The 115,343-nt window shown below is 40.0% G+C and carries 103 protein-coding genes and 1 tRNA gene (2 of these 104 only partly in view); 58 read left to right on the top strand and 46 right to left on the bottom strand.

Going from position 1 to position 115,343, the window contains the following annotated elements; all coding sequences use genetic code 11:
- The 4 genes from ACYZ0U_RS03755 to ACYZ0U_RS03740 all read left to right on the top strand — a co-directional run.
- A protein-coding gene (locus ACYZ0U_RS03755; RefSeq protein WP_461449945.1) for a hypothetical protein crosses the window boundary here: on the top strand, positions 1-141 show its 3' portion. It extends 27 nt beyond the left edge of the window; the window shows 141 of its 168 coding nt (coding positions 28-168); the start codon falls outside the window, past its left edge; the stop codon is at positions 139-141.
- Positions 142-319: 178 nt separating this feature from the next.
- Positions 320-535 (top strand): FeoA family protein, encoded by a 216-nt coding sequence (locus tag ACYZ0U_RS03750; RefSeq protein WP_461449943.1) that lies wholly within the window; start codon positions 320-322, stop codon positions 533-535.
- Positions 536-546: 11 nt separating this feature from the next.
- Positions 547-2,670, top strand: a complete 2,124-nt coding sequence (gene feoB, locus ACYZ0U_RS03745; RefSeq protein ID WP_461449941.1) for a ferrous iron transport protein B — start codon at positions 547-549, stop codon at positions 2,668-2,670.
- A gap of 75 nt (positions 2,671-2,745) precedes the next feature.
- Complete coding sequence (locus tag ACYZ0U_RS03740) at positions 2,746-3,357, top strand: SprT-like domain-containing protein (protein WP_461449939.1); 612 nt, start codon at positions 2,746-2,748, stop codon at positions 3,355-3,357.
- A gap of 87 nt (positions 3,358-3,444) precedes the next feature.
- On the opposite strand, the gene crtD is transcribed toward ACYZ0U_RS03740, so the two are convergent.
- A complete protein-coding gene (crtD, locus tag ACYZ0U_RS03735) occupies positions 3,445-4,911 on the bottom strand; it encodes a 1-hydroxycarotenoid 3,4-desaturase CrtD (RefSeq protein ID WP_461449937.1) in 1,467 nt (488 codons plus the stop codon).
- A gap of 175 nt (positions 4,912-5,086) precedes the next feature.
- The gene (locus tag ACYZ0U_RS03730) at positions 5,087-5,635 is read right to left on the bottom strand and encodes a type 1 glutamine amidotransferase domain-containing protein (protein ID WP_461449935.1); all 549 of its coding nucleotides are present in this window, start codon (positions 5,633-5,635) and stop codon (positions 5,087-5,089) included.
- A 225-nt stretch (positions 5,636-5,860) separates the two neighbouring features.
- On the opposite strand from ACYZ0U_RS03730, the gene ACYZ0U_RS03725 reads away from it, so the two are divergent.
- The gene (locus tag ACYZ0U_RS03725; protein ID WP_461449933.1) at positions 5,861-6,049 is read left to right on the top strand and encodes a hypothetical protein; all 189 of its coding nucleotides are present in this window, start codon (positions 5,861-5,863) and stop codon (positions 6,047-6,049) included.
- On the opposite strand, the gene ACYZ0U_RS03720 is transcribed toward ACYZ0U_RS03725, so the two are convergent.
- On the bottom strand, positions 6,050-6,808 hold the full coding sequence (locus ACYZ0U_RS03720) for a hypothetical protein (protein WP_461449931.1): 759 nt from the start codon (positions 6,806-6,808) through the stop codon (positions 6,050-6,052).
- An 83-nt stretch (positions 6,809-6,891) separates the two neighbouring features.
- Complete coding sequence (locus tag ACYZ0U_RS03715; RefSeq protein ID WP_461449929.1) at positions 6,892-7,899, bottom strand: aspartate-semialdehyde dehydrogenase; 1,008 nt, start codon at positions 7,897-7,899, stop codon at positions 6,892-6,894.
- A gap of 274 nt (positions 7,900-8,173) precedes the next feature.
- On the opposite strand from ACYZ0U_RS03715, the gene ACYZ0U_RS03710 reads away from it, so the two are divergent.
- The 8 genes from ACYZ0U_RS03710 (at position 8,174) to ACYZ0U_RS03675 (ending at position 14,901) form a co-directional block, all read left to right on the top strand.
- Positions 8,174-9,124: an NAD-dependent epimerase/dehydratase family protein gene (locus tag ACYZ0U_RS03710; protein ID WP_461449927.1), complete on the top strand. Its 951-nt coding sequence runs from the start codon at positions 8,174-8,176 to the stop codon at positions 9,122-9,124.
- Between the two features lie 105 nt (positions 9,125-9,229).
- Positions 9,230-9,955: a YebC/PmpR family DNA-binding transcriptional regulator gene (locus tag ACYZ0U_RS03705; RefSeq protein ID WP_461449925.1), complete on the top strand. Its 726-nt coding sequence runs from the start codon at positions 9,230-9,232 to the stop codon at positions 9,953-9,955.
- Positions 9,956-10,065: 110 nt separating this feature from the next.
- Positions 10,066-10,284 (top strand): DUF2442 domain-containing protein, encoded by a 219-nt coding sequence (locus ACYZ0U_RS03700; RefSeq protein WP_461449923.1) that lies wholly within the window; start codon positions 10,066-10,068, stop codon positions 10,282-10,284.
- 4 nt (positions 10,285-10,288) lie between these two features.
- Positions 10,289-11,047 (top strand): hypothetical protein, encoded by a 759-nt coding sequence (locus tag ACYZ0U_RS03695; RefSeq protein ID WP_461449921.1) that lies wholly within the window; start codon positions 10,289-10,291, stop codon positions 11,045-11,047.
- Between the two features lie 179 nt (positions 11,048-11,226).
- Positions 11,227-11,997 (top strand): DUF1223 domain-containing protein, encoded by a 771-nt coding sequence (locus ACYZ0U_RS03690; protein WP_461449919.1) that lies wholly within the window; start codon positions 11,227-11,229, stop codon positions 11,995-11,997.
- Between the two features lie 48 nt (positions 11,998-12,045).
- The gene (locus tag ACYZ0U_RS03685) at positions 12,046-12,726 is read left to right on the top strand and encodes a cytochrome b/b6 domain-containing protein (protein ID WP_461449917.1); all 681 of its coding nucleotides are present in this window, start codon (positions 12,046-12,048) and stop codon (positions 12,724-12,726) included.
- A complete protein-coding gene (locus tag ACYZ0U_RS03680; protein WP_461449915.1) occupies positions 12,719-13,507 on the top strand; it encodes a molybdopterin-dependent oxidoreductase in 789 nt (262 codons plus the stop codon). Before ACYZ0U_RS03685 ends, ACYZ0U_RS03680 begins: the two co-directional genes overlap by 8 nt.
- A 47-nt stretch (positions 13,508-13,554) precedes the next feature.
- Entirely contained in the window at positions 13,555-14,901 is a 1,347-nt protein-coding gene (locus ACYZ0U_RS03675) for an MFS transporter (RefSeq protein WP_461449913.1), read from the top strand.
- Between the two features lie 61 nt (positions 14,902-14,962).
- On the opposite strand, the gene ACYZ0U_RS03670 is transcribed toward ACYZ0U_RS03675, so the two are convergent.
- The 5 genes from ACYZ0U_RS03670 to ACYZ0U_RS03650 all read right to left on the bottom strand — a co-directional run bounded on the left by ACYZ0U_RS03670 (position 14,963) and on the right by ACYZ0U_RS03650 (position 20,559).
- The gene (locus ACYZ0U_RS03670; protein ID WP_461449911.1) at positions 14,963-16,204 is read right to left on the bottom strand and encodes a class I SAM-dependent methyltransferase; all 1,242 of its coding nucleotides are present in this window, start codon (positions 16,202-16,204) and stop codon (positions 14,963-14,965) included.
- Between the two features lie 68 nt (positions 16,205-16,272).
- The gene (locus tag ACYZ0U_RS03665) at positions 16,273-17,097 is read right to left on the bottom strand and encodes a DUF1365 domain-containing protein (RefSeq protein WP_461449909.1); all 825 of its coding nucleotides are present in this window, start codon (positions 17,095-17,097) and stop codon (positions 16,273-16,275) included.
- Between the two features lie 15 nt (positions 17,098-17,112).
- Positions 17,113-18,405: an NAD(P)/FAD-dependent oxidoreductase gene (locus ACYZ0U_RS03660; RefSeq protein ID WP_461449907.1), complete on the bottom strand. Its 1,293-nt coding sequence runs from the start codon at positions 18,403-18,405 to the stop codon at positions 17,113-17,115.
- 1 nt (position 18,406) lies between these two features.
- A complete protein-coding gene (locus tag ACYZ0U_RS03655) occupies positions 18,407-19,528 on the bottom strand; it encodes an alpha/beta hydrolase fold domain-containing protein (protein WP_461449905.1) in 1,122 nt (373 codons plus the stop codon).
- A complete protein-coding gene (locus ACYZ0U_RS03650) occupies positions 19,525-20,559 on the bottom strand; it encodes an SAM-dependent methyltransferase (protein WP_461449903.1) in 1,035 nt (344 codons plus the stop codon). Before ACYZ0U_RS03650 ends, ACYZ0U_RS03655 begins: the two co-directional genes overlap by 4 nt.
- A 163-nt stretch (positions 20,560-20,722) precedes the next feature.
- On the opposite strand from ACYZ0U_RS03650, the gene ACYZ0U_RS03645 reads away from it, so the two are divergent.
- Positions 20,723-21,256 (top strand): hypothetical protein, encoded by a 534-nt coding sequence (locus ACYZ0U_RS03645; protein ID WP_461449901.1) that lies wholly within the window; start codon positions 20,723-20,725, stop codon positions 21,254-21,256.
- A gap of 11 nt (positions 21,257-21,267) precedes the next feature.
- Here ACYZ0U_RS03645 and ACYZ0U_RS03640 read toward each other — a convergent pair whose 3' ends face one another.
- The 7 genes from ACYZ0U_RS03640 to ACYZ0U_RS03610 form a co-directional block, all read right to left on the bottom strand.
- Positions 21,268-22,068, bottom strand: a complete 801-nt coding sequence (locus ACYZ0U_RS03640) for a DUF1295 domain-containing protein (RefSeq protein WP_461449900.1) — start codon at positions 22,066-22,068, stop codon at positions 21,268-21,270.
- Complete coding sequence (locus tag ACYZ0U_RS03635) at positions 22,061-22,396, bottom strand: DUF1475 family protein (protein WP_461449898.1); 336 nt, start codon at positions 22,394-22,396, stop codon at positions 22,061-22,063. The genes ACYZ0U_RS03640 and ACYZ0U_RS03635 overlap by 8 nt, the downstream gene beginning before the upstream one ends.
- 2 nt (positions 22,397-22,398) lie before the next feature.
- Positions 22,399-22,944, bottom strand: a complete 546-nt coding sequence (locus ACYZ0U_RS03630) for a peroxiredoxin (protein ID WP_461449896.1) — start codon at positions 22,942-22,944, stop codon at positions 22,399-22,401.
- 53 nt (positions 22,945-22,997) lie between these two features.
- Positions 22,998-23,789: an NIPSNAP family protein gene (locus ACYZ0U_RS03625; protein ID WP_461449894.1), complete on the bottom strand. Its 792-nt coding sequence runs from the start codon at positions 23,787-23,789 to the stop codon at positions 22,998-23,000.
- Between the two features lie 108 nt (positions 23,790-23,897).
- Positions 23,898-24,527, bottom strand: coding sequence for an NAD(P)H-dependent oxidoreductase (locus ACYZ0U_RS03620; RefSeq protein WP_461449892.1), 630 nt, complete (start codon positions 24,525-24,527; stop codon positions 23,898-23,900).
- Positions 24,528-24,601: 74 nt separating this feature from the next.
- Complete coding sequence (locus ACYZ0U_RS03615) at positions 24,602-25,864, bottom strand: DEAD/DEAH box helicase (protein ID WP_461449890.1); 1,263 nt, start codon at positions 25,862-25,864, stop codon at positions 24,602-24,604.
- A 330-nt stretch (positions 25,865-26,194) separates the two neighbouring features.
- Positions 26,195-26,623: a CBS domain-containing protein gene (locus tag ACYZ0U_RS03610; RefSeq protein ID WP_461449888.1), complete on the bottom strand. Its 429-nt coding sequence runs from the start codon at positions 26,621-26,623 to the stop codon at positions 26,195-26,197.
- A gap of 165 nt (positions 26,624-26,788) precedes the next feature.
- On the opposite strand from ACYZ0U_RS03610, the gene ACYZ0U_RS03605 reads away from it, so the two are divergent.
- The 5 genes from ACYZ0U_RS03605 to ACYZ0U_RS03585 all read left to right on the top strand — a co-directional run bounded on the left by ACYZ0U_RS03605 (position 26,789) and on the right by ACYZ0U_RS03585 (position 31,317).
- Positions 26,789-27,487 (top strand): 3-keto-disaccharide hydrolase, encoded by a 699-nt coding sequence (locus tag ACYZ0U_RS03605; protein WP_461449886.1) that lies wholly within the window; start codon positions 26,789-26,791, stop codon positions 27,485-27,487.
- Positions 27,488-27,544: 57 nt separating this feature from the next.
- Positions 27,545-29,281 carry a GMC oxidoreductase gene (locus tag ACYZ0U_RS03600; protein ID WP_461449884.1) on the top strand — a complete coding sequence of 579 codons (1,737 nt, stop codon included), beginning with the start codon at positions 27,545-27,547 and terminating at the stop codon, positions 29,279-29,281.
- Positions 29,282-29,300: 19 nt separating this feature from the next.
- Positions 29,301-29,939: a gluconate 2-dehydrogenase subunit 3 family protein gene (locus tag ACYZ0U_RS03595; RefSeq protein WP_461449882.1), complete on the top strand. Its 639-nt coding sequence runs from the start codon at positions 29,301-29,303 to the stop codon at positions 29,937-29,939.
- Positions 29,940-30,027: 88 nt separating this feature from the next.
- Positions 30,028-30,864, top strand: a complete 837-nt coding sequence (locus ACYZ0U_RS03590; RefSeq protein WP_461449880.1) for a trypsin-like peptidase domain-containing protein — start codon at positions 30,028-30,030, stop codon at positions 30,862-30,864.
- A 15-nt stretch (positions 30,865-30,879) separates the two neighbouring features.
- Positions 30,880-31,317, top strand: a complete 438-nt coding sequence (locus ACYZ0U_RS03585; RefSeq protein ID WP_461449878.1) for a hypothetical protein — start codon at positions 30,880-30,882, stop codon at positions 31,315-31,317.
- Between the two features lie 821 nt (positions 31,318-32,138).
- Here ACYZ0U_RS03585 and ACYZ0U_RS03580 read toward each other — a convergent pair.
- Complete coding sequence (locus ACYZ0U_RS03580) at positions 32,139-32,522, bottom strand: winged helix-turn-helix transcriptional regulator (RefSeq protein ID WP_461449876.1); 384 nt, start codon at positions 32,520-32,522, stop codon at positions 32,139-32,141.
- Between the two features lie 115 nt (positions 32,523-32,637).
- On the opposite strand from ACYZ0U_RS03580, the gene ACYZ0U_RS03575 reads away from it, so the two are divergent.
- From ACYZ0U_RS03575 to ACYZ0U_RS03565, 3 genes are all read left to right on the top strand, one after another.
- Positions 32,638-33,390 carry an SDR family NAD(P)-dependent oxidoreductase gene (locus ACYZ0U_RS03575; RefSeq protein WP_461449874.1) on the top strand — a complete coding sequence of 251 codons (753 nt, stop codon included), beginning with the start codon at positions 32,638-32,640 and terminating at the stop codon, positions 33,388-33,390.
- A 169-nt stretch (positions 33,391-33,559) separates the two neighbouring features.
- Positions 33,560-34,147, top strand: coding sequence for a Crp/Fnr family transcriptional regulator (locus ACYZ0U_RS03570; RefSeq protein WP_461449872.1), 588 nt, complete (start codon positions 33,560-33,562; stop codon positions 34,145-34,147).
- 306 nt (positions 34,148-34,453) lie between these two features.
- Positions 34,454-35,212, top strand: a complete 759-nt coding sequence (locus tag ACYZ0U_RS03565; RefSeq protein WP_461449870.1) for an SDR family NAD(P)-dependent oxidoreductase — start codon at positions 34,454-34,456, stop codon at positions 35,210-35,212.
- A gap of 312 nt (positions 35,213-35,524) precedes the next feature.
- Here the strand turns inward: ACYZ0U_RS03565 and ACYZ0U_RS03560 are convergent, their stop codons facing one another.
- Complete coding sequence (locus ACYZ0U_RS03560; RefSeq protein ID WP_461449868.1) at positions 35,525-35,896, bottom strand: winged helix-turn-helix transcriptional regulator; 372 nt, start codon at positions 35,894-35,896, stop codon at positions 35,525-35,527.
- 148 nt (positions 35,897-36,044) lie between these two features.
- Between ACYZ0U_RS03560 and ACYZ0U_RS03555 the strand changes: the two genes are divergently transcribed.
- The 6 genes from ACYZ0U_RS03555 to ACYZ0U_RS03530 all read left to right on the top strand — a co-directional run bounded on the left by ACYZ0U_RS03555 (position 36,045) and on the right by ACYZ0U_RS03530 (position 43,660).
- Complete coding sequence (locus tag ACYZ0U_RS03555) at positions 36,045-36,926, top strand: SDR family oxidoreductase (RefSeq protein ID WP_461449866.1); 882 nt, start codon at positions 36,045-36,047, stop codon at positions 36,924-36,926.
- Positions 36,927-37,099: 173 nt separating this feature from the next.
- Positions 37,100-37,792 carry a hypothetical protein gene (locus ACYZ0U_RS03550; RefSeq protein WP_461449864.1) on the top strand — a complete coding sequence of 231 codons (693 nt, stop codon included), beginning with the start codon at positions 37,100-37,102 and terminating at the stop codon, positions 37,790-37,792.
- 96 nt (positions 37,793-37,888) lie between these two features.
- The gene (locus ACYZ0U_RS03545) at positions 37,889-38,182 is read left to right on the top strand and encodes a putative quinol monooxygenase (protein ID WP_461449862.1); all 294 of its coding nucleotides are present in this window, start codon (positions 37,889-37,891) and stop codon (positions 38,180-38,182) included.
- Positions 38,183-38,308: 126 nt separating this feature from the next.
- On the top strand, positions 38,309-39,652 hold the full coding sequence (locus ACYZ0U_RS03540; RefSeq protein ID WP_461449860.1) for a sigma-54-dependent transcriptional regulator: 1,344 nt from the start codon (positions 38,309-38,311) through the stop codon (positions 39,650-39,652).
- A 277-nt stretch (positions 39,653-39,929) separates the two neighbouring features.
- The gene (locus tag ACYZ0U_RS03535; protein WP_461449858.1) at positions 39,930-41,645 is read left to right on the top strand and encodes a HAMP domain-containing sensor histidine kinase; all 1,716 of its coding nucleotides are present in this window, start codon (positions 39,930-39,932) and stop codon (positions 41,643-41,645) included.
- A 23-nt stretch (positions 41,646-41,668) separates the two neighbouring features.
- On the top strand, positions 41,669-43,660 hold the full coding sequence (locus ACYZ0U_RS03530) for a KUP/HAK/KT family potassium transporter (RefSeq protein ID WP_461449856.1): 1,992 nt from the start codon (positions 41,669-41,671) through the stop codon (positions 43,658-43,660).
- A gap of 76 nt (positions 43,661-43,736) precedes the next feature.
- Here ACYZ0U_RS03530 and ACYZ0U_RS03525 read toward each other — a convergent pair whose 3' ends face one another.
- The 3 genes from ACYZ0U_RS03525 to ACYZ0U_RS03515 form a co-directional block, all read right to left on the bottom strand.
- A complete protein-coding gene (locus ACYZ0U_RS03525) occupies positions 43,737-44,483 on the bottom strand; it encodes a YdcF family protein (protein WP_461449853.1) in 747 nt (248 codons plus the stop codon).
- Positions 44,484-44,488: 5 nt separating this feature from the next.
- The gene (locus ACYZ0U_RS03520) at positions 44,489-45,475 is read right to left on the bottom strand and encodes a glycoside hydrolase family 43 protein (protein ID WP_461449851.1); all 987 of its coding nucleotides are present in this window, start codon (positions 45,473-45,475) and stop codon (positions 44,489-44,491) included.
- An 89-nt stretch (positions 45,476-45,564) separates the two neighbouring features.
- Positions 45,565-46,374 (bottom strand): SDR family oxidoreductase, encoded by an 810-nt coding sequence (locus tag ACYZ0U_RS03515; protein WP_461449849.1) that lies wholly within the window; start codon positions 46,372-46,374, stop codon positions 45,565-45,567.
- A gap of 392 nt (positions 46,375-46,766) precedes the next feature.
- Here ACYZ0U_RS03515 and ACYZ0U_RS03510 point away from each other — a divergent pair, with 392 nt between their 5' ends.
- The 8 genes from ACYZ0U_RS03510 (at position 46,767) to ACYZ0U_RS03475 (ending at position 55,238) form a co-directional block, all read left to right on the top strand.
- On the top strand, positions 46,767-47,822 hold the full coding sequence (locus ACYZ0U_RS03510; protein WP_461449847.1) for an AAA family ATPase: 1,056 nt from the start codon (positions 46,767-46,769) through the stop codon (positions 47,820-47,822).
- A gap of 194 nt (positions 47,823-48,016) precedes the next feature.
- On the top strand, positions 48,017-48,898 hold the full coding sequence (locus ACYZ0U_RS03505) for a DUF58 domain-containing protein (RefSeq protein ID WP_461449845.1): 882 nt from the start codon (positions 48,017-48,019) through the stop codon (positions 48,896-48,898).
- A 1-nt stretch (position 48,899) separates the two neighbouring features.
- Complete coding sequence (locus tag ACYZ0U_RS03500; protein ID WP_461449843.1) at positions 48,900-49,862, top strand: hypothetical protein; 963 nt, start codon at positions 48,900-48,902, stop codon at positions 49,860-49,862.
- The gene (locus ACYZ0U_RS03495; protein ID WP_461449841.1) at positions 49,859-50,866 is read left to right on the top strand and encodes a vWA domain-containing protein; all 1,008 of its coding nucleotides are present in this window, start codon (positions 49,859-49,861) and stop codon (positions 50,864-50,866) included. The genes ACYZ0U_RS03500 and ACYZ0U_RS03495 overlap by 4 nt, the downstream gene beginning before the upstream one ends.
- Positions 50,866-51,906, top strand: a complete 1,041-nt coding sequence (locus ACYZ0U_RS03490; RefSeq protein WP_461449839.1) for a vWA domain-containing protein — start codon at positions 50,866-50,868, stop codon at positions 51,904-51,906. Before ACYZ0U_RS03495 ends, ACYZ0U_RS03490 begins: the two co-directional genes overlap by 1 nt.
- A complete protein-coding gene (locus ACYZ0U_RS03485; protein WP_461449837.1) occupies positions 51,903-52,658 on the top strand; it encodes a tetratricopeptide repeat protein in 756 nt (251 codons plus the stop codon). The genes ACYZ0U_RS03490 and ACYZ0U_RS03485 overlap by 4 nt, the downstream gene beginning before the upstream one ends.
- Before the next feature lie 23 nt (positions 52,659-52,681).
- Positions 52,682-54,475 (top strand): BatD family protein, encoded by a 1,794-nt coding sequence (locus tag ACYZ0U_RS03480; protein ID WP_461449835.1) that lies wholly within the window; start codon positions 52,682-52,684, stop codon positions 54,473-54,475.
- Complete coding sequence (locus ACYZ0U_RS03475) at positions 54,453-55,238, top strand: tetratricopeptide repeat protein (protein WP_461449833.1); 786 nt, start codon at positions 54,453-54,455, stop codon at positions 55,236-55,238. The genes ACYZ0U_RS03480 and ACYZ0U_RS03475 overlap by 23 nt, the downstream gene beginning before the upstream one ends.
- A 6-nt stretch (positions 55,239-55,244) precedes the next feature.
- Here ACYZ0U_RS03475 and ACYZ0U_RS03470 read toward each other — a convergent pair whose 3' ends face one another.
- The 8 genes from ACYZ0U_RS03470 to ACYZ0U_RS03435 all read right to left on the bottom strand — a co-directional run bounded on the left by ACYZ0U_RS03470 (position 55,245) and on the right by ACYZ0U_RS03435 (position 63,860).
- The gene (locus tag ACYZ0U_RS03470) at positions 55,245-55,637 is read right to left on the bottom strand and encodes a DUF1398 domain-containing protein (protein ID WP_461449831.1); all 393 of its coding nucleotides are present in this window, start codon (positions 55,635-55,637) and stop codon (positions 55,245-55,247) included.
- A 27-nt stretch (positions 55,638-55,664) separates the two neighbouring features.
- The gene (locus ACYZ0U_RS03465) at positions 55,665-56,603 is read right to left on the bottom strand and encodes a glutamate--tRNA ligase family protein (protein ID WP_461449829.1); all 939 of its coding nucleotides are present in this window, start codon (positions 56,601-56,603) and stop codon (positions 55,665-55,667) included.
- Positions 56,554-57,525: a 23S rRNA (adenine(1618)-N(6))-methyltransferase RlmF gene (gene rlmF, locus ACYZ0U_RS03460; RefSeq protein WP_461449828.1), complete on the bottom strand. Its 972-nt coding sequence runs from the start codon at positions 57,523-57,525 to the stop codon at positions 56,554-56,556. Before rlmF ends, ACYZ0U_RS03465 begins: the two co-directional genes overlap by 50 nt.
- A 236-nt stretch (positions 57,526-57,761) precedes the next feature.
- Positions 57,762-59,627 carry a M1 family metallopeptidase gene (locus ACYZ0U_RS03455; protein ID WP_461449826.1) on the bottom strand — a complete coding sequence of 622 codons (1,866 nt, stop codon included), beginning with the start codon at positions 59,625-59,627 and terminating at the stop codon, positions 57,762-57,764.
- 99 nt (positions 59,628-59,726) lie between these two features.
- Positions 59,727-60,830: a 3-oxoacyl-ACP synthase III family protein gene (locus ACYZ0U_RS03450; protein ID WP_461449824.1), complete on the bottom strand. Its 1,104-nt coding sequence runs from the start codon at positions 60,828-60,830 to the stop codon at positions 59,727-59,729.
- Positions 60,831-60,915: 85 nt separating this feature from the next.
- Complete coding sequence (locus ACYZ0U_RS03445) at positions 60,916-62,286, bottom strand: hypothetical protein (protein WP_461449822.1); 1,371 nt, start codon at positions 62,284-62,286, stop codon at positions 60,916-60,918.
- Positions 62,267-63,160, bottom strand: coding sequence for a hypothetical protein (locus tag ACYZ0U_RS03440; protein WP_461449820.1), 894 nt, complete (start codon positions 63,158-63,160; stop codon positions 62,267-62,269). The genes ACYZ0U_RS03445 and ACYZ0U_RS03440 overlap by 20 nt, the downstream gene beginning before the upstream one ends.
- Positions 63,126-63,860 carry an NAD(P)-binding protein gene (locus ACYZ0U_RS03435; protein ID WP_461449818.1) on the bottom strand — a complete coding sequence of 245 codons (735 nt, stop codon included), beginning with the start codon at positions 63,858-63,860 and terminating at the stop codon, positions 63,126-63,128. Before ACYZ0U_RS03435 ends, ACYZ0U_RS03440 begins: the two co-directional genes overlap by 35 nt.
- A gap of 348 nt (positions 63,861-64,208) precedes the next feature.
- On the opposite strand from ACYZ0U_RS03435, the gene ACYZ0U_RS03430 reads away from it, so the two are divergent.
- Positions 64,209-69,059: a LamG-like jellyroll fold domain-containing protein gene (locus tag ACYZ0U_RS03430; protein ID WP_461449816.1), complete on the top strand. Its 4,851-nt coding sequence runs from the start codon at positions 64,209-64,211 to the stop codon at positions 69,057-69,059.
- A 262-nt stretch (positions 69,060-69,321) separates the two neighbouring features.
- On the opposite strand, the gene ACYZ0U_RS03425 is transcribed toward ACYZ0U_RS03430, so the two are convergent.
- Entirely contained in the window at positions 69,322-70,329 is a 1,008-nt protein-coding gene (locus tag ACYZ0U_RS03425; protein WP_461449814.1) for a putative phage abortive infection protein, read from the bottom strand.
- Between the two features lie 199 nt (positions 70,330-70,528).
- Here ACYZ0U_RS03425 and ACYZ0U_RS03420 point away from each other — a divergent pair, with 199 nt between their 5' ends.
- From ACYZ0U_RS03420 to ACYZ0U_RS03405, 4 genes are read left to right on the top strand one after another with little or no spacing between them, the layout of a single operon-like run.
- Positions 70,529-72,859, top strand: a complete 2,331-nt coding sequence (locus tag ACYZ0U_RS03420; protein ID WP_461449812.1) for an ATP-binding protein — start codon at positions 70,529-70,531, stop codon at positions 72,857-72,859.
- Positions 72,849-73,901, top strand: a complete 1,053-nt coding sequence (locus tag ACYZ0U_RS03415) for a hypothetical protein (RefSeq protein WP_461449810.1) — start codon at positions 72,849-72,851, stop codon at positions 73,899-73,901. Before ACYZ0U_RS03420 ends, ACYZ0U_RS03415 begins: the two co-directional genes overlap by 11 nt.
- 2 nt (positions 73,902-73,903) lie before the next feature.
- A complete protein-coding gene (locus tag ACYZ0U_RS03410; RefSeq protein WP_461449808.1) occupies positions 73,904-74,620 on the top strand; it encodes a hypothetical protein in 717 nt (238 codons plus the stop codon).
- Positions 74,620-76,473 carry an HsdM family class I SAM-dependent methyltransferase gene (locus ACYZ0U_RS03405; RefSeq protein ID WP_461449806.1) on the top strand — a complete coding sequence of 618 codons (1,854 nt, stop codon included), beginning with the start codon at positions 74,620-74,622 and terminating at the stop codon, positions 76,471-76,473. The genes ACYZ0U_RS03410 and ACYZ0U_RS03405 overlap by 1 nt, the downstream gene beginning before the upstream one ends.
- A 608-nt stretch (positions 76,474-77,081) precedes the next feature.
- Here ACYZ0U_RS03405 and istB read toward each other — a convergent pair.
- Both istB and istA read right to left on the bottom strand, forming a co-directional pair.
- Complete coding sequence (gene istB / locus ACYZ0U_RS03400) at positions 77,082-77,834, bottom strand: IS21-like element helper ATPase IstB (RefSeq protein WP_354431475.1); 753 nt, start codon at positions 77,832-77,834, stop codon at positions 77,082-77,084.
- A gap of 20 nt (positions 77,835-77,854) precedes the next feature.
- The gene (gene istA / locus ACYZ0U_RS03395) at positions 77,855-79,384 is read right to left on the bottom strand and encodes an IS21 family transposase (protein ID WP_461449803.1); all 1,530 of its coding nucleotides are present in this window, start codon (positions 79,382-79,384) and stop codon (positions 77,855-77,857) included.
- A 237-nt stretch (positions 79,385-79,621) separates the two neighbouring features.
- On the opposite strand from istA, the gene ACYZ0U_RS03390 reads away from it, so the two are divergent.
- The 4 genes from ACYZ0U_RS03390 (at position 79,622) to ACYZ0U_RS03375 (ending at position 81,827) form a co-directional block, all read left to right on the top strand.
- A complete protein-coding gene (locus ACYZ0U_RS03390; RefSeq protein WP_461449801.1) occupies positions 79,622-79,825 on the top strand; it encodes a helix-turn-helix domain-containing protein in 204 nt (67 codons plus the stop codon).
- A 177-nt stretch (positions 79,826-80,002) separates the two neighbouring features.
- A complete protein-coding gene (locus tag ACYZ0U_RS03385) occupies positions 80,003-80,758 on the top strand; it encodes a hypothetical protein (RefSeq protein ID WP_461449799.1) in 756 nt (251 codons plus the stop codon).
- Positions 80,759-80,848: 90 nt separating this feature from the next.
- Positions 80,849-81,295 carry a hypothetical protein gene (locus tag ACYZ0U_RS03380; RefSeq protein ID WP_461449797.1) on the top strand — a complete coding sequence of 149 codons (447 nt, stop codon included), beginning with the start codon at positions 80,849-80,851 and terminating at the stop codon, positions 81,293-81,295.
- A 244-nt stretch (positions 81,296-81,539) separates the two neighbouring features.
- Positions 81,540-81,827, top strand: a complete 288-nt coding sequence (locus ACYZ0U_RS03375) for a hypothetical protein (protein ID WP_461449795.1) — start codon at positions 81,540-81,542, stop codon at positions 81,825-81,827.
- 170 nt (positions 81,828-81,997) lie between these two features.
- Here ACYZ0U_RS03375 and ACYZ0U_RS03370 read toward each other — a convergent pair whose 3' ends face one another.
- Entirely contained in the window at positions 81,998-82,222 is a 225-nt protein-coding gene (locus tag ACYZ0U_RS03370; RefSeq protein ID WP_461449793.1) for a helix-turn-helix domain-containing protein, read from the bottom strand.
- 80 nt (positions 82,223-82,302) lie between these two features.
- Between ACYZ0U_RS03370 and ACYZ0U_RS03365 the strand changes: the two genes are divergently transcribed.
- From ACYZ0U_RS03365 to ACYZ0U_RS03350, 4 genes are all read left to right on the top strand, one after another.
- Positions 82,303-83,004, top strand: coding sequence for an SH3 domain-containing protein (locus tag ACYZ0U_RS03365; protein ID WP_461449791.1), 702 nt, complete (start codon positions 82,303-82,305; stop codon positions 83,002-83,004).
- 20 nt (positions 83,005-83,024) lie between these two features.
- Positions 83,025-83,471: a hypothetical protein gene (locus ACYZ0U_RS03360; RefSeq protein ID WP_461449789.1), complete on the top strand. Its 447-nt coding sequence runs from the start codon at positions 83,025-83,027 to the stop codon at positions 83,469-83,471.
- A gap of 166 nt (positions 83,472-83,637) precedes the next feature.
- Positions 83,638-84,621: an agmatine deiminase family protein gene (locus ACYZ0U_RS03355; RefSeq protein WP_461449787.1), complete on the top strand. Its 984-nt coding sequence runs from the start codon at positions 83,638-83,640 to the stop codon at positions 84,619-84,621.
- Between the two features lie 227 nt (positions 84,622-84,848).
- Positions 84,849-86,081, top strand: coding sequence for a site-specific integrase (locus tag ACYZ0U_RS03350; protein ID WP_461449785.1), 1,233 nt, complete (start codon positions 84,849-84,851; stop codon positions 86,079-86,081).
- Here ACYZ0U_RS03350 and ACYZ0U_RS03345 read toward each other — a convergent pair.
- The 3 genes from ACYZ0U_RS03345 to metG form a co-directional block, all read right to left on the bottom strand.
- Positions 86,078-87,337 carry a hypothetical protein gene (locus ACYZ0U_RS03345; protein WP_461449783.1) on the bottom strand — a complete coding sequence of 420 codons (1,260 nt, stop codon included), beginning with the start codon at positions 87,335-87,337 and terminating at the stop codon, positions 86,078-86,080. The genes ACYZ0U_RS03350 and ACYZ0U_RS03345 overlap by 4 nt on opposite strands.
- Positions 87,338-87,475: 138 nt before the next feature.
- Positions 87,476-87,547, bottom strand: a tRNA-Arg gene (locus ACYZ0U_RS03340).
- 56 nt (positions 87,548-87,603) lie between these two features.
- On the bottom strand, positions 87,604-89,676 hold the full coding sequence (gene metG / locus ACYZ0U_RS03335; protein WP_461449781.1) for a methionine--tRNA ligase: 2,073 nt from the start codon (positions 89,674-89,676) through the stop codon (positions 87,604-87,606).
- A 99-nt stretch (positions 89,677-89,775) separates the two neighbouring features.
- On the opposite strand from metG, the gene ACYZ0U_RS03330 reads away from it, so the two are divergent.
- Entirely contained in the window at positions 89,776-90,705 is a 930-nt protein-coding gene (locus ACYZ0U_RS03330) for a S66 peptidase family protein (protein WP_461449779.1), read from the top strand.
- On the opposite strand, the gene ACYZ0U_RS03325 is transcribed toward ACYZ0U_RS03330, so the two are convergent.
- The 5 genes from ACYZ0U_RS03325 to ACYZ0U_RS03305 all read right to left on the bottom strand — a co-directional run bounded on the left by ACYZ0U_RS03325 (position 90,692) and on the right by ACYZ0U_RS03305 (position 98,754).
- Positions 90,692-91,645: a hypothetical protein gene (locus ACYZ0U_RS03325; RefSeq protein WP_461449777.1), complete on the bottom strand. Its 954-nt coding sequence runs from the start codon at positions 91,643-91,645 to the stop codon at positions 90,692-90,694. The genes ACYZ0U_RS03330 and ACYZ0U_RS03325 overlap by 14 nt on opposite strands.
- Before the next feature lie 69 nt (positions 91,646-91,714).
- Complete coding sequence (locus tag ACYZ0U_RS03320) at positions 91,715-92,851, bottom strand: TlpA family protein disulfide reductase (RefSeq protein WP_461449775.1); 1,137 nt, start codon at positions 92,849-92,851, stop codon at positions 91,715-91,717.
- 68 nt (positions 92,852-92,919) lie between these two features.
- Positions 92,920-93,879, bottom strand: coding sequence for a DUF1735 domain-containing protein (locus ACYZ0U_RS03315; protein ID WP_461449773.1), 960 nt, complete (start codon positions 93,877-93,879; stop codon positions 92,920-92,922).
- A gap of 20 nt (positions 93,880-93,899) precedes the next feature.
- Positions 93,900-95,513 (bottom strand): SusD/RagB family nutrient-binding outer membrane lipoprotein, encoded by a 1,614-nt coding sequence (locus ACYZ0U_RS03310; protein ID WP_461449771.1) that lies wholly within the window; start codon positions 95,511-95,513, stop codon positions 93,900-93,902.
- A gap of 10 nt (positions 95,514-95,523) precedes the next feature.
- Entirely contained in the window at positions 95,524-98,754 is a 3,231-nt protein-coding gene (locus ACYZ0U_RS03305; protein ID WP_461449769.1) for a SusC/RagA family TonB-linked outer membrane protein, read from the bottom strand.
- A 173-nt stretch (positions 98,755-98,927) separates the two neighbouring features.
- On the opposite strand from ACYZ0U_RS03305, the gene ACYZ0U_RS03300 reads away from it, so the two are divergent.
- From ACYZ0U_RS03300 to ACYZ0U_RS03280, 5 genes are all read left to right on the top strand, one after another.
- Complete coding sequence (locus tag ACYZ0U_RS03300) at positions 98,928-99,290, top strand: PadR family transcriptional regulator (RefSeq protein ID WP_461449767.1); 363 nt, start codon at positions 98,928-98,930, stop codon at positions 99,288-99,290.
- A 35-nt stretch (positions 99,291-99,325) separates the two neighbouring features.
- Positions 99,326-101,044: a PspC domain-containing protein gene (locus ACYZ0U_RS03295; RefSeq protein WP_461449765.1), complete on the top strand. Its 1,719-nt coding sequence runs from the start codon at positions 99,326-99,328 to the stop codon at positions 101,042-101,044.
- Positions 101,045-101,386: 342 nt separating this feature from the next.
- Complete coding sequence (locus ACYZ0U_RS03290) at positions 101,387-103,828, top strand: outer membrane beta-barrel protein (protein WP_461449763.1); 2,442 nt, start codon at positions 101,387-101,389, stop codon at positions 103,826-103,828.
- 112 nt (positions 103,829-103,940) lie between these two features.
- Entirely contained in the window at positions 103,941-106,094 is a 2,154-nt protein-coding gene (gene recQ / locus ACYZ0U_RS03285; RefSeq protein WP_461449761.1) for a DNA helicase RecQ, read from the top strand.
- A gap of 45 nt (positions 106,095-106,139) precedes the next feature.
- The gene (locus ACYZ0U_RS03280) at positions 106,140-107,462 is read left to right on the top strand and encodes a UDP-N-acetylmuramoyl-tripeptide--D-alanyl-D-alanine ligase (RefSeq protein WP_461449759.1); all 1,323 of its coding nucleotides are present in this window, start codon (positions 106,140-106,142) and stop codon (positions 107,460-107,462) included.
- Here the strand turns inward: ACYZ0U_RS03280 and ACYZ0U_RS03275 are convergent.
- Both ACYZ0U_RS03275 and dtd read right to left on the bottom strand, forming a co-directional pair.
- On the bottom strand, positions 107,454-107,780 hold the full coding sequence (locus ACYZ0U_RS03275) for a nucleotide pyrophosphohydrolase (RefSeq protein ID WP_461449757.1): 327 nt from the start codon (positions 107,778-107,780) through the stop codon (positions 107,454-107,456). The two genes, ACYZ0U_RS03280 and ACYZ0U_RS03275, sit on opposite strands and share 9 nt — an antisense overlap.
- Before the next feature lie 323 nt (positions 107,781-108,103).
- Entirely contained in the window at positions 108,104-108,556 is a 453-nt protein-coding gene (dtd, locus tag ACYZ0U_RS03270) for a D-aminoacyl-tRNA deacylase (protein ID WP_461449755.1), read from the bottom strand.
- A 112-nt stretch (positions 108,557-108,668) separates the two neighbouring features.
- Here dtd and ACYZ0U_RS03265 point away from each other — a divergent pair, with 112 nt between their 5' ends.
- Together ACYZ0U_RS03265 and ACYZ0U_RS03260 are read left to right on the top strand one after the other, a co-directional pair.
- Positions 108,669-109,904, top strand: coding sequence for a cystathionine gamma-synthase family protein (locus tag ACYZ0U_RS03265; RefSeq protein WP_461449753.1), 1,236 nt, complete (start codon positions 108,669-108,671; stop codon positions 109,902-109,904).
- Between the two features lie 5 nt (positions 109,905-109,909).
- Complete coding sequence (locus ACYZ0U_RS03260) at positions 109,910-110,446, top strand: hypothetical protein (RefSeq protein ID WP_461449751.1); 537 nt, start codon at positions 109,910-109,912, stop codon at positions 110,444-110,446.
- A 568-nt stretch (positions 110,447-111,014) separates the two neighbouring features.
- Here ACYZ0U_RS03260 and ACYZ0U_RS03255 read toward each other — a convergent pair.
- From ACYZ0U_RS03255 to ACYZ0U_RS03245, 3 genes are all read right to left on the bottom strand, one after another.
- Positions 111,015-111,533: an REP-associated tyrosine transposase gene (locus ACYZ0U_RS03255; protein WP_461449749.1), complete on the bottom strand. Its 519-nt coding sequence runs from the start codon at positions 111,531-111,533 to the stop codon at positions 111,015-111,017.
- A gap of 240 nt (positions 111,534-111,773) precedes the next feature.
- A complete protein-coding gene (rsgA, locus tag ACYZ0U_RS03250; protein WP_461449747.1) occupies positions 111,774-112,694 on the bottom strand; it encodes a ribosome small subunit-dependent GTPase A in 921 nt (306 codons plus the stop codon).
- A 36-nt stretch (positions 112,695-112,730) separates the two neighbouring features.
- A complete protein-coding gene (locus ACYZ0U_RS03245) occupies positions 112,731-113,288 on the bottom strand; it encodes a hypothetical protein (RefSeq protein WP_461449745.1) in 558 nt (185 codons plus the stop codon).
- Between the two features lie 277 nt (positions 113,289-113,565).
- Here ACYZ0U_RS03245 and thrA point away from each other — a divergent pair, with 277 nt between their 5' ends.
- A protein-coding gene (gene thrA / locus ACYZ0U_RS03240) for a bifunctional aspartate kinase/homoserine dehydrogenase I (RefSeq protein WP_461449743.1) crosses the window boundary here: on the top strand, positions 113,566-115,343 show its 5' portion. The gene runs 667 nt beyond the window's last position; only the first 1,778 of its 2,445 coding nucleotides appear in the window; the start codon lies at positions 113,566-113,568; the stop codon falls past the right edge of the window.

Genomic DNA, 115,343 nt, shown 5'->3' with positions numbered 1-115,343 from the left:
GCTGTGTTGGTGATAATAAGTTTTTCTTCCTGCGGGATATTTGGCAAAGGTTGCGGCTGCCCTGAGTTTGGCAAGATAAAGCAACATACTACTCCGGTTGTGATTGTGAGTAATAAAGGAGCCGCCATTAGATCGATATAATTCGCTTTTTTTATTGTATTTTTCTTCAACATTTTTTTGCGGAGTAAGAAGCTTTTGGCCTGTAATGGCAATTAAAATTACCTATTCAAAATCTTACAATCTACCCACAAATTGTTACTGTTCTTATTTGGATTTAATTTAAATAAGCGTACATTTGTTTAATCATAAGCATACAAACATGAGGCTCTCACAACTTGAAGTAGGCGAAACCGGCATAGTAAAGGAATTTACCGATTTAGAAATGTCGGTTAAATTAATGGAAATGGGTTGTTTACCGGGTGAGCAGATTAAGGTGGAACGCATTGCCCCCCTTGGCGACCCGATTGCCATTAATGTTGCCGGTTACCAGTTAAGTTTACGCAAGCGCGAAGCCTATACCATTGTGCTGCAATAGTTTTTAAGGCATTGAAAGCTGATATCAGAGTTGCACTTGTAGGGAACCCAAACACCGGAAAATCCACACTTTTTAATGTTTTAACGGGGCTTAACCAAAAAATAGGAAATTTTCCCGGCGTTACCGTTGATAAAAAAGTAGGTTACACCACTTTGCCCGATGGCCGTACAGCCGAGATCATCGATCTCCCCGGTACTTATAGCATATACCCAAAAAGCCAGGATGAATCTATCGTGTTTTCTGTTTTGGCAGATAGGCACAATGCGCACACACCTGATTTGGTTGTGGTTATTTTGGATGCATCAAACTTAAAAAGAAACTTACTGCTCTATTCGCAGGTTGCCGATCTGAAGATCCCTGTGATCGTGGCGCTCAATATGATGGATATGGCTAAAAAAGCCGATATCGATATTGATGTAAACCTCTTCGCTAAAAAATTAGGCGTACCTGTTGTGCCGATCTCCGCAAGGAAAAATGAAGGAACCGCCGAATTGAAGAAAGCAATCTCTTTCGCCAATAAATTCGCGTTCCAGGAAGACAGTATCGATGTAAATAGCATCGCCCCTGAATTGGTTGAAGCCATTCAAAAGGAGTTAAATATTGAGAATCCATACCTGGCTTTACAGCTTGCCCACCAACATGAAACCCTAAAGTTTTTAACGCCGGAGCAAAGCGACAGGATAGAGGAACTCGAAAAAGAACATTCTTTCCACTCCCAGAAAGCGCAGGGCCAGGAAACCATTGCCCGCTATGCGTTCATAAATGACCTGCTGTACGATACGGTTAAAAAACCGCTTACTGCGCAGGGCGAAACGCACAGCAATAAAATAGATAAAATACTAACGCATAAATTTTTTGGTTTCGTGATCTTCTTCGCGATACTGATGTTTATGTTCCAGGCCATCTTCTCGTGGTCGTCATACCCGATGGAACTTATCGGTGATGCCTTTGTTTGGGTTCAGGATAACCTGCACCACGTATTGCCTCCGGGCCCGCTAACCAGTTTGCTGGTTGATGGCGTTATTGCCGGTTTAAGTGGTGTAATGGTTTTCATCCCGCAGATTGCGATACTTTTTGCCTTTATTTCAATACTGGAAGATACCGGTTACATGTCGCGAGTTACATTTATGATGGATAAGCTGATGCGTAAGGTTGGCTTAAACGGTAAATCTGTTGTACCGCTGATCGGTGGTTTTGCCTGTGCCGTGCCATCCATTATGGGCACCCGTACCATTGAGAACTGGAAGGACCGGATGATCACCATTATGGTTACGCCATTGGTAACCTGCTCGGCACGTTTGCCTATTTATACTTTACTGATCGCTTTAGTTGTCCCAAACCGCAATATCTGGTGGGTGTTTAATATGCAGGGTTTGGCGCTTACAGGGATGTATGTTTTCAGCCTGATCTCGGCCGTTGTAGTTGCCTGGGTATTTAAGTTTATACTGAAGGGCAAGGAACGCGGCTACTTTATTATGGAACTACCGGTGTATCGCATGCCGAGATGGAATAACGTGATCTTCTCCATGTATGATCGTTCAAAGGCATTTGTTTTCCAGGCCGGCAAGGTGATTATCGCGGTATCCATCATCCTTTGGGTACTGGCATCTTATGGCCCGGGAGATCGTTTTGCTAAGATCGATGCCCAATATAGCAAGCCACAATACACGCAACATATGACACCGGACAGCCTAAGCCGCACGGTATCATCAGCCAAATTAGAAAATTCGTATGCCGGTGTTTTAGGTCACACGATTGAGCCTGTTATCCGTCCGCTTGGGTTCGACTGGAAGATCGGTATCGCCCTGATAACTTCATTTGCCGCGCGCGAAGTTTTCGTAGGTACCATGGCAACTATCTATAGCGTAAACGGCAGTGCCGAGAAAATGGAGTCCGTCTACCAAAAAATGAAGGAAGCCAAAAATCCCGATACCGGGCAGCCTGTGTTTACGCTCGCGGTGGCCTTTTCGCTCATGATGTTCTACGCCTTCGCCATGCAATGCGCCAGTACGGTAGCCATTGTATTCCGCGAAACAAAAAACTGGCGCTGGCCTGCAATACAGTTTGCTTACATGACAGTGCTGGCTTATGCCGCGAGTTTTATAGCGTATACATTGTTGAGGTACAAAGTTTAAGGTACAAAGTTTCTATACATCATTTTGAACTTTTAACTTTCAACTCGGAAACGCTATCTTTGTATCGAGGTAAAATTGGATAAAGTAAAAGTTTTAGAAAAGTATCTTCCACCTGAAGCGGCTCCGCTTATTGGCCGCTGGATCGACTACTTTAAGTGCGAGTTTAAGATCTCGCGCAACCGCAACACAAAATTCGGCGACTACCGTTCGCCGCATGCCGGGAAAGGGCACCGGATCTCGGTTAATTATGATCTGAATCCCTATGCGTTTTTGGTAACTACCGTGCACGAGTTTGCGCACCTGCATACCTGGAACGAGCATAAGCAAAAGGCTAAACCGCATGGCACGGAGTGGAAAAACAACTTCAAAAAAATGATGCAGCCCTTTTTTGAAAAGGATATTTTCCCCGCGGATATTAAGCATACCATCGTTAATTATTTGAATAACCCGGCAGCATCCAGTTGCTCCGACCTGAGCTTATACCGTGCCCTGCGTAGTTACGATACCCGGCAGGAATCGATCACCACGGTTGAAAAATTGCCGCTTAAAGCGATCTTCAAATTGAAGGACGGCAGGGTTTTCCGCAAGGATGAAAAACTGCGCAAACGCTTTAAATGCACCGAGATCAAAACCAAGCGGATCTATTTGTTTAGTCCGGTTGCTGAGGTGGAAGTTGTAGAGGATTGACTTTAACGAGAGTTGCAACCTGGTTCAGTTTATAGTTACCGGGTTCAGTTTATAACTGAAACTATCGATAAAGAAAGTTTGCAACCGTCACACCCATTCACTCACAATTTTCGCTGACAATAAACATAAGGGTATCCCGCCACCAGGATGCACACTCCCGCCGCAAAAGTATAACCCATCAATTTTAGACGATTTATTCGCATGCCTTAAAAACGCCGCGAACCGGCTGTTGGAGCTTGTTCCGTATATGGATCCCTGGTAGGATGATGTCCGGCTTTCGATACTTCGCGGGTCAAGGATGCTTTCGCTAATGATAAGCTGACTAATGTCCTCACCTAAACTTTTGTACAGTTTATTTAAAATGTTCCTTCTCGCTTCAGCTATCAGCTTATCCCAATCCTGCCCAACATTAGCCGGTACATTGATCATCACGAACCAGTTTTCGCAACCTGGAGGCGCATCATCGGATTTGTATTTGGAGCTGATGTTGAGGTAGACCGTCGGATCATCATAAATATCCTTTTGCTGCCAGATATGATCAAACTCCGCATTGTAATCGGCACTAAAAAAAATATTATGCAGATCAAGCTTCGGGAATTGCTTGCTGATCCCCCAATAGAAGATCAAAGCCGAACTGCTGCGTTCCTGTCTTAAAATCCTTTTAGGGAACAGTGCCGGTCGCGTTCTTAATAATTGATGATAAGTAAACCAAACGTCCATATTGGATACCACAATATCCGCTTCGATCAGGCTATCTTTTACCCACACACCTTTTACCTTTTGCCGCTCCAGCTTAATTTCATCCACCCGCGAATTATAGTTGAACTTCACACCTAATGATTCCGCAAGCTTAACCAGGCTTGTGGTAATACTATACATGCCATCCTTCGGAAAATAAGCGCCGAAATGCTGCTCAATATGGGGTATCACATTCAATGTTGCCGGTGCGCTGTACGGATTTGAGCCATTGTAAGTAGCGAAGCGATCATAAAACTGCACCATCCTTTCATCCTTAAAAAAAGCCTCATTGGCTTTATGCATGGTTCGCATGGCATCGATCTTTCCGATTCGGAAAATAGATTTTAAAGTCGACAAACTTAAAAATGTTTTGATCCGGTGCAGCGACTTTTCCAGAAAAACATGACTGGTGATATTGTAAATATTGCTACTGTTAGTTGCGTACTTTTCAATTGCAGCTTCCGGTTCGCCAATTGATTTCGATACCTCCGCAGCAAACAGACCGGCATTAGCATAAGCGGTTAGTTTAGTACCATCAGCATAAAAATATTTACAGAGCACATCCAGTTTTTGATATTCAAAATAATCAGATGGGGCTTTACCTGCCAGTCTAAACAACTCATCCACATATTGCGGCATGGTAAACAGGCTCGGCCCGGCATCAAACCTAAAACCATCCTTTTCAAATTCGGATAGCTTACCGCCGGGATAACTGTTGGCGTCGAAAACTTCAACCACATAGCCTTTAACAGCCAGGCGGATGGCTGTCGCGATACCGGCAATACCGGCGCCTATGATCAAAGCTTTTTTTGGCATGCGGTAAAGATAAAAGGTTTTCTTGTAGTACCTGTCATCCTATGTTTGCATAGGATGAAAACAAGAAACAACAAAAAAGCAGAACCGTTGCCGATCCTGCTTTTCATTCATCATTAAAAGTGACACTTAAAATGACAAGGCGGCTTAGGTTTAAGCCCCTTTAAAACTTTAATTGCTAGGCATGCACCCCTTCAGCAAATTCTTCAATTGCTTTTTTATTGAATGCGGGCAAATCAGCAGGGGTACGGCTGGTTACCAAGCCATTATCAACTACAACTTCTTCGTCAACCCACTCGGCGCCTGCATTTCTTAAATCTGTTTGCAGTGATGGGAACGAGGTTAATTTACGCCCTTTGAGTAAACCGGTTTCAATCAGCATTTGCGGACCGTGGCATATCGCGGCTACAGGCTTGCCTGATTTTAGAAAAGCGGTTACAAATGCTACCGCTTCTTTATTTTGCCTAAGCTTATCCGGGTTCAGCACACCACCCGGCAGTACCAAAGCATCATAATCATCCGGACTAACCTCATCCAGTTGCTTGTCTACATCCACTTCAATGCCCCAGTTGGTTTTATCCCAGGCTTTTATTTTTCCGCTTTTGGGCGATATTACGTGCACTATTGCGCCGGCATCTTTTAGTGCTGCTTTTGGGCTTGTTAGTTCTACCTGTTCAAATCCTTCTTCGGTGAGTATTGCTACTCTTCTGTTCTCTAAGGTTGCCATAATCTATATAATTTAATTGTTGGTTATTTTATTTAACTATATATTAGTACAGGTGGGATTGGGGATGGTTTTAGGAAAGTGAAAAAAGATGAGGTAATTTTCAGTGCTGCTATTATTGGGATGTGCTGCGCTTTCGACCCTCTCTCCGGCAAGACGGAAAGAGGATGAAAAAGGGAAGAGATTTCATCACGCCTTCAAATAAAATAAATAATTTACCTTTGCGCCATGGCACGCAAAGTTTTCATCATATACTTAGTTTACACGGTAGTTGTATTCCTGTTTTACAGTTATGTGATTAAAGCCGCTTATGCCGATGCCATATTAAAGGCTGTACTATCGGGCGTGGTGTTTACCGCCATCTATGTTATACTGGCATCCCGCGCAGCCAAAAGGGAAGACGAGAAAAAGAAGTAGCTATTTTACTTTCTCAAAGTATTGGCCGGTGAATTTGTAGGTGATTGAATTGTCTGTTATTTGTCCATTGCCGTTGATTATAGGAAATGTGATAGTTTTTAATTTAGGATCGTATTCCAATGTTATATCGCCCGGATTATTCGATTGCCCCAAATTGTAGTTATAATATAATTTATAAGTCAATCCTCGTTTTGTTTTAATTATTCGTGCTTTATCGATTAGTTTACCATTTTCAATAGCTACTATTCTTATACCTTCTCCCTCAGCATATAAATCAAAGACGCCATAGTATCTTATTAGATAATAACTTTCTCCTCCAATTTTTAAGGTATAAAGTCCGTCAAAAGCATATGAATATTCATTTTCGCTTTTTACAGTATCAATTGCATACTCTAATTTACCTCCAGATTTGTATTCTAAAATATTTTCAAAGTATTTTTCTGTGCCACCCATGCCAGTATCCCAAGAAAACGCAGTTAAAACGCCATCATCAGTGGTCGCACCAACCTGTTTAAGAAACAAATCTGCAGAGGCGGGATCGTTTTGTAAATAATACTTCAGCTTTGTTTCAAAAATTGACTGTCCTCTAAAACTTGAGTCCTCCTGCATTGTCGCAGTATCCGTATTGGACAGTTTATTCAAGGAATCTATATTATCTAAGGATTTATTCAAATCTGCTATGATAGCTTTTGAATTTTGTGAATAACTGTAATTAGTAAAACAAATAAATACAAATAACAATAATTTCAGCTTTTTCATTTTCTGATAAGGATTTCTACCAAATAAAAATAGGGATAATCTTTCGACCATCCCTATCCATCTTTATATAATTTAGGTTTGTATTATGCTTCTACAGCCTGGCCAATCAGGTTTTTTGATGCCAGGTATTCGGCAATTTGTACCGCGTTGGTGGCAGCGCCTTTACGCAGGTTGTCTGATACTATCCAGCAGTTCAATGTATTCGGCTGGCTCTCATCACGGCGGATGCGGCCCACAAATACTTCGTCCTTGTCATGCGCGTCAAGCGGCATTGGGTATTTCAGGTTAGCAATGTCGTCAGTTACTACAACGCCCGGTGCATTCTCTAATATCGAACGTACTTCAGCCAAATCAAAATCTTCAGCAAACTCAATGTTAACTGATTCCGAGTGGCCGCCCATTACCGGGATACGTACGGTGGTAGCAGTTACTTTGATGCTGTCGTCGCCCATTATTTTTTGGGTTTCCAGTATCATTTTCATCTCTTCCTTGGTATAACCATTCGCGGTGAACACGTCAATCTGCGGGATAACGTTAAGGTCGATCGTGTATGGATAAGCCATAACGCCTTCAATACCTTTACGCTCGTTAAATAACTGCTCAACAGCTTTAACACCGGTACCGGTTACGGATTGATAGGTAGATACCACAACGCGTTTAATTTTATACCTGTCGTGCAATGGTTTTAAGGCCACTACCATTTGTATGGTTGAGCAATTCGGGTTAGCGATGATCTTATCTTCGGCAGTTAAAACATCGGCGTTCACTTCGGGCACAACCAGTTTTTTGGTTGGGTCCATGCGCCATGCTGAGGAGTTATCGATAACGGTTGTGCCGGCAGCTGCAAAAAGCGGCGCCTGCTCTAATGAAGTGCTGCCCCCTGCCGAAAATATGGCAACATCGGGCTTAAGCTTAATCGCATCCTCTACAGAAACTATCTTGTACTGCTTACCCTTAAATGTGATCTCTTTACCAACACTCTTAGCTGAAGCTACCGGAATTAATTCTGTTACGGGGAAGTTGCGTTCGGTTAAAACCTGCAACATTTTAGTGCCTACCAAGCCGGTGGCACCTACTACTGCGACTTTCATCTTTACTTATAGGATTAAAATATTAAATTAAACTCCAAATATGGGATTTTTTTTACTTTTTTCGGCGAAAAACTGGTCGTTTTTGGTAAAAAATCATTCATTTTAAGGTAAAAAAGGGCTTTTTTGTAGCTGTTTCAGCCCTAAAAGTGCCGGAAAACGACTCGTTTTAAGCGGTTTTTTGCCCTTTTTTGGTTGATTTTACACCTTTGTTTGTTTAGTAAAACTTTAATGGATTTCGCCCAAATTTTTACCTTTGCACTTATAACTGACTTTCATGACCGAAAAGATTATAGTAATTGGTGCTAACGGCCAGATAGGTACCGAACTGGTAAATGCATTGCGAAAAATTCATGGTGCCGGGCAGGTTATCGCCTCGGATATTAACGAACCCGCCTATGCTATCCGTAACACCGGTCCGTTCGAGTTTGTAAACGTGCTGGATAAGGACAACCTGCACCACATCTTCCAAAAGCATCAGCCTACACAGGTTTATTTGCTGGCGGCCATATTATCTGCCGTAGGCGAACAAAAACCTAAAATGGCCTGGGACCTGAACATGACCGGACTAATCCACGTACTGGATTTCGCGGTGGAGTTTAAGGTTGCTAAAGTTTTCTGGCCAAGTTCCATAGCGGTATTCGGGCCACATTCGCCGCAGTTTGATACCCCGCAATATTGCGTGATGGATCCGAATACGGTATATGGCTTTAGTAAACTGGCAGGTGAGCGCTGGTGCGAGTATTACCACGCCAAGCATGGTTTGGATGTACGCAGCATCCGTTACCCGGGACTGATCGGCTGGCGGGCAAACCCCGGAGGCGGTACTACCGATTACGCGGTGCACATCTTCCACGAGGCATTGAAAAAAGGCAAGTATGAAAGCTTCCTATCCGCAGAAACTGCTTTGCCAATGATGTATATGGATGATGCCATTCGTGCTACATTGGATTTAATGGATGCGCCTGCCGGGCAGATCACCATCAGGTCATCATATAACCTGGCAGGTATCAGCTTTACACCAACGCAGTTGGTGGCGGAGATAAAAAAACTGATGCCGGAGTTTGAGATCAGCTATGCGGAAAGCGACCCGCGACAGGCAATTGCCGATAGCTGGCCAAAATCAATTGACGATAGCTATGCGGAGAAAGATTGGGGCTGGAAACTTAAATATGACCTGCCCGCGATAACCGCCGACATGCTTACAAACTTGAAAAAGATCATTTAAAAGAAAACAAATATTATATTTATCCGCTCTGCCGATTAGGCAGTGCCAATTAAATTGGTTTGAGGCCTTTATCCATAGGTCTTCAACCATGAACCAAAAGACAATATGGGAAGAGCATTTGAATTCCGTAAAGAGAGAAAATTTAAGCGTTGGGCCAAAATGGCCGTTCAGTTTACCCGTTTAGGTAAGGAAATTGTAATGGCTGTTAAGGCCGGTGGTGGCGATATTAACACTAACTCGCGCTTACGTACCGCGGTACAAAACTCCAAGGCTGTTAACATGCCGAAGGATCGTGTAGAAGCTGCTATTAAAAGGGCAACCAGTCGTGATGAGAAAGATTACGAAGAGTTGGTATACGAAGGTTACGCGCCTTATGGTGTAGCTATATTGGTGGAGACCGCGACTGATAACATTAACCGTACTGTTGCCAACGTACGCAGTTACTTTACCAAATATGGCGGCGCTTTAGGTAAAACAGGCTCTCTTGATTTTATTTTCACCCGTAAATCGGTATTTACTTTTATACCCGGCGAACGTGACCTGGAAGAACTTGAATTTGAATTGATTGACGCCGGTTTGGAAGATTTGTTTGTAGAGGCTGACGAAGAAGGAAACGATATTGGCGTGATCCATACCGCGTTTGAGGATTTTGGTAAGATGCAAAAAGCTTTGGAAGCAGCAGGCATCGAAGTACGGTCGGCTAAGCTGGAGCGTATCCCGCAGTCTTTCCATGAAGTTACCGAAGAGCAGGTTGTTGATATTATGAAATTGATTGATCGTTTAGAGGAAGATGATGACGTTCAGGCAGTTTATCATAATATGGCAGAATAATTTTGTATATTGTCGTTTTAAACGATGAGATACAAGTTAGTAGTAATGGTGAATAGTGGCGATAAGGCTCATCGTGCATTATCGTAAATTGACATAAATAACCAATTATTATGGCACAATTCACATCACGTAAACAAAGCAAGCAAGTTAAGGTAACGTTTGACAAGGGCCTGCTTTTTGTTGAACACGAGGACGGTAAGCAACAGGCTTTCCCGTTGGAGTGGTATCCATTGTTGCAAACTGCTACAGAAGAGCAACTTGCCGACTGGTCGCACACGCCACAGGGCATCCATTTTAACCAGCTTAATGTTGGGGTGGCTTTGATTTAGAGATATGGATTTTGAAGAGTTTTTCAGGAAGAAAAGGATTGATATGGCAGCATTGCGAACAGTGCAGCCGGCATTATTTTCCGAATTTAAAACCCATTTTATCCAAATGGGCGAAAAAAGCTTCGATCACACTAAAAAATACTGGTTCAACAAACTCAGGCATGATTTCCCGCTTGCCGTTGAGCCTAAAACCGAAAAGGTTAAAATTGATAATCCTTTAGCCGAGCAAACCATAACCGAAAGCCTGATAGAGCAATCGGCACCTGCTCCTAAGTTAGGCTTCACGCCGAAATTCAGGGCAGCGACGGTACCGCCAAAACCTGCGGAACAGGCTGAGGAAAACAAGCCTGCTGAACCTGCTGCTCCGGCACCTAAATTAGGTTTTACACCAAAATTTAAAGCGTCATCTGCACCAACAACCGCTACCGAAACATTGCCGGACGATAAACAGGCAGAAACACCGGCTCGAGCACCCAAATTAGGATTTACACCTAAGTTTAAAGCATCGTCACCGCCAAAAGTAGTTACGGAACCACCATCGGAAGATAAACCCCAGGAGCCAGCTGCACCCGCACCTAAATTAGGTTTTACCCCGAAATTTAAAGCGGCAAATATGCAGAAAGCAACTGCAACAGAAGTAGCACCGCCTGAATCCAAACCTGAAGATAATACTGCAACGCCGCCTGCCGAAGACTCAGCACTAAAGCCTGCTTACAAACCGCGGTTTAAGATGCAGAATATTCCTAAGAAAGAAGAAGAGTAATACCAGTTTATTATGCTGAGGCGCGAAGCATCGTACGCGCATAAACCAACTTACAGATTCTTCACTCCGTTCAGAATGTCAATTAATTATAATCAAACTCCCCACCCAAAATAATCTTAACTTTATTGTAAGGAATACATTTCACAGCCGACTAAACCATAATTCTAAATCAGATTAATATGAAGTCGTTCAAAATATTTTCATTCGCTGCAGCAATAGCTGTATCAGCACTGGCTTTAAGCGCATTTGCTTACAAGGGCCCTAAAATCATTAAAACTACAAGTAGCGATAAAGGCTTTGCCGTTATTGAATTATTTACTTCTGAAGGCTGCTCAAGCTGCCCGCCTGCTGACGCTGTAATAGCCAAAGTTGAAAAAGAGAGTACGGACAAACCTATTTACATCCTGGCTTTTCATGTGGATTACTGGAACCGTTTGGGCTGGAAAGATGTATTCAGCAGTTCGGCCTATTCACAAAGGCAAAATCAATACGCGCAATGGTTAAATTTATCTTCGGTTTATACGCCGCAGATTGTAGTAAATGGCCGTACCGAGTTTGTTGGATCAGAAGAAGGTACTTTGCGCAATGCCATTAAAACCAGTCTGCAAAAAGCCCCATCGGCCCAAATCAGTTTAAGCGACATTAAACTTAATTCAGACAAAGTGCAACTACAGTATCAAACACAAGGAAACATCGCGAACAATGTTTTACTTTTAGCTATTGTGCAAAAATCAGCACAAACCAAAGTGGAGCGTGGTGAAAATGCCGGTCATACTTTATCGCACGTGCAGATCGTTCGTGAGATCAAAAGTGTATCTTTAAGGGGTGAAAAAGGTTCAGCAAGTATTGAATTGCCAAAAGGCTTTGATGCACACGGCTCGGAGGTTATCGCCTTTTTACAAAACACAGCGAACGGCGAAATTACCGGCGCTACAAAATTATCGCTATAATTCATCTACCTTTAAGCAGATTACGTAAAAGATTTAAAACCGATCCGGATGAAAACCATCAAAGAAAAACACTCCCTGGTTATGCGGTGGACGCATTGGGTCAACTTCCCGATCCTCACTATTATGATATGGAGCGGCATGCTGATCTATTGGGCAAACGACGAATATAAGATCACCATATTTGGCCACACCTACGTGCGTTTTTTTCCGGATTGGTATTATAACCTGTTACATATTCCTGCCCGTTTGGCGGAAGGTATGGCATTCCACTTTTTATTCATGTGGTTTTTTACCCTGAACGGGATCTTCTATGTAGCCTATACGGTTATTTCAGGCGCATGGCGTGAGCTTGTCCCGCAAAAAAAATCATGGAAGGAAGCCTGGCTGGTATTATTGCATGACTTGCATATCCGCAAAATGGCGCCGCCTCAAAATAAATATAATGCTGCCCAGCGCATTGCTTATACTGCCATTATTGTAATGGGTTTCGGCTCGGTAATTACCGGTTTGGCGATTTATAAGCCTGTACAATTTTATTATTTAACCTGGATTTGCGGCGGTTACCACTTTGCCCGGATCATCCATTTTGCACTGACATTAGGCTATGTATTTTTCTTCGTGATACATATTGTGCAGGTTATTATTGCAGGGTGGAATAACTTCAGGTCGGTTATTTCAGGCTTTGAAGTTGTAAATGAAGAACCAAAAAAACTTGCGAAAAATGAATAAGCCCGATAAAAATATCAAGCCCAAAAAGGAGCTGACCATTGATCAAAAGATCAACAGGCGTAACTTTATTTCCTTTGGTACATTTGCGGTATTGGGTACTGCTGCCTATGGCGGCTGGCGCAAGCTTTACACATCACCCATTGAAAAATTAGGTATTACCGGCGAGGCGCACAAGCCATTGCGCCGTGCATTAAATAAGTCTGAATTATTTTTCAGGAATTTCTTTAGCAATAATCACCTGGTTAAAACCTACCCAAAATCAATGGCGGCAAAGGTGGTGCGCAAGAATACCAGCATTGGTGCCGATAGCCGCTTAGATGCTGCAAGCTGGCGTTTACAGGTAAAAAAAATAACCGGTGAGGTGTTGAATATCACAATAGATGAAATAAAAGCGCTGCCAAAAACCGACTTGGTTTTTGATTTTAAATGCGTTGAAGGCTGGGATCAGATACAGCACTGGGGCGGTGTAAAGTTTATTGATTTTGTTGAACACTTCGGACTGGAAAGCGAGATCAAGCTTGATTATGTTGGAATGGAAACACCCGATAAGGCCTATTACGTTGGACTTGATATGGATAGCGCCCTGCATCCGCAAACGATATTGGCTTACGAAATGAACGATGCGCCGATACCTGTACCACATGGAGCGCCTTTGCGTTTGATCATCCCGGTTAAATATGGCATCAAAAATTTAAAACGAATTGGGATGATCAGCTTCAGCAACCGCCGCCCGCATGATTACTGGGCTGAGCAGGGTTATGATTATTATTCGGGATTATAACGTTTCTATCATCCAAATTTCATCATAAAATTTGCATATTGCAGTTGATGCCTGCAGAGAAATTCCCCTTTAGAAAACAGATTGCTTATGCCTGCGGCATGGTTGGCTGGAGTGTAATGACGAATATCATTATCGTTATGCTCCCCTATTTTTACCTGCCGCCCAGCAATGCAGGTTTAACGCCGCTTATTCCGCAATTGATGGTGTTTGGCGTGTTAAATATCTTGTCGATAATTGCTGCTTCGGGAAGATTGATCGACGCGGTTTTTGACCCCTTTATTGCCTCATTAAGCGATAAAAGCAAAAACCCGAGGGGCCGCCGTATTCCGTTTATGAAATGGGCCATATTTCCTGCGGCTTTATTTTGTTTCCTTACTTTTTGCCCTGTTGATAAAGCTGAAACATCCCGGAACGCCATATGGCTCACCTGCACGCTCATCCTGTTTTTCATGAGCTTTACCACTTATATCATTCCGTATAACGCACTGTTGCCAGAGGTTACTGAAACGGCCTCCGAAAAGGTAAAACTATCCTCTTTCCAACAGGTAGGCTTTGTGATCGGGATGATCATATCCGGGTTTGTAAACAATTACGCCGACCTGGTACAAAAGTTTCTGCACGTAGTAAACCGCGATAGTGCTTTGCAATATACCATAGGTGGCTTATGCTTTATTGCCGCGATTTTTATGCTGATACCTGTATTGGCAATCGATGAAAAGAAGTATTCATCGAGCAAACCATCACATTTACCGTTATTGCCGGCAATCCGCAAAACATTCAGCAACCGTAATTTTAAGTATTACCTGATATCGGATTTTACTTATTACATGGCGCTCAGTATCATATCAAGCGGTTTATTGTATTTCGTTACGGTATTGCTTGGGCTATCGGAATCTGTTGGCGGGCCATTATTAGGTGTAATGGTTTTGGTATCACTGATGTTTTATCCGCTCATCAATTATCTGTCAAAAAAGATCGGCAAAAAGCCAATGGTTATTTTTTCATTTGGCTTATTGAGCATTGTTTTTGTAACTATCTATTTTCTCGGGAAGATCCCTATAAAACCTATCGCACAAATATATTTCATGTTGCTGCTGGCGAGTTTCCCATTGGCAGCATTAGGAATTTTACCCAATGCGATCCTTGCTGAAATAGCCCAGGATGATGCTATCAAAACAAAGGAAAACCGCGAAGGGATGTTTTACGCGGTAAAATACTTGTTTGTAAAATTAGGGCAAACACTGGGTATTGCATTATTTGCCTTTTTAACTGTTTATGGAAAAGACCCCGGCAACGATTACGGCCTGCGCCTGAACGGTATATGCGGGTTTGTGCTTTGCCTGCTGGCGATGATATTCTTTAGCAGGTTTAAGGAGAAAAAAGTGATTGGTTGATCGTGTTGGCAAAAAAACTTACATCTATGATGCACCGTGACAAAGCTTAAATGAGATAAAATTATCCCCTCGATGTATTATTCGGCCTTACATATACCAGCTGCATGGTGTTAATATTGCGCATGGCAAAGGCAGCTTCGCAGTAGCATAAATAGTAGTTCCATTTGCGGATGAAGCGGTCATTAAATCCTAACGATTTTACTTTTGGCAGGTTAGCATTAAAAGCATCAAACCAAAGTTTTAATGTAGTGGCGTAATCCATTCCAATATCTTTAAGATCGACCATTGTTAAGTCGCCGGTACGGTTAACCGCGCTGTTTATTGCGCCTACTGACGGCAATAATGAGCCGGGGAAAATATGTTTCTGGATCCAATCCACGCCGTTACGTAAGCTGTCATAACGCGAATCCGGCGAGGTGATCACCTGCAAGGCAAGGATGCCATTCTTTTTAAGCAGGTCGTTTACTTTTTTAAAGTATACTTCCATGTAATTGTGCCCCACGGCTTCCAGCATTTCAACAGATACGATCTTATCAAACTGGCCTTCCATCTGGCGGTAATCTTTTATCAGGATGCTTACACGGTCACTCAAGCCTTCAGCTTCTACACGTTCAACAGCCATTTTGTGCTGCTCTTCGCTAATAGTTAACGAGGTTACTTTGCAGCCATATGTTTTAGCCATATAGATGGCGTTCCCACCCCAGCCGCTGCCAATTTCTAATACGTGGTCAGTTGGTTTTAAATTCAACTGGCGGCATAAGCGTTCGTATTTAGCGATCTGTGCTTCCTGCAAGCTTAATCCATCCTTATAAAAGTAAGCGCTGGAGTAAGTCATGGTCGGATCAAGGAAACTGGCGAAGAAATCATTGTTCAGATCGTAATGTTCTGAAATGTTCTTGCGCGATCCCTCAACCGTATTTTTTCTTTTAAAATGATACAGCTTATTGAACCACTTCAGCAGGTTAAGTGCTAAAGTTTGCGTGTTACTGCCCGATACGCTTGGCGCATTCTCGATATTCAGCAACACCCATTTAATCACGTTGGTGATGTTATCGGTGTCCCATAAACCATCTACATAAGCCTCGCCAAAACCAATATCACCAAACAAGATAACGCGTTTGTAAAACTCGTCATCGTTAATAGTCATATTGGCTGATATTTTTCCCTCGCCTGTGCCCAAAACCAACTGTTCGCCATCCGATAAGGTGATATGCAGGTGGCCTTTGTCCATCTTGGCCATTAGCTTTAAAACGGTATCCTGGTAAAAGCTACTTTTTTTAACGAGGGTAAGCGTATTTGACATGGGTTTGTAAAAGTATTAATTGTGCGTTTGTAAACTATATACGGAGATTCAGCTCACAAAGGTTTTATCTAAGATATGGAATTTGACGAATAAGGCCGAAAAACATCTTTTTGAAGTTCTAAATTATCGCCTTTTTTATGAAAAGGAATCTTTTTTAACCAAAGCTTTAATGCCTGCCAGTGGATTGCGCTGATGATTTTTATGGTGATGAGCGGGAAACTTAAAAAGTAAAGTAACAAATTAGCATCAGTCAATGGTTTCCGAACGCCATTTAAGGTGCTGATAAAAAAGCGGTTGCCTTCCTTATCATAATCATCGATCTTCACCTGCAGCTTTTCGTTAGGAATATGCAGGTCGAAATCAAAATTGGTATCCATATCCGTAAACGGTGATACGTAAAAATATTTTTCGGTATTCAGCTTAAATTGATCGCCTGTACGGGTTTTCGCATCCAAAAAGTAAGGCTTCATCTCTAAAAAAGTATTGCAAACTTCTACTACGGAGCAAACGATCTGCGCCTGCTCGTCATAACAAAAATAAAACGACACCGGGTTAAACTGGTAGCCTGCCGTACACAAATTGGTGAGCACCATAATACGGCCATTGCCAATGTTTACACCATTGCTTGCTAAATAATTGGTGATGTGTTGGCGGGTATTTTTGGTTGTGTCCGGGTTTTCGCGCGGTAATTGTAGGTGATCCTTATCCCTAAAATTAAAGAGATTGAACTTATTGCGGCTCATAAATTTAAGCCGTTTAGTCAATCCGTCTATCTCATCCAGGTCTAAATAAAACATGAAAACATCATAATTGAACCTGTGCACTTTAGGCGACAGGCGGTGATGCATTACTTTGGCTTTATATAAACAGGAATTGATAGCGGCGTTTGCCATAGTTAAATATACGATTTAAACCGGCGGCTGGATCAAAACTTTCTCATCATAAACCGGCTTGCCCAGCAATTGCGAACACAAATTTACCGCGCTGGTAAAAGCATCCTCGTGGAAACCATAGTTAAAATAGCTTCCGCAAAAATATACGGGGCCGTTCGCGTTAATTTTGTGTAATTCCTTTTGGGCGTTTATGGCAGGCACATCAAACAGCGGGTGGTGGTAATCAATTTCTTTCAGGATCTTTTTTGGATCGATGTTATCATGCGGGTTAATCGATACAAAATAGTTTTTCTTATCCGATACCTGCTGCAACTCGTTCATCCAGTAAATGGTGGTTGGTACCAGTTTATCTCCCTGTTTTTCGATGCTGTAATTCCAGCTGCTCCAGGCCAGTTTGGTTTTGGGCATGATGCTTTCGTCGGTATGCAGCACCGCTTTGTTGTATTGGTATTTGAAGGTAGATAGTAACCTTTTTTCATCAGCAGTAGGTTGATCCAACAACCCTAAAGCCTCATCGCCATGAGCCGCGATGATAACCCGGTCAAACACTTCCTGCGAACCATCTGAAGCATGTACGGTTACTTCGCCATCGTCGTTGCGTACCACTTTAGTTGCTTTGCGGCTTAAATGAATCCTGTTCTTAAAAGGCGCTATCAGTTTTTCGCGGTAGGATTGACTCCCGTTATGCAAGGTGTACCATTGATGCTGGGTATCTAAACCCAAAAAACCATGATTCTGAAAGAATTTGATCAGCGTCACCATCGGGAAATCCAGCATCTGCTCCATTGGGGTCGACCATACAGCCGAGCTCATGGGCACCAGGTATTTCCAAAGCATATCCTCGCCAAAACCAAACTCCTTTACATACTGGCCGATAGAATAGTTGGCATATTTAGGATCATCAACAATCTTAACGCTCTCCTTGTTAAACCTTCCGATCTGCATCAGCATTTTAATAAATGATGGCTTAAATATATTTTTCCGCTGCGCGAACAGATGGTTAATGCTTGATCCGCTATACTCCAAGCCCGTTGGCAAATGCTGCACGCTGAATGACATCTGTGTTTTTTTAACAGGGGCTTTCAATTCATCAAACAAGCGGCATAAATTCGGATAAGTATGGTAGTTGAATACCATGAAACCGGTATCAATATAAACGGGCTTGCCATCCTCATCAACCGTTACTGTATTGGTGTGGCCGCCGGTATAATCGTTCTGCTCGTAAAAAGTAAGGTTGTCCTGCTTGTGCAAAAAATGCCCGCAGCCCATCCCGGCAATGCCTGTTCCTATTATTGCTGTTTTTAGCATGTTATCGGGTAATGGTATTTAAAAATTGTAAAGTTGTATAAGTTGATAGCTGCCCTCCCGGTCCGTTCAAATTATAATCGAACCCGTGGGTTGCCCAAGGCAATTGCAGCCAATAATGTTTAATGTGGTTATTCTGCAAAGCGCCATTCAACCGGTGACTATGCTCCGGCGATACCAGCACGTCATTAGTGCCATGAATGATCAGCGTCGGCACCGAATGCTCATTCACAAAATTAAGCGGGGAGCAATCATAATATTTCATCGGCACCTGTGAGAATGAGCCACCCACATACTGATCCATCACCTTGCGCGAATCCATGATCAGCGGGTTTGATGGGATAGAATAGCCCCAAACCATATCGGCAGGGCCATAAAAATCAACCACGCCTTTCAGATCTTTCTCGTGCATGGTGTAAGCAGCCAGCAAAGCGATCTGAGCACCCGCAGAGCGGCCTATCAACACAAATTTTGTGGTATCGATATTCAATTCATCGGCATGCCCGCGCATGTATTTTATAGTATTTACAATATCCTCAACAGGTGCAGGCGTTTGCCATTTAGGTGCCATGCGATAGTTGATAGACGCTACATTATAACCTTTAGTTGCCAGGTAGCTGTTCAGTTCCGGCAATTGCTGACTGTCGCCACCTGCCCATGATCCACCGTGTACCACAATAACACAAGGCTTTTTACCTGCTATTTGCGACGGGTAGAAATCAAGGCTCATGGCTGTGTCGGCATATTTTACATAAGTTATTTTTTTGTAAGGGATACTTACCGGCTTTTTAAACATCTTCAAAAAGCTATACGGTGCGCTCGTGCTATCGGTATTGGTAACGCCAAAAGCATCATCAAACTCAGCCCTTACGTCGGCTGCTACGATATAGGCCCTGAATATTGGGGATAAGAATAATAACAAAGCAACAATGCCGATGATGGTACCCGGCATGATATAACGGCCTCCGAAAAAACCTGCCAGCAAAACCAAAATGGTTATTGATGAGAATAACCACGGAAATTCCGTTACACCAATAGCCAACAGCCATAGGTGGTATTCAAAGGCTTTAAAAACTGCTAATAAGGAAATTAAGGCAAGGAGAATGGTAAATATCAGTCGGATCATGCGTTGGTTTTATGGAATAAATAATGACTTACAAACCACTCGTTGCCTTTTTTAAAGTTCCATAATTCGGCACAGGCTAAGTAAAATAAACGCCAGTATACCCACCATTTCACTGCCTGGTCCTTACCATACGTTTCTTCAAATAGCGGCATAATTTCTTTTTTATGCTTATCCATGTTTACTAACCAGGCTTCGGCGGTTTTGCCGTAATTAGTGCCATTGACATGCCAGTGGTTTTCCACGATCAGGTCATCATTAAAGTAGAACATCAGATCATCGCTCGGCATAATGCCGCCGGTGAAAAAGTATTTGCTCATCCAGTCGCTGGCATCTTTTACCTCGAATAGATAAGTATATTCTTTATGGGTAAAAATGTGGATGAACAATTTGCCGTCCGGCTTTAAAAATGAAGCCACTTTTTTCATCAGCAGCTCGTAATTGCGCATATGCTCAAACATCTCAACCGATACCACGCGATCAAATTTATCATCGATGGTAAAAGTGTTCATATCGGCAGTGATCACCGTCAGGTTTTTGATGTTGCGTTGTTTAGCCTGCTCATCGATATAGATCTTTTGGGTACGGGAATTGGAAACTACCGTAAATGTGCTTTTTGGATATTTAGCCGACATAAACAACGATAACGACCCCCATCCGCAACCCAGCTCCAATACGTTTTGACCGGATGTTAATCCTGCACGCTCACAGGTTATCTCCAGCATATCGCGCTCGGCAGTATCCAGATCGGTAACTCCCGGTTTGTAGTACGCGCTCGAATATTTTAAATTTTTACCCAGGCAGTACTGGTAAAATTGAGTTGGCACTTCATAATGCTGCTGGTTAGCATCAATAGTGTTAATAGCTATTGAGGTAGCTTTCAACTGCGCGATAAGTGTCATCAGGTGTGCCTGTTGTGCTTCCACCCCGCCTTTGTTCTCATCTTTCAGCCTCTGTTTTAACAAGCCGCGGATACCTTTTCGCAATAAAAAATCAGGGACTTTGTTTTTCTCAATTAATTTGTCGTACCACATGTATAGTCGGAGTTGTGTTTTTTAGAGGTATACGTTGTAGAAACAATTATAGATTTTTAATTGTTAAAAATACGTCGGGATAAATACTTTCCCTACATCTGCCCAAATAGTTTAAGCTTTTGCTATTGTTTTATATTTTGTTGATAATTAAATATTTACAATTATGTATACTTTAAAAATTAGCTTATGTGCATGCCTGCTGTTGCTTGCATTCAAAAACCAAGAAACTGAAAAAATTCCTGCGGGTTCCATTAAAGGAGATTTTAACGGCGATGGTATAAAAGAATACGCGTGGATAGTTAAACCTCAATTGAGCGCTGATGGTATGAGTTGTGTAGGGCCATGCGTTGCCCACATTGTATTTTCTGATAAAAAGATTAATCCAATTTTACTGAAAAACAGTATTGGCGGCACGCTTACAAATTTAGGCGATCTTAAAAATAATGGAAAGGATGACATTGGCTTATTACCCGATTGGTTCACCAGTTGCTGGCGAAGTTATTTTACCTACACACTAAATAACAACAACTGGCAATATGTAATACCGCCGTTCACTACACATTGTAACCAGTGGGAAGCTAATGTAAAACCTGTTGAAAAAATAGCAGGAAAGCCAAACTATCTAAAAGAAAACTATAGCGATTTTTTGAAAGACTCGATAGTTGTTAAATCAAAAATTGTAAAAATAATTGATTAGTGGTTTGCCGTTTATTCTTTTGGAGTTTTAAACCAAGGTACAAACACACTTGTGCTGGCCTGGTATTTTTTAAAAGCTTCGCCCTTAGTTTTTAATGACTGCTTTTCAGTTGTAGGTATGCCTGTAACTTTTAATAATAAATAGAGAATAATTGCCGGACTGATCACCGCGATATAGCCATAGGGCGAGCCCAGAGCGAAGACAAAATAGGATACCCACATCAGCCATTCAAAAAAATAATTAGGATGGCGGGAGTAATGCCACAAACCCGTATCACAAACCTTGCCTTTGTTGGCATCGCTCTTTTTAAAACTGGCCAATTGCTGGTCGGCAGTCGCTTCGCCGATAACGCTGATCACCCATAAAATTGCGCCACCTATTTCGGGTGGGGATAGATCAGGTTTGGGGTTCATCATACTGATAAAAAACGGGACAGCCAGCAACACGTTGGAGATAGCCTGCATCTGGAAAAAGCCTGCCATTTTTGCTTCGGCATTAGCGCCCCAATCCTTGCGGATGTGTGCATATCGTGGTTCTTCTTCATGCAGATGCTTTAAAACGCGTACGGCCAAATGCGTGCCTAAACGCAAGCCAGCGATAATCACCATGCCGGCTAATAGTATTTTCCGCGTTTCAAATCCGGGCGCAAAGATCAACAGGATAATAGCGATAACCGGAAAATTGTAAGACCAGAAAATATCAACCACACCCGCGTTCTTGATCTTGTAGGACCACAGCCATACCAAAAACATGATAACACAGCACGTTACCACGCTGTAAATTACCAAACTGAGTAAAGAGCTGCTATCCATTTTGCTTGCTGAAAAGTTCCTTTAATCCCTCGCCGGGTTTTAGTTTAAACAACTGGATGAGCACATATGCGCAACTTGCAATGCTGCCTAAGGTCACCAGTAATATTAACCAAATGATCTTGAGGTATAATTTGTTTTCCTTATAGCAAAGCCACACGAAAATTACGGTTACGTTGGTATAAAAATCCCACAGCGTGGCACGCATCCAGGGGATGCCACCCAGGAAATCCCAGTTGGTAAATAGGTTGCTGCTGATACTGGTGCTGATTACCACATAGCACATCCATACAAAAAGGATGCTGAATAATATTTTCAGGAAATTGATCATACTTATTTTTTAGCCGCCCTGATAAATGCCAAAGCATCATCCGCATGCTCTTTGCCTTGCAGCATGGCATCGTGCATATACACTACCTTGCCATGCAGATCTATAATATAAGTTACACGGCCCGGGATAAACATTTTGCTTTTGATGCCAAACAGGTTATAAACTTTATTATCCTGGTCGGCTAACAAAGTGAACGGCAATTTATAATGCTCCTGGAACTCTTTATGACTGGCAACAGTACCACCATTTATACCCACAACCATTGCTCCGGCCTTGGTAAAATCATCAAACTCATCACGAAATGCACAGGCTTCTTTGGTACAAACCATGCTTTCATCTTTCGGGTAAAAATAAAGCACCAATACTTTTTTACCGATATAATCGCGCAAATTGAACAGCTTGCCATCCTGATCCTGCAACGTAAAAGACGGAACCATTTCGCCAACCTGTAACTCGCTGCCGCGTTTTTGTGCATGAGTTGTTTTGCAAAAGCCTATTAGCATAAAAGCCAAAAGCAATGCTGTATTTTTAAGGGTGATATTTTTCATATAGGGATATACGTTGAGCATAGGGTACTTCGATTTATTTATGCAGCAAATAACTAAATTTGTGAATAAGCAGCCGGTGTTAACATGGTTGATGTGATTTTTGATACCAAAGCATCCGGATAGTCAGGCATGCTTTTTAGCTTGACCCATTCCGGGTCGCTGCCAAAAGCTTTCCATAAGCTATCATGTGCAGCCATGTTATCAAAGGTAACCATGTAGGTTAGGTTTGGGCGTTCGGCGCCTATCAAAGTTTCGCTGTAGAAAACAGGCTTAAATCCCAGGCGTTTAAATATGCCTATCTCACCGCCCTGGTTAAACATCTCTATTTTCTTTTTACCGGCACCTTCGGTTGGGCTTTGATATTGGCGCAACTCAAAAATCCGGGTGCTTGTTCCGGGCAATTCTATTTTAGGCATACCGGTAAAGGCCTGTAATAACGAACTTTCAATACGATCATAAACAGGCATTGCCAACGGGGCGTTTAAATAGGCAAAGGCTTGCTGCTGGTAAGTAGCATCTTTCGCCAGTTTGTTTTCCTGCGTTACAAAGCCATCCATGGATGAGTGCGGGATCAATACGAACAGCCTGGGTTGTTTTCCTTTTTCAAGCTCGGTAAATACACCAATGTTTTTATTGCCAATACGGTTTAAAGCAGGTATCAGCGCGTTTTTTAAATAATCTTCTACAATTGTTTGCTGTGTAGCGTTTGAGAAGGAATAAACCCGCAACTCGTAAAACTCGCGTAAAGGTCCTTTATTTTCAGATTCAGCCATCACCATTTTGGGCAATATAGTGGAGGCAGTACCTGTTAACAGGGATGCTTTTACAAATGAACGTCTTTTCATGAGCCGGATTTTGGTTGAGCTAATGTAATGATTATAATGGCTGAATATAAAACAAAAAGATCCCCTTAATTATTAAGGAGATCTTTTCAATAAAGTACTTTTTATTTATTAAATGTGGATGAACAGTTCGTCTATGGGCCTTCTCACTTTTTGCATTTTACTGTAAACATCTTCGTCTGACCGGTAACCTACAGGGGCGATAACTACTGCAGATAAGCCTTTTTCTTTCAAACCTAAGATCTCATCATATTTACCGGCATCAAAGCCTTCCATAGGGCAGGCATCAATATCCATTTCAGCAGCGGCAGTTAATAAAACACCTAAAGCAATATAAGCCTGTTTGGTGCTCCAGTTGATCTTTTGTTCTTCGGTTAAGCTGGAAATAGTGCCTTGTACCATTTGCTCAAAACCTGCTAAATGCTCGCGGCCAATGCCACGGGTTTTAGCAATAAGATCAAGATATTTATTTCCATAATCTTTATCCAGTTCTTTTTCAATAGCAAACACAAATACTTGTGAACTTTGCGTTAACTGGGCCTGGCCATGTGATGCTTCGCGCAGTTTTTCGCGGATCTCAGCATCTTCAACCACCAAAATGCGGTACGCCTGTAAGCCTAATGATGATGGCGCTAATTGCACTGCCGAGATCAGCTCATCCAATTGTGCTTTACTTAATTTTTTTGTCGCGTCGAAGTTTTTGATAGCGGCGCGCTTTTGTAATTTTTCTATTAATGACATGTTGTTTTCTTTTTAAATTATCCGAACAAAACTAAATGTTACAACACTTAAAATCGTCATAAGGAAGTCAACGCTTAATTTTTCTTCTCGCCGCCGCCCGGCTTTTTCTTATTCCTGTTATTGCGGTTATTATTATTGTTATTCCCGCCACGATTATTCCCGCCTCTGCCGCCATCGCGTTTCGCAGGCGCCATTTTAATGAGGGTTGGGTCGCCTAAAACTTCGGGTAACGGGATGCGCCTTACTTCGCGCTCCATCATTTCCTCAATATTTTTTAGCTTACGCTGATCGCGGTCATTAATAAAAGTGATCGCGGTTCCCTTGGTTTCGGCACGCGCCGTACGGCCAATACGGTGGATGTAATCTTCAGGATCGCCCGGCGCGTCGTAATTTACAACCAGGTCAATCCCCTCCACATCAATACCACGCGACAGCGCATCGGTACCAATGATGATCGGCACCTGCTTGTTTTTAAACTTTAGCAGGATATCCTCGCGCTCAGCCTGCTCCAGGTCGGAGTGGAAAGCGTTGATCTTTAAATGTGCTGCTTTTAATTCCTTATAAACCTCTTTTACCTTATCTTTTGTTGATGCGAAAATAATGATGCTTACAAAACCACCCTCTTTCAGGATCATTTGCAGCAATTTCGATTTTTGGTGATCATTCACCAAATACACCTGTTGATCTATTCCGACAGCAGGTTGTGATATGGCGATGTTGATCTGCTGCGGGTTATGCAACACGGTTTTGGCCATATTGCGGATCCTGCCCGGCATTGTGGCCGAAAAAAGCATGGTTTGCCTTTGCTTAGGCAAATAGCTGATAATACGCATAATATCATCCGAAAAACCCATATCCAGCATGCGGTCGGCCTCATCCAGAATCAAGTATTTGATGTGGTTCAGCTTTAAAACGCCTGATGTAAGGTGGGCTATCAGCCTGCCTGGGGTAGCGATGATAATGTTAACGTTATTCTGGATGCCACGGCGCTGCTGCTCATACACAATACCATCGCCCCCGCCAAAAACTGCAATGGAACTAATGCCGGTAAAATAGGCCAATCCCTCCACCTGCTGATCGATCTGTTGGGCGAGTTCGCGGGTTGGAGTTAGGATGAGTGTGCTTGTTTTTTCCTCGTGGTTTTGTGTGATCAGGTTTAAAACCGGCAGTAAAAATGCGCCTGTTTTACCTGTACCTGTTTGCGCGCAGGCTATAAGGTCGTCGCCCTTTAGGATAGCCGGGATGGCCATTTCCTGTATAGGAGTTGGGTTGGTATAACCCATGCTTAGTACGCCTTCTAATAAATGTTCGTTGAAATTAAAATCCTGGAAAGTCACTTGTCTCTTTAAAGTAAAGGGGCAAGGTAGCAAAAAATGTTGTTTAACAGCAATTTAGCTGTGAGGAGTTTTTTGTTAGAGGTTGATTTTGAGCAATTTTACTATGATAAGATATTCCCGGCACTCAATTGCCACGGTGGCTTTGTCACTTTTGGCTTGATCCAAAACTAACCAAAAGATCAAGACGAAAAAAAGCTTCAGCCCGCCCTGCCGGTTCTTAACGCTTTTTAGGTTACACCCCAAAAGCTAAACCGTCATTTCCGCCATACTCCCGGCCTGCTTTTTCGTCAGTCCATACGCGCTTTAGTCAGGTAGCGGTAAGCGATACCACTACGAATGTATATAACTCTTCAAATGCTCAATCGTTTCCAAATGCGAAAGGATGGTTTCAGTAACCAAATCATTAATAGAGACAATGCCCGATAGCTGGTCATCCACAAAAACCGGCAGGTAACGGATGTTGCTCTCGCTCATGATATGCATACAGGTTTCGATAGAACTTTCAGGCACTATACGTGGTAAACCCGTGCTCATGATCTCGCGCACGGGTGTTTCATGCGATGAACGGCCCTGCAATATCACCTTGCGGGCGTAGTCGCGTTCGGTCATCAGGCCCAGGTATTCGCCGTTTTCCGCTATTACAACCGAACCTATGTTTCTCTCGTCCATCAGCTTTAAAGCATCAAGCACTGTGGTACCCGCATCAATGGTGACAACGCTGCCGCCTTTACGCTTAAGTATATCTGAAACTTTTTTCATAATTATCAGGAAATCATTGGGTTTACACTCGGTTTTTTATAAATATACAAATCAATTTTTCAAAATAAAAAGCAATGAACGTATTAATTTTATTACCCCTGTACGTTAATATTAATAATACATTATATTAGCCACGTAAATCCTTTTAGTTATTATCAATACCAAATGAAAAAATTCCTTTTATGCGCCCTCGCTGTTGCCGGAATAAGCGCTTCGCTATCCGCACAAACCCTTAATAAGCTAACTCCGAAAGAAAAACAGGAAGGCTATAAACTGCTTTTCGACGGTAAAACTACCGATGGCTGGCATATATATTTAGGTCATGACGCAGGCGCATGGCATGCTAGTGATGGCGCTTTGGTTTTAGATACCGCGGGTAAGGAGCAAGGTGACCTGGTAACCGATAAGGAATACACCAATTTTGAATTAAAGATCGACTGGAAAATATCGCCGGGAGGAAACAGCGGTATCATCTTCAGTATACATGAGGATACCACCCTGCACTATACTTTTTTTACCGGCATGGAAATGCAGGTTTTGGATGATAAACTGGCTGAAGACAACAAACAACCCAATCACTTAGCCGGATCATTGTATGATATGATAGCGCCATCGCACCCGGCAAAACCGGCAGGCGAGTGGAATGCGGTGATCATCCGCAAGCTTAATGGCCACATTACTTTATGGATGAACAGACAGCAGGTAGTTGATGTGCAAATGGGCAGCCCTGAGTGGAACGCATATATCCAGAAAAGTAAATTCAGGAAATGGCCAAACTTTGCCAAATTTCAAACAGGACATATTTCCTTACAGGATCACGGCGCCGAGGTTGAATTTCGTAACATCCGCATAAAACAACTGTAATATTTATTATATTTAAACACCAATTTTTCAACGCCAAAATTATCCGATAGTTTATTTATGAGTGATCTGCAGATAAAAAAAACGTCAACCGTTTATGATGCGGTTATTGTGGGTTCGGGCGCGGGCGGCGGTATGGCTGCTTATGTGCTTGCACACGCCGGTTTAAAGGTTTTAATGCTCGAAGCCGGCCCGTATTTCGATCCGGCAAAAAACTCGTCGCAGCTTAAATGGCCCTGGGAATCACCACGCCGTGGTGCAAGTACCGATACCCGTAACTTCGGCGATTTTGATGCGGCCTTTGGCGGATGGCAACTGGATGGCGAACCTTACACTACCAAAAGTGGCACGGATTTCCAATGGTTCCGCTCGCGGATGCTGGGTGGGCGTACCAATCACTGGGGAAGGATTTCATTGCGTATGGGGCCGCATGATTTTCAACCTAAAGATGGCTTAACAAGCCCATGGCCGATCACTTATGATGATGTAAAACCATTTTACGATAAGGTTGACCGCATGATCGGTATATTCGGTACAGTTGAGGGATTGGAAAACGAGCCGGATGGCATCTACCTGCCCCCTCCTGCTCCGCGTTTGAATGAACTCTACATTAAAAAAGGCGCTAAAAAAGCCGGTGTAACAACTATAGCAAGTCGCGGTTCGATATTAACCGAGGCTTTACCAAATAATAAAGACCGCGGGGCCTGTTTTTTCTGCGGGCAATGCGGACGTAGCTGCAAGGTTTACGGCGATTTTTCATCTTCATCGTGTTTAGTTATACCGGCATTAAAAACCGGCAATTTAACGCTGATCTCCAATGCCATGGCGCGCGAGGTTTTAACAGACGACCAGGGTTTGGCTACCGGCGTATCCTACATCAGCAAGGATGACATGCAGGAATACCAGGTAAAAGGCAAAACCGTCATATTAGGTGCCAGCGCCTGCGAATCGGCGCGTTTGCTGCTTAACTCTAAATCATCGGCACATCCCGGCGGCCTGGCTAACAGCAGCGGCGTGGTTGGTAAGTATCTGCATGATTCTACCGGGTCAAGCGCGGGCGGTTGGTTGCCGCAATTGATAGACCGCAAGCGTTACAACGAGGATGGCGTTGGCGCTATCCATATTTACTCGCCATGGTGGCTGGATAATAAAAAACTGAATTTCCCGCGTGGTTACCACATTGAATACGGCGGCGGTTTACACATGCCGGGCTACGGATTTACCGATGGTATCCAGAATAAAAACGGCTTAGTACCGGATAGAAACGGCAAAATGAAAGATGCCGGTGGCTATGGCGCTGAGTTGAAGAATGATTACCGTCGTTTTTATGGCGCAAGCTTTGGCATGGCCGGCCGCGGTACTGCCATAGCGCGAGCCGATAATTATTGCGAGATAGACCCTGAAGTGGTTGATAAATACGGTATCCCTGTTTTGCGTTTCCACTATAAATGGGCCAATGAGGAGATCCAGCAGGCTAAGCACATGCAGGATACCTTCCAGGAAATTATGCACGAAATGGGCGCTATTGCCGGTCCGCCGCAAGGTGCTGATACCATGTACGGCCTTGCCGCGCCGGGTGTGATCATCCATGAAGTGGGTACCGTGCGTATGGGCGACGACCCGAAAACATCGGCCCTAAATAAATACAGCCAGGCGCATGATTGCGACAACTTGTTTGTGGTAGATGCCGCTCCGTTTGTACAGCAGGGTGATAAAAACGCTACCTGGACCATCCTGGCTTTATCCATGCGTACCGCAGAATATATTTTGGCACAACGTAAAAAACTGAACGTTTAACAGCTCATTTACCCGAACCATGAACAGACGTGAATCCCTAAAAACACTTGGTATAGGCGCAGTTGCAACCGGCCTGTTGCTTGATGCATCCTGCAAACCCGGCGTGCCAAAAACGGCAGACCAACCGGCTGCCAAAGAAGCCGCACCCGACCCGAGCCGCCTGCCTAACGAAATTGCCCGCGATAAAAAACTGAGCGGAGAAAAATTCTTTAATGAACATGAAATAGCAACCATTACGGTTTTGGCTGATATCATCATCCCGAAGGATGAAAAATCGGGCAGTGCATCGGATGCCAGGGTGCCGGAGTTTATTGAATTTATTGTGAATGATATGCCTGAGCACCAAACCCCGATGCGTGGCGGCCTGCGCTGGCTGGATTTGCAATGCTTAAACCGGTATAACACTACGTTCCGCGAGGCGACATCAGTACAGCAAATAGAAATGCTCAACCTGATCGCTTTCCCGCTAAAAGCCAAGCCCGAAATGGCCCAGGGCGTAGCCTTTTTTAACCGCATGCGCGATTTGACTGCAACCGGTTTCTTTACCTCCGAAATCGGCGTAAAGGATATCGGCTACATGGGTAACTCCCCAACCATTTGGAAAGGTGTACCTGCCGATGTGCTGAAAGCGCATGGGTTCGATACGATTTGGGGTTAGATGACAGTGTGTAGTGATTATATCGATCACATGAATATTTGATATTTGACAAATTAATTGTAGATTAGTTGACAGACCAATCACAGTTATGAAAAAAATAATTTTTATATTTTGCTGTACTATTTCCAATATAGCCTATTCGCAAAATGTAAAATCTAATATTGATCAACTTTCGCTTTCATCCTGTTACACAATTGCAACTAATGGAACAAAAGAACTTTGGAATGCAAGTGGCTTTTTCATAATTGTTAAAGACAAAGTCTATTTTATAACGAACAACCATGTCGTGGGCGACGATTTTGCGAAGACGGAATATATAAGAGACCATCATCATTCATTGCCAGTAGACTCCATTCCCGATAAATTAAAAATCAGGGTTTATTCTGGAAAAATCAATTCAACATTCAATGTTGAATTACCTTTAATAAATCGTAATAAAGTTTTATATATAAAGTTTTGGGAAGACAGCCCCAATAATCTAAAACCTATGGACGTCGTTGCTATACCGGTAGATGACGTAACCAAAATTCAGCTTAATAATACAATTGAATTTCAATCAAAAGATATAAATGAAGATTTGAAGTTAGCTCCATCTGGTGAATTATTTATCATAGGATTTCCATTTAATTATGGTCAATATAATGCCTATCCAATATTTAAAAGAGGAACTATAGCCACCGAACCAAATTTGGAAATTATTAATAACTATTCTTTTAATATTGATGCTACTACACGTAGTGGGATGTCAGGATCTCCCGTAGTCTTTGAAGGCAATTTATATAATACCAAAAGTGGCACAGCGTTATCTGCAGGTTCAGGAGCAATTTTTTTAGTTGGAATTTATAGTGCTCAAAATTATTATATGGAGATTGGTACGGTTTGGAAAATGGATATTATATTTAAAAAACTTGAGGAAATAAATTAGATTTAGTCCACTATTATGAAAAATCCTTTTTTAATTGATAGATCTTATTTAATTCGTCATAAAATTTTAGAGGTTCTTTATAATAATTGGGAAGCACATAATCATGAACAAGACAGGAGAGTTGGTTCGATTACTGTCGCAAACATTACAAAAATTTCAATATCAGATATTCATCAATACCAATATCTTTTAGTAGAAAAAGGCGAAATCATAATTGCTGATAATGACGGTCAATCTATGATGTCAATCCAGCAAGCAGGCATCAGCGCATATATTGATAATAGATATCTCAAGGAAGGTAGAAAAAGTCAATGGGATAATATTAATGATTGGGCTCGAATAATAATTCCTTTATTAGCTTTAATATTATCGCTTTTTAATTTATACACAAACACCAATTACAATTCCAGAATTAAAGATTTAGAAAAAAGAGTTCAACAATTTAAAAAATAGAAAAATGTATAAATTAGCTTATATTTCGGGTAACAGTTACGACTTAGCTGGTACTCTTAGAAATACGATCGAGGATATAAATCGCTCAGGCGGAAAAATTGAACAAATTGTTCAATCACAATCCACATCTACAAGTGGATTCACAATTGTAACGGTTACAATAATTTACACAACGTAATAAAATTTTTAGCCTGTGGTCGGTGTTTTCACCGCACCACTGCGTTTGCCAACGTTTACTAAATCACTATATTAGCTTAGCGCACCAGGGAATAAAATTTTTTACCGCAACCTGCCTTAACTGGCAACCGCTTTTACAGCCGGAAAAGCATAAGCAGATCATATTAGATAGCTTGAACTTCCTGGTTAATAACAAAAGGGTATGGCTTTACGGTTATTTCATAATGCCGAACCATATCCACATACTTTGGGCTAAGCAACCGGAGTGGCTTGATAAATGTACAGCAACATTTCAGCAAGTTTACAGCACAAAATTTAAAATGGAGTTTGCAAAATAACCCGGAGGACTTAGGAACTACAGGAGCACCCAAAGTGACCGGGAATACCAGTTTTGGGAACGACGGCCACATAAGGCAACCATGTATAACCGGACTGTATTGGAAGAGAAATTAGACTATATTCACAATAATCCTTTTAAAGCCGGGTTATGTGAATTACCCGAAGAGTATGCTTACATTATCTATTAAACAGCGAGGATGATTTGATTACGCATTATATGGGACACATGTAATCCGTTGGTGGTGCGGTGAAAACACCGACCACAGGCTGAAAATCGCCCAATCCGCAGCTTTTAGCAATGACCTTTATTTCCCCACAATTTTCTCCCGGTGAAAAATCCCCCAATCGGTCAGATTGCTGATGATGGTTTGCAGCGTATTGCCGTGTTCGGTCAGTTCATATTGAACGGTTATGGGCTGGGTATCTAAAACAGTTCGTTTTACCAACTGGTTTAGCTCTAATTCCTTTAATTCTTTGCTCAGCATCCGGTTAGAGATCCCTTCTATGTCATTCAGAATATCGGAAAACCGCCTTTTACCAAAACAGCAGATCGACGAAATAATGGAGATCTTCCATTTCCCGTTCAGCACATCCATTGAATCCTGAACGGCCCGCATCCTTTTCTTCTGTTCCTGCTGAAACTCTGTTATTACACACCTCTTTTGTTCCTGTTGAATCACTTCTTCCATTTTACACGCCTTTGTTACTTGGTTACACCGATGTTACTGTTATTTATCAGTACGAAGTTACTAATAATAACTTAGTTAATCTACCTTTGTCGCTCACATCTTAATTGAAAAAAAAATGAGCAGATTAGAAAATAAGGTAGCCGTAATTACGGGCGGCAATAGTGGTATAGGTTTTGGCATTGCCGAAGCATTTAAAAACGAAGGCGCTAAAGGCGCTATCGTAGGCAGAAACCAGCAGACTTTAGATAGCGCAGTGGCAAAGCTTGGCAATAATTTTATAGCCATAAATGCCGATGTAACTAACCTTGCCGATCTGGAGCGTGTGTTTAAACAAACAGCCGACAAATTTGGTAAAATAGATGTGGTGGTAGCCAATGCAGGTGCCGGAGCGGTAGGAACTGTAGCAACTTTTAGCGAAGCCGACTTTGACAAAGCGATTGATCTGAACCTGAAAAGTGTTTACTTCACTGTTCAAAAAGCATTGCCTTATATGAATGATGGCGGTTCTGTTATTTTGATCGGGTCGAATGCAGCGCATAGGGCCTATGCTAATTTCACGCTTTATGGCGCGGCAAAAGCGGCTGTAATTTATTTAGCCAAAGGATTTTCAAGCGACCTTTTAGATAGAAAGATCAGGGCAAATGTGATCACACCGGGCACAACAGATACACCTGCATTTGACAAATTCGTGCCTGCGGAACAAATGGAAGCGGTAAAAAAACACTTTGCAGACCAAATGCCGATAGGCAGGATCGGCCAACCAGCTGACATTGGTACAACGGCGGTATTCCTGGCTTCTGATGATTCTTCGTTTATGCTTGGTGCCGAATTGTTGGTTGATGGTGGTATGACTTATTTGTCTAAGTAAGGATTTGATCCGGTTCGAGTGATGATCGTAATCGCAAATTTCGATACGAAGTATCTTCAATCCCTGTTTCTTCAAGAGGCAGGGATTTTTTGTGATCAAATATGATGTTTGTTTTTTATTAGTTTATCGGGCAGCTTGAGTAAATTGCGGATGATTATATACGGTTGCAATGTCCAATTTTGAAGTATTTTTCGATTACATCCAGGAAATATCAGGCAAACTGCTTTCGGCTGATGATAAGCATTTGTTGATGGCGCACTTCAAGCCTAAAAAGCTTAGAAAACGGCAATATTTTTTGCAGGAAGGAGACGTATGCAAATATATTGGGTTTATAGTAAAAGGATCTGCCAGGACATTTACGGTTGACGAAAAAGGGCATGAAAACATCCTAAAATTAGCCTTGGAAAATTGGTGGTTGGCCGATTTTGAAAGCTTTTACTTGTTAACGCCAAGTCGTTTTAATATTGAAGCACTGGAAGACATGGAGGTGCTGCAATCAACCAATGCTCAAATTGAGGAGTTCCTTAAAAATATACCTGCTTTTGCCGCGATGTCAATCGTGATCAGCCAAAATTACACTATTGCAAACCAGAGAAGGATGCAGGCCGCCATAAGCTATACGGCTGAAGAACGTTACGAAAATTTGGTAAGCAATTATCCGCAATTTCTACAACGGTTCCCGCAAAACATGATCGCTTCTTACCTTGGTATATCACCTGAAACTTTGAGCAGGATAAGGAAAAACTCCTTTAAATAGATTTCTGATTGCCGTTTCGGCAAACCCTTCAATATAGCTTCCTGAATGTAAAAATTACTCAACAATGCAAAATATGCCTTTGTGATCTTTCAGCCTATGTGCTTCTTTTTTTTCAGCTATCTTAAGTTTATAATTTATAATAAGTTATCATACAGTCCCGATTTAAGTCACGATCATGAATTGACTTTTATCAAGCACACTTTATGATTTATGTCAATAATTAGTCCGTGCTGGGGCTGCATCTTTGGATATAATTCCGAACGGAAAACACATCCGCGGAATTTCAATAATTAATATAAAAAGATCATGAGTAAATTAACAAACAAGGTAGCGGTAGTTACCGGTGCTTCAAAAGGAATAGGTGCATCCATAGCAAAACACTTTGCAGCGGCAGGCGCTAAAGTAGTGGTGAATTATGCCTCGAGTAAAGAAGGTGCGGATAAAGTGGTAAAGGAGATAACCGATATGGGCGGCACAGCTATTGCAGTACAAGCCGATGTTTCCAATGCAGTTGATGTAGCCCGGTTGTTTGAAGAAACCAACAAGGCTTTCGGCGCACTGGATGTTTTGTTGAACAACGCGGTACACCAGGGATACTTACCTATTGAGCAGGTATCAGAGGAAGAATTTCATCAGCATTTCAACGTGAATGTTTTGGGCCCGGTGCTTACCATACAGGCAGCGTTGAAAGCTTTTGGCGACAAGGGCGGCAACATCATCAACATCAGTTCGGGGGCAAGCAAATACCCGCTTCCGGGGGCTTCGTTGTACTCTGCAACCAAAGCCGCATTAGACGCGCTGACGATTGCCTTATCGAAAGAGTTGGGTGCTAAAAACGTTCGGATCAATTCTATTTTACCGGGCGCTACGGACACCGAAGGCGCGGCAAGCGCGGGCGTAACTGCCGGCAGCGAATATGAGAAAATGTTTGTTGAGAAAACACCACTCGGCCGCAGGGGCCAACCTGCAGATATTGCAAAAGCTGCGGTTTTTCTTGCATCTGATGATGCAGCCTGGATAACGGGAGAGCAACTTTCCGTTTCAGGCGGTATGTATGGTTTTTAATTAAGCTATTTTTTACAGATCCCTGCTTCTAACCGGAAGCAGGGATTTTTTTGTGTCTTACCATACAATTTGGTGTTTCAACCAGTGAAACAACTATTTTATAAATAATTCAAAAACAATCATTTACAATAAAGGCATGTTTCAGCAGCGAAACAATTTCAAATTGATAACTTGTTGACAGGTAGTATTTTTTGTGTTCAGTCTTGTTTCGGCTAACAAGTTTTGTTCCGGTTATATCCGGTTGTATATCAGGCCGTTTCGGGATTATTCAGGCGCTGTTTCAATCCAAACATTATTGCATTGCCGATTAAACTACCGCTCCGCATACGCCTTCCTCGAGTCCAGTATCTCCGGCATGTTTTCAAAAGCCCAATTGGTTAGGTGCTCAAGAGCAGGCAATAAACTTTCGCCAAGCGGGGTAAGGGTATATTCCACACGAGGAGGTATCACCGGGTATATTTTTCGGGATAGCAGCCCATCGGCCTCTAAAGATTTTAAGGTTACCGTCAGCATTTTCTGTGATATGTTGCCGATCTTGTGGTTCAGTTCGTTAAAACGCAGTGTCCCGCAGTCGCCTAACAAGCCAATTACCAGGATGGACCACTTGTCGCCTATCCTATCCAGCACGTTTCTAACCGGGCAATCGCCTACCCCTGAATATTTTTTTAAATTTTCTTCTATCATAATTGCCTGTAAATCAATAATAGTCACTTTAAAGTAAGTGACTGATTTAAAAGTACCTTCTTGCAGAGCTCTTAGTAACTATTTACCTTTAGGTATCCAAAAGTAAGTAACTATTTTGGTTTTAAATTAAATAGTAGAAAAATAAATCATGAAAATTTTAGTAACAGGGTCCACAGGCCCATTAGGCGGTGCAGTAGTAAAAACATTATTAGCTAAAACCGAAGCGGCAAACATCAGTATATTGGCCCGCAGCGCAGAAAAAGCAGTAGACCTGAAAGCAAAAGGCGTTAAGGTAAACATCGGCGACTACAATAATTACGCATCATTAGTTGCGGCATTTACAGGTGTTGAAAAGATATATTTTGTATCCGGCAATGATATCCCTAACCGCATACCGCAACACGAAAATGTGATCAACGCGGCAAAAGAAGCCGGCGTAAAACACGTATTCTACACCAGCACACAACGCAAAAACGAAACCCCTTCATCACCAATATACCTGATCGAAGAAGCGCACCTGGATACTGAAAACAAACTTAAGGCATCCGGCTTAAAGTATACTTTTCTTCAACATACGCTTTATGCTGATATCATCCCGAATTTTGCAGGCGAGCATTTATTGGATATGGGTACGCTTGTTTTCCCTGCAGCAGATGGCAAAACCACATTCGCGCTGCGCGAAGATCTGGCTGAAGCAGGCGCCAATTTATTATTGGACGAAACCGGCAAATATGAAAACAAAGCTGTGGTACTAACCGGCGCAACCGGCGTAACCTGGGCTGAAGTAGCTGCCGCAATCAGCGAAATTATAGGCAAGCAGATAGGTTATGCATCGCCATCACAAGAGGAATATATTGCCGCATTGAACAAAGCCGGTGTACCCGAAATATTTGTGCATATGCTATCAGGCTTTGCAGAGGCTATTAAACAAGGCGAATTTGACCAGGTAGATAGCGAATTTGAGAATATCTTGGGTCGTAAACCTGCTCCGTTTACTGATTTGTTGAAGGTAGCATACGGTAAGAAATGATTATTCCCGAAGTGTTATTGATAGGAGAGAACCGGCGTGGTATCGCCAATCTGCAGAACCGATCTGTAGGTAGGGGATTGCCACGCTTCGCCAGCAATAACGTAATTATCTCAAAATAATTTAAAATCTTATCCTACCTCAATCGTCCAAACCTATAACAACCTTACGTTTTTATGAGTTTTAAACACAAAGCGATCCAGTTATTGGAAAAACAACTGACCAAACAAGCATTAATACTCGATATCCGCCCCTGGCATAACGATACTTTTTTTGAGGTAGACCTCCATGTGCCCGACGCTGATTTCAGCAAGACAAATACTGTGCAACACTTGAAATGCCGTGTAGCGCCATTAACATTTAATGATTATACCGTTTCGGGCTGGGATGTCGAAACCCGCACCTGTACGCTGATGATCCACGCCGCACACAATGGCGCGGGAGCCGAATGGGTAAAATCGCTCAGCAAATCCGATGAGATCAGTTACCTTAAAACAGAACAACACCGCTACCCGGCAATGGACCATGGTAAATGGCTTTTCCTGGGTGATCAGAGCGCGGTCGGCCATTTCCTGGCGTTGAAGCAACTGGCCAATCACAATCCCAACATTTCAGGCGCTATTATTATCCCTGATATTGAGCATTGCAAACAGCTCAGGTATTTTTATCCGGATTTCGGTTTAAAATCCATCCCGCTACATAACGGCTATACCGAAAGCATACTGGCTTTTTTGGACCAGCAACCGGTAATAATTTATGATGGGATCTGCATTGCAGGCAACACAACAATGGTTATTGAGGTACGCAATTATTTAAAACAGCGCGGCATCGCGTCAAACAAGATCAAGGCACAGGGATTCTGGGAGTAACGATTTATATTTTAAAATTTTAAAACTTATGTAAGGTTTGCTTGATTATAACTACTAATAATCAGATAAATGATTATTAGACTTTAAAAACCACAAATGGAAAAATTAGCATTACTGGCAAGGCTTGAAGCTAAACCGGGAAAAGAGCATGAAGTTGCAGAATTTTTAAAAAGTGCACTTCCGTTGGCAGAAAATGAAACCGGAACCATCAGGTGGTATGCTTTACAATTAAGCCCGTCAACTTTTGGAATTTTTGACACGTTTGAAGCTGAAGAAGGCCGCGATGCACATTTGACCGGCCCGATAGCCAAAGCCTTAATGGAAAATGCAGCTGAATTGTTAGCAACAGACCCCATTATTGAAAAGGTAGCTCTCTTAGCTGTTAAATAATCAATAAGCATTAGTGTGCTTGTGCAGGCATCTACATTAATGTTTATTATAACCTGGTTAATCGGACATCCAAAGTCTTATACTTGATACCAACTACTCAATACTAAAACTTATCTTTGCTTTAAGATGGCAAAAGGTAAATTACTGGTTATTGATGATGAGGAGCGCTTGCGCAAGCTGCTTGCCCGCATTTTACAGTTAGAGGGCTTCGAAGTAATTGAGGCTGCCACCGCCAAAGAGGGATTGCGCAAGCTGGAGCAGGAAGTTGTTGATGTGGTGATCAGCGATGTGAAGCTGCCCGACATCAATGGCATCGAATTAACCAAAACCATTAAATCCGCTTATCCTCCCATAGAAATTATTGTACTTACCGCCTACGGCACCATTAACGATGGCGTAACCGCCATTAAAAATGGCGCGTTCGACTACATCACCAAAGGCGATGATAATGAAAAGATAATCCCGTTGGTTAACAAGGCGATGGACAAAGCCATTTTGCAACGCCGTGTTGCCGACCTTGAAAATAAGTTAAGCTCGCGTTTTGGCTTTGACCGTATTGTAGGCACATCGCCTGCAATCACAACTGCTATTAATCTTGCCCGCCGAGTGGCTACTACTGACACGACTGTACTTATTTTAGGGGAAACAGGTACAGGCAAGGAAGTTTTCGCTGAGGCGATCCACCAGGCAAGTCCGCGGAATGCCAAGCCATTCGTAGCTATTAATTGCAGTGCTTTTAGTAAAGAATTACTGGAAAGCGAGTTATTCGGGCATAAGGCAGGCTCATTCACAGGGGCTGTTAAGGATAAAAAGGGATTATTTGAAGAAGCTAACGGCGGCACTATTTTTTTAGATGAAATAGGCGAGCTGGACCATGACCTGCAAGCCAAATTATTACGCGTGCTAGAATCGCAGCAATTCATCAAAATTGGCGATACCAAAACCACTAAAGTAAGCGTACGCATACTGGCTGCGACCAACCGCAACCTGCAGGAGGAAGTAAACAAGGACCAATTCCGTTCAGATCTTTTTTACAGGTTATCCGTATTCCAGATCACGCTGCCATCGTTGCGCGAACGAAGAAAAGATATCCCGATATTAGCCAAAATGTTCATTCAGCAATACGCATCCAAAGTAAACACACAAATAACCGGTGCCACACCCGGCTTTTATAGCAAACTGGAGGGCTACAACTGGCCCGGCAACGTGCGCGAGTTAAAAAACATCATTGAACGAGCCGTTATTATGTGCGATGGCACCGAACTTGATACCTCGGTATTACCTTACGAATTTGATGCCACACCCGCCGCGCCGGGTTCAGCTTCAACTTTTGAGCTTTCAGCTATCGAACAACAACATATTATGCGGGTACTTAAACATACCCAGGGCAACCGCGCTGAAACCGCACGTTTGCTGAATATCGGCATCGCTACACTTTACCGGAAGCTGAAGGAATACGGGTTGGAATAACGTTTTCGCTCTAAATCATTGCATTTTTCTCTACTGACAAAATACTGTCAGCACTAATCCAAATCACAATTTCGATATTTGTATGTGCCCGACATTACAATCACTCTAAAACCATCCCATTTTGATAATACCATATCAAAATGATATGGTTGCAGCTTAAGTGTAAGTTAAAAACTAAGTAAGCTTTATATTTAATTATCTGAATTTCAATAAAATAAAAATGATTGCCTTTAGTTGGCACTTTATTTATTGATGTAAGTATCAGGTTCGCAGTATCATGAACATAAAAAACAAACTTCGTGTAGGTATAGGCTTCATCTTTTTGATGGCGCTTATCTGTTCAGGCATGGCCGATTATTATTTGACCCGACTGTCAAATGACTCAAAAGCTATTTTAAAGGATAATTACCGCTCGTTGGTTTATGTTAAAAATATTGAGCAGGCGCTTGATTATCCTCCAACCGTAAGCATCTCTACCAAGCTGCAAACCATCGAGGCGAACATCAGCAAAGAAGAACAAAATATAACCGAACCCGGCGAAGAGCAATTAGCAGATTCTTTGCGCTCGAATTTTGAAATTTATAAACAAAACGTAAAGAACCCGGCTTTCATAACTCCGCTAAGCGCTAAAATTCGCGGCATATTGTACAATATTATGCAGCTTAATATGAATGGCATTGAGCATCGCAATACCAAAGCCACCAGTACTGCAGACGATGCAATTATTTTAGTATCACTTATAGGCTCCCTGTGTTTTTTAATCGCCTTTACCTTTGTAGTTAATTTCCCGAGCTACATTGCTAACCCGATAAGGGAACTGATCTCGGGTATTAAGGAGATCGCCAATAAAAATTACAGCAAACGCCTGGTATTCCCGGCTAAGGATGAATTCGGCGACCTGGCTATTGCCTTTAACCAGATGGCAGGCAAATTAAAAGATTACGAAAGCAGTAACCTGGCCAGCGTGATATTTGAGAAAAAAAGGATCGAAACCATCATCAACTCTATGAGTGATGCTATTGTGGGGTTAGATGATAAGCAATTCATTATCTTTGCCAATAAAGTGGCTTGCTCGCTTATTGGCATGTCGGATGATAAACTTACCGCGCAATATGCGCCTAATATCGCGCTTGAAAATGACCTATTGCGTAATATGCTTTACGTTAACCAACCTAAAATGAAGATTTCGGTTGATAACCGCGACAGTTATTTTATCCGCGATGTTTTGGATGTGATGAATGAGGACAAGATTATTGGCAAGGTGATCATCCTGAAAAACATTACCGACTATGAGCAATTGAACGATGCCAAAACAACTTTTATAGCAACGGTATCGCACGAGCTTAAAACTCCACTGGCATCCATCCGCATGAGTTTAAAATTACTGGAAGACAATCGTGTTGGGGAAGTGAACAACGAGCAAAAACAGCTCATCCAGAACATTGATGCCGATACCCACCGCCTTTTACAAATTACCGCTGAGCTATTAGATGTTGCACAAGCGGAAACAGGCAAGTTAAACCTGCATTTTGGCAATACCCATCCGAAAAATATAGTTGAGTACGCGGTTAAGGCAGTAAGCTCATTAGCCGATCAGAAACAAATAACCATTACTGTAAACTGCAGTGAAAAATTACCCGAGGTTATGGCCGACCTTGATAAAACTACCTGGGTATTGATCAACCTGCTGTCAAACGCCATTAAATACAGCCCGGAAAATGGAGTTATTATGCTGGATGTAAAGAAAAAACACAATCAAATAGAGTTTGCAGTAAAAGATGAAGGCCGCGGCATTGATGATAAATATCTTGCACGTATATTTGAGCGCTATTTCAGGATACCTGGGGCTGAGGCCGATAAAACAGGTACCGGCCTAGGTTTGGCCATAGCAAAGGACTTTATTGAAGCCCAGGGAGGCAGCATTGGTGTTGAAAGCGAAGTTGGCGAAGGCAGCCGTTTCCATTTCAACTTGAATATTAACAAAGCCCTATAATTAATCAACATACAAACAATCAAATGAACCCGCACTTAAAAAAACTCACCGCCGGTGGCATGCTTTTAACATTAGGCATCATCTTCGGTGATATTGGTACTTCACCGCTTTACGTTTTTCAAACCCTTTTAACGGAGGGTGGCAAAGCCAACGAAGAATTAGTATTAGGCTCTATTTCCTGCATATTCTGGACATTGACCCTCCAAACCACATTTAAATATATCCTGATCACCCTACAGGCTGATAATAAAGGTGAAGGCGGTATCTTCTCCTTATACGCGCTGGTTCGCCGCTACGGTAAATGGCTCGCAATACCCGCAATTATTGGTGCAGGAACTTTACTGGCTGATGGTATCATCACTCCGCCTATTTCTGTTACCTCTGCAATCGAGGGGTTAAGCAATGTTCCGTCATTGGCGGCATCATTTGTACCGGGAAGTAAATTAATTATTGGTATTGTTATCGGTATTATTTTATTGTTGTTCTTCTTCCAGCAATTTGGCACCAAGGTAGTAGGCTCGGCATTTGGGCCTGTTATGTTGATGTGGTTCTTAATGATCGGCGTATTAGGATCGCTTCAAATCATGCACTATCCCTCAATCTTTAAAGCTTTAAGTCCCTACTACGGTGCAAGATTATTATTTGCACATCCGGGTGGCTTGGCTTTATTGGGTGCTGTGTTTTTATGTACAACAGGTGCCGAAGCTTTATATTCAGATTTGGGCCATTGCGGCAAAAAGAACATTCAGTTTAGCTGGATCTTTGTTAAAACAACCCTGGTGTTAAGCTATTTGGGTCAGGGTGCATGGGTTTTAATGCAGCCTGCAAATACTAACTTCGCCAACCTTAACCCGTTTTACGCTATAGTGCCTAATCCTCATTTATTAATGATCCCCGCAGTAGCTTTGGCAACCCTTGCTACCATTATTGCCAGCCAAGCATTAATAAGCGGTTCATTTACGCTGATAAGCGAAGCCGTGAGTATGAACTTTTGGCCGCGCATCACCATTAAATATCCGTCAAACATCCGCGGACAAATCTATATCCCAAGTATCAACTGGTTATTATGTTTTGGTTGTGTTGCGGTAACTTTATATTTTCAAACATCAGAGCACATGACCGCGGCTTATGGTTTCTCTATCACTATAGCCATGTTAATGACCACCATTTTAATGTATTACTTTATGCGCTATGTTAAGCATTGGCCAATATGGGTGGTAACCATTATCCTTTGCGTTTTCCTATGCGTTGAGTCTGCTTTCTTTGTTGAGAACGCCGCAAAATTATTGAAGAGAATCTTCTTCCTGGTATTTGAGGTTGGATTGATCTTTACCATGTACATCTGGTTCAGGGCGCGTAAGATCAATAACCGTTTCCTTCACTTTATCGATCTGAAAGACCAGATTCCGATGCTGAACGCTTTAAGCGCGGATACAACTATTCCTAAATATTCAAGCCAGCTGATCTATCTTACCAAAGCTAACAACAGTAAGCAAATAGAGGAAAAAATCATCTACTCTATTATGAGCCGGAGCCCAAAGCGTGCTGACACCTATTGGTTCATCCATATTGATACCACAGATGAACCGTATACCATGGAATATAGTGTTGACCATGTAGAAGCCGGCAAGATAATCCGCGTTGATTTCCGTTTGGGTTTCCGTATCCAGCCACGTGTGAATGTGTTGTTTCGTAAAGTAGTTGAGGATATGGTTGCCCGCAAGGAACTGGATATTACCAGCACTTACGAATCGTTAAAGAAATTCAAGGTAGTATCTGATTTCCGCTTCGTGATATTAGAGAAATTCCTGTCGTACAACAACCTGTTCAGCATATCAGAATCATTTATCCTGAACAGTTACTTCAGTATTAAAAAACTGGCATTATCCGAAGCTAAAGCTTTCGGCTTGGATACCAGCGAAACTTATGTTGAGAAAATACCATTGGTTGTAAAACCGGTAAGCAACATTTTGCTTAAAAGAATCGACCCGGTAACCATGGAGCCCGTAGTTTAGTAATACCCCTGTTAAAAAAGCAGGCTTGCCTGTAAATATAATCCCACTCTTTTTTAGAGAGGGATTTTTTGTTTGCTCATTTCCACTTGTCAACTACATAGCCAACAATTTCCTTTAAATAAATATTCCAGTTGCCTAAAGCATCCCCGTCGGGCACCAGGTCGCTCCAGGTAAAATGGTTTTGACTTATTTTAAAATCGCAGGGATAAGGGATAACAGGTATACCCTTTTTTTCAAATATTATTTGTGCACGCCGCATATGAAAGTCAGAAGTAACCAATAAGTATGGCGGCTTTACGCCTGATTTTTGCAACAACAGCTTTGAAAAAACGGCATTTTCTATCGTGTTTCTTGATTGATTTTCGATCAGGATGCTAGTATCGGGTAATTTAAAAATCAACAACTGTGTTTTAACCCAGGTAGCTTCTTTAAAATATCCTTGTATTAAACTTCCATTTCCGCCGCTTACTAACACCTGTTTAACAATACCCGTATTATATAATTTAACCGCTTCAATAAACCTGTCTGATGCTTCGTTAAAAAAGCTATTTCCATATTTATCTACTGAAGAAAATCCACCTAAAATTATAGCGCAACTGTAAATTTGATTTTTATTAAGCACACAGGTTTTAACACTCCACGCATGGCCAAACAGGTTTAAAAACAATGGCACAGAAAACACGTATAATAAAACCGCGGCAACTATCAAAAGGCGTTGTTTACGTTTATTATTTTTAATTATCAGCGCAATAACTAACAGAACAAATACCCACAAAGCCGGGTATAGCAGGAACAATAATACTTTAGATAGTATAAAATACATAAAGTTTATTTTAAAGGTACCGCCGCTACGCCTTCGTTGGTAATAACAACCGGTTTAATAAAGCCATCCTTATCAAAATACATATGATCAATACAAGTAACGCGATGATTGCCGTCCGTTTCGGTTAACGGGCGGCGGTGATAAACAATATACCATTCATCCGTTCCCGGTATTTGTATTACTGAGTGATGCCCCGCTCCTGTAGCGATCTTAGGATCTTGCTGCAACACAACGCCAATCCGTTTAAACGGGCCTGTTGGCTTATCGCCAATAGCATATGCTACATGGTAATCAGGTCCGGTCCAACCACCTTCAGACCACATAAAATAATATTTCCCTTTCCGGGTAAACATTACTGATCCCTCAACATAACCCTCGGGCGTGATGGATTTAAAGATAGTGCCGTCAGCAAATGGGATAAAACCTGTGAAATCCTTATTCAGCTTAGCGATATTGCAATGCTGCCAGCCGCCGTAAATAATATAATAGGTTCCATCATGATCTTTAAAAATAAACTGGTCAATGGGTTGTGCGCCATTATGGATCTGACCGATAAGTGGCTTACCCAAATAATCCTTGAACGGGCCTCCCGGATTATCCGAAACACCAACACCTATCCCGCCGATCTCCTTTTTATCATCATGGATATCATTCGCCCCAAAAAAGAAATAGTACTTGCCGCCCATTTCGGTAACGGCAGGCGCCCACATGGCTTTTTTGGCCCACTTAACTGCGGCTGTATCGATTATATCGGGATGCTTTGTCCAGTGCACCAAATCTTTTGATGACCAGGCATCCATATGTACCTGCCGCTCGTAAGGCGCTGAATAAGTCGGGTATACCCAGTATTGCCCCTGGAAGATCTTAGCTTCAGGATCAGCATTCCATCCCGGGAAGATGGGGTTACCGGATAATTCTTTTTTTTGCTGCGCGATGGAAGTACTGTATAACCCAATAATTGCTATCGTAAATAATATTGCTTTAAATTTCATGGTAAAATGTAAATAACAAAGGGAATAGTAATCAAAAAAACTACTATCCCCTTCAAATATTCTTATTCCCCTCCGGGGGATTAGGGGGTTTACTTTATTCCGTAGTGGTCATTCATCAGTTTAACAAACATGCCCCCCGGCAATGTTGCTTTTAACGTTGGAACTATTGTTTGACCTAAAGCGCCAACCAAATAACTATGTTTAGGGCTTTTGGAATCCACAATGCTCACGATTTTTACTGCCAGTTTTGACGGATCAGCGCCAATACTTTCATCCTTTTCCATAGCGGCTACGGCTGCATCAAACTCCTTGCTTAATTGCTCGTTCTTTAATGGGAATGGAACCTTTTCGCGGCTTGCGGTAAAGTCAGTTTTAAAATCACCCGGATTGATAACAACAACTTTAACACCGGTGTTTTGCAACTCCATGCGCAAGCTTTCGGAGTAACCTTCGATAGCGAATTTTGATGCGCTATACAAGCCCTGGTAAGGCAAGCCAAATAACCCGGCAAGCGAACCTATATTAATGACTAAGCCTTGTTTTTTCTCGATCATTCCTGGCAGTATCGCACTACTCACGCGCACCACGCCAAAAAAATTAACCTCGAACTGTTTTTTAGCGATATCAACCGGCATGGCATAAAGCGGACCAGTAATACCGTTACCCGCGTTATTGATTAGTACATCAATTTTGCCTTCGGCTTTAATTATAGTATCAACAGCAGTGATAACCGATGCATCATCGGTAACATCCATCGATAGTGGCTTAAACGGAACATCTTTCATTTTTTTCGCATCGCGGGAAGTACCGTAAACCGTATGGCCTTCAGCCTGGAGGGCTTTTGCTGTAGCTAAACCCAAACCCGAAGAAGCTCCCGTAACAAGAATTACTTTTTTCATTTTTTATTAGTGCTTGATAATTTTTTTATAAACATACTAATTTAGCCGAAGAAGATAATTTTAAAGATGATTTTTTGTTGTGAGATGAGTATAGTGTTTAGCTCTTCACCTCTGCCATAATTTTCCCCCAATTTCCCAGTTTAGTGTAATACTTACACGTAATTGCGATTATAGCTGCATTATTACAATTAAAATTTGAAATTCAACTATAATAACGCCAACTTGCCAAAGCAACTGCTTACAGCTGTAATACCCCTAAAGTCTCCTGCCTTAAATAGGATCTATAGCGGTTATTTAACATTTTTTAACAAATTCTAACTACAATCTAATAGATAGCATTTGATTAAAAAAACAACTCTTTTTAACTTGCACGCCTCAAAATACGAACACAAATGGAAGAAATAAATAGTGGCATACCACCGGTTATAACAGATACCGCACCAAGCAATTCATCCTATGGGACTGATATCCGTGCCCTGAATGAGATGATCCAAAAGGAAAGCGCTTTTATCGATCTGTTAAAAATTGAGATGGATAAAGTGATCGTTGGTCAGCGTTATATGGTTGAGCGTTTACTGATCGGTTTATTAGCTGATGGGCACATTTTGTTAGAAGGTGTACCCGGATTGGCAAAAACATTAGCCATCAATTCGCTATCAAAAGCTGTTGAAGCTGATTTCAGCCGCATACAATTCACCCCCGATCTGTTACCTGCGGATTTGTTAGGCACAATGATCTACAACCAAAAAAAGGAAGAATTTATAGTGCGTAAAGGCCCGTTATTCTCCAACTTTATTTTGGCGGATGAGATCAACCGTGCACCTGCCAAAGTACAAAGCGCGCTTTTGGAGGCGATGCAGGAACGCCAGGTAACCATTGGTGACAATACCTACCCCTTGCCAAAACCTTTTTTAGTACTGGCAACCCAAAACCCGATTGAGCAGGAAGGTACCTATCCGTTGCCTGAGGCGCAGGTTGACCGTTTTATGCTGAAGGTAGTTATTGGCTATCCAACTAAAGAGGATGAAATGAAGATCGTTCGTGCGAATATTTCGGCACAGGGCTTTCCGAAGATCAATCCTATCGTAAAAACTGATGATATCATCAGCGCGCGCAAGGTAGTTCGGCAGGTTTACATGGATGAAAAGATAGAGCAATATATTATTGATATTGTTTTCGCAACCCGTTTCCCTGAGCAATATAAACTGGGTCAGTATAAAAACCTCATCAGTTTTGGCGCATCGCCAAGGGCAAGTATCAATTTAGCGCTGGCAGCAAAGGCTTATGCGTTTATCAAACGCCGTGGCTATGTGATCCCTGAGGATGTTCGCGCCATTGCGCATGATGTGTTAAGGCACCGTGTTGGTTTAACCTACGAGGCTGAAGCGGAGAACATCACTTCAGAACAGATCATTACCGGCATTTTAAACGCTATTGAAGTACCTTAATAGGTAGAAAGTTTAAAGTCTTTTTACCTTAAACTTCAATTTTCAAATAAAAAAAGCTTGTAAATTATAAATACAAGGTATAAGAGTTTAAGTTTTTACTTTAAACTTTTAACCTTAAACTCAATATATGAATAGAAGGCCTAAGAGTTAAAGCTTTTACTTTAAACTTTTAACCTTCAACTTTCAACTCAGCAATGGCAAGGGATACCAAAGAACTGCTAAAAAAGGTAAGGAAGATCGAAATTAAAACCCGCGGATTAAGCAACCACTTATTTTCGGGCGAATACCATTCGGCTTTCAAGGGGCGTGGTATGGCTTTTAACGAGGTTCGTGAGTACCAGCCGGGTGATGAGATCCGCACCATTGACTGGAATGTGACAGCCCGCTTTAACCATCCTTATGTTAAGGTTTTTGATGAAGAGCGCGAACTTACGGTAATGATGCTGATAGATGTGAGCGGCTCTGAAAACTTCGGTACCATTACCCAGCAAAAACAGGATATTGCTACCGAGCTTTGCGCGGTATTGGCATTTTCGGCCATTCAAAATAATGATAAGGTTGGTGTGATATTTTTCAGCGATAAGATCGAGAAATTTATCCCGCCAAAAAAAGGCCGCAGCCATATTTTGATGATCATCCGCGAGCTGATAGACTTTACGCCGGAAAGCAAGGGGACTAACGTTGCCGTTGCTTTACGCTACTTTACCGGGGCCATCAAAAAGCGCAGCACAGCGTTCCTGATATCTGATTTTATCAGCGGCCCGTTTGACGACCAGATTAAGATCGCCAATAAAAAGCATGATATTATTGCTTTGCGTTTATATGATAAGCATGAAGAAGAGTTCCCTAACCTGGGCCTTATTCCCGTGGTTGATGGTGAAACCGGCGACCTGCAATGGGTGAACACTAGCAGCAAGGAGGTTCGCGATACTTATAAAAAAGCTGCAGCCGAGCGCAATGCCCGTTTAAAGGAAACTTTCAGCAAATCCGGGGTTGATTATACCAGTATCGGCACCCATGAATCTTATGTTAAACCACTTATGACACTATTTAAAAAACGTGAGAGCAGGCGGTAACATGAAGCGACTTTTTAATTCTGCATTATTTTTTATATTACTGTTAAGCAGCATCGGCTTCAAAGCCAATGCCCAGTACATTAAAGTTGAATCCCAGGCTGACAGACTATCTATGCCTATCGGCGATCAAACTATTCTGCATGTATCGGCAAGTATTCCGCTTAAAACGGATATTACTTTCCCGGTTATAGCCGATAGTATTGGTAAGATAAAAATTGCCAAAGTATTAAATGCGGATACAGTTATCGATAAAAAGAATCCTAACCTGGAAACCATCAGTCATAACTATGCCGTAACCTCGTTTGATACCGGTGTTTATGTGCTGCCGCAGTTTACCTTTCATACCAAAACAGGCGATATTAAAACCGGCACCATAACGCTCCAAATAAAAGCAGTTCCTGTAGATACGACCAAGGCTTTTTATGATATTAAGCAGCCTTTCGCAGTATCATACAATCTTTGGGATTGGTTAATGGACCATTGGGTTTTGGTAGTGAGCATTTTGATTGCTGTTTTGCTGATCTTAGGTATCGTTTACTACATTAAGAACAAGCCAAAACCAATTAAACAGCTGGAAGCGGAACGTATTTACACGATAGATGAGATTGCTATCAACAGGCTGAATGAGCTTAAGAATAAAAACCTTTGGCAGCAAGGTGAAGTAAAACTATATTATATAGAGCTAACCGAAATTTTGCGTGATTATTTAGAACAGCGCTACCGAATACAAGCTCATGAGCAAACTACCGAGGAGATTTTACTCTCTTTAAAAAACATGGAGTTATCTAAGGAAAGCAACAGCATTTTATTACAAATACTAACGCTTGCCGACCTGGTGAAATTTGCCAAGCAGCAACCAACACCATATGAAAATGAGCAGAGTTTAGAGCATGCCATCATTTTCATCCAACAAACCAGGGTTGTGCCAAAACCCGTTGAGATTAAGGAGGAACCATCCAAATGAAGTGGTTAAGCGGAATAGAATTTGCCCAACCCGGATTTTTTTGGCTGCTGCTCATCATTCCTATAATGGTGGCCTATTACTGGTGGCGTAACCGTCAACTTCAAGGCACTTTAGGCATGTCAACTACCAAAAGTTTTGGCTCAAGGTCTAAAAGCAATATGCATATTTTCAGGCACTATAGTATTGTGCTCAGGTGCCTGGCTTTCATTGCAATAATTATCGCGCTGGCCAGGCCGCAGTCTGCAATGAGCTGGGAAAACGAAACAACCGAAGGTATAGATATCATGATCGCATCAGATATTTCGGGCAGTATGCTTTCTGAAGATTTTAAACCTAATCGTTTAGAGGCCGGTAAAAACATCGCTATCGATTTCATCAAGGCCCGTCCGGATGACCGTATCGGCCTGGTGATCTTCAGCGGCGAAAGCTTTACGCAATGCCCGCTAACCATTGACCATGATGTACTGATCAATCTATTCTCGGATATTCATAACGGAATGATTGATGACGGAACAGCGATCGGAATGGGTTTGGCAACGGCCGTAAACCGGTTAAAAGATAGCGAAGCAAAAAGTAAGGTTATTATTTTGCTTACCGATGGGGTGAATAACACCGGCTCCATACCTCCAATTACAGCTGCCGAGATCGCTAAGCAATTTAATATCCGTGTTTACACGGTTGGTATCGGTACAAATGGTTCAGCACCATACCCTATGAAAGATCAGTTTGGCAACGTGCATTACCAGATGATCCCGGTGGATGTAGACGAAAAAACGCTAACCCAAATTGCTGATATAACCGGCGGTAAATATTTCAGGGCAAGAAATAACAATGAGCTTACCCAGATTTACGCGCAGATAGATAAAATGGAGAAAGTTAAAATTGCAGTAACCCAATTCCACAAAAAAACCGAGCGCTATTTGCCTTATGCCATTATTGCACTGGTTTTGTTATCGCTGGAGTTTTTATTAAGTAACACCATTTTTAAAGGAGCTATAACCTGATGCTACGATTTGCAAATGCATATATTTTATGGGCCCTGGTGCTTGTGCCGCTGCTGATCATTGTATTTTTGATCGTGCGAAGCTGGAAAAAGCGGGCGCTTGCTTCTTTGGGCGACAAGACGGTGATCAGCAAGATTATGCCGCAGGTATCATTCTCAAGGCCTGTGCTGAAATTTATTTTCTTTATTGTTGCCTACACTGTTCTGATCATCGGCATTGCCGATCCGCAGGTTGGCGGCCACACTGATGAAGTAAAAAAGAAAGGCGCCGATATTATGATCCTGCTGGATGTTTCCAACAGTATGCTCGCACAGGATTTCGCGCCCAACCGTTTGGATAATGCTAAAAGAGCGCTTGCTCAATTGATTGACAACCTGCACGATGACCGCATTGGCATTATTGTTTTTGCGGGTGAAGCTTATGTGCAAATGCCGGTAACAACCGATTATTCTGCCGCTAAAATATTTTTGAACACGATTAATACAGGCATGGTTCCCGTACAGGGAACAGCCATTGGGGCCGCTATCGACCTGGGTGTAAAATCCTTTGACTTTAAGGATGGCACCAGCAAAGCTATGATACTGTTAACCGATGGCGAAAACCATGAGGATGATGCCGTTACCGCTGCGCAAAACGCGCATGAAAAGGGTGTTGCAATACATGTTATCGGCTTTGGCTCACCACAGGGGGCGCCGGTTCCAATTTATGAGAATGGAAAGCAAAACGGTTTCCATTTGGATAGTGCCGGGCATACAGTCATCAGTAAATTGAATGAGGATATGTGTAAGCAAATAGCATTATCCGGTAATGGCGTTTACATCCGCGCAACTGATGCTAACAGCGGTTTAGGTATAGTGATGGATCAGATCCACAAAATGAAACAATCAACATATGATAGTAAATCGTTTAAGGATTTTGAGGACCGTTTCCAGTTTTTTCTGGCAATAGCCTTACTGTTGTTTGTTGCTGAGTTTTTTATATCGAACAGGAAGAATTTAAGGTTAAGCAATTTAAAATTGTTTGAAGTGAAAAAGCCATGAAGCAATTTATAATAATTATACTCATGATCGTTTGCACATCAGCGCTTTTCGCGCAGGATGCGAAGACCGATATTTATAACGGGAACAAACTTTACGATCAAAAAAAGTTTAAAGAGGCTGCACTGGACTATCAAAAAGCAGCTCAGAAAAAAAAGATGCCCCTAGAAAGCAATTTTAACCTGGGTGATGCTATTTACAAACAAAAGCAGTTTGATAATGCCGCCAAAGATTTTACCAATATAGCATCTTCAACAAAGGACCCGCTGGTTAAAGCGAGCGCTTACCACAACCTGGGAAACTCAATGCTTGAAAGTAAAAAATATGATGAAAGTATCGATGCTTACAAAAAAGCTTTGCTGGATAACCCGAAGGATGATGCTACCCGATATAACCTGGCGTACGCGCAGGAAATGCTGAAAAAGCAAAAGCAGCAAAACAAGAATAATCAGAATAATCAAAACAATCAGAATAACCAAAACCAACAAAAAAACAAAAACGATAAAGGCAACCCTGACAAAAAGAACCAGGACCAGAATAAGCAAAACCAAGACCCGAACAAACAGGATCCGGGTAAGCAGGATCCAAACAAGCAAGGCCAGCAAAAACAACCGGAGCAGCCTAAGGACGGCATCTCTAAAGATGACGCCCAACGTATGTTAGATGCCCTCAATAACCAGGAGCAAGGAACACAGGATAAGCTGAAAAATAAAAAACTAAAAGGTACCGGTACACGTGTATTAAAAGATTGGTAATCTTGTTATTTTTACCCCTATAAATGAAAAAGAGAATTAGCCTTATAATAGCATTCCTGTTTTGCACAACCTTGCTTTTTGCACAGGCCAAATTTGTGGCTACTGCAAGCAAAACCAACGTTGGTGTAGGCGAACAATTTGAGGTTGACTTTACCATGAATGGCGGCGGAACGCACTTTAGTCAGCCTGACTTCCACGATTTCGATGTGATATCGGGGCCCAATCTCGAATCAAGCTTTACGTCTGTAAACGGGGTATCAACCATGAGTATTAGTTATGGCTTTATAATTACGGCTAAAAAAGAAGGAACATTTACTATTGATGCGGCCGCAGTAGTTATAAATGGCCATACGCTGACTACGGCTCCTTTAAAGATTAAAGTTAAAGGCCAAGCTCCGCCACAACAGGCACAAGCGCAAGCCGCCGCACCTGATAATGACCCGAAAGTTGATGTTAAGGATCTGTCAAAACAAATATTTGTACGTGCAGTAACCGATAAAACCAAAGCTTACGTAGGCGAACAAATCAAAGTGTATTATAAAATATATACACGTGTTGCCATTTTAGGCGGCCAACCCGATAAAGCACCCGATTTAAATGGTTTTTGGAATCAAGATGTGCCTAGTAAAGGTATTGCCTGGAAGAGTGAGGTGTACAAAGGTATACGCTACAACGTTGCTACTGTAAAACAATCCATGCTTTTTCCGCAGCATGCCGGCGACCTGACTATCGATCCGCTTGCTATATCTTTTATTGTGGAAATAAGATTGCCGTCTCGAAATGTTTTGGATGATATGTATGGCAACGTTAAACAGCTTAAATATTCATCCAAAAGCCAGCCCATAACAATACATGCAGTGGCCTTGCCGACAGCAGGCAAACCAGCCGACTTTACCGGCGCGGTGGGTAATTTCACTGTTTACAGCGATGTAGATAAGAAAGAACTAAAAGCAAACGAAACGCTAAATTACACCATTGATATTTCAGGTATGGGTAACCTTAACCTGATCAACTCGCCTAAGATTACTACCCCGGTTGACGTTGAAAAATACGACCCAAAAACTAATGATCATATTGTGGTTGATTCAAACGGTGTATCAGGCAGCAGACAATTTAGCTATTTGCTGATACCAAGGCACGAAGGTAATATCACCTTGCCACCTGTAGGCTTTACTTACTTTAATCCATCCAGCGGCAGGTATATAACCGTTCCAACTAAATCTTTTACAATTAAGGTTGATAAAGGTGACGCGCAAGCCAACGTACCGGCATTTAACTCCACAGAGCAGCAAGATATTAAGTTATTGGGAAATGATATCAGGTATATTAAAACCTCGTCAGCAGATGTATTTAAAGAAGGTGAAGGTTTCTTTGGATCCTTTACTTACTACCTTTTATTATTATTAGGGCCTGTATTATTTATTGGCGCACTGGCTTATCGTAATTGGTTGACAAAATATAACAGCGACCAGGTTAAGGTGCGTAGCCGCGAAGCCAGCAGGATGGCGGCAAAACACCTGGCATCTGCCCAAAAAGAACTAACCGCGGGCAACCGTGCTGCATTTTATGACGCAATAGCTAAAGGCCTTTATGGATACCTGAGTGATAAATTGAACATCCCGGTGTCAGACCTGAACAAGGAAAATATTATAGCACAATTACAAACCCGCAAACTGGACGAAATTACCACCAGGCAATTGGTTGACACAATGGACCTGTGCGAAATGGCTCGTTTTGCACCGGTAACCGGGATATCAGAACAACAGGTGTTTGACAAAGCAAAAAATACGATCAATGAAATTGAAGATAAAATATAACCGGCTAAACCGCGGGTTGTACCTGCTGTTATTGCTTGCCATGCCCCTGTTTTGTTTTGGTGATACCAAAATAGATGCACTTTTTACAAAAGGGAATCAGCTATACGCTAAAGGACAATATCCGCAGGCGGTGCAAGCATACCAGGAAATTTTAAATGCAGGCTATCAGTCGGCTGTTGTTTATTACAATACCGGCAATGCTTATTATAAGATGGACGATATGGCATCGGCAATTTTATATTATGAAAAGGCCCATAAGCTGGCGCCAAATGATGAAGCAACCAGCATCAACATTCAGTTAGCCAATTTAAAAATAGCAGACAAGATTGAAGCTCAGCCCGAGTTTTTCGTAAACAGGTGGTGGCATAACTTCATATTGGTATTACCAGCAAATAAACTGGCCGGGCTAAGCACCATATTTTTTATTGCAGGCTTTGGCTTATTGATATGGTATCTGTTTACCAGGTCATATCTGCTTAAAAAAGCCACATTCTTTACAGGAGTTGTAGTTATTTTAGCCGGGGTCATATTCAGCTTTATGGCTAACAGGCAGCTTAACTATTTTGACGGGCACCACCAGGCTATTGTTTTTAGCCCTTCGGTTATTGTAAAAGGTTCACCTGATCTGAATGGCAAACCACTTTTTGTGATACATGATGGCATCAAGGTTTCCATCACGCAAACCAATCAAAACTGGATAGAGATACAACTGCCTAATGGTAATTCTGGCTGGATCACCGTTGATAATGTAAAGGATATCTAATAAAGACTAAGCTTCCGGTATTTCTTCTGCAAGAACTTCGGCACCTGATTTGTCATAATAAATGCAGGTCATATCATCCAGGTCAACCATCCATTTTTCAATACCTGACCGAGCACAATCCTGGCAAAAACGGTAATAGCCTGTTTGCCCATCCTGGTGAATTGCAAGATCACTTTTGAACTCTTCGATATCAACTTTATCTTCAATTGGCAGAGGCTCATACATTGCCGGTGAAGACACGAAATCGCCATCAACTGAATTATATTCTGTATGATTATCGCTTACATAAGTTGTAAAGCTTTTCACCCCAAGGGCCTTAATATCCTGTATATATTTCTGAAAATCCTCCCCGGTTTTAACTTTTCCGTGAGCCGCTTTGATCTGGTCGATTGTAAACATATTTCCTATTAATGATGCCGTGTAAACCTAATGCTTATTTATGAAAGAATTTGCCAATTGCTCCCAATTCATTATGGGTTCTTTAATATCCAATAGCGCTGCAATTAATTGATAAACATCCTCTGCGCTTTTACCATTTTCCCGCAAATACTTAATTGATGTTGCACCCGCCGATTTTGAAAGCTTATTGCCTGATGAATCTGTAATTAAGGAATGATGATAAAAAGTGATCTTCCCAAATTTACTCTTTCCAAGTGCAGAAGCTAATTGATGCTGGGCAAGTGTTGACGCCCACAGGTCCTCTCCCCTGATGACAAGATCGACACCATAAAACAGGTCATCCACAACTGAAGTGAGCTGATAAGCCGGGAAACCATCCTTTTTCCGGACGATGAAATCCCACATTTCGCCCGGCAGGATAGCCGTTATTAATTTACCCTTATAGTCTTTCACCGTGACGTCTTTGTTAATGCCTGTTATCATACGCCAGCTTACATTTTCAGCATCTAAGTATAATTGCTTTTCAATGCAGCTGCATTCCCTTTCATTCAATTGCCTACGCGAACAGTCGCACGCATAAACCAAATTATTAGTTCGCAGTTGATCTAATGCTGAATTGTATTGGTCCAGCCGGTACATTTGTGAGTAGTTATCTTCAAAATCTTTTACATTACGCGGGCCTTCATCCCAGGGTAACTGCAGAAAATTCAGCGTATCAAAAACATCCTGCACAAATTGTGGATTAGCGCGTGACTGGTCAATATCATCAATTCTTAATAATATTTTTGCGCCGCTTTGCCTGGCTAAGGCGGCAGTAATGGCAAACGACAATATATTTCCTGTATGTAAAAAGCCGCTTGGTGTGGGTGCTATCCTTGTTTTATTATAGGCGATGCCAGCGTTAACCATTATACATTTATTGGTTATTCCAATGTCTGTTCTTCCATTCAGTGCGCTCTTTTTCATTTAGAAAGGTCCAGGCTACAATCCGGCTCACCTTTTGCCCTTGCGACATAATTATCGTTTTAACTTCGGTTGCCGATACTGTGCGCAAACCCTTATAAACGCCGGCCAATGTTTCTTTTTTTGATACGAGTGTACTAAACCACAAAACGTTATTTTTAAACAAAGCGCTTTGGTCGGTCATTCTCCTGATAAACGCAGCCTCGCCGCCTACGCACCATAACTCATTATTCTTCCCGCCGAAATTTAACACCGGCGCCTGCGATTTGGCATTATTTAAATTATCCCATTTACGGTTCGTACCGGCTTGTGCCTCCAGCCACGAAGAATGGAATGGCGGGTTGCAAATAGTTAAATCGAAAAGTTCATCCTTGCCAATAATCCTTTTAAAAATATCGGCCTTGTTAGTTTGCTGACGGCAAACTATATTGTCTTTTATTTTAGCGTTTAATGCAATATTATTATTTGCCGAGGCAATAGCTTCCGGGTCGATATCTGTCCCAACAAACTCCCAGTCATAAACCCTATTACCTATTATTGGGTAAACACAATTAGCTCCGGTTCCAATATCCAACACCCTAACCTGCTTACCTTTCGGGATGGCGCCATCATTGCCTTCAGCCAGCAGATCGGCCATATAGTGGATGTAATCTGCCCTGCCGGGTATTGGCGGACAAAGATATCCTTCCGGGATATCCCAATGTTTAATACCGTAAAATTGCTTCAGCAGAGCCCTGTTCAACGTTTTTACTGCTTCCGGATCACTAAAATTAATGGAAAGCGTTTCGTATTTATTAGGCTTTACATATTTGGCTAATTCAAGCGTTGTTTTTATCAGCTTCGGAAAATCATATCCTTGCCGATGCAGGTTTCGCGGGTGCAGGTTTTCTTTTTCGGATGTTGGTTGCGTTATTTCTGATGGCATGTACAAATGTACGTTGTTTTGAATACCTATTATATACTAAAGCCGAAGCAAACAACTTAGCTAATCGAAAAAACCATATTAATGCATTAACGCAAAATGTTATTAAATTTGATTAAGCACATCTTTGAGATTATATATAATTAAGCTATTTCATTTATAAAAACCCAACTTTTCTTATTGAAAAAGCCCCATAAGAAATAAAATCCTACGGGGCTTATATTTAGTGACCGGCTTTATTAATTAGCTGCCCAGGTATTATTTTTCATATCGGCGTCTACAAATATTCCGCCATCAATGGTTATAGATTTTACTTCTTTTGGTGTTTTAATTTTTACAACAATATCTTTTTGATTTTTTTCCCAAACTATCGGCGTTTGGTGGATAGTTTCTGTTGTACCATCAGCATAAATTAAAATAGCATCAAACGGAACAGCAAAACCACCAATATTTTTTATTGATAGGTCATAACCATTACTTGCCTTTTCAACTTTCTCCAAATCCAAATCAATGTAATAAGGAGTATAGAACCAGTTATAAAAGAACCAATCCAGTTTCTTTCCTGATCCTTCCTGCATCGAGTAAAAATAATCCCATGGAATAGGGTGTTTGCCGTTCCAGTTGTTCATGTAGTTATGAAGTGCTTTTTTGAACAACTCATCGCCCAGCATATCTTTCAAAGCAAGATAGCTTAATGAAGGCTTACCATAAAAGTTATCGCCTGCGTTAAAAGTAGTTTGTGGCGATGGCGTAATGATCGGCATTTCCTTGTCGTGCGGGCCATGGGTCCACCTGTTAACACGGAATTTTTTATAGAATTCATCAGCTGCCGCCTTGCCTCTTTCTGCAGTACCGATGAGTATTTCAAACGTCGTTGCCCAGCCTTCATCCATAAAGGCATAATAGCTCTCATTGGTACCCATGTAAAAAGGGAAATAAGTGTGTGCTATTTCATGGTCCTGAACTAATTGGGCAAACTTCAGATCGGTTTCGTGGCTGTCATTTACCATCATCGGATATTCCATGTCAGCAAATCCCTGTACTGAAGTTGTTTTAGGGAATGGATATGGCACACCGGGAAGGTTGTGAGAAAACCAGTCAAGCGAATTACGCGCGAACTGCACATAATGATGAAAATCATTCGACTTATCGTCAAAAGCGGCTTGTACACTTACCCTGCGGTGTGTTTGATCATCAACTACAACACTTGCAGCATCCCAGTCATAACGGTTACTTACTGCAAAGGCAACATCTGTAATATTAGTAGCGGTCCAAATCCAGGTATTGGTTTCATTTTGAGTGGTGATATCTTTAGCTGCAAGATCTTGTGGCGTAGCAATATGAATAGTAGAATCACTTGTCATTGACTCCTGTAATTTTTTTGCAAATACAGGTTGCAATACCTGGTTAGGGTTGCGTAAAATACCTGTAGACCAAACAATATAGTTTTTAGGTACGGTTACACTTAGTTTGTAATCGCTAAAGTCGTTATAAAACTCTAACCCGCCTGTGTGTGGCTGGGTGTCCCATCCTTTATAATCATCATAAACAGCTACACGGGGGTAAAAATAAGCCAGGTAAAAACTGGTTGAATCCAACACGCCTTCACGCCCTTCTCTAAGTGATAACTGGTAATGCCAGCTGATATGAAGTTTAACCGAATCGTGCGGCATTAAGGGTTTCGCCAGACCTACCATTTGATTAGTAGTAGTTGCCGTGCTATTGTCCCAGGCTACTTTGGCACCGTTTATTTGAATAACATCCACTTTTACACCTGCCGCAGTATCTGCAACTGCGCCTCTTCGCCCTGCTGCATTATGTACGTTTTCAATCAGCTTTATATTTAAGCTGTCTAACTTATCGGGGCTATTATTAAAGTATGTAATATCCTCTACACCGTTTATCATACGGTTTGGCGGGGCGATCGACATATTAATAGTATAGCGGGCGTGATTTTCCCAGTATTTTTTACCGGGTTTGCCGCTTAATGTACGGGTACCGTTAGAATAAGCTTGTGCTATTCCCTGCGGAATGGTTAATGTTTGAGCACTTGCATATGATAATACTATGCAGCCAAAAGCAGAAAGCAGGATTGATTTCAACATGTAAGGTAGTTTTAATGAAAAACCTAATTTATGAACTTATTTTGTTTTGTCTGAAAAAATTTAACTTAAACCTTAGCCAACAGGGAATAAACAGGCGTTTTAATTACTCATCTGTTCATTAAAAGGGATCCTGTATACTACCGAATTTAAATTTACACCTGCGCCAACAGAGGCAAAAACTATCATTTTACCCGGGGTAAAACTTTGGCCTTCAAATTTATTACGTTCAATAAGGTCATACAAAGTAGGCAGGGTTGCAACCGAGCTGTTACCTAACCAGGATATCGTCATGGGCATAATATCCACTGAGGTGGATTTTAGATCATATAGTTCATATAATTGTTTAAGTACGGCCTCATCCATTTTATTATTTGCTTGATGAATGAGCAACTTATCCATATCATCAATTGAAAGACCGGCTTTGGCAATACATTCTTTTATAATAGCCGGAACGAGTTTTAACACATGTTCATATAGCTTACGGCCCTGCATTTTTAAAAACAGCCTGTCTTCCATATACCCGGGTTGAGCGGATTTAGCCATTTTTAACACATAAGTTAATTCATTGGCATACGATTTTGATTTATGCGCTATTATCCCTACGGGTTCTTCACTTTCAATAGCGGCTAAAATTACAGCACCTGCACCATCGGCATAAATCATGCTATCGCGGTCGTGCGGATCACATATTCGTGATAGTGTTTCTGCACCGATAATTAACACCTTTTTTGCATCTCCGGAACGGATATAACCATCTGCCTGTATCAATCCTTGTAACCAACCCGCACAGCCGAAAGGCAAATCGTATACAACCGTATCCGGGTTAACAATTCCTAATTGGTTTTTTACTCTTGATGCCAGGGCAGGTACCATATCGCTGTGTGAGCTATTTGCTGTAACATCACCAAAATTGTGTGCAACTATAATATAATCCAGCGTTTCCCCGTCAATTTTTGCGGAACTAATTGCTTCAAGCGCCGCTAAAGCTGCAATATCCGAAGTAAGCAAATCATCTGTAACATAACGCCGTTCCCGGATACCCGTAATCTGCTCAAACTGATCAATGATTACCTGGTTGCTCTTAGTTAACTTCAGTCCGTCAGGACCATAAAATTCGTTATTTATAAAATCCTGGTTAGGAACTACGTGTTTTGGGATATAACTCCCGCTTCCAATAATAATAGAATAAGTTTGCTTGCTCAAAATATCTTGCTAATAAATGGTTCAATCCATCCGGATTGAGTGGGATAGTAGTATGAAAGTACAGATATAAAATGGAAATACTGTATTAGTATATATTATAATTATCCAATCTTTTTTTGTCGATTGAATAACTATACCTATCGATATAACAAAACAAAAGCAGAATAACCGAAGGTATGCACGGAACTATAAGTCGTTGATATTCGCCCTGGGCACCGATTATAGCCACAGCCAACTGTGCGAAGGAAATGATCCATAAAACAATCTTAAACCAAAGGATTCTTTTGTGTTTGATAAATTCTGTAATATTTACTATAAGGTCAACTAATAAAAATATATAGAACAGATTAAATGTAATGTAAAAAATAAATGATTCTAAGCCATCTATTATGGTCGCCAAAGAGTTGGTTTTACGTTCTGCATAATTTGTAAATATATTTTCGGTTTTTAAACTTGTTGTGGTATGATAAATACCTTTAATGTACGCGCCGGGCTGACTTTTTATACATTGGCTGATAAACTGGCTGATCCTGTGCGGAGGGTATTTAGCGTTAATTTCAGCGAGCAAATTCCAATGCCCGCCGAGGGTTTGCGGCTTGGTTAAACCAATTTTTATCGAGTTTGATAATTCAGGATCATTCCCGTTCATGTACATGTTATCATAGATGAGAATATCAAGCTGATTAATATTGGTAACAGAGGAAATTCCGTTAAAACCATTTTCCCTGTCATTTAACCGGGAATATCCGACAATTAAAAAAATCACAATAATACACGATCCTATCCCGTAAAAGCATGTTTTCATTTCCTGCTTTGATTTTAGAAACCTGATAACCCAAAACAATATTAAAAACGGGATCAGGAATATAAACGATGGGCGTAACATCAAAGCAAAAAAAGAATAGAACGATAAACCCATTGCCTTGTATGTTTTTGGCGCAGTAATGTAGCTAATAATTAAGTAAAGAAACAATACTACAACCGATATAGAGAGTGATTCGGTACGGATAATCTTATCAAAGTTTATTAAGGGGAACATTAAACCATAAACCAATGTAGCTATACCTGCTATTTGCTTGCTTTTTAAAATAATGCATGCAGAGCTGTAAAAAAGGGCAATAGTTAAAAAAGAAATTATTGACTGCCAGATGGTAACATTCTCAATTAAGTTCTGCTCGTTAAAAAAACCAATTAATTTAATAAAATAAGGATATACCGGGGTCCTGAAACCCCCGATTTCTCCTTTAAATAAATTATAGTTGTAATTAAGATAGGACGGAGAATCTACATCCTGCGTATTTAAGAGTGTTGAATAATATAGCACCCGTACAATTCCGCATGTCAGCATGATCCATGTTAGCGGCGATAACAGCAGTGAAGCAATAATTTTGTTTAATGCCCCTGTTTTTGAAAACAACTGAATTTTTGATTTAAGATTATTCACTTTTGTTTTCATGAAACTCTTCTTCAATATTTACAGCCCAAATATTTTCTTTTGATTTTTCGCCGGCGATTATATTGTTTACCGCCTCAATAGCAGTTAACATTGAATGATCCTGGTTATTGTATTTGTGCATGCCGTTTCTGCCTATTAAAAACAAGTTTTCCAGTTTATTGGTGAAGTTTTTAACCACGTCAAACTGTGTATATGTTCCAAAATAAGCCGGATATGTTTTTGGTATCCTGATTATAGTTTGGTCAACCACCTCATTTTTATCTATAATCCCAATTTCCTGCAGTTCATCAATTGCAAAAGAGATAAAGTCACTATCGGTCATTTCCCATAACTCGTCGCCTTCATTACAAAAGTATTCAAGCCCTAACCAAACTTTATTACTATCGGCAACCATATAAGGCGACCAATTGTTAAAGATCTGCAAACGCCCAAGTTTTACATTTTTTTCCTGAATATAGATCCAATTGTCGGGCACCAAATCATTGGCAGATAATATTTCTGTTTCATTTTTAATTTTCAATTTATTAAGCAGCAAGCCCACAGTTATAAAATCGCGGTATTGCAACCCGGTTGCTACTTGCCTTACTTCAGCAGGCACGTCATCGCCTATCGCTATTATCAGGTCTTTAACAGGCATGGTGGAAAAATAATAATCACCTGTTATTTCTGACTGTAAATGGGTATCATTATTAATATAACTTAACCCTGAGACTCCGTTCTGAATAATTGATAACTTTACAACATCACAGTTTTTTATTATAGTACCACCCATTTGTTCCACTTTTTGGGCTACAGTTTCCCACATCTGCCCGGGGCCCAATTTAGGGTACATAAATTGTTCAATCAGGCTGGTATCTGTTTTTTTTTTGCTCAATGCTGTCTTCCTTTTTAAAGATAGATTTTATAGCATGTGCAATCGTTCTGGATACAGACAGCTCCTTAATACGCTGGGCACCCCAATCGGCTTCTATTTCGTTACAAGGCACACCCCATACTTTTTGGGTATAATCTTTAAAAAACGTTTTGTAAAGTTCTGTACCAAACCTGCTAATGAAAAAATCCTCCAGCGATTCTATTTTTTTAACCTTGAATATTCGCACCCAAATATATGATACGCCGATCTTAATTATCCTGAAAAATCCAAGATTTATGATGGTTTCTTTACTTAAAGTGATTGGATAGTTGAAGAATTTTTTCAGAAAAAATATCCTCGATAATCGTTTCCGTATCAACATTACCTGGTCAACCTTTTCAGGATCCGGGCCATTTACTGAAAGCTTTACAGACGTTTTTTTATTTTGATATTGAATATTTTTTAAAATATCGTCTTTTGATTCGGCTCCCTGCAAAGGCAATATATTTTGCCACCACTGCATAACAACATCTGATTTTGAAAAAAACCGGTGCCCCCCAATATCAATTCTATTACCATTGTGAACAATAGTTTTAGATATTCCGCCAATATCATTTGATTTTTCTATAATTATTGGCTTAATATCGGTGCGGGTGAGCAGCTCGTAAGCCGCGGTTAACCCGGCGGGGCCGGCACCAATAATTATTGCAGTTTTACTCATAAATGTATATTATAACCATTCAGGATTTTGGCATTAATATAGAACTAAAAATTCCATTCTATCATTAAAATCAAAAAAACATAACCGAGCTTTTTGTTGGACACAAAAAAGGCTTTTATTTTGATTATATAATGAAAATTAGAGCCCTATCAGCTTGGTTACTCTTCAATAAAAATCATTTATCTAAAAACTATTATTACATGCTCATCGTATATTTGCTGCACAATTACAAATAACTTACACTAAAATTTAACCATTGATTACACAATTACATTATTTGATAAATTTCATGGGAAAAATTAAAAAATTCATAAATGTATTTACTATAAAGTGCATTTTTAATCATCCATGAAAAATTTATTTCGGCTATATTTTTTCTTCTCTTTATTATTTTTTGCTCGAATATTTAATTCTTTTGCACAAACACCCCCAACAGGCACAATAACTTTTCAATATGCTACAGGCGCCAATCAAATAGTTGGAAGTTCGGCCTATGCCTGTTTTGTACCAACTACGGCCAGCGGTTATACTAATGATACCGGTGTTGGTTACGAATTTGTAACGCAAGGCACGGGCGAAGCAGCAGGAGGCCCATATTTACAAGTTGGGTTCTATACCTACTCAGGTAGTGATGGCATGATATATTTTAATAGATCGGCATCGGGAGCCAATGTGTCTGCCGCTTATATAATGAGCGCTGCTACCGGGGCGGCTAACAGCCAAACAGCAACCACTTTGCCTGCAGCCGGCGGCGAATTTAAATTATCATCAATAGATTTAGAGGAGGTGTCTTCTCCCGGAACGGTAAGTATACAGGCTTATAAGGACGGCGTTGCCATTGGTTCGGCGGTTACTACGGCCACTTTAAGTACAACAACTAAAACTACGATCAACCTTGCATCAAATTCAAGTTTTTATGACATCGATGAGATCAAGATAACAGGCTTTAATATAGATGGTATCCGTGCAGATAATATTGTAACCGCTACAGCTATTATACCACCTGTTATTACAACACAACCTACCAGTGTAACGGTTTGTAGTTTATCTCCCGCCACATTTATGGTGGCAGCAACCGGTACAGGGCTAACCTATCAATGGTATGTAAACGGCGCTAATTTTCAACCGGATCATACCGATGGTAATGGCACTTACTCTGGCAGCCAAACAGCTACTTTAAATATAGCTCCTGGACCGGGAAATTATTTTAACGGCGCATCATTATATTGCGTGGTCACCAGCAGCAATGGCTCCTCCACTACATCAAATACAGTAACGCTTAATGTTAATGCTTTGCCTAACCCTATGTTTACGGCACCATCAGCAGTTTATGTAAATTCGGCATCAACATTTACATTAGCAGCAGCAGTAGATCCTACATCAACCTATAGTTATTCTTTGGCTGATGGATCAATTGTAGGCGGCTCGGGAACAACATTCCAGGTTCAGTTTCCTACAGTTGGCGATAAACTGATTTCTTTATCAATTAAAAACGCAAATGGCTGCGTAGCCACTTACTCATTAACTGTAACTGTAACCCTTAATGTAACAACAGCAGGCTATGCGTTTAGCCAGCCAATTACTATAAAATCATCTGCTATTAGTGTTGGTGGCAGCGGCATATCAACAACACTTAATAATTTTCCGGTATTGGTTTATATTAAGGAAGATGCATTATCAAATAAATACAACTCCAGTTGCTCCAACAATGTCCAATCGCCAACAAATGGAAATGCCACAGCAAATAATTATGATTTTGCTTTTACATTAGTAGGTGATCAAAAAGAACTATTTTACCAGGTGGAAAGCTTTGACGCCACTAATGGCATATTACTTGCCTGGGTGCAGGTACCGGCCTTAACATCAGCTGACCAGGCGCTTACATTTTATTTTGGAGCATCTACACCAGGGCATACCGCATTATTTTCACAGTCCACCTGGAATACCGATTACCAGGCTGTATATCATTTTAACGAAGGAACCGGAACAACCATACTTGATGCTACAACTAATGGATTAAATGGTGTTAGTAACAAATTAACCACTGCTACAGGGCAAATACAATTATCTGCAGGCCAAACTAATGGCGGGTATTTATTTAATGGCACAACCACATCTAACGCGTTAAGCTCAAGCATTATTCAAAATGCAGGCACAAATACAAATATAACAGGCACATTTACTTTGTCTGCCTGGGTAAATTCGGTTGCAAATCCTGCCAATTTGTACCAAAAAGTTGTAACGAATGAAAGCAACCTTGGTAATGGATATGCAATGAGCCTACATGGCACATCAACAACTACCTTAAAAGTAGAAACGGAAACCAGATCGCCGGCGGTAATAAATAATGCAGGTACGGTTAGCACAGTTGTATCTACGCTGTCTACCCCTGCATGGCATTATATTCAAAGTGTTTATGATGGCACAAATTTCCTGAATTATGTTGATGGCGTGTTAGCTGGTACCGCACCTGGCGCGGCACCAGATGCAAGTAATACACCACTTGTTATTGGCCAGGATTATATAGGCTCGAGTAGTGCGCCTCAGCATGACTTTTATGGAATGATGGATGAGGTGCGGGTATCAACCGCGGTAAAATCTGCCGATTGGATAAAAGCAGAATATTATAACCAAACTAATCCCACAACTTTTACCTACAGCAATACGGCAATTACTGCTTATACACCTAACAAATATGCAGCTTTAGGCGCAAGTATTACTTATGTGTGGACTGGTGCAACAAGCACAGACCCAGCTAACGCCAGCAATTGGACAAATACATCATCAGCTATGCCATCGGCTGCCAGCATTGCTCCGCCAAATAATAGTACCACTACATTATATATTCCCAATTTAGGCACATCTGCCAATTACCCGGTTTTAACCGGTAACCTAAGTGTGTTTGGATTGGTACTAGGCAGCGGCGCCAAAATTACTTTGGGCTCCTATACATTAAGCGTAGGCTGTAATATTTATAACTCCGCCAGTGGCGCAGCCCAGCTTATAGGCGCAAATGGCACTATATATAGTACAATAAACTGGAATGGTATAACTTCGTCTCCGCAATACCTTTATGGCTCATCAACCACAACAACAAACCTGGGTAATATGATTGTAAATAATACGCAGGCAAGTAATGTTATTATAAGTGGCGGCGCGGTTAATTTATATAATACACTAACCATGACTAATGGTAACCTGGTAATAGATAATGCAGGTAGTGGTTCATTAACACTGAAGTCTAATGCATCCGGTTCAGCTACTGTGGGCCAGGTAGCTACAAACTGTACGTCATGCGCAATAACCGGCAATGTTAATGTTGAACGTTATATTGACGGCGGCACAGGTTACCGCGGATACCGCTTTTTATCTTCCCCGGTAAATATAAGTGGTCTTGTAAATCAATCAGGCACACAAGCAAACATTGACCTGCACTATTTAACAGCCAATATGATAACAGGCGGCCCTACCGGAACTACAGGAGGCTTTACACAAACTACCACTAATCCGCTGATGTATTTATTTGACGAAACACGTCCTGTAAATCATATTCAATACACAGGTGGCGAAAATGTTGGCATAAATTCTATTTATGGCAATTCAACTACCTATGCTATAACCACATTACAAACAAATGTTGCACGCACCGTTAATCCCCAAATACTGGTTCCGGTTGGTAATGCTTACCTGGTTTATTATGTTGGTAATACTGCTTCGGGCGATGTGCTTACCACGGTTACGCCTCATGCCTCAACAGTAGTTGCAACCGGTACACTAAATCAGGGGACTATCCCGGTATACGTAACCAATGGTGTTAGCAGCAGTACAGCGATGACCTACACGCCTACAGCTATAACAGGCGCGGTTACACCCGGGCTTCATCAAATTGGAAACCCTTATGCAAGTACTATTGACCTGAAACAGCTTTATAACGATAACTCAGCCAATATTACTCCTGTTTTTGATGAATTGCAAGCACCTAATGGTGCATACCAAAGTTATAATGCTTCTTCGGGAGCAACATCAGCAAACTCTGCAGGGGAATATGTTGTAAGTGGACAGGGCTTTTTTGTACACAACATGGCTTCAGGCAATACCTTGACATTTAAAGAAGATGTGAAGGTAAATAAACAACTTCTTACATCAAATTCAACCAACCCATTAATCCTGAACCAAAAGGGCAATGCTGGAAATATCACCGCATCAGCTACATTACCAACCGGCCTTGCAGGATTGCACCTTCAGCTTAATCAGGATAGTTTGATCTATACCCAAACAGGTATTTATTTCAGCCCTTTATGGAGTGATAAATATGTGCCTAACGAAGATGCAATAGATCTTGACGGTACATCGGTGTACTTATCCAGCTATTCATCCGATAACCACCGATTAAGCATTAACCAGCTGGCTGATTACAGCAAAGGAAAAGTGGTGAAGCTGTATGTTTCAGCAGCCAGCTATGGTAATTATATGCTTCACCTTGCTGACATTGAAAATATTGACACTTTATATAATGTTTACCTTCGTGACCATTACCTAAAGGATTCGGTAAACTTATTGCAAACAAAGAGTTACCCGTTAAGCGTAACAACCGATACTGCATCTTATGGTGCTAACCGTTTTGATTTGGTAATAGAGTTAAAACAACTGCCACCTTACCAACTATTAACTTTTGCCGGCCAAAAGGTAACTAATGGTGTACAATTAAACTGGCTGGCTAACAATGCAGGAAACTATACCGGATTCTCATTGCAAAAGGAGACTACTAACAATACGTTTAATACAATTTACAATACGCAAAGCACAAACGCCAGTAATTATAGTTATATTGATACCAACCCTATTATCGGTAATAACATGTATCGGCTGGCTCAAACCGATGTGTTAGGAAATATTACTTATTCACAAACAGTGACAATTGGATATAGCGATGTTTCGTCTAACGGTTATTTTAGTGTTTATCCCAATCCCTCTAAAGACATAATCAACATATTAATTAACTCAACGCCGGCTACAGCAATAACAACCTACACTGCAGATATTTATAATACATCGGGCACTTTATTGGATCACCGGATATTGAATAGCAATACCTGGACAGAAGATATAAGCAGTTATAAAGAGGGTGTTTATCTTATTACATTGACAAATACCAGTGGCCATGTATTAGGAAAAACTAAGTTTATAAAAACAGAATAATCTAAGGTGAGTTATGGTGATGCAATAACCCACAATGAGTCATTCTTTAAGCAAAAAGCCTCTCATTAAAGTGAGAGGCTTTTCTGTGGTCCCGACGAATCTCTCGGGCGAGTAATCTGTTGAGCAAACTGATCAAAGATTGTTATATAACTCATTAAGTCCTTCTTCCAAATTATGCGGTCAATTATCTGATGTGAAAACAAGTTAAATCTGGTTAAAAAAGAATTTGTATGGAAAATTGTATGTAGAAATAAAACGCAAATTACGCTGGTAATTGCTCGTGGCACCGTTTGCCTTTTGGTGTTTCTTCAAACGCTATTCCATGATCTTCCTCATATTTAATTTTTTTGTAATAACATTTATGGTTGATATGTTCGAAAAAGTTACCCGGCAAATTTTTAATTAATTCATATGTGCTAATCAAATCAATAGGGGTCGATTCCGGAGTACTTTTATATTTTCGCCAATTTGCTCCGATAGATAAGCTATTTATAAAAAAAAGTGCTTGTTCATGATTTGAAAACTGTCCTCTAATCCTCTTTATATAAAACTCCTTTTCTGTTTGATCTATTTCCAAATCGTGGATATATGTGATTGTATGATAAAGATGCCTAAAGTAATGAGATAAATTGGATTGCATAGCTGTTTGATTAGACCAAAAGCCATAAATAAACCAACCAAAACCTCCATCGCCCTCTAAATCGGGTTTTAAAAAGCTATGATATGATTTAAAATTATGGTCTAACGTCTCAATGGGTATTTCTAATCCTATCCCGTAAAATAATATACGGTACGAGATATCAATAAAATCATTTTTGGATAACTTTCTTTTTAGATATCTGTGTATTTCATCATTCTGCTTTATGTATAATTCATTAAAAATATCGTTGAAACACTTGATCACCTCAACGAAAAAATCCTTTCCGATAACTTGCCCTTTGAAATTCATTGCTGCAACGTTATCTCTATGAATATTTAATGATAAAATAAAATGTTGATCGACTCTGTTTAAAAAATCACTTTTGCCACTCCTTATAAATTCCTTTTTTGCAATAGAAACTTGGGTTTCGGCCTCTTGTACCTGTCGTCTTTGCTGATTGAATGTTAAATAAATTAAAATTATGGCAACAATTGGGGCGATTGAATTTACTGCATTATAAATTGCTGATAAACTTGATTTGATCGGCCATAAAATTATAACGTGGATCAGTACAAGTCCGATTAAGAACCATAATACGAACCTTATATTTCTTAATAAAAAGTCATTCATAAGATATAGGATTTCATTTTAAAAGCTTTTCAAGGCAAAATGTAAAAGCTAATGAACTGTTGTGACTATCGACGATAATATTCAGCAAATAAATTTAAATTTAATACCTACGATCTTTCTTATATTTACTTATAAGTTTGTTTTAAGTCCCTAATATAAACTGAACATATAAAAATAATTCGATTTGATATAATTATTGATGCAAAAAGCTACACTTTCAGAACTAAAGAGACAGTTAACTGAAGAAATTCAAAAAGAAACTTCCGATAACAACATAATTTTGCAACTATCTAATCACATAGCTGATCTTGATAATTCGCAAGTTAGGTTTTCTATAGATGCTGGTTTAATTGACAGGTTAGGAAAGGAACTTGTTGCAAGGCAGGAAACTGCAGTTTCCGAGCTTGTAAAGAATGCTTACGATGCAGATTCCATTGAAGTTAAATTATCATTTATTGATTCTGACAATATTGGAGGCACCTTGACAATTCAAGATGATGGTGACGGAATGACCCGAGATGAATTGCTTAATGGATTTATGAGAATATCATCAACCGATAAAATTCATAATCCCTATTCAAAAAAATATAAAAGACGGAGAGCTGGTCAAAAAGGAATTGGGCGATTTGCTGTGCAAAGATTAGGAACCAAATTAATAATTGTAACCCAAACAGAAAATTCCTCAGAGGCTTTAATGCTCACTATTAATTGGGATGAATATAAAGGAGATATTAACCTGTCGTCGGTATCAAATAACCTAAAGGTTATCCCTAAAACACGAGAGAAAGGCACAACATTATTTATAAATAACCTCCGAGAAAAATGGACCGAGGCAGCAATTTCAAGAATTTACAATTATGTAGCTGATATAATTCAACCATTTCCCTTAACAACAAATAAAAAACAAGACGACAAAGAACGGATTGAAAAAACTCAAGATCCTGGGTTTAAATTTCAATTTGTTAAAGTTGTTGGCGAAAAGGTTAAAACGATTTCTAATGAGATTGTTACCTTTTACAACCATGCAGTCGCCACAATCGAAGGCTACATAGATGAAAACGGTTTAGGAATATATTCAATTGATAGCAAAAAATTAGATATAAATGAAATTGGCCAAATAGGTAATGATCCTGATAATAACGCTGCCCCTTTCGACAAATTAACTGGTTTAAAATTTAGAGCCTACTATTTTATTTATGACAATGATTTAATTCCGAGTATGCAGGCAACTAATATCAGGAGACTTGCACAAACTCAAGGGGGAATTAGATTATATAGAAATGGTTTCAGAGTTCTACCATATGGTGAACCCAGCGATGACTGGTTAAAATTGGATAAATCTTTACGAACAAGGACTCTTTTGCCTTCGCATGGAAATAATAATTTTTTTGGCTTTGTTGAATTAACAGATAAAGAAAATAATTTTTACGAGACTTCAAGCCGTGAAGGATTAACTGAAAATGAGGCCTTCATACAATTACAAAATTTTGTTTACAGAACAATGATTACAGGAGTTGTAAAAGTTGCTGAAGTAAGAAACATCAAAATTACTACATCGCAAACCAAAGATGAAGAAGGAAACTGGGAAAAGATAGAGTTTAGAATACAAAATATTGCTCATACTCTTGAGGAGTTGGATAAAGAAATAGAAAGCGAAACTGGAGGTTTTGAAGCTAAGAAGAAAAGAAAAAAAAGGATCAAACAAGTTCAAGAGGCTATAAAAGAAATAGAAGCTATTCAAAAGTCTGAGCAAGAAAAAACCATAAAAGAAAAGTCGATGCTTAGAGTACTAAGTAGCGTGGGCTTAACAATTGCACAATTTATCCATGAGATAAAATACTACATGGATAATATTCAAAGTGATATTAGGTTTTTAGTTTCTGAACTCCAAGAGGATAAAATAGCATTAGAAAGAATAACAATTTTGGATAATAACTTCTCGTCTTTTCACACATATACGTCATACTTTGACGATGTTGTTTCGCAAAATGTTATACGGGAATTGCGTCCCTTAGATTTAAGAAATGTCGTTAAGCCTTTTATATCATCAATTGGGGCTGATGCTATGAAAGCTGGAATTGAATTTATTGATCCAAAGTTTCATAAGTATCGGGCTTTTACTAAGCCGATGCACCCATCTGAATGGTCATCAATATTGTTTAACTTTTACACAAATTCAAAAAAAGCTATCAAAAGGGTTAATATTGCAGGTAAGATTCTTATGGAATGTGGAGAAGAAAATGACTTAATATATCTCGAATTCTCAGACAATGGGGATGGTATTTCAGAAGCCAATGAGCAAAAAATATTTGATGAATTTTTCACAACAACATCGCCAAATGACTTTCAAAGCTTAAATCAAAACTCCGAAATATTGGGTACGGGTTTGGGGCTCAAGATCGTAAGGGATATAGTAAAAAGTTACCGTGGCAATGTGTCTGTTGTATCACCAAAAGAAGATTATTCAACTACTATAAGAGTAGAAATACCCAAGTCAACCGATAAAGACCTCGAAAAATATGGCCTATAAAATTTTATATATTGAAGATTTAGACCCTGGTACAATTGTTCACGATCTTAGGTCAAAAGGTTTTTCAGCGGATCATTATAATCCCAATAGCTTAGAAGAATTAATAGGAAAAGTCAAAGAATACGATTTGTTGTTGCTTGATTTTAGGCTAACTGAAAACAATAAAATTATTTTCGATGCGCCGACAATAGCACAGACCATTAGAACTATTGGAGGTACTGCTCATTTAGACATACCAATTGTACTTATTTCGACAGAAGGGAAAATTACTGATTATTATAAGGATTACTCCAGTCAAGACTTGTTTGATTATTCAGTTTCTAAAGAAACATTTCTTAAAAATTTAGACAAGTTTTCTACTCGTTTTAATTGTGCCATTGAAGCTTACCAGACTGTATTAGGCACAAATAAAGACATAGTCACTTGTTTAGGGATTTCTAAAGAAAAATTAAACACGTTAGACTACAGGATAATTGAACAATTGACGGGCGAGATATTAAATAATGATGTATTTGCTTTCAATAATTATATATTAAATCAAGTCATACGCTCTATTGGGGTATTAATAGGCGAGGAAGTCCTATTAGCACGATTGGGATTATCGAAGAAATCACCAGATTGGGAAAAACTAAAAACTCAATTAGATCAATTTAAGTATAAGGGAATCTATTCTAACGCTTATATAAGATGGTGGAGTGATGAGATCGATATGTGGTGGAAAGAACAAACTAATGGAATAAGTCTCCGGCGCTTACCTGCCGAACAACGGGTAGAAAAACTAAAGGAGGTGACTAAACTACAATCTTTATCTGCGCAAACCAAAACTGAACATGCATCGAGTTCAAACTATTGGACAATATGTAAAGAGTTAAAAGTCGGTATAGATTCGATTGATGGTTTAGAGTTGCATCAAAGAAGTCTAAAACCGTGGCAAGAAAAAGAATACATATCTATTCAAGCCGGTTTAGAATCGTCTGAACTATTCAAATTTGTCAAACCTTTTGACAAGGAAAGATTAAAAGAAATTGCCAAAAATTTATAAAAATGAATATTTGGGACAAATCGTCTTTCGTTAAAGACTTATCAGATTTTCTTGCTCTCATCGCAGAAATAGATCCTCCTATTGATGTTAGCAAAATTTACAACTTCCAAGCAAAATTTGAATATTCTAAAGACTATTCTATAAATATTGAAGACATAGTTTTTAATGTTAACTCCAAGACTGGCGGTACAATTCCGAATGAAGTCGAAAATCTGTCTATTTATTGGGATCATATTTGTGAACTGGATCAAGATAAAAATTCAGAAAGTCATGACCTGATTAATAAAGGCTATTTATTTCGTCTAAAACTTGTTGGTCGTGATAAAAGTAAAAAAGAATATGTCAATTGGTGGAGATTAGATAAGGATGAAGAAGGAGCTAAAGAACATAAAACAACTCATCCTTATTATCATTTCCAATCTGGAGGTGATGAATTGATAGGAACAAACACAGGAGATAATTTATTTATGGGCGCACCAAGGTTAGCACACCCGCCAATGGATTTATTCCTTGGCTTTCACTTTATAATAAATAATTTTTACAACAAGAAGCAGTATCCGTTTGTCAAAACCATTTTAGATAACGAGGTTTACCAAGAGATAATTGACCGGGCTCAGAAAAGGTATTGGTTACCTTATTTCAACTCGTTTAATGGAACGTCTAAACATGCCAATTTCAATTTGGTTAAGGTCTTTCCTTTGTACATGGTAATTAATTAATGAAAAAAGAAATTTTTAATTTTCTTCGTCAGTACTCATCGTCAGAACCTAAATTTGTTGACAGTTTAATAGTTACCACATACTTGGAATACAATCGGCTGGTAGTAAAAACAAATCTGTTAATTTTAGACCATGTAATTAGTCCTGTAAAAAGTGAGGAATCCGCAATACAAAAAGATTTTATTGAACTAATATTATCTTCCTCCAACACATTTGATTTTGAAGATTTAATTGAATTATTTGAGTTTGTAATCTCTCCATCAGACAAAATAGTGAATGGAGCGGTCTACACGCCTAAACACATAAGATCTTACATTGTATCAGAAACTATTTCCCGTACACCAGCTGGTCCATTTCAATTAACAGCTTATGATCCTGCATGTGGATGTGGTGGATTTTTGCTTACTATCAGCTCCGAACTTAAAAGACTATCAAATAGAAGTTATAAAGAAATATACAAAGAGCAAATTTTCGGAATCGATATAACCGAATACAGCATAAATCGAGCAAAACTTTTACTTGCTTTACAAGCTATTGAGGTGGGCGAGGATACTGATTTTGATTTTAATTTTAAAGTAGAAAATAGTCTAACTTTTAAACCCAAAGAAGGATTTAAAAAAAAACAAATAGAAGATGGGTTTGATATAGTTATTGGGAATCCGCCTTACGTCGCTTCCAGGAATATGGATGAAGACACTCTGAAATTAGCATTGACGTGGGAGGTAAGTAGAAGTGGGCATCCTGATCTTTACATACCGTTTTTTCAGATCGGTGTAGAACAGTTGAATGAAACTGGCATATTGGGTTATATAACAGTTAATACCTTTATTAAAAGCATTAACGGACGAGCATTACGTCAATATTTTGCCAACGAGGGATTAAATCTACAAATCATTAATTTTGGCGGTGAACAGGTATTTAATGAAAGAAATACATATACATGCATCTGCTTCATTACTAAAAACATATCTCAAATTAAATATAAAAGGACCACTTCAAGCAAATTAAGTTCTCTTATTATTGATACATTCCACGAATATCAATATGCTGACTTAGATCACAACTCCGGTTGGAACTTAGTAAACACGATTGAACTCGATGACTTTATTACTAAAATTGAAAATACAGGGACTCCATTTGAAACCTTGTTCAAAACAAAAAATGGGATTGCGACTTTAAAAAATGACATCTATAAGTTCAAGCCAACCGCCACCGATAAAAATTTTTATTATCTAGAAAATGAATTTGGCAGATATCCAATCGAAATAAACATTTGTAGGAACGTTGTAAACGCAAATAAAATCAAGTCGGACGATGACTTGACTAAGATTAGAGAAAAAATCATCTTTCCGTATCAAATGGTAAATGGGAAATTAACAATCATATCTGAAAGAGATATGCAGCAATCGTACCCCTCTACCTATCGTTATCTGTTGAATCAGAAAGAAGCACTTTCAAAGCGTGATAAGGGTAACAAAAAATATGAAGTTTGGTATGCTTACGGTCGGCGCCAGTCAATGGACAATTATCGGTATAAATTATTCTTCCCACATATTTGTGAACGTCCAACATTTGTTTTGTGCGAAGAACAAGATCTACTGTTTTATAACGGTATTGCAGCAATATGCGACGAATTAGAACCCTTATTGGTATTAAAGAAAATTTTGGAATCAGATGTATTCTATCATTACATTAGGAATACAACTAAAGACTATGCTTCAGGATATATCTCAATGAGTCGAAATTATTTAAAGAAGTTTGGGATACCTAATCTGACGGAAACACAACGGCATGAGTTATTGGATAACCCATTGCCAAACGCTTTCCTAGAGGCAATTTACGACGTTTTTTAATGCTTCAGTTAAATCAACTTCTATAATTTATTTTATACGTTTCTAATTTTACGCCGAATATTTTATTCATCCCCTCCTGTTTTAACTAAAATGTTGATTATACTCAATTAATACGTTTTAGATATTTTCATTTTATTGGTTCTATAAAAAAATAATAGCAATTATAAATTTTATCATTTAGGTTATTTTAATATATAAATTATTAATAATCAATATGTTAAAAGTGATATATTGGCTTGTTTTCTCTTGCATAAATTACTGTAATACACTTTCTTTACAAAGTTAGTCAGCGCTGATTTTACATCAACTAACAGAAGGTTTAATTTTAAAAAAAAGAGAATGTCGTAGACAAATTTATGCAAAAAATGATTGAGGGCAAGGGTGTAGCGCCTCACTTCCAAATGGAATTTGGAAGCCTCGTCGAACAGCTTCTATTATGTATGACCCAAAACATTGGGGAATGTGTAAAGAATGTAGTTAAGGAAACAATTTTGATATTCCGGGGATGTTAACCACCTGATTCCGTGGCAAAGTGACCAGGCGATTAGCTGGCGAACGATAGCAGCGAGAGCTGTAAAAGCGTTTTCAAAGTTAGTTATTAAAAGTGGTTATTGATAACTGACCTCTTTATCATCAGTTCTTCGTTTCTTTCTCATTGATTCCCCCTTCAGTTCGATACGGTGTGCACTATGTACAATCCGGTCCAGTATAGCATCAGCAATTGTCTTTTCACCGATCACATCGTACCATTTACTTACAGGTAGCTGAGAGGTAATGATCAGCGAGGTCTTTCCATGCCGGTCTTCAATGATCTCCATTAGCGCAGCCCTGCTTTGCGCATCAAAAGGCTGTATACCGAAGTCATCCAATATCAGTAGTTCTTGCCGCTCGATCTTCGCAACCTCTTTGAGATACGAACCATCGGCCTTCGCCATTTTGAGTTTAGAGAACAGTTTGGGCGTACTGGCATAAAAGACCCTGTAGCCCAGTGTGCAGGCCTGGTACCCAATAGCAGAAGCGATATAGCTTTTACCGATACCTGTGCTGCCGGTGATCAGCAGATTCTCATTGCGCTCGATGAATGTACAGTCCGCCAGGCGCATGATCTGGTTACGGTCGATACTTCGGTCGGCATGATAGTGAACGTCCTCTACAGAGGCTTTGTAGCGGAACTTGGCATAATATATCTGCCGCTCGATACGCCTGTTATGGCGGTCATCCCATTCTGCATCTACCAGGTGCGCCAGTAGCTCATCTGCTGTGTAATCCTCTGTTTTACCTGTTTCCAGGGTGCTTTGAAAAGCATGGTACATGCCGAAGAACTTGAGCTTCCGCATTTTGTCTAACGTGTTTGTGTTCATTCCATTGGTTGTTTAAAAGGTTATTTGTAATAGTCTTCGCCTCTGATATTATCATGGCTGGGCATAGGAAGTTCATCTGCGAACAGGCTTTCTTCGTATTGATCCATCTTCTTTTCCAGGATCATATGAATGGTCTTATAGTTATAAACGCCATAGTGAAGACCTCTTCGGCAAGCCATGATCAGGCGTTCATTACCTACTTTGCGGGAGAAGCCAAGGATACCCAGGCAGGACTTATAAGCCTGTTCAGGATGTTGTTTACGGTCGAATATATTATGGATATAAAGCCTGACATCCTCGTGTATGGATGAGGCCCAGCCCAGGAACTTATCTTTTGACCAGTCGGCCACGAACTGATGAGTGGAAGCCAGATGGTCTTTCTCGGTTGTATAAAGATATAGTCCCCTTGTGCGTTTATGCATGGCAATACGCTCATAATGGTAAAAGGCTTCTACCGAAGAACTGGAATATAGCAGCTTGATCTTTCTGCCGATAAACCGATAAGGGACGCTGTAATAATGTTTATCCGGTCCAAGGCATACATAGCCGTTCTTCATCACGGTAGCATGGAACTGCTTTTTAAGCTCGTAACGCAGAACAGGTAAAGGGTTGAGCACTTCGCGCTCTATCTCATCGAACTGCTGCCTTCGGCTGTAGTTCCTCCCTTGCAGGAACCGGTTGTTGTGCTCTTCGAGCACCACTCTTATGGCTTCGTTCAGATCCTTTAACGAATGGTAAACTACTTTTCTTAAGGGGGCATAGATCCGGGTATACATGATCTTAACCGCACCTTCTACCAATGCTTTATCACGAGGGCGGAACGCCCGAGCTGGTAGTATGGTAGTACCGTAATGATCAGCAAAGTCAGCGAATGTTTCGTTTAACGTGGGCTCAAAACGGCTGCTTTTGGTCACGGCAGCTTTCAGGTTATCCGGTACAATGGCATCAGGAACGCCACCGATATAATGCAGCGTATTCTCACAGGCCGTAATAAAGTCCTCCTTTTGCTGACTACTCACAGCTTCTACATAAGTAAGCTGGCTGGCTCCGAGTATCGCTACAAATACCTCAACGGTAATGATCTCGCCGGTCTCCTTATCGGTAATGCTCAGCTTTTGCCCTGCAAAGTCCACATACAGCTTATCACCTGCTTTGTGATCCATATGCATGGTCGGGTTGACCCTCGCTTTCCACTGGGTATAATAGAAGCAGAACTGGCTGTACTGATAGCCTTCCGGGAACTCTTTATAATACTCTGCCCATAATATATGACGGTTAACGCCGGTGCGTTTAAGCTCCTTATCTACATGCGGAAAGCACCGCAGCATAGATTGCATACGGCCTGTAGGAGGCATCTCCCTGCTTTTTCCAAAGAAGTCCTCTAGTTCCTTATCGTTCAGCGCATCAACCTCCTCGAACGTAAAGCCACTATCCTTAAACGAGGCCAGGTACTTCTTAACGGTATTCCGGGACGTATCAGCCTGGGCAGCTATCGACATGATACTGCGCCCATTGGTGTACATCCTTATTATCTTTCTGATCTTACTCATGCTAATCGTAGTGTTGGCCATGCTTTTGGAGGTTATATTAAACCTCGTAAAGATGGGTGCTTCTACAGCATTAGCTGCTCGTTCGGGGTGGTCAATTTGGCCCGGAATGCCTGGTCAGTTTGCCCCGGAATGGGGTGGTCAATTTGACGCGGAATCACTGGTCACATTCCGCCGGAATTGGGTGGTCAATATCAGCGGTATATCCAAACAATTGACCAGTGCAATCAGCCCAAAACTATGTCAGAAGTAGAAATTATAGATGGATTTCTGACACGTGCAGAAACATTAAAGTTTCTAAAAATCTCCTCACCAACATTACAACGCTATCAGAAGTCCGGGCTTCTGCCGTATCACAAAGTAGGGAGAAAGGTTTACTTTAAAAAAACCGACTTGGTTGAAGCAACTAAAGTGAATTTGAAAAAGAAAGGAGCCGGGTCATGATTGACAACGCTGCCTTTTATATTGACAACTTTTCAAATCAGGAATTTGAGTTGCTAACTGACCGGTTAGATGTGAGTTGTTCTTATAATAGAAAACAAAATCGAAAGTGGTTTGACTTTGTGAATTTGAGGGTTAATTATTATCCCTAACAAGCAATTGTTAAGAATACAAAACTCCATGCATAAATATTATAATGCAGTGCTTGGAGACCTAAAACAACAGCTGAACCATAACGACTTCACGTTCTTTGATTTCCAGTTAGTATGCGAAGATTGGTCAAAAAATATTTTTGAGCGGCCTTTAGAAGATTTTAGGCTTTCCACAAATTTCGAAGTTGGTTTAAATATAGAATTGGCACAACATAAGCCGTTCGATGTATTAGCTCATTACATGAGCTATATAACAACATCCACAAACGAATTCTATACGTGCCCGCCGAAAAACCTAAAAGGGAAACCTATCCAGCGGATGTGTTATGTAAGTGACTATAAAATAAAAGGATACGATAAGTCTAAGCAGTCAGAGACTGTTATAAAAGCAGACATATTGCGATACGAAGTAATTTATACGGAACTAAGAAAAATACGTAGCAGTCTGGGCTTATCTAAAACCGCTGAAATTAGTTTGCAGACCCTAAACGATAAGCAAGCCTGGCATAAGCTCTTTACGGATATAATAAAGGTCTATGATGCGATTAAAAAAATCCCTCTAATTTCTGAGGGGTATCTTTTGGAAGACATTCCTAAAGTTCACGCCTATTGTAATAAAATTATGGCGGCGGATTTTAAGCGTAACATGAACATTAATACTTATAACAAGTTGAGGGCATCATATAAGAAAGTGTATAATCATTATGACCGACTGCCAACGAATTATCACATGGTTGTGCGGCGGAAGATGATTGACAAATACAATTCGCTAATCACTAATTAACAATTCAGGGCCCGGTCGGGTCCTGAATTCATTCTTACACCAGTTTCAGACCTTGTAATGAACCTTGAAACTTAATTACACTTTAAAATCATGGAAAATAATACAATAGAATACACCCAAGAAATGCTATTCAAAAACAAAATAGAAGTAGAAAAAATACTGAATGATCCGATGGAAATACCTATTGACATAAGAGAAAGAAATAAAAAGTTTGATTTAAATTTTAATGATATTAAGTATAATAAAAAAATAGCCGAGCTATATACCATGGTATCAGAATTCAAAAATAATTATATACAAAAATTGTTTGCGTTGGCAATGGGAGGACATGAGGAAGCTATGGGCTTGGCCGAAGATGACATAATGTTTGACTTTTTAAGCAATGAATTAGAAACAAATGAACTTTTAAATACATTACATAAGTTTTATTGTTCTTTGGTTGAAATATCAGACTTTATTGAAGGCTCCCTTTCTGAAAACAAACCTTACTTAGAAAAACAAGAAGTAGAAGTATTTATGAAAGATTGGTATAAATAAATAAATAAGAAAAAGAAGCCGGGTTTACCTATGTTTCTTTAATCCTCATTTAAATCGTTATACAGCAAATCATTTTCGACATAATCTTCGAAGACTAAAAGAAAATACCGTAGTCCTGCCATAACACTATCAAGCGATTGAATAAAACAACGTAGGCTGTGGATTTAAATCGAATATAATCAATAAAAACGCACACCAGTTTAGGTCTTGTAACACATTCCTAAACAAAAGGATATTAAGTAATATGAATCAAGCAAAAGAATACAATAATCAGAAAGCAGAAGCGGCTCTTGAATCGTTTATAAATTTGGTTAACCGCTATTGTGCCCATCCAAATCACAGTTTGTCAAGTTTAATCAAATCAACATATCAAGACTTTTTTTTTATAATTCCACCCTATTTCTATCTTCCTAAACATGAAAAAGAACAAGTTGATGTTATAAGATCAAAGTTGAATGGAGCATATGGCAAATATCTCGATAAAAGAGATGGTTATTTAAGTGGATATAGGAAGAAAAAATATAGTTATTAATTAAAAAAGAAAATAAATACTAAACCGGGTTTAAGCCCGGTTTTTTTATGCAGCCATAGATGCCCCATACGGCCTAGTAATTTTCGGCTGTAATCTTTATCGCGAATTATAAGGAAATTCCGTAGTACAGCCACATTGCAGCTATACGGCGACTAGATTTCACATAGCAACTACTGATTGAAAAAATCGGCGATTTTAATTTTTAGAGCGAGTGCCAGGGCATTGATAGTACTTAATGTTGGATTGGTTTCCCCTCTTTCAATTCTACCTACTTGCGATAATGGTATATCAGCTTGATTAGCCAATTGTTCTTGTGATAAACGTTTAGAGATTCTTAAATCTCTTAACCTCCTTCCGAAAGCCTTTATAACTTCGTCATTTTTGATGTTTATCACACATCGAAAATGAAGCATATATGTGTTTTTTATTGACGCATATATGCGTTATTTCTTATCTTTCCATCAAACTTTATCATATGTGCAATTTTCTTTTAAAATTATCTTTACTTATTACTTTAATAGTATCATCCTTAAGCAATTCCAATGGGCAAGAAAGATTCGAGGTAAATACCGATAGATTAAATTTAAGGTCTACAATTGGATCATCATCAAAACCATTGGGTTATGTCCGAAAAGGCGATACAGTTAATGTTATTGATAAATCAAATATAAATTGGTATAAAATAAGAATACAGGATAAGGAAGGATTTGTTCGTAGTAAATATTTAATAGCAATTAACGAAATATCCGATGCGGATCAGGGCAAATTACCTGCTCCAAAAATTATTCAATCCGCATTTTTTATTTTTTTTATAATATGCCTACTAATAGTAGTATTTCATAAAAAGAAGCCATATCAACCAGACTTAACAAAAAGTCCTAATATGGTAATAAAACACAAAAGTGTTGGTCTTGCTATTTTATTGACTTTCTTTTTCGGACCATTTGGAATGTTTTATTCTACATATAAGGGCGGTTTAGTAATGCTATTACTACCAATTTGTATATTTTTTGGATTGCTAACTTTTAATGATAGTGCATTTGATGCGTTATTAGTATTTGCTATTTTTTTAAGTTTCTTCTATTGGCTAATCTGTATTATTTGGGCAGCGATAGCAGCAAATAATACTAAAGAAATTATCATAAATCAATCACATAACATATCCAACCTCTCGTGAAAACTAAACTTATCTTATTAATGGCTTTAGCATTATTAACATCATGCCAATTAGTCGATAGCTATAAAGGCAATGAGGCGATTAAATTAGTTCAATCTAAAAAATTTGGTGCTATAAATGCTTATGCAGTGACCATGAAGTATTTTTTAAAATATCACGACATGGATAATTTTGAGCTTTCATGGAATACACCTAATCCGACTAACTTAGAGATGACCAATATTGTAGCAAATGAGTTTAAAAATGATCATTTCACATGGCAAGCGAAGCATATAAAAGATGATACATTTTTAGTTTCATTTTATAATGAAAATAAGGGTGATGGTTTTATTTGGGAAGCCGATGTAGAAAATAAGATTGTAAGATGTGTAACCTGTAGTACTGAATTATTACATAAATACAATCTAGCAACGGATACTGCCGCATCAATTATACCAAAAAGAAGATACTACAACAGATTACATTAATCCTTATATTTCATTACTATAATTACAAAACACAGTCCCTCCGTTAAAAGTATTCCAATATATAACATCTCAGTTGAAAATTATGAAAGGATTTAGAAAGGATTTTTCTCCTAAAATCTCCTAATTAACTTTACTCTGGCCCCTAAATAAAAAAGGAGCAATCATAATGACTGCAGATTTTAATAAATGTAAATACCTTTTTTTAGCCTATCCTAAAGGTTTTTTAAATGAGTATGAATCATTAGTGCCTTTTTATGATCAATTAATTGAATTGATACCAAAAGATATAAACCTGATTTTAATCACTAGTACTAAAAAAGTACAGCAGGCACTAACAACAAAGTTTAGGCATAAGTCTAATGTTGAGATCATAATTATCAATTACTTTGATGAAATATGGTTAAGAGATTGCATGGGGTTAACCGCTGGTGATAAAATTTTTAAGCCTAACTATTCTCCCAATTATTGTACGCTGAAAAAAGAAGCTAAGTATTATCAGTATATAAATATGCTGACTAAACGTATCCTGTCAGAAACATTCACATCACAAATAATTGAAGTACCATTAAATGTTGATGGAGGTAACTTTGTACACAATACTAAAAAAGTTTTCATGACAGAGAAAGTATATGAAGATAATCCTGGCAAAAACATTGAGAAGATTATTATGGATTATACCGGGTTGGAAGCTATAATAGTTAATAGAAGTTATTATGATGTAATAGGCCATACCGATGGCTATATGGCGTTCAAGGATGAAAATACTGTATTTATAAGCGAGTACCCAAATTTGCCTTATCTAAAAAAAGATATTGAGTATGTAAATATGCTTAAAACTATGGCTGTTAAAAATGGATTTGACGTATTGCCAATATATGACCATCCCATTGATGAACCTATTCAATGTGCCTGTAAGAGAGAGAAAACAAGAAGTTGCCTATTTTCAGCTACCGGTGTTTACGTTAATTATATTAGATTTAATAACTATATAATCATGCCGGAGTATTCTCTACCAGTAAATAGTGAGATTGAATATAATTGGATAAATAAAAAATGGCTAGAAAGCCAAGGCTTTGATGTCTTAACCATCAATTGTGATCAACTTGCAAAGTTCGGTGGCTCATTACATTGTATTAGTTTTCAATCTTAGTATTAAAAGCGGCCTTAACTAAGGCATTGAAGAAATTTTCAAATTTTCGGACTAATCGAATTTTACATCAATAAAACTTCAAGTTTCCACTATAATCGGCTTATTAAGCCAATTACACACATAAATATTGACCAATAATTGAAAAATCATATCTTTGTAACTAATTGATTATTAAATATTTATAATAACAAATTAATAATTTTAAATAAACAACAACAAAATTAAATATGGCAAATGCTACTCCAAAACTAGAAAAACGTAAGGATAGAAACGGCGAACTAATAATAAAAAAAGTTCCTATATTGATTGATTTCACATTTGATGGCAAGCGTATGTGGTTATCAACTGGCGAGCATATTGACTCTAATAAATGGGATGAAAAAAATAATAGAGTTAAGCCAAGTGTAACTGGAAGCATGGAGATGAATCTTTTAATCCAATCTAAATGCGATGAAATTCAAAAGGTATATCGAGAAGCTATTATCGCAAATAGACAGCCTACCCCAAGTTATATTAGAAATACTTTAAATGCTGATAAGACCGTCAACAAAAAGTCTCTGTTCGCCCTTTATGATGAGTTTATAGAGGGCTATAAATTAAAAGCTACCAATGCCACAGTAAAAAAACTAAGCACTAATAGGAAACATCTATTTGAATTTGGGCAAAAAAAGAGAATCAGCATTGATTTTGATGTTATAGACAATGCATTTTTTAATAAGTATGTAGAATACTTTCAAGTAGAGAAAAAACATATTAACAGTACCATATCAAAGAATATCAAAATCTTGAAGTGGTTTTTAGATTGGTCAACTAAATTGGGTTATAACAAAAATTTGGCCTATAAAGCATTTCAAGTAAGAAATCAAGAATCTGAAATCATAATACTTACGGCAGACGAATTATTCCATTTATATAACCTTGAAATAGAGCAGGATTATTTGCGTCAGGTTAGGGATGTATTTTGCTTCTGCTGTTTCACATCACTTAGATATTCTGACGTAAAAAACCTAAAGAAAACTGATGTAGTAGATGGCTTTATAAACATTACAACTATTAAAACTAAAAGTCGTGTCAATATTCCTCTCATCCATGAATCTATCACAATTTTAAATCGATATAAAGGACTAATCGGCGCAAGGTCGCTACCTGTTATCAGCAATCAAAAAATGAACGACTATCTCAAGGATATAGGTAAATTAGCCGGGTTAAACAGGTTAATAAGCAAAGTTAGATATAGAGGAAGTCAGAGAATTGAGAATATATATCCGTTACATGAATTACTGTCCTCTCATATGGGAAGAAAAACGTTCGTATCGTATATGTTTAAAATGGGAATTGATTCAGAATTAATACGTGCTATATCAAACCACAAATCGGTATCATCATTCGCTCGGTACAATAAAATTGATGATGATCAAAAAGCTGTCGCAATGACGGTAGCATTTAGTAAGGTGAGTTAATCTAACCTTGAATGATAGGAAAAACTTTGGCCAAGCTCGTCAGACAAAAATCTTGCAGCAGCCTTCATTCCAGCCTCAGGAACATCAATTATTTGAGAATGATATGAATCAAGCCCCCTCAAATGGTAATAGCCATCTGCGTATGATTCCGCTATTCCTAAATTAATAAAAGCTTGTGTAATCTCAGAGTTTGAGTCGAAAGTAATGACGTGGGAGAATCCAGATGACCCTTTTTCATTGCCTTTTACATGTACTTCATAAAATTCAGTTGATGCTTGTAAGCTAATCACGCTAGCCTTCGACCAAGCTATTTTTACTTTTTTAAGGGTTGCTTCAGATACCTTTACCTCCTCAATTTTGGGCAGCTTATGTAATGGCAGATCGTCCAATTTAATTAAATGAACGTCATTTACTATTGAGCTCAATTCCTCCAATGCCAAAACATAGCTATTTGCGATGATTTGAAGATTATATTCTCGTCCATAATTTGTTGACTTTGAATGAAAAAGATTTTTTAAATAGTCAATTATATCTTCTGCTTCTGCAGTAGTCCTTACTATGATAATGATTTTACTGAAAGCAATTTTATTATTAGCAGCAAATAGGGGGAGTCCTGGAAAATCAAAGGATCCATTTAGATCTGCCCATCGCCATTCACGTTCATGTGTCCAATTCGTACTTTTATTGGCTCCGAGATTAGTATACACATATCTATATTGTTCTTTCAATCCAATTCCGGTTTCCGATGATAGGTTCCGTAATCCTTTGCCAAAATAGGGGTCTTCTTCTCCAGCCTCTTTATGCCTGGTGCTCAATCCATATATTACGGGTCTTGCCCCTGCTTGAAACAATTCATCTTTAATGAAAGCAATTCCGTAATCTTCAATAAAGTCTTCTGCATTCCTGCTTTTCGCATATTCTATAAGGCCATATAACGGCATCTCAGTAAAGCAGGTCGCCGCCTTCGGACCATAAATCGTAGGGTTAAAATTTCTATAAGACCATCCCGCTTTTATATATCCATCATGTAATATTTTTTTTAACACATAAAAAGCATAGTCATCCGAAGCTAATCCATATTCCTCCTCTTCATATTTGTCAGTTAAAAATATCGGATTACCATCATATGTAAAACCATCAGGAAAATCAACAGAATCTCCAGTTTCAGGATCAATGATAAATTCCGCTGGGTTATTATCGGGATTTCTTCTATGTATAAAATGTATAACCCAATTACTTATATCTAACCTTCCCATTTTAAATTTGATGTTTTTACAAATTTACATAATCGACATGACGTGATTAAGATAAAACACATTTGTATGGAATCTTGTATGTGAAAAAAGAAAATCCGCAAAATTACGGTGAATTTTGCGGATTTCGGTGAAAGTTAGTGGTCCCGACGAGAATCGAACTCATATCTAGAGTTTAGGAAACTCCTATTCTATCCGTTGAACTACGGGACCAGTTTTGCAAAGGTGCAAATTATAGCTGAATTTATACAGTTAAAATTCAAATTGACTTATCGGACTACTGAACCGTTATGCAACGCATCAACCGGCGACATAAAACTTAATTTACCATTCGAGTCCTCTGCCATCAATATCATGCCTTGGGATAAAATTCCTTTTATCTCGCGTGGCTCAAGGTTCACTAAAATGCTTACCTGCTGCCCAATAATGGTTTCAGGCTCATAATACTCCGCAATACCCGATACTACAGTTCTTTCATCAATTCCAGTATCTATTGTCAGCTTTAACAGTTTTTTTGTTTTCGCTACCTTTTCGGCTGCTAAAATTGTACCGGTACGAATATCCATCGCCGCAAATGATTCATAGTCGATATTTGCTTTGGCAGCAACAATTGGTGCTTTTTGAGCGACTACCGCTGCTTGCTTTTTATCCGATAGTTTTTGTAATTGCTGATCTATAACCTCATCTTCTACCTTTTCAAACAATAAAGAGGCCGGGTTTAGCTGGTGCCCATTCGCAAATTTAACCGCATCACCAAATGAAACATCGGTTAGATCATAGTTCAGCATACCAAATATTTTGGTGGCTGTTGCCGGTAAAAACGGTTGCAGGCATATTGCCAAATGGCCTATTATAAACAAGCAGTTATGTAAGGCTTCTTTAGCATCATCCGGATTGGTTTTAATGGTTTTCCAGGGCTCTTTGTCAGTTAAATATTTATTGCCTAAACGGGCAATATCCATCACATTCTGCAGTGCCTGCCTAAACTTATAATTCTCTAAACTCTGGTCGAGCTCATTATAATATTCACCTAACTGTGCATTGAGCAAATTATCCGTCAGCGTAATCCCGCCTGTTGCATTTTCAACTTTACCGTCGTAAAACTTATGCATTAGTATCATTACACGGTTTACGTAGTTGCCCAATATCGCCACCAGCTCGTTATTTACTCGAGCCTGGTAATCTTTCCACGTAAATTCGCTGTCGCTGGTTTCAGGGAGTATAGAGGTGAGCACATAGCGCAACTCATCCTGCTTACCCGGAAACTCCTCCAGGTACTCATGCAGCCAAACCGCATGGTTACGTGAGGTGGACAGTTTCTCTCCCTCCAAATTCAAAAATTCATTGGCAGGTACGTTTTGCGGTAATATATATTCTCCGTGGGCATGTAATATCGACGGGAAAATGATACAATGGAATACAATGTTATCCTTACCAATAAAGTGTATCAAGCAAGAGTCATCGGCTTCGTTCTCCTGCTTTTTCCAGTAAACCTTCCAGTCCTTTCCCTTTTCAATAGCCCATTGTTTGGTGGCAGATATATAACCTATCGGCGCATCCATCCATACATACAATTTTTTGCCTTTGGCTTCATCCAAAGGCACATCAATACCCCAATCCAGGTCGCGGGTCATTGAGCGCGGCTGAAGTCCAGATTTTAGCCATGAGCGGCATTGTCCGAATACATTAACCTTCCATTCTCCTTCTTTTGTATCTATCCAGCTCTCTAACCAGGGTTGATATTTATCCAATGGTAAATACCAGTGTTTAGTTGGCCGCAATACAGGCGGCTTGCCGCTTAAGGTTGATACCGGGCTGATCAGATCCGTTGGATTTAATGATGTACCACAGTTCTCGCATTGGTCTCCATAAGCACGCTCGTTGCCGCAATTGGGGCAGGTGCCAATGATGTATCTATCCGCCAAAAACTGGTTAAAATCTTCATCATAGTATTGTTCAGAATATTGCTCTACAAACTCATCCTTTTCATATAAATTCAAAAAGAACTCCTGCGAAAGATCATGATGAATAGGTGATGAGGTGCGGTGATAAATATCAAATGCTATCCCAAACTCCTCAAAGCTATTTTTGATCTGATTATGGTATTTATCAATGATCGCTTGCGGCGTGGTATCTTCTTTTTTAGCTTTTATAGTGATGGCCGCGCCATGCTCGTCTGATCCGCAGATGTAAACTACATCCTTTTTTTTAAGGCGCAGGTAGCGGACAAAAATATCGGCTGGCAAATATGCACCTGCTAAGTGACCAATATGTAGTGGGCCGTTAGCGTAAGGCAGGGCCGAGGTAACAGTAAATCTTTTAAATTTATTAAGTTGTGACATTAATATGCATCCTTAGTAATAATCTGGCAAAGATAATTTATTTTAGCGAGGAACTCAGTCCGTATACTAAAACGGGCATGCTAATGTTTTTTATTGTTGATGATGACTAAAGGCGATCTATCTGTAACCCCATCCACACAACCGGCTTATTTAAAGAAAGGCGACAAAGTGGCTATAACCTGCCCGGCCAAGAAATTACCTGCGCCCATGACGGATGCCGTAACGCTACTACAATCGTGGGGACTGGAGGTTGTTTTGGGCGATACCTTAAATCTGTCTTTCCACCAGTTTGCCGGGGATGACGATGAGCGTGCGCAGGATCTGCAGCGTTTTATTGATGATGACAGCATTAAGGCTATTATTGCTGCACGCGGTGGTTATGGAACCATACGCATGATTGATAAAGTCGATTTTTCGAGGTTAAAAACCAACCCCAAATGGCTGGTAGGGTTTAGCGATATTACGGTGCTGCACACCCATTTATATAATAATTTAAACATTCAAACGATACACGGGCAAATGCCAGTGAATATTCCTGATGCTTCTGCAAACTCTTTGGAATCGCTGCGAAAGGCTTTGTTTGGCGAGGAGATAAGTTACCATTTCCACGCAAATGAATTTAACCGTGAGGGTGAAGCGAAGGGCGTATTGGTTGGCGGTAATCTTTCTTTACTGGCAGCAGTGGCAGGATCGGTTTCTGATCTGGATTATACCGGTAAGATCCTGTTTATTGAGGATGTTGGCGAGTACTTGTACGCTATTGACCGTATGGTTCGCATGCTTGACCGTACAGGTAAACTTAAACACCTGGCCGGTTTAATAGTAGGTGGCTTTACCGAAATTAAGGATAACGACATTCCCTTTGGCCAAACCATTGAGCAGATTATTACAGCTGTTGTGCGCAAATACAATTACCCGGTTTGCTTTGATTTCCCGGCAGGGCATGTGCCTGATAACCGAAGTTTGATACTCGGCAGGAAGATCAAAATGCTTATATCAGATTCAAAAACTTTAATTAGTTATTCATAAAATTACCCAACTTTTCAAGGAATGTGTCGTCTATTTCTGAGTCATTGGCTGACAGGAATTGATTTACTTTATCTTCATCAGCAGCAAAAGCATTTTTGATTGCTTTTCTTTTCAAGCTCAATTTTTGAGGAGTACCACCAGGCAATTTCACTAGATAATAATTGCTGTTATCATCATATGAATCATAATTATTTCCACTCGATGTGATACCATTTGTTGTAAAATCAGCTTTATGGAATTGAGTATTTATATCCTTATAAATAATATACTTATTACCTGAAGATAATACCTGAACATATACTTTAGGATTAATAGCAGGCACATCTGTAAAAGTGTAAACCTGTCCATTATCATCAAATAATGTAAATCCTTTTATTTCTCCTTTAGTTACAGCTTTCATTGTGTTGCCCCCTGAAGTATATAATAAAATACCTGTAGTTTTTTCGTAATTGAACAGGTAACTATCGTTTTGTTTAATAGAATCGCTGGTTGTTACGGCATAACCATGAACCCACGTACTAAATAAATAAGGACTACCGTGTAATTCTTCCTTAGTGGTACCAAATTGGGCAAGGGGTTGGGTATCTTTACCCCTGGCGCCTATTTCAGTAACCGTAAATGCATTACCAGTAGCTGTGGCAGTACTCGCCACGCCACCTGGGTGCATCACTATATTTATTATAGCTTGGTTATCTATTTTTACTATTGACTTTTCAAAATTGTTGCTTGTTGCTATCAATTCTGAAGCCGGATCAACGTTAAGTTTAAATGCACCGTTTGGATCAGAAAAAGTAGCATAATTATGCTGCGCATCTTTAATAAAAACAAAAGCGACAGGGTTTCCTTTATCATCCGATACTTTACCTCTAATAGAAATGGTTTGGCAAAGAGCAATTTTGCCTAATAGAATAAATAAACTTAAAATAGTCGTTCTTTTCATTGATTTATTTAAAATTTTTTGTGGAAAGATATAGATTTTAGTAATAGCAATATTTGAGTAACAGTAAAATTACCTATTCCTATTTGCATTTAAATTAGATAATACTGCATTTAAAGAGTCAGGTTTAATCGCCTTTTTTATGATTATTCCCGTTGGATCGACCAAAAAATTAAAAGGGATACTGTCAAATAATAGCGTATTAACAGCCGGACCTTCCCACATTTTTTTATCGATCAACTGCATCCAATTTAATTTATTATATGAAATCATCTTTTTCCAAACTTGATCTTGATCGTCAATAGCAACGCTTACTATTTTTACTTTATTGCTAAACTTGTTATTAATCTTTTTTTCCGCATCTTTAAACACAATGCATTGTTGGCACCAAGTTGACCAAAAATCTATTAAATAATATTTTCCTTTAAATAAACTGGTCGATCTCAACTTTCCTGAGGTATCCGGCAATGATATATAAGGCAGTTTATCACCTATATTAAATTCTTGTTCATACACCCGGACAACAGATAAGGCCTTTTTTTTAATTTCCTGAATAGGTTTATAACTAGGAAATCTACCAGCATTAAACATTATAAATCTTTTTAATTGCCTATAATTATTGTCAAAATCAATATTGTTATAAACTTCAATAAATGCAGCCGGACTTCTTACAGTATCGGCATAACGTACATATCTTAGAGAAAAAGCAGCAAGTTTTCTGTCTAATGAGTCGCTTAATATTTTAATTCGACTCACATTCTTATGGTTGCGTTGTAAACTATCAATTACCCGATATAATTTTTGTGTAATTGCGGCAATTTTGAGTTGACTATTTCCAAAATCTATTAAACTCTTACTTGCAGTTGACCCGTCTATTTGATATTTCTGTGAAAAATAATCTATATGTATTCGTATTAGCTTAGAATCGTTGATAAACGTAACCTTCAATTTTTTTTCATTTAATAACACCTCAAACAACCGCTCATGATTTTTTGGTATATAAAATATCAAACTATCCCTATTATTTCTGATTATTGCCGAATCACTTATCAATTTCGGCTCGTTAAAATATGGAACTCTATTGATATATAATTTGGCACCAATAGGTGATTTAGTATAGATTATTATTTTAGTTTTCTGAGAATAAGTACAACTAAATGCATGAAATACTAAAACTGCAAAGAAAAAAAATTTAATAATTTTATTCATATAATTAATATTAAACAGGAAAAGCTATCCGAAGATAGCTTTTCAATAAAAGTACGTTTTACTAATTGCTATTGAGCAACTAATTTTGAATAAAACTGACGAGTATACCCATTTTGCCCACTTGAACCAACTCCATAGCCATAATGCAACATAAATGTCTTAGTCGTGGCATTATAGGTATTATTGTAAGTTGATGAAGTATATGGTGCAGTTCCTGGCTGTGACCCATCAGTAGTTACATAAGTAAACCCGCCTGGATTATCAGCAGTCATAAAGCCTGAAGCTGGTGCTGCTGGAGTACTACCTTCTGGAACCCAATTACTTACAGTTGATCCATTTGTATCAAAGTTAAAAGTATATCCACTTCCACCTAAATCGCCAACTGCTGTATTAGATGTTACTGCCGTCACAGTAGTAACAGCAATAGTTCCTGTTAATGCATGGCTTGCACCTGCCGTAGTGTGAAACTTATAACCTGTTTCGGTATAATTATCATCGTATGCATTTTTCACAACAATTGCAAATAAAATTGTATTGTAGTTACTAATCTGCTGTCCACCACCGTCTGTAATAGTCAAAGGCAACACATATGAATTGGCAGGAGTAATTTGGCTGGTATTAACATTTACAACTAAATTTACCAAGTTTTGACCTGCAGGAATTGTTACTGTTAATGAACTTGAATAATCAGCTGCCGGCATCAGTGTATAATTTGTACCATTTGCTGTATTATAAGCTGTTAACGCGGCTGCATTAACTGATAATTTAACTGTTACAGGTGTGCTTAATGGATTCGGAGCAGCTAGATTTACAGGTACATTGAACGCGGTTGGCGCTGAAGCATTTGCGAGCAAACCAACTGTCTCAAAATATCCGCCACCGGCTGCAACCCCAGCAGCTCCCGGTAGTTCGATTAGCGGCTTTGATCCCGCGAAATCAACATACCTCGGATCCTTAAGACATGAGCTTAACAGCGCGATGCCTATAAGTGATAATAAGGCGGTTTTTATATAAAATGTCTTTTTCATTTTCTTTATTTTTAAAGTTTTTATTGAGCCCAAAATATAAGGGACGAAAATACATTGATTGTTCCTTGAGAGGCTACGTTAGCAGCATTGGTTTGGTACTCGATAGTTGGATAAAAAACACGAGTTACCTGGCGAGGAGCATTAACACCCGGATAAACAGAAAGTGCTGCAGCAGGTATACCTGTTCTGCGTTGCTCGTTAAATGCTTCAAAGCCACCATATATAGCTAATGCTGCCCATTTTTGCATAATAATTGCATTAAGCTGCACTGTAGCTGAACCAGTTGATGGATAAGGTTGCTGATTTGCTAAATAGGTTGCGGCCGCGGCATCTGCGTTTGGAACCAAGTCTAGTTCAAATGAAGATTTAACACCTGCATTGTATAATGATGCTGCAGTACCTTCTTTTGTAAGTATGCCTTTTAACGTTCCTTCAGCTTGTAAAAATAAAGCTTCCGGTGAAGACATGATGATGGCGTTTTGTGTTGCAGATGCCAACACACCAGGACCCAATAAGCTCGGCACGATATAAGGTAAAACGGCTTTACCGTCAATTGTACCAGCAATTGGCACAGAACCACCAAATTGGGTAGAAGCAATAGCCGTAGTATCGGTACCATTTATTAACACACTGATGGCACCATCGTTTCCAGCGCTAATAACTGCCTTATATGCATTTGGAGTAGCACTGTTAGCGTAAATCTGGCCTAAACGTGGGTCTTTGTTACTTGCAAAATAGTTTGCTGCAAACGCATTTGCCTGGTACAAATTTTTACCCGCTTCAGCACCACCATTTTGGTTGGTCCCGAAATAAGACCACACCGGGCTTTCTTGCCCACCGTTAGCATCATTCAAAGTATAACCTGGGTTTACAGATGCAGAGAAGGTCCCATCGATATAACCAACGCCTTCTGTTGCTTTAACTGAAGCACTTAATGTCGCATAATCAGCAGCCAAGCCTGGTTTGGTTGACTCACGTAAAGCAAGCCTTAATTTCAAAGTATTAGCAAATTTAGCCCACTCAGTCATATTACCTCCAAACATAACGTCAGCCCCTAAAGGATTAGCAGCCCCAGCAGGAGCTCCCTGAATTAAAGTGATAGCTGCATCAAGTCTTTTAGCAAGATCAAGATAAATAGTTTGTCCGTTATCATAAGCCGGCGAAAGGTTTGAAGCGCCTTTTAATGCCTGGCTGTAAGGTACGTTGTTAAAGTTGTCCACCAAAGCCTCATAGTCAAAGCAAATCATGATTTCAGCTATAGCCTGGTAATTTGGACCAGAGTTGGTAGCTTCTATCGCATTGTAGTTGGCTATATTCAAATAGTTATCTTCCCATGAACCATTGTAATCTGTTGAAGTTAAAATATATTTGGTTAAGTTATTGAATACCTGAAAACTGGTACTTTGTGTTAAATAACCTACCCAGGCCGCATATTGAGCATAATCACCTGAACCTGAAGGTGTCGGGCCGTAATTTACGATAGATGCAGTAGATTTTATTGCTCCTGATAAAAGCAGATTAGCTGATGCCGTAGACGGCACGTTTGGATTAGCCGTAAGGTTCAGATAATCCTTCTTACAACTGCTTCCTGCAATTGTAAGTGTAACAAATATTATTGATAAGTACTTTTTCATCATTTATTAATTAAAACGTTACGTTTAAACTTGCTCCATAAAAGCGTGATGGCGGGTTCTGATTGGTGTTGTTAATACCAGGACCATTGTTACCTGCGCTATAAGAAAATTCCGGATCGGTCCAGTTATTGGTTTTAGGCCTTAACATAACCAAGTTCCTTCCAATTAAAGAGAAGGTTGTTTTTTTGATCCACTTGCTTTTCCTGGTCCACTTTGATATGTCGAATGCCAAATCAGCCTCTCTTAACTTCCAGAATGCACCGCTTGTAACGTAAGTACTAGCTGCTTCGCTATATGCGCCACCGTCCCAGAAACCAATGTTACCATCCTGAATAGATACGCTGTGGTTAGGTGTATACACAGGGGCTGATGCTGTACCTGTGTTGATCACAGAGTTAGGAAAAATAAACCTTTCACGGCCAGCTGAAGCAGAAAGGGCTGATTCACCTGATGTGGTGGCTTCACTTTCACCTTCGTTGTAAATAACGTTACCAGTACGGAACTCACTTACAGCGGTTAACGTGATAAATTTATAGCTAACTGATTGGGTTAAACCTATAATGTAGTTAGGTGTTAAAGCGCCAAGATCAGTTAAATTACTGTTAAGCGAAGGATAACCAGTAGCAGGGTCAACAATTACTCTTCCTTGTGGATCGCGGTTCAAATCTGTTCCGTATAACACCGGGAAGCTTTTACCAACTACAGCTTCAACAGCTGCATTTGGATAACCACCGATTGTAATTTGTTTGGTATTACCAAACAATGAAATTACTTTGTTTGATTGGATAGTTAAGTTACCACCTAAATCTAAACCTACACCATTTTGAGCTTTAGTAAGAACTTGCACATCAGCTTTAAACTCATAGCCTTGGTTTGCAACTTCACCTACGTTGATTAAGGTATTTGTATAACCTGTAGACGGAGATGTAGCAATGCTTAATGTTTGGTCCTTGGTTTTGCTGGTGTAATAAGTAGCACTCGCGCTAACACGGTCATCCCAGAAACCAAAATCAGCACCAAACTCAAGTTCGTTAGTAAGCTCCGGTTTAAGGTTAGGATTGTTTAATGTTTGGCTTAAGCTTAAGCCGCCTACACTTCCGTAAGGGAAACCAGATGTTGGGCTAAAAGTATTGTTGATACCATAAGGCACAACGTTTACATCACCCACCTGGGTATACGAAGCCCTTACCTTCAAGAAAGATAAATATTTATTGTCTTTAAGTTCAGGAATCGCATCAGTTAGTACAACTGATCCTTTTACTGATGGATAAAAGAATGACCTGTTTGCAGCTGCAAGGCGCGAATCATGGTCATTACGTAACGATCCTTCTAAGAAAGCAAAATCCTTGTAACCGATTGTAGCATCAGCGAAATAAGCTATCTGGCGGATTTTGTAAGTAGTTTGGCTTGTTTCAGGTGTACCTAATATACTGCCGATGTTGTAAAAGTTATCAACCAATAAGTTTGCACTGCTATTTTCAGTTTCATTGGCATATTCCTGCCAAATAGTGTTACCTAATAACAATGTAGTTTTAAAATCATGGAAGAAAGTATGGTGAAAATTTAAAAACTCATCCTGTTGAATCCGTGAGTAACCTTGCGGGCCTGCACCACCAATAGAGGTTAAAGCACCTGTACCACCATCACCAAATTGTGTAATGTTTTGAACATAGCCTGGTACGTTAGCGCCAATCTGTCCACCTACTGTGTTGCTGTTGCCAAGCGCATATTCGCTAAAATCAGCTTCTGCACGAGTAGCCTGTATTTGGGTTACACCGCCGCTATATGATAAACGGTAACTTGCGTCCAACCATTTAGTGAATTTAGCCGTACCATTAAAATTGCCGTTAAATACGTCAGTCCTGGTGTTTGTTCTTGAATTGTTGATCAACCAGTATGGGTTTACACCATAAGCGTTAAAATAAGTATTAACGTCAGCGAATGGCTGATTGATGTTTTTAAAGTTTTCAATTGGCACCCAAGATGGTGTATTTAAGATAGTATTTAAAACGTTGGCATCATCATATGAATAATAACCACCGTTGTTTGCAGATGTGCTGGTGTTAGATTGCGTAAAGCTGGCAGTCGCATCCATTGTGAAAATGCCGCTTGTTTTTGTACCGCTAACACGTGCAGTGCTTCTATTATAAGTATCCATTGGTAATGTACCAGTCCTGTCTACGCGGCTTGCAGAAAAGTTGAAGCCATTAGTCGCATCTCCGCTTGCATAAGAAACGCTGTTTTGATCACTATGACCTGTTTGGAAAAATGCTTGGCGTGGATCTTTTGCAGGCGTAGAATATGGATATTCTTGTATGGTTCCATCTGCCAAAGGAATACCAAGCTGTGTAAGGGCGCCTGTGTATTTCGGGCCGTAAGATTGGTTTTCGTAAGGCACTGGAGCAATAATGAAACCAGTAACGGGATCCTGATATTGGCCACCCTCACCACCGTAAGAACCGAATTCGTTTTGCAGCTTAGGAAAATAAGATATTTGCTCTATCTGGAAAGTATTGGTGTAAGTTACAGTAGGAGCGCCTGTTGCACTACCGCGTTTGGTAGTAATTACCAATGCACCGTTAGAGGCTTCAGAACCATATAAAGCCGCAGCACCTGCACCGTTCAGGATATTAACACTTTCGATATCGTCAGGATTGATGTCATCAACCTCATTTGGCGAAACTGGCGTGCCGTTCAATACAACCAACGCATAGTTGTTACCATTGATGTGGCGGGTACCACGCAAGGTAAAGCGTGTTGTAGGATTGATACCGTTATCAACGGTAGTTACAATCAAACCCGGAGCCTTAGCGGTTAAACCATTTGTAAAGTTGGTTGGCTCAGACTCAGTAAGCGATTTGTTATTAATTTGAGTTGCAGCATAACCTTGCTCTTTAGCTTCACGCTTAATACCCAACGCGCCCGTAACCACAACCTCGCCAAGTTGACCACTTGCGGGAACAAGCGTCACATTCATTACACTTGAAGAAGGGACCGTTTGAGCGGCGTATCCCACAAAGGTAAATGTTAATGACGCCCCTGCCGGTACACTTAATGTAAATTTACCGGCACTATTGGTTTGGGTACCATTAGGAGTGCCTTTTACCTTTACTGTTACTCCCGGAATGGGTAGGCCATCGTCTTTGGCCTTAACCGTACCAGTAACTGTACGGTTTTGTGCGAATACCTGTGTAATGCTTAACATCAGGAAACACAAACTTACTAGTAGAAGTTTTTTCATTTTGTTAATAATAAGATCAGTTAATAGTTAATTAATTATAAAAGTAATGTTAGATTTTCAAATAGTCAAGTAAAAAGTCATTTTTTTTAAAATAAATGCACTTTTATAAAAAAATACAATTTATTTAGTACTATGTATTGCATAATACATTTTTAAACATATATCTTTGCTTTATGATTGTTGAAAATACTCAAACCCAAATGCGGAAAGGCATATTAGAATATTGCATACTTTCCATCATAGCTAAGGGCGAAACATATGCCTCAGATATTATTGCTGAGCTAAAAAAAGCCCAACTGCTTGTAGTTGAGGGCACTCTGTACCCTTTGCTTACCCGTTTAAAAAATAATGGCCTGTTAACTTATAATTGGGTAGAATCCACATCCGGGCCGCCGCGCAAGTATTATGTACTTGCAGATGAGGGCCGTTTAGTACTTGAACAGCTCGATAAAACCTGGAAAGAGCTTGAATTTGCAGTACACATTGCGATTGGCGAGAGGATACCGCCACAATCCAGTCAACCCAACAACCAATAATCGCTAACAACTAAATCTCCAAACATTAAGAAATCATGAATAAAACTATTATCATAAATATAAACGGCATTGTTTTTCATATAGAGGAAGATGCTTACGAGATTTTAAAAAACTACATGACGGATGTAAAACGTCATTTTTTAAACTCGGCAGATAGCCTGGAAATTACCACTGATATTGAAAACCGAGTTGCAGAAATGTTCTCAGAACTGTTAGCTGCCGAAAACAAACAGGTTATTGTTGAACAAGATGTAAACAAGGTGATAGATCAAATGGGCCGGGTTGAAGACTTTGACAATTTATATGAAGAAAGCGGATCAACCACCTTTGGTACTGATACCTATAATATAAGTGGTCGCCGTTTATTCCGCGATCCGGACGACCATTTAATTAGTGGTGTGTGCGCAGGTATTGCCAATTACTTTAACATACAGCCGCTTTGGATCCGTTTGGCATTTGCGATGTCATTCTTTTTCGCAGGCTCAGGCTTGTTACTATATATAATACTATGGATAGTTATACCTCAAGCCGTTACCCGCGCCGACCGCATGGCCATGAAGGGGCAAAAATTAAATCTGCAGGGATTTAAGGATAATTTGGAACAGGAATTAAGCGCTGTTAAAAGCAATTTTAATGATCTGCATGACCAAGCCCGCCCTACCATATATAAGTTACGCGACTTTATCGGCGACTTACTGATCCACATCCATTTATTTTTTATGGGTGCCGGTAAAATAATTATTAAAATAATTGGCTTTATTCTGTTGCTGGCATTCTTTGGGGTTGCTATAGCGCTAATTGTTTGCCTTGTCGCCATTATCGGTTTCCATTCTACTCCTCATGGCTTATTCCCTTTCAGTATTATTGCCAATCAGCACGCTGACCGAATATATATAGTGGCATTTTTTACCGCTTTTTTACCAGTGGTTACCATTATACTGGCTATAATTGGGGCATTGTTTAATACCAGACCTATCAATCGGTCAGTTGGCGTCACCTTATTGGCAATATGGGTATGCTCATTAGCCATATTAGTTTACTATGCGGTTAATGTGGCGAGTAATTTCAGATCGTCAGGAAAAATAACGCAGGTGGTTAATTTAAAAGCCACACCCAACAATATCTATTATCTTAAACTAAATGATGTTAAATATTTAACCCATGATGACAGTCTTCGACTTGATGTAAAGAACAACTTTCATAACATGACCATCAATAATGATGATAACCAAAATGATGAACCATGGAATGTAAATATTAACATCGTAAAAGGGGATCTGGATCATCCCGTTATGTTAGAAACATTTACAGCTCAGGGATATGATGATGCCGATGCCTTATTAAATGCACGCAACACAACTTATATTTTCAATCAACAGGATGAGATCTTGAGTTTTGATGACCGTTTAAGGCGGGCCGAGAACACTTCATGGCATGATGAGCGCCTGGATATAACATTGCAGGTGCCATTAAATTCCAAAGTGGTCATCGATCAGGACTTAAATAGTCGCGTTAATTTGGACGGCATCAGTGTAGGCGATTGTAAAGACCTTAACAAACAAGAAAATGCCACCTCCGCAACATTCATTATGCTTGACAACGGATTGCAATGTAAGATAGATACTGTTGTTTTACATAAAACACCGTCTCAGCTTGATTCAGCACGAAAAGCCGCAAGTGCCAAAACAATAGCACGCTTGCAGGCGCAAGTAGACTCTGCAAAAATGGCCGATAGCACAGAAAAAAGCGAATAATGAAAACACTCCCTAACCATATAGGCCCGCTATTATTAGTCGTGCTTATATGGTTAACTTTCTGCAATTATCCTATCGATCATTGCAGCGCAAAACCAGCATGAGCAGTTCACAACTATCTATAACAAGTAAGCAATCAGACAGCCTTTTTTTAAAGGATTGTAAGCTATTTTATTAGTTATTAAATTTTTTTAAATAAAGTGTAACGCAGGGTGCTATTTCTGCATCTTATATATAAATAACAAACTAACACCGGGTAGTAACCCATTCCCTGATTTATTAGATATATGAAAAAAGATGTATAAATCCTTATGGGAAAGGTATTGCCAAAAATTTAAAACGATGAAACAACAATTACTTAAATCACTCACTATATTTTTGCTATGCATTGGATTTACCAATGTGGTGCTTGCACAAACGGGCACTGCTAAAGTAAGCGGTATATTACAGGATGTGCTCGGCAAACCAATGGACTACGCATCGGTAAGTTTATTAGCCGCAAAAGATTCAGCAATTGTACAAGGCACATTGAGTACCGAAACCGGCACCTATCATTTTGTAAACATTAAACCAGGCAACTATTTAATTAAAGTAACAAATGTTGGTTATACAAATGTAGTAAGCTCACCTTTTTCTGTTATTGATACTTCTAAAATTATCACCGTTCCGGTTTTGGTGATGAAAACAAGCTCGCACAATTTAAACACAGTAGTTATTACGGCAACCAAGCCATTAATTGAGCACCTGGCTGATAAAACCGTAGTTAATGTTGCCGGTAGCGTTTTAGCAACAGGTAACACCGCAATGGATGTATTGGAACGAGCGCCCGGTGTTACCGTTGATAAGGATGATAACATCAGCCTGAAAGGCAAGCAGGGCGTTACAGTAATGATAAATGACAAGCTTACCTATCTTTCAGCAGCGCAACTAGCTATTCTTTTGCGTTCAACAGATGCCGGAACCATTCAATCTATTGAATTGATCACCAATCCATCGGCAAAGTATGATGCTGCAGGTAATTCAGGCATCATTAATATAAAAATGAAGAAAAATAAAATGGTGGGCACCAATGGCACGGTTTCGGTAACCGGAGGGCTTGGAACATATGTAAAAAGCAGCGAAGAGTTTAGCATCAATCATAAAGATGGCAACCTGAATGTATTCGGAAATTTCAGTCGCGGCGATATTCCACAAGGCCGGATTTTAAATATAAACAGGGTAGTAGTTGACACAGGAGGTAAGTCGACATATTTTAAACAATCATCATTCATGCCATCAATGAATCATTATAACAATTACAGTTTCGGGGCTGATTATGACATATCTCCTAAAAACACAATTGGCTTTGCTGTTAATGGCTATTTTAATACCTATGACCAGGGCAATACAAACAATACTAGGATTGCGTCAACCCCGAACGGCGCCCCCGATTCAACACAACAAACACTTTCACAAGTAAATAACTCCTATAAAAATTATACTATTGATTTAAACGACATTTATAAAATAGATACCCTGGGCCAGGAATTAGCTTTTGACGTAGACTATTCTAAGTTTACCAATAACAGTAATGCGAATTACAATACCGTCTTTTCGAATCCAAAAGATACTTCACTTTATTTAAGGCAGCTTACCCCGTCAACTATAGATATACGTGTTGGGAAGATTGATTACACTAAAAATCTAACCAAATCATTAAAACTGGAAGCCGGTGCAAAATACAGCGATGTAAAAACAGACAATAACCTGGAAGCATCAACACAAGATGTAAATGGTGTATATAATAATGACGCGGCTTTGTCTAACCGTTTTGTTTATGACGAAAAGTTGGCTGCCGGCTATATAAACTTTACAAAAACTTATAAAAACACTTCGGTAGAAATTGGTTTAAGGGGAGAAAATACGCAATCAACAGGAGACTTGATCACAACAAATGTTATTAATAAACGCGACTATTTTAATCTTTTCCCAAGCGCGTTCTTGCACCACACCATCAATGATAAAAACGAACTTAACTTCTCTTATAGCCGCCGTATTGACAGGCCTGATTACTCAGATTTGAACCCATTTGTTTATTACCTTGATCAATACACCTATTCAGAAGGCAACCCCTTTTTAAAGCCACAGTATACCAACAACTTTGAGTTGGATTATACCTATAATAAAAGTTATAATTTAAGCTTGAGTTACAGCCGCACTACAGATGTAATGCAACAACTCATCCTTACAAATGATACCTCAAAAGCATCTTTCCAGGAAACTCTTAACTTAAAATCCGAGGATGCCTATAATGCCAGCGTAAGTATCCCGGTAACCGTTACCAAATGGTGGTCAATTCAATTTGATGCCACTGCCTTTTACCTTAAATTTAAATCAGATACGTTGGCGGGCAGCACGCTTAATCGTGGCAAGGTGGCTTATGTGGCTAAGGCGAACCAGACATTTTCATTCGCTGGCTTTAAAGCTGAGTTATTTGCCAACTATCGCTCGTCACTTACCGATGGTATTTACGATGTAGCAGCCCGTTATAATGTAGATGCAGGTATTAGCCGCTCATTTTATAATAAAAAGTTTAACGTCAAGTTTTCTGTAAGCGATATTTTTAACACCGAACGGAATAACCTGGATATAAATTACGCAAATGATAATTTACAAATAAGGCAGAAACAGGAAAGCCGTATAGCCCGGTTATCACTTACCTATAACTTCGGCAATAGCGCTATCAAAGCACGCGAGCATAAAACCGCTTTAGACGAGGAAGGTTCACGAGCTGGCGGGCATTAATTATCTGAACCATGATTTATAGGATTTGGAGATGGCCATGATTTTATTTTTATCATGATAATCCTTGAATCCTATAAATCATGGTTCAAATAAATTTCGCATTTTTGTAAGGATGACACCAATTCAGGCCCTGCAAAAATATTTTGGCTACAGCGAGTTCAGGCACCAGCAGGCCGCTATTATTCAGCATGTAATAGATAATAAAGATGTTTTGGCGCTGATGCCTACCGGCGGTGGCAAATCTTTGTGTTATCAATTGCCCGCGGTGTTATTGGATGGGCTTACCATTGTGATATCTCCACTGATCGCTTTGATGAAAGACCAGGTGGATGCATTAAATGTAAACGGTATCCCGGCAGCATTCCTTAACTCGGCACAAAACCCGGACGAGCAATCCCGGTTGATGACCCGGCTTAAGAATAACGAGATCAAGCTCCTCTACCTTGCTCCCGAGCGCTTGTTCGTTTCAGAAAATAAACTGGTTGAGTTTTTAAAGTCGTTGCCCGTATCACTGATCGCTATTGATGAGGCGCATTGCATTTCGCACTGGGGGCACGATTTCCGCCCGGAATATTTAATGCTTGCGGGATTAAAGGATTACTTCCCCAACATCCCGGTGATTGCCTTAACCGCAACTGCCGATAAACTGACACAAAAGGACATCCTTGAAAAATTAAATCTTAAAGATCCTGCCATATTTATATCCTCTTTTAACCGGGAGAATATAACTTATACCGTTTCGCCCAAAAGAGATAGCTTTAACCAACTGCTTGATTTTTTGGAGAATCGTAAAGATGAATCTGGTATTATATATTGTCTGTCCCGCAAATCAACCGAAGCATTAGCTGCTGATCTGAAGGAAGAAGGATTTTCTGCCGAGGCTTATCATGCAGGTTTAAATAACGAAGCCAAGGCACGCAACCAGGAAACATTTTTGCGGGATGATGTAAAGATTATAGTGGCAACAATCGCTTTCGGTATGGGAATCAATAAATCCAACGTGCGTTATGTAGTACATATGGATATGCCCAAAAATATTGAAGGATATTACCAGGAAACCGGACGCGCAGGGCGTGATGGACTGGCATCGGATGCCTTACTATTCTTTTCTCCGGGTGATGCCATGAAGCTAAAAGGCTTTGCCATGGTGGAGGATAACCCCGACCAAAGCAAGATCATGCTGAAAAAGCTGGATGATATGGTAAAATATTGCCAGTTGCAAACCTGCAGGCGCCAGTTTTTATTAAAATATTTTGATGAGGAATCACCGGAAACGTGTGGCAGTTGCGATGTATGCTTAACCGATTTTAAACGCTTTGACGGTACGCCTATAGCCCAAAAAGCGCTTTCGGCAGTTTACCGGTTAAAGGAAAGATTCGGCAGTACTTATGTGATTGATTTTTTGCGGGGATCAAAAAGCGAGAAAATTCGTGAAGAACATAAACTGCTTAAAACCTATGGTGTTGGTGCCGACATCAGTAAACCAGATTGGCAGCGCTATCTGCGCGAGTTAGCCACTATGGGTTATTTACAGGTTGATGGCGGCGAATACCCGGTATTAAAATTAACACCGCAAAGCGAAGCCGTTTTAAAAGGCACTCAGACAGTGGAATTTATAGAATCAGAAATTGTAGAAGAAAGACTCCGTACTGATGAGCTACCTTTCGAAGCTGAATTATTAAATGAATTAAAAACTATTCGACGAGATATTGCCATTAATGAAAATGTGCCGGCATATGTAATACAATCCGATGCTACCTTAATGGAGATCGCAACCTATCTGCCACAAAGTTTAGATGAACTGCGAATGATCTCCGGCTTTGGCGATGTCAAGCTGGCAAGATATGGCCGTGAATTTCTAGTCCCGGTTAAGATTTTTTGCGAACGAAAAGGTTTGACTTCCAAGATCAGTCAAAAAGAACAAAAACGTGAACGTAAAACTAAGCTTAAGGGTGGAAAAGGCAATGATAGTCAAAGGGAAAGCCTTGAATTATATCGCTCCGGCAAAACCATAGCGGAGGTTGCCGCATTGCGCGACCTTTCACCGATAACCATTGAAGGGCATCTAACTTATTTTATTCAGACTGGTGAGATAGATGTATCAAACTTTGTGAGTCGCGAAAAGTTATTGGTAATACAGGAAGCGGTTGAAGGCTATGGCGATGAAAAACTTTCGCCGCTGAAGGAAATATTAGGCGATAATTATAGTTATACCGAAATTAAAGCGACTATAAGCTGGATGAAGGGACAAATGCAATCCTCCTAAATGTCATTGCGAGGAATGACATGTTTAAAGTTTATACACACACATATGACAACTGAAGACATATATCAATTATACCTGCAGCACCGGGTTATCAGCACCGATACCCGCAAAATAGCTGCCGACAGTTTATTTTTTGCATTAAAGGGCGATAAATTCGATGCCAATACATTTGCCGAGCAGGCCATTGCAGCAGGTGCTGCTTACGCTATAATTGATAACCCAAACTATCAGCTTGGCGAAAAATATATCCTGGTTGATGATGTATTAACTGCTTTGCAGGATCTGGCGCGTTATCACCGCAGGCAATTGACCATCCCGGTTATCGGGCTTACCGGGACTAACGGCAAAACCACTACTAAGGAGCTGATCAATTCTGTTCTATCTCAAAAATTCAAAACTTTGGCAACACAAGGCAATCTGAATAATCATATTGGCGTACCGCTTACTATTTTGAGCATCAATAGCACACACGAAATTGCAGTTATTGAAATGGGTGCCAATCATCAAAAAGAGATCGCTTTATTGAGCAGCATATCCCAACCATCGCATGGTTTGATCACCAACATAGGCAAAGCGCATTTGGAAGGTTTTGGCGGAGTGGAGGGAATAAAAATAGGCAAAGGGGAGTTATACGACTTTTTGAAAGCGGACGGTGGTATTGCCTTTGTAAACGGCGATGATAAGGTATTAATGGGCATGCAACAAGCCCGCTCATTAAGCAAGCTGGTATTATACGGAACGTCTAATCCTGACAATGCCGTAACAGGAAAGCTTACAGAGAATTCGCCGCTGTTATCCATTGAGTGGACAAACAAATCATCCGGTGAGGCTTACGCTGTTGAAACGCAATTAACCGGCGCTTATAATTTGGATAACATTTTGGCCGCAATCTGTATTGGTGTTTATTTTGAGTTAGAAGCTGGCGAGATCAACCAAGGTGTTTCCGGGTATCAGCCACAAAATAACAGATCCCAAATAAAACAGACTGCAACCAACACTTTAATCTGTGACTATTATAATGCCAACCCAAGCAGCATGCAGGTGGCTATTGAAAACATCGGCAAACTGCAAGCCAATCGTAAAGTGCTTATTTTGGGCGACATGTTCGAGCTAGGTGATGAATCGGCAGATGAACATGCCGGTATCATTAAAAAGGCTTTAGACACTCCTGTAGATGAACGCATTTTTATCGGCAAAGAATTCGTTAAGCAAGAATCAGGAATCAGGGGGCAACAATCAGGCGTTAGATTTTATACAACTGCTGAAGAAGCTATTGAAGCATTAAAAGAAACCCCTATTAGGAATTCAACGATATTGATAAAAGGATCAAGGGGAATGGCTTTGGAACGATTAGTGGATTTATTTTAACTTCTCGTTATTCTTATGCCTGTCCGCATCGCGGATGCTTTTTTTTACCAAATTCTTTTCCAGCGCCTCGGTCAGGTCTATCCCGGTTTGGTTAGCCAGGCAGATCAGCACGAAAAGCACATCGGCCATTTCATCTGCTAAGTTTACTTCCGTATCCGATTTTTTGTAGGATTGCTCGCCGTATTGCCGTGCCATAATACGGGCCACCTCGCCTACTTCTTCCATTAAAATAGCGGTATTAGTAAGCTCGTTAAAATAACGGATACCCGTTGTTTTTATCCAATTATCGACCAGTTGCTGCGCTTCTTTGATTTCCATAGTTCAATGCTAATGTCACGAATTGTTTTTAATATTAAGCGAGTGTTTCACAATTTGGCATGAAACAATTGGCACATTTGGAACAATTTCAGTACCAAAAACCGCTTAAAAAGCATCAAAAAAGCAGTTATTACATCCATTTTAAAATGAAAAGTGCCGTTTTTAGCCTAAAAAATTACCTAAAACATGCTCTTTTCCGCTATTTTTATCACTTTTTCAATCAAAAAATCACAAACTTTACGTGATTCTTCTGGCCTTTTGCAGTGGTTCTACGCATAAACTGTTGCACTATGAAACAGTATGCCGCTCTCATTTGGGAGCGCTTATTCCCTGTTCTTCGTATCGATCAAAATCGTTACCGGCCCATCGTTTACCAAACTGATCTTCATATCCGCGCCGAAGATACCCGTTGCAATCTTCTTACCTGTTAGGGCGCTTAACGCTTTGATCATCTCCTCATACATCGGGATGGCTTTATCAGGCCTTGCCGCCCTCAAAAACGAAGGCCTGTTCCCCTTCTTCGTTTGAGCAAATAGAGTAAATTGCGATATCAGCAATACATTTCCGTCAATATCAGCCAATGACTTATTCATCAAACCATTTTCATCGCTAAAAACACGTAGTCCGGTTATCTTCTGTGCCAGCCATTGCAAATCCTCATCGGTATCGGCATCCTCGATACCTAATAAAACCAGGAAACCTTGTTCTATTTTCCCGGTTGATTCGTCTTCGACTGTGCAACTTGCCTCTGTAACGCGTTGAATTACTGCCCTCATGCTAATTATATCTGAAATGTAGAATTTAGGCAATGTATCAAATCTTTTAATTTATCGCCTAAAAACTCATAAGTTCGCAATTTCAATTTTTATCGTACATAATACACACATAATGACTGCTAAAAGAGGATTCACCACTACATTACTGCACTCCGACCGTTTAGGCAAACCCGAACATGGCGCGTTACACAAGCCCATTCACACATCGGTTACCTTTGGTTATGATGACGTGCAGGATTTAGTTGATGTTTTCCAGAATAAAACAAAAGGCTATGCTTACTCCCGCCAGGGCAACCCAACCGTTACCGCTTTGGAAACCAAGGTTACCCAAATGGAAAAAGGTGTGGCCACTGTCGCTTTTTCGACCGGCATGGCAGCCATTTCAGCTACTATCATGGCGTTGATCCGTAAAACAGATCACGTTATCGCCAGCTCCTACCTGTTTGGCAACTCACGCAGCATATTTTCTACGTTTATAGAGATGGGCCTGGATTTTACTTTTGTTGATCCTACCGATGTGGCCAACGTCCGCGCAGCGATAAAGGAAAATACCCGCATGGTTTTTTTAGAAACCATTGCCAACCCCGGTACACAAGTTGCCGACCTGGTGAACATCGGTAACTTATGCGAAGAAAAAAACATTTTATACGTAGTTGATAACACCATGACCTCACCCTACCTGTTTAACCCGGTTGATGTGAAGGCTACGCATGTCATCAACTCATTAACTAAATACATTGGCGGCCATGGCGATGCCCTGGGCGGTAGCGTTACCGATACCGGCCTGTATAGCTACGAAAACTACCCCAATATTTACGACGTATACAAAAAAGGCGACCCAAAAACCTGGGGTATTGCCCAGATCAGGAAAAAAGGTTTGCGCGATGCAGGCGGTACTTTAGCGCCCGAAGCCGCCCATACGATTTCTGTAGGCTCCGAAACTTTAGCGCTCCGTATGGAACGCCAAAGCAACAACGCGCAGGCACTAGCTGATTTTTTCGAGGCACATCCGCTTATCAAAAAAGTATTTTACCCGGGTGTAAAATCGCATCCGCAGCACGAATTAGCCAGCCGGTTATTTAAAAAGAATGGCAGTTTAATGAGTATCGAACTGGATGAAAGCGTAGATTGCTTTGCCTTTTTAAACAAACTGCAACTGGTAGTAAAATCAAGCAATTTAGGTGATACCCGCACCTTGGCTATTCCCGTTGCCCAAACCATCTTCAACGAGTTAGGCGCCGAGCGCCGAGCTGAAATGGGGATTTCTGATTTCATGATCCGCTTCTCGATAGGGATTGAGGATATTGAGGATTTGATAGCTGATTTTACAGCAGCGTTGAATAGCTAATTAAAATGGAAATAAAAAAGACATATGATTATCTAAGTGCTCCGGATGGTATCTTTTTAACTGCAAAAGTAAGATCCAGGCTAATATTAAGAGGAAGGATAAATTATGTGATCTTTACCTTGATTTTTTCAAGTTTTTGTTTAGTACTCGCAATAAACGTGCAAAGCAACTTTATGTACTTTTGCGGCTTTATGGCATTGCTGTTTGCCATGAAAAATGGTTATACAATCTTTTTAGTTCGAAAAAGGCTTAACGAAATTAAGAAGAGTTCGACTAAAACCGCAGCTAAAATTGGGGTTGTTACTATAACATTCACTGATAAAGTTTTTATCTATCGTGACAATCAGCAAGCTATAGAATATACATGGGAGAAATTTTCGAGTTTTTTAATTAAAAATGACTTTCTGTTTCTTGTGATCGAAAACAGTTTAGCCGCAGCAATTTGTTTGGATACTAAATACTTTACAGAAAATGAATTTACCACATTAAAGAATTTTCTTCAAACAAAATTGCCGCTTTATAAGCAGACGCTTTTTAAGTAGTCTGATGCTGTCGCTCGTTCAAGCGTCCACGCTTTAACGGGCGGAGGGTAATTTCTCTTATGCGATCAAGCGTAGACGCTTGATCGGGCGGGAGCGTTATTCTAATAGTAAAATAATGAGTATGTCAATAAGAAGTAATTACGAAATAACATTTCAGAAATTCACTAGCGCATTTGGAACAATTTCCTACCACGCTGTAACGAATAATATTCCAAACGGGTCTATTGCTTATTACTTGACTAGGAGCAATTTGATTGAGACTCAGAGCCAAATAACTGATATAAATGACATTGTAAATAGATATCAGAACAGTTTGCCGTTTGACGAGTTTTGGGGAGATGTTGCAAATTCACAATTATATGTATATCCTGATACTGGAAACGTTGAACTTGGAAATACTATAATACTAATTTCTGACTTCTTAGCGCTATTACAAGAATGGGAAAATTTCATAAATAGCTAATTATAGATCAACTAGAAATTATAAAAGAAATTTCACTAAACCCGATGCCCGTTCAAGCGTCCATGCTTGAATGCAAACCAATGTAAGCGTCCACGCTTACAATCACTAAATAACTTTCAAAGGACTTTCCGGATTAGCGCTGCTATACCAAAACTCATGTGCCGATCCTACAAATCCAGCCCTTACAGGATTGTTATGAATATAATCTATCTTTTGATCAATAATATATGGTATAAATAACACCACCGGGTAATTTCCATTTTGCCAAAACTGATGATTCTTATTTAGGGAATTATATGTTCCGGCTTTTTCAAAAGATCGGAGCATCCATTCGCGACGGCTTTCTTGCGAATTATTCGCTATCATTTTGAATAATTCCTTCGAAGTGAAAGTTTTGAAATCTCGTAAAACATCCCCCAGGGAGCCTTCTGTAACGTTCGCAACTAAATGAATATGGTTCGTCATGATCACGTAAGCATAAATATTAAGTTTTTTATTTTGCTGGCACCAGGTAAGGTTTTCGATTATAAGATCATTGTATATACGCCTTGTAAATACATCTATCCAATTAGTTACAGTCAGGGTTACAAAATACAGTTCATCGGTTGAGGCATTGCGTGACATGAAATAAATATGAACATATTTTTCATTTCTGCAAAGTATTGTAAGCGTGGACGCTTACATTCTTGTGCGATCAAGCGTGGACGCTTGATCGGGCGGGGTATTCCCCTTTTGTCATTCTGAACGCAGTGAAGAATCTATCGATAGGCTCAACGCTTTTATATTAGCGGATAGATGCTTCGTTCCTCAGCATGACAAATTCTTTTTTCTCCCATCCTGATTCTTGGCTCTTAATTCTTGAATCTATCCCCTCGTGTCATTCCCATGATAGATGCTCAAATAACTATCATAACGCGATGGTTCAATCTCGCCATTCTCTAAAGCCTCTAATACCGCGCAGCCCGGTTCATTAATATGGCGGCAATTGCTAAAGCGGCAATCGTGCATCCGCTGGCGCATTTCGGGGAAGAAATGGCTAAGCTCCTGTTTTTCTATATCGATAACACCTAATTCGCGTATGCCGGGTGTATCGATTATAAACCCGCTTTGTGGCAGTTCAAATGCTTCGGCAAAGGTGGTGGTGTGCATGCCCTTCTCGCTCCAGTCGGATATTTGATGCGTGCGCAGATCAAGATCAGGCAGCAAACGGTTGATCAGGCTTGATTTACCCACACCGGAATGCCCTGAAAATAAAGTCACCTTGTCCTTCAGCAACCCCTGTACAATATCAATATTGGTTTTTTCCAAAGCCGATACCTCGAAGCACGGATAGCCTATGCTTTCATAAACATTTTTATAATAAGCTAAAACTTCCAGTCCTTCTTCACTAAACAGGTCGAGCTTGTTAAAAACCAATCTCGCGGGTATATCATAAGCTTCGGCAGTAACTAAAAAGCGGTCAATAAAACCCATGGAGGTCCTCGGCGAAGCTAAAGTGACTACCAGTAGCGCCTGGTCGAGATTGGCAGCGATGATCTGTGCCTGTTTACTCAGGTTAATGGATTTGCGGATGATGTAGTTTTTACGCTGCTGCAAGTTGGTAATTACACCGCTTTCCTGCTCAGGTTCCATATCAAAATCAACAACATCGCCAACAGCTATAGGGTTAGTGGTGACGATCCCCTTGGTGCGAAACTTACCTTTAATGCGGCAATCTATAATTTGCCCATCCGGGGTTTGCACCTGGTACCAGCTACCTGTCGACTTTGTTACTAATCCATGCATATATCAACAACAAAAGTAATTAAAATAGACTGCTAATTAATTTCGCATTGCTTTCTTTAGCGAAGATATGCAGGCACGAACATTGGCATCAATATTTGCCAGGTAATTTACAATTATCTTACGGCGGTCATCAGTTGCGTCAAATAAGTGATAATGCCTTTGATTGTACAGCGCAACCAACGCTTCGGAGGAGCCATTAAAACCGCTCCCATCCTTAGGCTTTATATAGATATAGGATATTTTATAGTTATAACCATTATCCCGGCAGCAAATATCAACATTGGTTATCAGGTAGAATGTTTGCTTTTCCTGGTTGGGAGCCATTTCAACCTCCATGATGCCTATTTCGGAAATACTGCTTTGCGGATCGACTATCTTTCGGCTCAAATTAGGTTTATAGGTTTTAAAATAACCGTAAAACCATTTTTTTGCCGCGGCATCAAGGTCGGCGCGTTTGCGATGCGGTTGGATAATGCTATCCTGGTAAACTATCTGGTTTTTAATAATGGGAATATAGTGTAATGTAGTATCCTTTTGTGCCAACACCACATTCCAAGTCAGGATGAAAAGAATAACAATTAACCTTCTATTCATATTCTGCGTAATTATATCAAAAATTTAGCTTTTTGCCGGGTTTTTAATGTAAAAAAAATGAAATAAGGCTTGCTATTTCAAAAATTAAGCCCTTAATTTACGGCGTGTAAAAACTACACGCTGACAACATGATATATAACGGCACCATTATTACAACAATTATTACCACCGGTATAATACCCGGAGGAAGATAATCGTATGGTGTAAAAAACATAAAATAACCACATGAAAGCCTTCCTCCGAAAACGGGGAAGGCTTTTTTGTTTTAACTACGTATATGAAAATTTTAAAATTTGGCGGTACATCCGTAGGCTCTGTACAAAGTATCCAAACGCTACTAAACATCCTAAAAACTGATGTTGTTGGCGATAAACCAGTTGTCGTGCTTTCCGCGATGAGCGGAGTTACCAACCTGCTGATCTCCATGGCGGAAAATGCTGCTACAGGAAAAGATTTTACAGCTGCTTTGGCAGAACTGGAACGCCGCCATTTTGATGTAGTAAAGGTTTTGCTTGAAATTCAAAACCAGAACCCGGCTTTAACCCGCCTTAAAATAAACTTTAACCAGTTAGAAGAATTGCTTCAGGGTATTTTAGCCCTACGCGAACTTACTCCAAAAACCCGCGATATGGTTTTAAGCTTTGGCGAGCGTTGCTCGACATTGATGATCAGCAAAATTGCGGCACAATATTTCCCGGCTATTTTTGTTGATGCATCCGAGATCATCAAAACTGATAATGCCTTTGGCAATGCAAAGGTAAATATGGAATTAACTGAGCAATTGGTTAGAGGTTTTTATAGTGAGAACAGCGGCAAAATGTTGTTTGTTACCGGCTTCATTGCCAGCAATGATGCCGGGCAAATCACAACTTTAGGCCGTGGAGGCAGCGATTACACTGCAGCGATATTAGGTTCAGCCCTAAATGCCGAGGAAATACAAATATGGACTGACGTTAACGGTATGATGACCGCAGACCCGCGCCTGGTAAAAAAGGCATTCTCCTTACCGGAACTGACTTATACCGAAGCGATGGAACTATCCTACTTTGGCGCCAAGGTGATCTATCCACCAACCATGATCCCGGCCTTTTTAAAGAAGATCCCGATCGTGATCAAAAACACTTTCGAACCACAATTTGAAGGTACCGTGATCCGTCATGATTGCAAGGCATCTAATTTGCCGATAAAAGGTATATCCACCATCAACAATATCAGCATCCTGAATCTGGAAGGCAGCGGCATGGTGGGTAAATCAGGTTTTAGCGGCCGTTTGTTTTCATTATTGGCGAGAGAGCAGATCAATATCATCCTGATCACACAATCATCATCTGAGCACAGCATCACGTTCGCCGTTCAACCAACAGAAGCTGAAAAAGCCAAAGCATTAATAGAACAGGAATTTGAATTAGAGCTTTTAGCTAATAAACTGGAAAGGCCTGAGATAGAATCAAACTTGGCCGTATTAGCTGTGGTAGGCGAAAATATGAAACAAACCCCGGGCGTATCTGGTAAATTATTCCATGCCTTAGGCCGTAACGGTGTAAACGTAAGGGCCATCGCGCAGGGATCATCAGAGTACAATATCTCGGTCATCATCTCCTCGCACGATCTGGCAAAAGCATTGAATGCAGTACACGATGCATTCTTTATCCAGCTGACCAAAACTTTACATGCATTCTGCTTGGGTACAGGCAACATCGGTAAAACCTTATTTAAACAACTAAATGCTCACAGTGAATTCTTACAGGAAAACAACGGCATCCAGGTTAAAGTAGCAGGTATCAGCAACACCCGCAAAATGGTTTTTAATGCTGATGGTATCTCTTTAGATACCTGGGAAGATGATCTGAATGCCTCCAATGAAAAAGCGGACCTGCATGAATTCATCCAGCGTATGAAAGGCATGAACCTGCCTAATTGCGTATTTATAGATAATACGGCCAGCCCAACCCCGGTTAAATTTTACGAGGAAGCTTTTAAAGCTAACGTATCTGTAGTAACCTGTAACAAAATAGGCAATTCGGCCGCTTATAGCCAGTACCGTACTTTTCATGA

This window comes from Mucilaginibacter sp. (genome assembly GCF_965225845.1).
Taxonomy (GTDB): Bacteria; Bacteroidota; Bacteroidia; order Sphingobacteriales; family Sphingobacteriaceae; genus Mucilaginibacter.
The sequence above is the reverse complement of the archived record's forward strand: the minus strand, read 5'-3'. Positions and strand labels throughout refer to the sequence as shown.

What these genes read in the sequence shown, in the direction of transcription:
- ACYZ0U_RS03750 (WP_461449943.1), top strand. Translation starts at nt 320, where the DNA reads ATGAGGCTCTCACAACTTGAAGTAGGCGAAACCGGCATAGTAAAGGAA.
- crtD (WP_461449937.1), bottom strand. Translation starts at nt 4,911, where the DNA reads ATGCCAAAAAAAGCTTTGATCATAGGCGCCGGTATTGCCGGTATCGCG.
- ACYZ0U_RS03730 (WP_461449935.1), bottom strand. Translation starts at nt 5,635, where the DNA reads ATGGCAACCTTAGAGAACAGAAGAGTAGCAATACTCACCGAAGAAGGA.
- ACYZ0U_RS03725 (WP_461449933.1), top strand. Translation starts at nt 5,861, where the DNA reads ATGGCACGCAAAGTTTTCATCATATACTTAGTTTACACGGTAGTTGTA.
- ACYZ0U_RS03720 (WP_461449931.1), bottom strand. Translation starts at nt 6,808, where the DNA reads ATGAAAAAGCTGAAATTATTGTTATTTGTATTTATTTGTTTTACTAAT.
- ACYZ0U_RS03715 (WP_461449929.1), bottom strand. Translation starts at nt 7,899, where the DNA reads ATGAAAGTCGCAGTAGTAGGTGCCACCGGCTTGGTAGGCACTAAAATG.
- ACYZ0U_RS03710 (WP_461449927.1), top strand. Translation starts at nt 8,174, where the DNA reads ATGACCGAAAAGATTATAGTAATTGGTGCTAACGGCCAGATAGGTACC.
- ACYZ0U_RS03705 (WP_461449925.1), top strand. Translation starts at nt 9,230, where the DNA reads ATGGGAAGAGCATTTGAATTCCGTAAAGAGAGAAAATTTAAGCGTTGG.
- ACYZ0U_RS03700 (WP_461449923.1), top strand. Translation starts at nt 10,066, where the DNA reads ATGGCACAATTCACATCACGTAAACAAAGCAAGCAAGTTAAGGTAACG.
- ACYZ0U_RS03695 (WP_461449921.1), top strand. Translation starts at nt 10,289, where the DNA reads ATGGATTTTGAAGAGTTTTTCAGGAAGAAAAGGATTGATATGGCAGCA.
- ACYZ0U_RS03690 (WP_461449919.1), top strand. Translation starts at nt 11,227, where the DNA reads ATGAAGTCGTTCAAAATATTTTCATTCGCTGCAGCAATAGCTGTATCA.
- ACYZ0U_RS03685 (WP_461449917.1), top strand. Translation starts at nt 12,046, where the DNA reads ATGAAAACCATCAAAGAAAAACACTCCCTGGTTATGCGGTGGACGCAT.
- ACYZ0U_RS03680 (WP_461449915.1), top strand. Translation starts at nt 12,719, where the DNA reads ATGAATAAGCCCGATAAAAATATCAAGCCCAAAAAGGAGCTGACCATT.
- ACYZ0U_RS03675 (WP_461449913.1), top strand. Translation starts at nt 13,555, where the DNA reads ATGCCTGCAGAGAAATTCCCCTTTAGAAAACAGATTGCTTATGCCTGC.
- ACYZ0U_RS03670 (WP_461449911.1), bottom strand. Translation starts at nt 16,204, where the DNA reads ATGTCAAATACGCTTACCCTCGTTAAAAAAAGTAGCTTTTACCAGGAT.
- ACYZ0U_RS03665 (WP_461449909.1), bottom strand. Translation starts at nt 17,097, where the DNA reads ATGGCAAACGCCGCTATCAATTCCTGTTTATATAAAGCCAAAGTAATG.
- ACYZ0U_RS03660 (WP_461449907.1), bottom strand. Translation starts at nt 18,405, where the DNA reads ATGCTAAAAACAGCAATAATAGGAACAGGCATTGCCGGGATGGGCTGC.
- ACYZ0U_RS03655 (WP_461449905.1), bottom strand. Translation starts at nt 19,528, where the DNA reads ATGATCCGACTGATATTTACCATTCTCCTTGCCTTAATTTCCTTATTA.
- ACYZ0U_RS03650 (WP_461449903.1), bottom strand. Translation starts at nt 20,559, where the DNA reads ATGTGGTACGACAAATTAATTGAGAAAAACAAAGTCCCTGATTTTTTA.
- ACYZ0U_RS03645 (WP_461449901.1), top strand. Translation starts at nt 20,723, where the DNA reads ATGTATACTTTAAAAATTAGCTTATGTGCATGCCTGCTGTTGCTTGCA.
- ACYZ0U_RS03640 (WP_461449900.1), bottom strand. Translation starts at nt 22,068, where the DNA reads ATGGATAGCAGCTCTTTACTCAGTTTGGTAATTTACAGCGTGGTAACG.
- ACYZ0U_RS03635 (WP_461449898.1), bottom strand. Translation starts at nt 22,396, where the DNA reads ATGATCAATTTCCTGAAAATATTATTCAGCATCCTTTTTGTATGGATG.
- ACYZ0U_RS03630 (WP_461449896.1), bottom strand. Translation starts at nt 22,944, where the DNA reads ATGAAAAATATCACCCTTAAAAATACAGCATTGCTTTTGGCTTTTATG.
- ACYZ0U_RS03625 (WP_461449894.1), bottom strand. Translation starts at nt 23,789, where the DNA reads ATGAAAAGACGTTCATTTGTAAAAGCATCCCTGTTAACAGGTACTGCC.
- ACYZ0U_RS03620 (WP_461449892.1), bottom strand. Translation starts at nt 24,527, where the DNA reads ATGTCATTAATAGAAAAATTACAAAAGCGCGCCGCTATCAAAAACTTC.
- ACYZ0U_RS03610 (WP_461449888.1), bottom strand. Translation starts at nt 26,623, where the DNA reads ATGAAAAAAGTTTCAGATATACTTAAGCGTAAAGGCGGCAGCGTTGTC.
- ACYZ0U_RS03605 (WP_461449886.1), top strand. Translation starts at nt 26,789, where the DNA reads ATGAAAAAATTCCTTTTATGCGCCCTCGCTGTTGCCGGAATAAGCGCT.
- ACYZ0U_RS03600 (WP_461449884.1), top strand. Translation starts at nt 27,545, where the DNA reads ATGAGTGATCTGCAGATAAAAAAAACGTCAACCGTTTATGATGCGGTT.
- ACYZ0U_RS03595 (WP_461449882.1), top strand. Translation starts at nt 29,301, where the DNA reads ATGAACAGACGTGAATCCCTAAAAACACTTGGTATAGGCGCAGTTGCA.
- ACYZ0U_RS03590 (WP_461449880.1), top strand. Translation starts at nt 30,028, where the DNA reads ATGAAAAAAATAATTTTTATATTTTGCTGTACTATTTCCAATATAGCC.
- ACYZ0U_RS03585 (WP_461449878.1), top strand. Translation starts at nt 30,880, where the DNA reads ATGAAAAATCCTTTTTTAATTGATAGATCTTATTTAATTCGTCATAAA.
- ACYZ0U_RS03580 (WP_461449876.1), bottom strand. Translation starts at nt 32,522, where the DNA reads ATGGAAGAAGTGATTCAACAGGAACAAAAGAGGTGTGTAATAACAGAG.
- ACYZ0U_RS03575 (WP_461449874.1), top strand. Translation starts at nt 32,638, where the DNA reads ATGAGCAGATTAGAAAATAAGGTAGCCGTAATTACGGGCGGCAATAGT.
- ACYZ0U_RS03570 (WP_461449872.1), top strand. Translation starts at nt 33,560, where the DNA reads ATGTCCAATTTTGAAGTATTTTTCGATTACATCCAGGAAATATCAGGC.
- ACYZ0U_RS03565 (WP_461449870.1), top strand. Translation starts at nt 34,454, where the DNA reads ATGAGTAAATTAACAAACAAGGTAGCGGTAGTTACCGGTGCTTCAAAA.
- ACYZ0U_RS03560 (WP_461449868.1), bottom strand. Translation starts at nt 35,896, where the DNA reads ATGATAGAAGAAAATTTAAAAAAATATTCAGGGGTAGGCGATTGCCCG.
- ACYZ0U_RS03555 (WP_461449866.1), top strand. Translation starts at nt 36,045, where the DNA reads ATGAAAATTTTAGTAACAGGGTCCACAGGCCCATTAGGCGGTGCAGTA.
- ACYZ0U_RS03550 (WP_461449864.1), top strand. Translation starts at nt 37,100, where the DNA reads ATGAGTTTTAAACACAAAGCGATCCAGTTATTGGAAAAACAACTGACC.
- ACYZ0U_RS03545 (WP_461449862.1), top strand. Translation starts at nt 37,889, where the DNA reads ATGGAAAAATTAGCATTACTGGCAAGGCTTGAAGCTAAACCGGGAAAA.
- ACYZ0U_RS03540 (WP_461449860.1), top strand. Translation starts at nt 38,309, where the DNA reads ATGGCAAAAGGTAAATTACTGGTTATTGATGATGAGGAGCGCTTGCGC.
- ACYZ0U_RS03535 (WP_461449858.1), top strand. Translation starts at nt 39,930, where the DNA reads ATGAACATAAAAAACAAACTTCGTGTAGGTATAGGCTTCATCTTTTTG.
- ACYZ0U_RS03530 (WP_461449856.1), top strand. Translation starts at nt 41,669, where the DNA reads ATGAACCCGCACTTAAAAAAACTCACCGCCGGTGGCATGCTTTTAACA.
- ACYZ0U_RS03525 (WP_461449853.1), bottom strand. Translation starts at nt 44,483, where the DNA reads ATGTATTTTATACTATCTAAAGTATTATTGTTCCTGCTATACCCGGCT.
- ACYZ0U_RS03520 (WP_461449851.1), bottom strand. Translation starts at nt 45,475, where the DNA reads ATGAAATTTAAAGCAATATTATTTACGATAGCAATTATTGGGTTATAC.
- ACYZ0U_RS03515 (WP_461449849.1), bottom strand. Translation starts at nt 46,374, where the DNA reads ATGAAAAAAGTAATTCTTGTTACGGGAGCTTCTTCGGGTTTGGGTTTA.
- ACYZ0U_RS03510 (WP_461449847.1), top strand. Translation starts at nt 46,767, where the DNA reads ATGGAAGAAATAAATAGTGGCATACCACCGGTTATAACAGATACCGCA.
- ACYZ0U_RS03505 (WP_461449845.1), top strand. Translation starts at nt 48,017, where the DNA reads ATGGCAAGGGATACCAAAGAACTGCTAAAAAAGGTAAGGAAGATCGAA.
- ACYZ0U_RS03500 (WP_461449843.1), top strand. Translation starts at nt 48,900, where the DNA reads ATGAAGCGACTTTTTAATTCTGCATTATTTTTTATATTACTGTTAAGC.
- ACYZ0U_RS03495 (WP_461449841.1), top strand. Translation starts at nt 49,859, where the DNA reads ATGAAGTGGTTAAGCGGAATAGAATTTGCCCAACCCGGATTTTTTTGG.
- ACYZ0U_RS03490 (WP_461449839.1), top strand. Translation starts at nt 50,866, where the DNA reads ATGCTACGATTTGCAAATGCATATATTTTATGGGCCCTGGTGCTTGTG.
- ACYZ0U_RS03485 (WP_461449837.1), top strand. Translation starts at nt 51,903, where the DNA reads ATGAAGCAATTTATAATAATTATACTCATGATCGTTTGCACATCAGCG.
- ACYZ0U_RS03480 (WP_461449835.1), top strand. Translation starts at nt 52,682, where the DNA reads ATGAAAAAGAGAATTAGCCTTATAATAGCATTCCTGTTTTGCACAACC.
- ACYZ0U_RS03475 (WP_461449833.1), top strand. Translation starts at nt 54,453, where the DNA reads ATGAAATTGAAGATAAAATATAACCGGCTAAACCGCGGGTTGTACCTG.
- ACYZ0U_RS03470 (WP_461449831.1), bottom strand. Translation starts at nt 55,637, where the DNA reads ATGTTTACAATCGACCAGATCAAAGCGGCTCACGGAAAAGTTAAAACC.
- ACYZ0U_RS03465 (WP_461449829.1), bottom strand. Translation starts at nt 56,603, where the DNA reads ATGAAAAAGAGCGCACTGAATGGAAGAACAGACATTGGAATAACCAAT.
- rlmF (WP_461449828.1), bottom strand. Translation starts at nt 57,525, where the DNA reads ATGCCATCAGAAATAACGCAACCAACATCCGAAAAAGAAAACCTGCAC.
- ACYZ0U_RS03455 (WP_461449826.1), bottom strand. Translation starts at nt 59,627, where the DNA reads ATGTTGAAATCAATCCTGCTTTCTGCTTTTGGCTGCATAGTATTATCA.
- ACYZ0U_RS03445 (WP_461449822.1), bottom strand. Translation starts at nt 62,286, where the DNA reads ATGAAAACAAAAGTGAATAATCTTAAATCAAAAATTCAGTTGTTTTCA.
- ACYZ0U_RS03435 (WP_461449818.1), bottom strand. Translation starts at nt 63,860, where the DNA reads ATGAGTAAAACTGCAATAATTATTGGTGCCGGCCCCGCCGGGTTAACC.
- ACYZ0U_RS03430 (WP_461449816.1), top strand. Translation starts at nt 64,209, where the DNA reads ATGAAAAATTTATTTCGGCTATATTTTTTCTTCTCTTTATTATTTTTT.
- ACYZ0U_RS03425 (WP_461449814.1), bottom strand. Translation starts at nt 70,329, where the DNA reads ATGAATGACTTTTTATTAAGAAATATAAGGTTCGTATTATGGTTCTTA.
- ACYZ0U_RS03420 (WP_461449812.1), top strand. Translation starts at nt 70,529, where the DNA reads ATGCAAAAAGCTACACTTTCAGAACTAAAGAGACAGTTAACTGAAGAA.
- ACYZ0U_RS03415 (WP_461449810.1), top strand. Translation starts at nt 72,849, where the DNA reads ATGGCCTATAAAATTTTATATATTGAAGATTTAGACCCTGGTACAATT.
- ACYZ0U_RS03410 (WP_461449808.1), top strand. Translation starts at nt 73,904, where the DNA reads ATGAATATTTGGGACAAATCGTCTTTCGTTAAAGACTTATCAGATTTT.
- ACYZ0U_RS03405 (WP_461449806.1), top strand. Translation starts at nt 74,620, where the DNA reads ATGAAAAAAGAAATTTTTAATTTTCTTCGTCAGTACTCATCGTCAGAA.
- istB (WP_354431475.1), bottom strand. Translation starts at nt 77,834, where the DNA reads ATGAACACAAACACGTTAGACAAAATGCGGAAGCTCAAGTTCTTCGGC.
- istA (WP_461449803.1), bottom strand. Translation starts at nt 79,384, where the DNA reads ATGAGTAAGATCAGAAAGATAATAAGGATGTACACCAATGGGCGCAGT.
- ACYZ0U_RS03390 (WP_461449801.1), top strand. Translation starts at nt 79,622, where the DNA reads ATGTCAGAAGTAGAAATTATAGATGGATTTCTGACACGTGCAGAAACA.
- ACYZ0U_RS03385 (WP_461449799.1), top strand. Translation starts at nt 80,003, where the DNA reads ATGCATAAATATTATAATGCAGTGCTTGGAGACCTAAAACAACAGCTG.
- ACYZ0U_RS03380 (WP_461449797.1), top strand. Translation starts at nt 80,849, where the DNA reads ATGGAAAATAATACAATAGAATACACCCAAGAAATGCTATTCAAAAAC.
- ACYZ0U_RS03375 (WP_461449795.1), top strand. Translation starts at nt 81,540, where the DNA reads ATGAATCAAGCAAAAGAATACAATAATCAGAAAGCAGAAGCGGCTCTT.
- ACYZ0U_RS03365 (WP_461449791.1), top strand. Translation starts at nt 82,303, where the DNA reads ATGTGCAATTTTCTTTTAAAATTATCTTTACTTATTACTTTAATAGTA.
- ACYZ0U_RS03360 (WP_461449789.1), top strand. Translation starts at nt 83,025, where the DNA reads ATGGCTTTAGCATTATTAACATCATGCCAATTAGTCGATAGCTATAAA.
- ACYZ0U_RS03355 (WP_461449787.1), top strand. Translation starts at nt 83,638, where the DNA reads ATGACTGCAGATTTTAATAAATGTAAATACCTTTTTTTAGCCTATCCT.
- ACYZ0U_RS03350 (WP_461449785.1), top strand. Translation starts at nt 84,849, where the DNA reads ATGGCAAATGCTACTCCAAAACTAGAAAAACGTAAGGATAGAAACGGC.
- ACYZ0U_RS03345 (WP_461449783.1), bottom strand. Translation starts at nt 87,337, where the DNA reads ATGGGAAGGTTAGATATAAGTAATTGGGTTATACATTTTATACATAGA.
- metG (WP_461449781.1), bottom strand. Translation starts at nt 89,676, where the DNA reads ATGTCACAACTTAATAAATTTAAAAGATTTACTGTTACCTCGGCCCTG.
- ACYZ0U_RS03330 (WP_461449779.1), top strand. Translation starts at nt 89,776, where the DNA reads ATGATGACTAAAGGCGATCTATCTGTAACCCCATCCACACAACCGGCT.
- ACYZ0U_RS03325 (WP_461449777.1), bottom strand. Translation starts at nt 91,645, where the DNA reads ATGAAAAGAACGACTATTTTAAGTTTATTTATTCTATTAGGCAAAATT.
- ACYZ0U_RS03320 (WP_461449775.1), bottom strand. Translation starts at nt 92,851, where the DNA reads ATGAATAAAATTATTAAATTTTTTTTCTTTGCAGTTTTAGTATTTCAT.
- ACYZ0U_RS03315 (WP_461449773.1), bottom strand. Translation starts at nt 93,879, where the DNA reads ATGAAAAAGACATTTTATATAAAAACCGCCTTATTATCACTTATAGGC.
- ACYZ0U_RS03310 (WP_461449771.1), bottom strand. Translation starts at nt 95,513, where the DNA reads ATGAAAAAGTACTTATCAATAATATTTGTTACACTTACAATTGCAGGA.
- ACYZ0U_RS03305 (WP_461449769.1), bottom strand. Translation starts at nt 98,754, where the DNA reads ATGAAAAAACTTCTACTAGTAAGTTTGTGTTTCCTGATGTTAAGCATT.
- ACYZ0U_RS03300 (WP_461449767.1), top strand. Translation starts at nt 98,928, where the DNA reads ATGATTGTTGAAAATACTCAAACCCAAATGCGGAAAGGCATATTAGAA.
- ACYZ0U_RS03295 (WP_461449765.1), top strand. Translation starts at nt 99,326, where the DNA reads ATGAATAAAACTATTATCATAAATATAAACGGCATTGTTTTTCATATA.
- ACYZ0U_RS03290 (WP_461449763.1), top strand. Translation starts at nt 101,387, where the DNA reads ATGAAACAACAATTACTTAAATCACTCACTATATTTTTGCTATGCATT.
- recQ (WP_461449761.1), top strand. Translation starts at nt 103,941, where the DNA reads ATGACACCAATTCAGGCCCTGCAAAAATATTTTGGCTACAGCGAGTTC.
- ACYZ0U_RS03280 (WP_461449759.1), top strand. Translation starts at nt 106,140, where the DNA reads ATGACAACTGAAGACATATATCAATTATACCTGCAGCACCGGGTTATC.
- ACYZ0U_RS03275 (WP_461449757.1), bottom strand. Translation starts at nt 107,780, where the DNA reads ATGGAAATCAAAGAAGCGCAGCAACTGGTCGATAATTGGATAAAAACA.
- dtd (WP_461449755.1), bottom strand. Translation starts at nt 108,556, where the DNA reads ATGAGGGCAGTAATTCAACGCGTTACAGAGGCAAGTTGCACAGTCGAA.
- ACYZ0U_RS03265 (WP_461449753.1), top strand. Translation starts at nt 108,669, where the DNA reads ATGACTGCTAAAAGAGGATTCACCACTACATTACTGCACTCCGACCGT.
- ACYZ0U_RS03260 (WP_461449751.1), top strand. Translation starts at nt 109,910, where the DNA reads ATGGAAATAAAAAAGACATATGATTATCTAAGTGCTCCGGATGGTATC.
- ACYZ0U_RS03255 (WP_461449749.1), bottom strand. Translation starts at nt 111,533, where the DNA reads ATGTCACGCAATGCCTCAACCGATGAACTGTATTTTGTAACCCTGACT.
- rsgA (WP_461449747.1), bottom strand. Translation starts at nt 112,694, where the DNA reads ATGCATGGATTAGTAACAAAGTCGACAGGTAGCTGGTACCAGGTGCAA.
- ACYZ0U_RS03245 (WP_461449745.1), bottom strand. Translation starts at nt 113,288, where the DNA reads ATGAATAGAAGGTTAATTGTTATTCTTTTCATCCTGACTTGGAATGTG.